The organism is Microvirga subterranea (assembly GCF_003350535.1).
Taxonomy (GTDB): Bacteria; Pseudomonadota; Alphaproteobacteria; order Rhizobiales; family Beijerinckiaceae; genus Microvirga; species Microvirga subterranea.
The window spans coordinates 1-115343 of the sequence record NZ_QQBB01000009.1 but is presented as its reverse complement, the minus strand read 5'-3'; the positions used below and the strand labels follow the sequence as shown (position 1 = coordinate 115343).

The 115343-nt window shown below is 65.6% G+C and carries 104 protein-coding genes and 3 pseudogenes (1 of these 107 running past the window's edge); 72 read left to right on the top strand and 35 right to left on the bottom strand.

Features of this window, described 5'->3' with window-relative positions; genetic code table 11:
- Positions 1-1242, bottom strand: the 5' portion of a protein-coding gene (scpC, locus tag DES45_RS20370) for a succinyl-CoA:acetate CoA-transferase ScpC (protein WP_114772011.1). Its footprint begins 270 nt before the window's first position; the window shows 1242 of its 1512 coding nt (coding positions 1-1242); it begins with the start codon at positions 1240-1242; its stop codon lies beyond the left edge, outside the window.
- A gap of 237 nt (positions 1243-1479) precedes the next feature.
- Here scpC and DES45_RS25875 point away from each other — a divergent pair, with 237 nt between their 5' ends.
- The gene (locus DES45_RS25875) at positions 1480-1929 is read left to right on the top strand and encodes a hypothetical protein (protein ID WP_173947865.1); all 450 of its coding nucleotides are present in this window, start codon (positions 1480-1482) and stop codon (positions 1927-1929) included.
- Positions 1930-2018: 89 nt separating this feature from the next.
- Here DES45_RS25875 and DES45_RS20360 read toward each other — a convergent pair whose 3' ends face one another.
- The 3 genes from DES45_RS20360 to DES45_RS20350 all read right to left on the bottom strand — a co-directional run bounded on the left by DES45_RS20360 (position 2019) and on the right by DES45_RS20350 (position 4473).
- Entirely contained in the window at positions 2019-2429 is a 411-nt protein-coding gene (locus tag DES45_RS20360; RefSeq protein WP_114772009.1) for a hypothetical protein, read from the bottom strand.
- A 961-nt stretch (positions 2430-3390) separates the two neighbouring features.
- Complete coding sequence (locus DES45_RS20355) at positions 3391-3651, bottom strand: hypothetical protein (protein WP_114772007.1); 261 nt, start codon at positions 3649-3651, stop codon at positions 3391-3393.
- Between the two features lie 141 nt (positions 3652-3792).
- Entirely contained in the window at positions 3793-4473 is a 681-nt protein-coding gene (locus DES45_RS20350) for a calcium-binding protein (RefSeq protein WP_114772005.1), read from the bottom strand.
- Between the two features lie 608 nt (positions 4474-5081).
- Between DES45_RS20350 and DES45_RS20345 the strand changes: the two genes are divergently transcribed.
- Both DES45_RS20345 and DES45_RS20340 read left to right on the top strand, forming a co-directional pair.
- On the top strand, positions 5082-5405 hold the full coding sequence (locus DES45_RS20345; protein ID WP_114772003.1) for a hypothetical protein: 324 nt from the start codon (positions 5082-5084) through the stop codon (positions 5403-5405).
- Between the two features lie 382 nt (positions 5406-5787).
- Complete coding sequence (locus tag DES45_RS20340; protein WP_114772001.1) at positions 5788-6588, top strand: outer membrane protein; 801 nt, start codon at positions 5788-5790, stop codon at positions 6586-6588.
- Positions 6589-6693: 105 nt separating this feature from the next.
- Here the strand turns inward: DES45_RS20340 and DES45_RS20335 are convergent, their stop codons facing one another.
- Entirely contained in the window at positions 6694-7056 is a 363-nt protein-coding gene (locus DES45_RS20335) for a hypothetical protein (protein ID WP_114771999.1), read from the bottom strand.
- Between the two features lie 110 nt (positions 7057-7166).
- On the bottom strand, positions 7167-8291 hold the full coding sequence (locus DES45_RS20330; protein ID WP_245571808.1) for an AraC family transcriptional regulator: 1125 nt from the start codon (positions 8289-8291) through the stop codon (positions 7167-7169).
- 403 nt (positions 8292-8694) lie between these two features.
- Between DES45_RS20330 and DES45_RS20325 the strand changes: the two genes are divergently transcribed.
- From DES45_RS20325 to DES45_RS20310, 3 genes are all read left to right on the top strand, one after another.
- Positions 8695-11298, top strand: a complete 2604-nt coding sequence (locus DES45_RS20325) for an ATP-binding protein (protein WP_170151576.1) — start codon at positions 8695-8697, stop codon at positions 11296-11298.
- Positions 11264-11917 (top strand): response regulator transcription factor, encoded by a 654-nt coding sequence (locus DES45_RS26145; protein WP_114771993.1) that lies wholly within the window; start codon positions 11264-11266, stop codon positions 11915-11917. Before DES45_RS20325 ends, DES45_RS26145 begins: the two co-directional genes overlap by 35 nt.
- Positions 11918-12724: 807 nt before the next feature.
- Complete coding sequence (locus DES45_RS20310) at positions 12725-12937, top strand: DUF6894 family protein (RefSeq protein ID WP_114771990.1); 213 nt, start codon at positions 12725-12727, stop codon at positions 12935-12937.
- Between the two features lie 245 nt (positions 12938-13182).
- Here the strand turns inward: DES45_RS20310 and DES45_RS20305 are convergent, their stop codons facing one another.
- Both DES45_RS20305 and DES45_RS25255 read right to left on the bottom strand, forming a co-directional pair.
- Positions 13183-14310, bottom strand: coding sequence for a mechanosensitive ion channel family protein (locus tag DES45_RS20305; RefSeq protein WP_114771987.1), 1128 nt, complete (start codon positions 14308-14310; stop codon positions 13183-13185).
- 94 nt (positions 14311-14404) lie between these two features.
- Complete coding sequence (locus DES45_RS25255; RefSeq protein WP_170151575.1) at positions 14405-14542, bottom strand: hypothetical protein; 138 nt, start codon at positions 14540-14542, stop codon at positions 14405-14407.
- Between the two features lie 259 nt (positions 14543-14801).
- On the opposite strand from DES45_RS25255, the gene DES45_RS20300 reads away from it, so the two are divergent.
- From DES45_RS20300 to DES45_RS20280, 6 genes and pseudogenes are all read left to right on the top strand, one after another.
- A complete protein-coding gene (locus tag DES45_RS20300; protein ID WP_114771985.1) occupies positions 14802-15482 on the top strand; it encodes a nitroreductase family protein in 681 nt (226 codons plus the stop codon).
- A gap of 170 nt (positions 15483-15652) precedes the next feature.
- Positions 15653-16987: a cation:proton antiporter gene (locus DES45_RS20295; protein ID WP_114771983.1), complete on the top strand. Its 1335-nt coding sequence runs from the start codon at positions 15653-15655 to the stop codon at positions 16985-16987.
- A gap of 94 nt (positions 16988-17081) precedes the next feature.
- Positions 17082-17432: pseudogene (locus DES45_RS25860) on the top strand (hemerythrin domain-containing protein); the annotation flags it as partial.
- 294 nt (positions 17433-17726) lie between these two features.
- Positions 17727-18122: pseudogene (locus DES45_RS25855) on the top strand (four-helix bundle copper-binding protein); the annotation flags it as partial.
- A gap of 141 nt (positions 18123-18263) precedes the next feature.
- Positions 18264-18437 carry a DUF1328 domain-containing protein gene (locus DES45_RS20285; RefSeq protein ID WP_114771979.1) on the top strand — a complete coding sequence of 58 codons (174 nt, stop codon included), beginning with the start codon at positions 18264-18266 and terminating at the stop codon, positions 18435-18437.
- Between the two features lie 169 nt (positions 18438-18606).
- Positions 18607-19281 (top strand): DsbA family protein, encoded by a 675-nt coding sequence (locus tag DES45_RS20280; RefSeq protein WP_114771977.1) that lies wholly within the window; start codon positions 18607-18609, stop codon positions 19279-19281.
- Positions 19282-19291: 10 nt separating this feature from the next.
- Here the strand turns inward: DES45_RS20280 and DES45_RS20275 are convergent, their stop codons facing one another.
- On the bottom strand, positions 19292-19558 hold the full coding sequence (locus DES45_RS20275) for a DUF2312 domain-containing protein (RefSeq protein ID WP_114771975.1): 267 nt from the start codon (positions 19556-19558) through the stop codon (positions 19292-19294).
- 307 nt (positions 19559-19865) lie between these two features.
- On the opposite strand from DES45_RS20275, the gene DES45_RS20270 reads away from it, so the two are divergent.
- From DES45_RS20270 to DES45_RS20205, 14 genes are all read left to right on the top strand, one after another.
- Positions 19866-20084 carry a hypothetical protein gene (locus DES45_RS20270; protein ID WP_114771973.1) on the top strand — a complete coding sequence of 73 codons (219 nt, stop codon included), beginning with the start codon at positions 19866-19868 and terminating at the stop codon, positions 20082-20084.
- A 35-nt stretch (positions 20085-20119) separates the two neighbouring features.
- A complete protein-coding gene (gene rnk, locus DES45_RS20265; protein ID WP_114772059.1) occupies positions 20120-20548 on the top strand; it encodes a nucleoside diphosphate kinase regulator in 429 nt (142 codons plus the stop codon).
- 8 nt (positions 20549-20556) lie between these two features.
- The gene (locus DES45_RS20260) at positions 20557-21426 is read left to right on the top strand and encodes a pseudouridine synthase (RefSeq protein WP_114771971.1); all 870 of its coding nucleotides are present in this window, start codon (positions 20557-20559) and stop codon (positions 21424-21426) included.
- A gap of 21 nt (positions 21427-21447) precedes the next feature.
- The gene (locus tag DES45_RS20255; RefSeq protein WP_170151574.1) at positions 21448-22125 is read left to right on the top strand and encodes an ankyrin repeat domain-containing protein; all 678 of its coding nucleotides are present in this window, start codon (positions 21448-21450) and stop codon (positions 22123-22125) included.
- Between the two features lie 22 nt (positions 22126-22147).
- On the top strand, positions 22148-22630 hold the full coding sequence (locus DES45_RS20250; protein ID WP_114771967.1) for a nucleoside deaminase: 483 nt from the start codon (positions 22148-22150) through the stop codon (positions 22628-22630).
- A 424-nt stretch (positions 22631-23054) separates the two neighbouring features.
- Positions 23055-24125 carry a LacI family DNA-binding transcriptional regulator gene (locus tag DES45_RS20245; RefSeq protein ID WP_114771965.1) on the top strand — a complete coding sequence of 357 codons (1071 nt, stop codon included), beginning with the start codon at positions 23055-23057 and terminating at the stop codon, positions 24123-24125.
- A gap of 77 nt (positions 24126-24202) precedes the next feature.
- On the top strand, positions 24203-25078 hold the full coding sequence (locus DES45_RS20240; protein ID WP_114771963.1) for a carbohydrate ABC transporter permease: 876 nt from the start codon (positions 24203-24205) through the stop codon (positions 25076-25078).
- Positions 25068-25952 carry a carbohydrate ABC transporter permease gene (locus DES45_RS20235; RefSeq protein WP_245571807.1) on the top strand — a complete coding sequence of 295 codons (885 nt, stop codon included), beginning with the start codon at positions 25068-25070 and terminating at the stop codon, positions 25950-25952. The genes DES45_RS20240 and DES45_RS20235 overlap by 11 nt, the downstream gene beginning before the upstream one ends.
- A gap of 27 nt (positions 25953-25979) precedes the next feature.
- Positions 25980-27278 carry an ABC transporter substrate-binding protein gene (locus DES45_RS20230; RefSeq protein ID WP_114771961.1) on the top strand — a complete coding sequence of 433 codons (1299 nt, stop codon included), beginning with the start codon at positions 25980-25982 and terminating at the stop codon, positions 27276-27278.
- 110 nt (positions 27279-27388) lie between these two features.
- A complete protein-coding gene (locus DES45_RS20225; RefSeq protein ID WP_114771959.1) occupies positions 27389-28825 on the top strand; it encodes an FAD-dependent oxidoreductase in 1437 nt (478 codons plus the stop codon).
- Between the two features lie 89 nt (positions 28826-28914).
- The gene (locus DES45_RS20220; protein WP_210210243.1) at positions 28915-29985 is read left to right on the top strand and encodes a zinc-binding dehydrogenase; all 1071 of its coding nucleotides are present in this window, start codon (positions 28915-28917) and stop codon (positions 29983-29985) included.
- 7 nt (positions 29986-29992) lie between these two features.
- Positions 29993-31597: an FGGY-family carbohydrate kinase gene (locus DES45_RS20215; RefSeq protein WP_114771957.1), complete on the top strand. Its 1605-nt coding sequence runs from the start codon at positions 29993-29995 to the stop codon at positions 31595-31597.
- A gap of 25 nt (positions 31598-31622) precedes the next feature.
- Positions 31623-32690 carry an ABC transporter ATP-binding protein gene (locus DES45_RS20210; protein ID WP_114771955.1) on the top strand — a complete coding sequence of 356 codons (1068 nt, stop codon included), beginning with the start codon at positions 31623-31625 and terminating at the stop codon, positions 32688-32690.
- A 100-nt stretch (positions 32691-32790) separates the two neighbouring features.
- On the top strand, positions 32791-32988 hold the full coding sequence (locus DES45_RS20205; RefSeq protein ID WP_114771954.1) for a hypothetical protein: 198 nt from the start codon (positions 32791-32793) through the stop codon (positions 32986-32988).
- An 8-nt stretch (positions 32989-32996) separates the two neighbouring features.
- Here the strand turns inward: DES45_RS20205 and DES45_RS20200 are convergent, their stop codons facing one another.
- Positions 32997-34001, bottom strand: a complete 1005-nt coding sequence (locus DES45_RS20200) for a sugar-binding transcriptional regulator (RefSeq protein ID WP_114771952.1) — start codon at positions 33999-34001, stop codon at positions 32997-32999.
- 200 nt (positions 34002-34201) lie between these two features.
- On the opposite strand from DES45_RS20200, the gene DES45_RS20195 reads away from it, so the two are divergent.
- The 5 genes from DES45_RS20195 (at position 34202) to DES45_RS20175 (ending at position 39593) form a co-directional block, all read left to right on the top strand.
- On the top strand, positions 34202-35584 hold the full coding sequence (locus DES45_RS20195) for a sn-glycerol-1-phosphate dehydrogenase (RefSeq protein WP_114771950.1): 1383 nt from the start codon (positions 34202-34204) through the stop codon (positions 35582-35584).
- Positions 35585-35617: 33 nt separating this feature from the next.
- On the top strand, positions 35618-36940 hold the full coding sequence (locus DES45_RS20190; protein WP_114771948.1) for an extracellular solute-binding protein: 1323 nt from the start codon (positions 35618-35620) through the stop codon (positions 36938-36940).
- Positions 36941-37008: 68 nt separating this feature from the next.
- On the top strand, positions 37009-37920 hold the full coding sequence (locus tag DES45_RS20185; RefSeq protein WP_114771946.1) for an ABC transporter permease subunit: 912 nt from the start codon (positions 37009-37011) through the stop codon (positions 37918-37920).
- A 2-nt stretch (positions 37921-37922) separates the two neighbouring features.
- Positions 37923-38843: an ABC transporter permease subunit gene (locus DES45_RS20180; RefSeq protein WP_114771944.1), complete on the top strand. Its 921-nt coding sequence runs from the start codon at positions 37923-37925 to the stop codon at positions 38841-38843.
- Positions 38844-38855: 12 nt separating this feature from the next.
- Positions 38856-39593 (top strand): glycerophosphodiester phosphodiesterase family protein, encoded by a 738-nt coding sequence (locus DES45_RS20175; protein ID WP_114771942.1) that lies wholly within the window; start codon positions 38856-38858, stop codon positions 39591-39593.
- Here DES45_RS20175 and DES45_RS20170 read toward each other — a convergent pair whose 3' ends face one another.
- From DES45_RS20170 to DES45_RS20160, 3 genes are read right to left on the bottom strand one after another with little or no spacing between them, the layout of a single operon-like run.
- Positions 39594-40364, bottom strand: coding sequence for an SDR family NAD(P)-dependent oxidoreductase (locus DES45_RS20170; protein ID WP_114771940.1), 771 nt, complete (start codon positions 40362-40364; stop codon positions 39594-39596).
- 45 nt (positions 40365-40409) lie between these two features.
- Positions 40410-42041, bottom strand: a complete 1632-nt coding sequence (locus DES45_RS20165) for an acyl-CoA synthetase (RefSeq protein ID WP_114771938.1) — start codon at positions 42039-42041, stop codon at positions 40410-40412.
- Positions 42042-42087: 46 nt separating this feature from the next.
- Complete coding sequence (locus DES45_RS20160) at positions 42088-42897, bottom strand: IclR family transcriptional regulator (RefSeq protein ID WP_114772053.1); 810 nt, start codon at positions 42895-42897, stop codon at positions 42088-42090.
- A 309-nt stretch (positions 42898-43206) separates the two neighbouring features.
- Between DES45_RS20160 and DES45_RS20155 the strand changes: the two genes are divergently transcribed.
- The 4 genes from DES45_RS20155 (at position 43207) to DES45_RS20140 (ending at position 46873) form a co-directional block, all read left to right on the top strand.
- Positions 43207-44217, top strand: coding sequence for a TRAP transporter substrate-binding protein (locus tag DES45_RS20155; RefSeq protein WP_114771936.1), 1011 nt, complete (start codon positions 43207-43209; stop codon positions 44215-44217).
- Positions 44218-44290: 73 nt separating this feature from the next.
- Positions 44291-45094, top strand: a complete 804-nt coding sequence (locus DES45_RS20150; protein ID WP_114771934.1) for an SDR family NAD(P)-dependent oxidoreductase — start codon at positions 44291-44293, stop codon at positions 45092-45094.
- A gap of 20 nt (positions 45095-45114) precedes the next feature.
- Positions 45115-45996 (top strand): alpha/beta fold hydrolase, encoded by an 882-nt coding sequence (locus DES45_RS20145; protein ID WP_114771932.1) that lies wholly within the window; start codon positions 45115-45117, stop codon positions 45994-45996.
- 136 nt (positions 45997-46132) lie between these two features.
- The gene (locus tag DES45_RS20140; RefSeq protein ID WP_245571811.1) at positions 46133-46873 is read left to right on the top strand and encodes a PCC domain-containing protein; all 741 of its coding nucleotides are present in this window, start codon (positions 46133-46135) and stop codon (positions 46871-46873) included.
- Positions 46874-46935: 62 nt separating this feature from the next.
- On the opposite strand, the gene DES45_RS20135 is transcribed toward DES45_RS20140, so the two are convergent.
- Both DES45_RS20135 and DES45_RS20130 read right to left on the bottom strand, forming a co-directional pair.
- Positions 46936-48804, bottom strand: coding sequence for a TRAP transporter large permease (locus DES45_RS20135; protein ID WP_114771928.1), 1869 nt, complete (start codon positions 48802-48804; stop codon positions 46936-46938).
- Between the two features lie 104 nt (positions 48805-48908).
- The gene (locus DES45_RS20130) at positions 48909-49937 is read right to left on the bottom strand and encodes a LacI family DNA-binding transcriptional regulator (RefSeq protein WP_245571805.1); all 1029 of its coding nucleotides are present in this window, start codon (positions 49935-49937) and stop codon (positions 48909-48911) included.
- Positions 49938-50069: 132 nt separating this feature from the next.
- Here DES45_RS20130 and DES45_RS20125 point away from each other — a divergent pair, with 132 nt between their 5' ends.
- From DES45_RS20125 to DES45_RS20100, 6 genes are all read left to right on the top strand, one after another.
- Entirely contained in the window at positions 50070-51086 is a 1017-nt protein-coding gene (locus DES45_RS20125; RefSeq protein ID WP_114771924.1) for a TRAP transporter substrate-binding protein, read from the top strand.
- Between the two features lie 95 nt (positions 51087-51181).
- Positions 51182-51721, top strand: coding sequence for a VOC family protein (locus tag DES45_RS20120; RefSeq protein ID WP_114771922.1), 540 nt, complete (start codon positions 51182-51184; stop codon positions 51719-51721).
- 8 nt (positions 51722-51729) lie between these two features.
- Positions 51730-52995, top strand: a complete 1266-nt coding sequence (locus tag DES45_RS20115) for a ribulose-bisphosphate carboxylase large subunit family protein (protein WP_114771920.1) — start codon at positions 51730-51732, stop codon at positions 52993-52995.
- 16 nt (positions 52996-53011) lie between these two features.
- A complete protein-coding gene (locus DES45_RS20110) occupies positions 53012-54280 on the top strand; it encodes a four-carbon acid sugar kinase family protein (protein ID WP_210210242.1) in 1269 nt (422 codons plus the stop codon).
- A 106-nt stretch (positions 54281-54386) separates the two neighbouring features.
- Entirely contained in the window at positions 54387-55322 is a 936-nt protein-coding gene (locus tag DES45_RS20105; protein ID WP_245571804.1) for an amidoligase family protein, read from the top strand.
- Positions 55323-55656: 334 nt separating this feature from the next.
- Positions 55657-55908 (top strand): hypothetical protein, encoded by a 252-nt coding sequence (locus DES45_RS20100; protein ID WP_114771914.1) that lies wholly within the window; start codon positions 55657-55659, stop codon positions 55906-55908.
- A 73-nt stretch (positions 55909-55981) separates the two neighbouring features.
- Here DES45_RS20100 and DES45_RS20095 read toward each other — a convergent pair whose 3' ends face one another.
- The gene (locus tag DES45_RS20095) at positions 55982-57409 is read right to left on the bottom strand and encodes an aldehyde dehydrogenase family protein (protein ID WP_114771912.1); all 1428 of its coding nucleotides are present in this window, start codon (positions 57407-57409) and stop codon (positions 55982-55984) included.
- A gap of 90 nt (positions 57410-57499) precedes the next feature.
- Entirely contained in the window at positions 57500-58075 is a 576-nt protein-coding gene (locus tag DES45_RS20090) for a cupin domain-containing protein (protein WP_114771910.1), read from the bottom strand.
- A 104-nt stretch (positions 58076-58179) separates the two neighbouring features.
- Between DES45_RS20090 and gabT the strand changes: the two genes are divergently transcribed.
- Genes gabT through DES45_RS20075 form a run of 3 tightly spaced genes read left to right on the top strand, consistent with a single transcriptional unit; the run spans position 58180 to position 61147 of the window.
- Entirely contained in the window at positions 58180-59484 is a 1305-nt protein-coding gene (gene gabT / locus DES45_RS20085; RefSeq protein WP_114772051.1) for a 4-aminobutyrate--2-oxoglutarate transaminase, read from the top strand.
- A gap of 46 nt (positions 59485-59530) precedes the next feature.
- Positions 59531-60775 (top strand): Zn-dependent hydrolase, encoded by a 1245-nt coding sequence (locus tag DES45_RS20080; RefSeq protein ID WP_114771908.1) that lies wholly within the window; start codon positions 59531-59533, stop codon positions 60773-60775.
- 51 nt (positions 60776-60826) lie between these two features.
- Positions 60827-61147 carry a cupin domain-containing protein gene (locus DES45_RS20075; protein ID WP_114771906.1) on the top strand — a complete coding sequence of 107 codons (321 nt, stop codon included), beginning with the start codon at positions 60827-60829 and terminating at the stop codon, positions 61145-61147.
- A 6-nt stretch (positions 61148-61153) separates the two neighbouring features.
- Here the strand turns inward: DES45_RS20075 and DES45_RS20070 are convergent, their stop codons facing one another.
- The gene (locus DES45_RS20070) at positions 61154-62539 is read right to left on the bottom strand and encodes an FAD-binding oxidoreductase (protein WP_114771904.1); all 1386 of its coding nucleotides are present in this window, start codon (positions 62537-62539) and stop codon (positions 61154-61156) included.
- A 514-nt stretch (positions 62540-63053) separates the two neighbouring features.
- Here DES45_RS20070 and DES45_RS20065 point away from each other — a divergent pair.
- Genes DES45_RS20065 through DES45_RS20025 form a run of 9 tightly spaced genes read left to right on the top strand, consistent with a single transcriptional unit; the run spans position 63054 to position 74096 of the window.
- Positions 63054-64700, top strand: a complete 1647-nt coding sequence (locus DES45_RS20065; RefSeq protein ID WP_114771902.1) for an amidohydrolase — start codon at positions 63054-63056, stop codon at positions 64698-64700.
- A gap of 11 nt (positions 64701-64711) precedes the next feature.
- Positions 64712-65653 carry an ABC transporter permease gene (locus DES45_RS20060; RefSeq protein WP_114771900.1) on the top strand — a complete coding sequence of 314 codons (942 nt, stop codon included), beginning with the start codon at positions 64712-64714 and terminating at the stop codon, positions 65651-65653.
- Positions 65650-66549 carry an ABC transporter permease gene (locus tag DES45_RS20055; protein WP_114771898.1) on the top strand — a complete coding sequence of 300 codons (900 nt, stop codon included), beginning with the start codon at positions 65650-65652 and terminating at the stop codon, positions 66547-66549. The genes DES45_RS20060 and DES45_RS20055 overlap by 4 nt, the downstream gene beginning before the upstream one ends.
- 22 nt (positions 66550-66571) lie before the next feature.
- Complete coding sequence (locus DES45_RS20050) at positions 66572-68164, top strand: ABC transporter substrate-binding protein (protein ID WP_114771896.1); 1593 nt, start codon at positions 66572-66574, stop codon at positions 68162-68164.
- A gap of 14 nt (positions 68165-68178) precedes the next feature.
- Entirely contained in the window at positions 68179-69621 is a 1443-nt protein-coding gene (locus DES45_RS20045) for an amidohydrolase family protein (RefSeq protein ID WP_210210241.1), read from the top strand.
- Between the two features lie 10 nt (positions 69622-69631).
- Entirely contained in the window at positions 69632-70612 is a 981-nt protein-coding gene (locus DES45_RS20040) for an ABC transporter ATP-binding protein (protein WP_114771894.1), read from the top strand.
- A complete protein-coding gene (locus DES45_RS20035; RefSeq protein ID WP_114771892.1) occupies positions 70609-71691 on the top strand; it encodes an ABC transporter ATP-binding protein in 1083 nt (360 codons plus the stop codon). Before DES45_RS20040 ends, DES45_RS20035 begins: the two co-directional genes overlap by 4 nt.
- 31 nt (positions 71692-71722) lie before the next feature.
- Positions 71723-73276: an acetolactate synthase large subunit gene (locus DES45_RS20030; RefSeq protein ID WP_114771890.1), complete on the top strand. Its 1554-nt coding sequence runs from the start codon at positions 71723-71725 to the stop codon at positions 73274-73276.
- Positions 73277-73295: 19 nt separating this feature from the next.
- Positions 73296-74096, top strand: coding sequence for a M55 family metallopeptidase (locus DES45_RS20025; RefSeq protein ID WP_114771888.1), 801 nt, complete (start codon positions 73296-73298; stop codon positions 74094-74096).
- Between the two features lie 246 nt (positions 74097-74342).
- On the opposite strand, the gene DES45_RS20020 is transcribed toward DES45_RS20025, so the two are convergent.
- Positions 74343-75542 carry an aminotransferase class V-fold PLP-dependent enzyme gene (locus tag DES45_RS20020; RefSeq protein WP_114771886.1) on the bottom strand — a complete coding sequence of 400 codons (1200 nt, stop codon included), beginning with the start codon at positions 75540-75542 and terminating at the stop codon, positions 74343-74345.
- A 127-nt stretch (positions 75543-75669) separates the two neighbouring features.
- On the opposite strand from DES45_RS20020, the gene DES45_RS20015 reads away from it, so the two are divergent.
- Positions 75670-76476, top strand: a complete 807-nt coding sequence (locus DES45_RS20015) for an IclR family transcriptional regulator (protein ID WP_114771884.1) — start codon at positions 75670-75672, stop codon at positions 76474-76476.
- 19 nt (positions 76477-76495) lie between these two features.
- Here DES45_RS20015 and DES45_RS20010 read toward each other — a convergent pair whose 3' ends face one another.
- From DES45_RS20010 to DES45_RS19975, 8 genes are all read right to left on the bottom strand, one after another.
- Positions 76496-76984, bottom strand: a complete 489-nt coding sequence (locus tag DES45_RS20010; RefSeq protein ID WP_114771882.1) for a RidA family protein — start codon at positions 76982-76984, stop codon at positions 76496-76498.
- Complete coding sequence (locus tag DES45_RS20005; RefSeq protein WP_114771880.1) at positions 76981-77964, bottom strand: ABC transporter ATP-binding protein; 984 nt, start codon at positions 77962-77964, stop codon at positions 76981-76983. Before DES45_RS20005 ends, DES45_RS20010 begins: the two co-directional genes overlap by 4 nt.
- Positions 77961-78974 (bottom strand): ABC transporter ATP-binding protein, encoded by a 1014-nt coding sequence (locus DES45_RS20000; protein ID WP_114772046.1) that lies wholly within the window; start codon positions 78972-78974, stop codon positions 77961-77963. The genes DES45_RS20005 and DES45_RS20000 overlap by 4 nt, the downstream gene beginning before the upstream one ends.
- Positions 78971-80194 carry an amidohydrolase/deacetylase family metallohydrolase gene (locus tag DES45_RS19995; protein ID WP_114771878.1) on the bottom strand — a complete coding sequence of 408 codons (1224 nt, stop codon included), beginning with the start codon at positions 80192-80194 and terminating at the stop codon, positions 78971-78973. Before DES45_RS19995 ends, DES45_RS20000 begins: the two co-directional genes overlap by 4 nt.
- Before the next feature lie 4 nt (positions 80195-80198).
- Positions 80199-81062, bottom strand: a complete 864-nt coding sequence (locus tag DES45_RS19990) for an ABC transporter permease (RefSeq protein WP_114771876.1) — start codon at positions 81060-81062, stop codon at positions 80199-80201.
- Complete coding sequence (locus DES45_RS19985; RefSeq protein WP_170151572.1) at positions 81062-82003, bottom strand: ABC transporter permease; 942 nt, start codon at positions 82001-82003, stop codon at positions 81062-81064. The genes DES45_RS19990 and DES45_RS19985 overlap by 1 nt, the downstream gene beginning before the upstream one ends.
- A gap of 70 nt (positions 82004-82073) precedes the next feature.
- Complete coding sequence (locus tag DES45_RS19980) at positions 82074-83597, bottom strand: ABC transporter substrate-binding protein (protein ID WP_114771874.1); 1524 nt, start codon at positions 83595-83597, stop codon at positions 82074-82076.
- A gap of 252 nt (positions 83598-83849) precedes the next feature.
- Positions 83850-84803, bottom strand: a complete 954-nt coding sequence (locus tag DES45_RS19975) for a hypothetical protein (protein ID WP_147282456.1) — start codon at positions 84801-84803, stop codon at positions 83850-83852.
- 424 nt (positions 84804-85227) lie between these two features.
- On the opposite strand from DES45_RS19975, the gene DES45_RS19970 reads away from it, so the two are divergent.
- A complete protein-coding gene (locus DES45_RS19970; RefSeq protein ID WP_114771870.1) occupies positions 85228-85641 on the top strand; it encodes a hypothetical protein in 414 nt (137 codons plus the stop codon).
- Between the two features lie 115 nt (positions 85642-85756).
- Here DES45_RS19970 and DES45_RS19965 read toward each other — a convergent pair whose 3' ends face one another.
- The gene (locus tag DES45_RS19965) at positions 85757-86062 is read right to left on the bottom strand and encodes a hypothetical protein (protein ID WP_114771868.1); all 306 of its coding nucleotides are present in this window, start codon (positions 86060-86062) and stop codon (positions 85757-85759) included.
- 471 nt (positions 86063-86533) lie between these two features.
- On the opposite strand from DES45_RS19965, the gene aqpZ reads away from it, so the two are divergent.
- On the top strand, positions 86534-87268 hold the full coding sequence (gene aqpZ / locus DES45_RS19960; RefSeq protein WP_114771867.1) for an aquaporin Z: 735 nt from the start codon (positions 86534-86536) through the stop codon (positions 87266-87268).
- Positions 87269-87363: 95 nt separating this feature from the next.
- Here aqpZ and DES45_RS19955 read toward each other — a convergent pair whose 3' ends face one another.
- The gene (locus tag DES45_RS19955) at positions 87364-88149 is read right to left on the bottom strand and encodes a DUF2189 domain-containing protein (RefSeq protein WP_114771865.1); all 786 of its coding nucleotides are present in this window, start codon (positions 88147-88149) and stop codon (positions 87364-87366) included.
- A 186-nt stretch (positions 88150-88335) separates the two neighbouring features.
- Here DES45_RS19955 and DES45_RS19950 point away from each other — a divergent pair, with 186 nt between their 5' ends.
- Positions 88336-88818, top strand: a complete 483-nt coding sequence (locus DES45_RS19950; RefSeq protein ID WP_114771863.1) for a hypothetical protein — start codon at positions 88336-88338, stop codon at positions 88816-88818.
- Here the strand turns inward: DES45_RS19950 and DES45_RS19945 are convergent.
- From DES45_RS19945 to DES45_RS19935, 3 genes are read right to left on the bottom strand one after another with little or no spacing between them, the layout of a single operon-like run.
- A complete protein-coding gene (locus DES45_RS19945) occupies positions 88815-89588 on the bottom strand; it encodes an ABC transporter permease (RefSeq protein ID WP_114771861.1) in 774 nt (257 codons plus the stop codon). The two genes, DES45_RS19950 and DES45_RS19945, sit on opposite strands and share 4 nt — an antisense overlap.
- The gene (locus tag DES45_RS19940) at positions 89585-90400 is read right to left on the bottom strand and encodes an ABC transporter ATP-binding protein (protein ID WP_114771859.1); all 816 of its coding nucleotides are present in this window, start codon (positions 90398-90400) and stop codon (positions 89585-89587) included. Before DES45_RS19940 ends, DES45_RS19945 begins: the two co-directional genes overlap by 4 nt.
- Complete coding sequence (locus DES45_RS19935; RefSeq protein ID WP_114771857.1) at positions 90400-91377, bottom strand: ABC transporter substrate-binding protein; 978 nt, start codon at positions 91375-91377, stop codon at positions 90400-90402. The genes DES45_RS19940 and DES45_RS19935 overlap by 1 nt, the downstream gene beginning before the upstream one ends.
- Before the next feature lie 218 nt (positions 91378-91595).
- Between DES45_RS19935 and DES45_RS19930 the strand changes: the two genes are divergently transcribed.
- On the top strand, positions 91596-92171 hold the full coding sequence (locus DES45_RS19930) for an NAD(P)H-dependent oxidoreductase (RefSeq protein WP_114771855.1): 576 nt from the start codon (positions 91596-91598) through the stop codon (positions 92169-92171).
- A 9-nt stretch (positions 92172-92180) separates the two neighbouring features.
- On the opposite strand, the gene DES45_RS19925 is transcribed toward DES45_RS19930, so the two are convergent.
- Complete coding sequence (locus tag DES45_RS19925) at positions 92181-92648, bottom strand: Lrp/AsnC family transcriptional regulator (RefSeq protein ID WP_114771853.1); 468 nt, start codon at positions 92646-92648, stop codon at positions 92181-92183.
- A 539-nt stretch (positions 92649-93187) separates the two neighbouring features.
- On the opposite strand from DES45_RS19925, the gene DES45_RS19920 reads away from it, so the two are divergent.
- From DES45_RS19920 to DES45_RS19865, 13 genes and pseudogenes are all read left to right on the top strand, one after another.
- Positions 93188-94759, top strand: a complete 1572-nt coding sequence (locus DES45_RS19920) for a TIGR04028 family ABC transporter substrate-binding protein (protein ID WP_114772042.1) — start codon at positions 93188-93190, stop codon at positions 94757-94759.
- A 79-nt stretch (positions 94760-94838) separates the two neighbouring features.
- Positions 94839-95783, top strand: coding sequence for an ABC transporter permease (locus DES45_RS19915; RefSeq protein WP_114771851.1), 945 nt, complete (start codon positions 94839-94841; stop codon positions 95781-95783).
- The gene (locus tag DES45_RS19910) at positions 95780-96709 is read left to right on the top strand and encodes an ABC transporter permease (RefSeq protein ID WP_114771849.1); all 930 of its coding nucleotides are present in this window, start codon (positions 95780-95782) and stop codon (positions 96707-96709) included. Before DES45_RS19915 ends, DES45_RS19910 begins: the two co-directional genes overlap by 4 nt.
- Positions 96706-98403, top strand: coding sequence for a dipeptide ABC transporter ATP-binding protein (locus tag DES45_RS19905; RefSeq protein WP_114771847.1), 1698 nt, complete (start codon positions 96706-96708; stop codon positions 98401-98403). Before DES45_RS19910 ends, DES45_RS19905 begins: the two co-directional genes overlap by 4 nt.
- A complete protein-coding gene (locus DES45_RS19900) occupies positions 98400-99446 on the top strand; it encodes a putative FMN-dependent luciferase-like monooxygenase (RefSeq protein ID WP_114771845.1) in 1047 nt (348 codons plus the stop codon). The genes DES45_RS19905 and DES45_RS19900 overlap by 4 nt, the downstream gene beginning before the upstream one ends.
- 44 nt (positions 99447-99490) lie before the next feature.
- Positions 99491-100150: a CMD domain protein gene (locus DES45_RS25850; protein WP_114771844.1), complete on the top strand. Its 660-nt coding sequence runs from the start codon at positions 99491-99493 to the stop codon at positions 100148-100150.
- Between the two features lie 15 nt (positions 100151-100165).
- Entirely contained in the window at positions 100166-100780 is a 615-nt protein-coding gene (locus DES45_RS25845; protein WP_114771842.1) for an alkylhydroperoxidase domain protein, read from the top strand.
- Positions 100781-100953: 173 nt separating this feature from the next.
- Positions 100954-101712: a helix-turn-helix domain-containing protein gene (locus DES45_RS19885; protein WP_114771840.1), complete on the top strand. Its 759-nt coding sequence runs from the start codon at positions 100954-100956 to the stop codon at positions 101710-101712.
- A gap of 86 nt (positions 101713-101798) precedes the next feature.
- Positions 101799-102098 (top strand): hypothetical protein, encoded by a 300-nt coding sequence (locus DES45_RS19880; protein WP_114771838.1) that lies wholly within the window; start codon positions 101799-101801, stop codon positions 102096-102098.
- Between the two features lie 81 nt (positions 102099-102179).
- Positions 102180-102995, top strand: a pseudogene (locus DES45_RS26365) (PAS domain-containing protein); the annotation flags it as partial.
- Complete coding sequence (locus DES45_RS25835) at positions 102978-105308, top strand: hybrid sensor histidine kinase/response regulator (protein WP_281024100.1); 2331 nt, start codon at positions 102978-102980, stop codon at positions 105306-105308. The pseudogene DES45_RS26365 and the gene DES45_RS25835, both read left to right, overlap by 18 nt.
- A gap of 119 nt (positions 105309-105427) precedes the next feature.
- Entirely contained in the window at positions 105428-105652 is a 225-nt protein-coding gene (locus tag DES45_RS19870; protein ID WP_114771836.1) for a hypothetical protein, read from the top strand.
- A gap of 15 nt (positions 105653-105667) precedes the next feature.
- Positions 105668-105889: a hypothetical protein gene (locus tag DES45_RS19865; protein ID WP_147282455.1), complete on the top strand. Its 222-nt coding sequence runs from the start codon at positions 105668-105670 to the stop codon at positions 105887-105889.
- Positions 105890-106069: 180 nt separating this feature from the next.
- Here the strand turns inward: DES45_RS19865 and DES45_RS19860 are convergent, their stop codons facing one another.
- The gene (locus tag DES45_RS19860; RefSeq protein WP_114771832.1) at positions 106070-106735 is read right to left on the bottom strand and encodes a response regulator; all 666 of its coding nucleotides are present in this window, start codon (positions 106733-106735) and stop codon (positions 106070-106072) included.
- A complete protein-coding gene (locus DES45_RS19855; RefSeq protein ID WP_147282454.1) occupies positions 106725-108146 on the bottom strand; it encodes a sensor histidine kinase in 1422 nt (473 codons plus the stop codon). Before DES45_RS19855 ends, DES45_RS19860 begins: the two co-directional genes overlap by 11 nt.
- Before the next feature lie 406 nt (positions 108147-108552).
- Here DES45_RS19855 and DES45_RS25430 point away from each other — a divergent pair.
- Positions 108553-115343 (top strand): peroxidase family protein (locus tag DES45_RS25430; protein ID WP_210210240.1); only part of this gene is annotated, 6791 nt, incomplete at its 3' end.

Genomic DNA, 115343 nt, shown 5'->3' with positions numbered 1-115343 from the left:
CGAGATCGTGCCGCCCTTAGCGACCGACGGGGTCATGAAGAAGGACAGGAACGCGTTGCGGGCGAAATCGCCGGAGCCCCCGATCCCGTTCATGATGCTCGATCCCATCACATGGGTGGAGTTGACGTTGCCGTAGATGTCGGCCTCGATCATCCCGTTCATGGCGATGATCCCGAGCCGGCGGATGATCTCCGGGTGGTTGCTGATCTCCTGCGGCCGCAGGACGATCTTCTGGCGGAATTCCTCGATATTCTTCTCGAAGCGGGCGGCGGCCTCGTGGCTCAGGGACAGGGCGGTGGCGGACGCGAAGGTCAGCTTTCCGGAATCGACGAGGTCGAGCATCCCGTCCTGCAGCACCTCCGTGTAAGCGGTGAGGTTCTCGAACGGGCTGTCCTTAAGGCCCGCGAACACCGCGTTCGCCACGTTGCCGACCCCGGATTGCAGCGGCAGGAGCGTGTTCGGCAGTCGGCCCTTCTTCACCTCGTGTCCGAGGAACTCGATCACATGTCCGGCGATCATGCGCGACGTCTCATCGGGCGGGGTGAAGCGGGTGTTGCGGTCCGGCTGGTCCGTCTCGACGATGGCGACGATCTTGGCCGGATCGCACATGAGATAGGGCGTCCCGATCCGGTCGCTCGGGTGGACGAGCGGGATCGGCTGGCGATGCGGCGGCAGGCGGGTGCCGTAATAAATGTCGTGCATGCCTTCCAGCGCCAGGCTCTGGCGCCGGTTCACCTCGAGGATGACCTTGTCGGCCTGGTCGAGCCAGGTCTTGTTGTTGCCGACCGACGAGGACGGGACCAGGCGACCTCCGTCCAGCACAGCCGCCACCTCGACGACGGCCACGTCGAGATGGCCGAGGAAGCCGAACCAGACGAACTGCGCCACGTGCGACAGGTGGATGTCGATGTAGTCCATCTGCCCGGCATTGATCCGTTCGCGGCAGGTCGGGTCGGACTGGTAGGGCAGGCGCATCTCGATGCCGTCGACCTTGGCGAGCGCGCCGTCGAGCTCCGGCGCGGTCGAGGCGCCGGTCCACACGCCGATCCGGAACGGATCGCCGCGTTCGTGCGCCGCCATGATGCGGCGGGCGAGGGCGACGGGAACCTCCTTTGGATAGCCGGCGCCGGTAAAGCCGCTCATTCCGACATTGGCGCCCGTGGGAATGAGGCCGGCCGCCTCCTCCGCCGACATGATCCTGCCGCGCAGGGCAGGATCCTGGACCCGAGTTGCGTCAGCCATGGGCAAGGCTCCCTTCTTCGCTCCGCCTCTGCTCATACGATCCCGAGCGTGACCGTAGGAATCCGGCGGCATGAACACCAGACCTGACCTGAGCGCATGGCGCTGGGCCGCTTAAGGTAACTCTTCCGCCGTGTCCCACCCGCTTCGAGAGCCCCGTCGCACCCGTCGGGCAGGAGATGCCGTGGGAACGGCCCCGCGGAGCATACGTTTCATGACATATCACCTTAGGAGGTATCGATGCGTCTCCGTCATCTGCTGGCCGCCCTGGCCGTGAGCGTCGCCTGGGGCGGCATGGCCGAAGCGTCCCCGAAACCCGCGATTCCCAACCTCGACAAGGTCGAGGTGGCTTACGCCAAGCACCGCTCCGGCCATGTCCACCGCAAGGTCGTGTACCGGAATTGGGGACCTCGGCGCTCGGTCCGCGTCGTCCGTTATGCGCGGCCTTACCGCTATGGCTATTATCGTCCCTACCGGCCCGTCCGGGTCGTGCGGTACGCCCGGCCCTACCGCTATGGCTATTACCGGCCCGCACGGGTCGTGCGTTACGGCTATCCCTACGGCTATTATCGCCCCGCCCCCTATTATGCGCCGACGCGCTACTACGCAGGCTACGGCCGGCCCTACTACCGTCCATACTACGGCTATGGCGGCCCGTATGGAGGCGTCTCGATCGGCGTCGGCTTCTAGCCCGCCGCGTGGAGCGGAACCGGATGGGCGCGTCGCCACAGCCGGTTCCGCCCTTAAAGCACACTTGAGGCACGGCGCCTCGTCGCCGTTCACCGCGAGCCGTCGCCTTTCATGGGCGGCGTGAGCGGGCGGAGGAAGTCGGAGGTCAGGTTGAGCGGCGGCCCGCCGAGCTCCTCGTCGAGGTCGATGGCCACCGCCGCGATGCCCTCGGGCGTCATGTAGTGGAGCGCCACATAGACCCGCAGCAGCAGCCGGCTCAGGCGCTCCCGGTCGGCCCTGTAGCAGGGCGGCCCGGCCTCGCCCTCGCAGCGCCGGGTCCGGCGGCAGGCGCCGTTCGGGCAGGTCCGCGGCACGCCCGCCGCCTCGAACACCCGCGCGAAGAAGGCGCGCCGGTACGGCGGCAGGTCGAAGGGATAATCGGGCCGCACGAAATCCGGCAGGTCGATCGCGTCCTCGGACGGGAGCAGGGCGGGGTCCTTGAGCAGGTCGTAGAGAAACATGGGCGTCACCGATCAATGAAGAAAAGGAACGGATGAAAAGGGCAGGGGGCATCGGCTTCCCGCCGCGTGCGGCGGGAAGGAGGGCCGGACCGGTCCTGGCTCTGTCCTGGAACGGGACGGGGAGGCGCGGGACGTCTGGGCCTCGCCGCTCCGGCGGAGCGGGCGGGGGAGTTCGGGAGCGGGCTGCCGTTCGTGCGGCGGGCCCAAATCGTCCCGCACGCGGCTTTCCTGAAGGAGCCCGGCCTCGCGCTCCGGGGCATGATCCGGGATGCCACAGTCATCCCCATGCCCCTTAAGGCGCATTTCGCGCAGCCCCGGATGCGTGGCGCACCCGGTGCGGGCGAGGCTGGGAAGAGGACGAAGAAGGCCACGCCCGAACGCGGCCGCCTGCGTCGTCTCCCGCTCGGGATCCCGGCGGCGCCGGGCTTGCGAGACCCGGTCCGGCCGAAAACCGCACCCGCCCCCACAGCCGACGCCTCGGGCGCGTCCCCGGCGGGGCGGATGCAGAACGATATAGCGAAGCTTGGGCCGGTTGTCAAGAACAAAATAAGAACAAATACCCGCTCGGACCGTCCGTTCCGTGCGGGGAGGAGTTGGGAGCGGGATCGAAAAGTCGGAGCGCGACCAGGTTCGCCAGGGCGCAGCACGCCGCCGCCTCACCTCTCCCTCCAGGGAGAGGTCGCGCAGCGTGGGTGAGGGGTTTCGACGGTTCGAGAGTTCGCACGGAGCCGCAACGGCGCCCTATACCCCCTTTGTGGGGGAGAGTTGGAGAGGGGGGTGTGGGCGCCATCCTCAACCAGCGTGGCGCCGGCACCCCCACGCTTGGTCCCTCCCCACAAGGAGGAGGGAAAGCGCGCCGCATCCTGAGCCGGCGTAACCCCTCACCCGGACCCGCTATCCTGCCTCTCCCGCCGGGAGAGGTGGAGGTCGCGCCCTGTGGCGTGCCGCACGGGGCGTCGCATTACGAATCCGTAATCTGCCTGCAACGCAGGCGGCAGCCGGCCAAGCCCAGCGTGAGGAGGTCCGCCGCGTCCGCGGCTGCTGTCGCCTCGAAGGAGGATTCCGCATGGTCCTGGAGCACGAGCCTCGGAGCCGAAGGAGCGCGCAGCCGTCCCCGTCGGATCTGCAGCAGATCAAGGATGCGGTGGGGCAGCTGCGCGCCGTCAGCCCCGGAAGCGCCCTGGCCGAGCTGGTCGAGGAGAAGATCCGCATCCTCGAACACGGCGGGCCGACGGTCCGCCGCGTCCCCGCGCCCGGCCGGCCCCGCCCCTGAGCGGCGCGGCCGGTCTTATCCCCGGCGCGCCAAAGGCGGGAAGGGACGCGCCTTCCTGCAGTGAGGAGCCCGTACCGGGGCGGTTGCGGCTTAGAAGTCGTAGAAGACCATGGCGGACTTTCTCACGTTGATGGCGAACAGGACGGCCGCGCCGGCGCCGTTCCCGTCGGCATCGTAGTAGAGGTATCCGGTGGTCTGATCGTAGATGACGCGGTCGTTTGCATCCTTGGCCGCCGTGCCGAGAACGAACTCGTCCTCCCCGATGGACTCGACGAAGAACAGCAGGTTGACGCGATCCATTCCGGATTCAAAGTCCATGATCCTGTCGACGCCGCCTAGATCCACCTGGAAGGTGTCGCCGCCGGCTCCGCCGGTGAGCGTGTCCGCGCCCTTGCCGCCGACCAAAAAGTCGTCGCCTGCGCGGCCATAGAGCTTGTCGTTGCCGTCTTCGCCGAAGAGGTTGTCGAGCCCGTCCCCGCCGTCGAGCTGGTCCTTGCCGGCTCCGCCCCAGAGCGCGTCGCGGCCGTTCTGACCGTAGAGCTTGTCGTTGCCCCTTAGGCCGAAGACGATGTCGTTCCCGTTGCCGGCGCGGATCACGTCCGATCCGTCCGTGCCCAAGAGGGTTTCCTTCCTGCCGGTGCCGCCGATGGTCTTGGCGATCGCGGACAGACCGCCGGAGAACGGGATCGCGGCGTAGGCCTGCACCGCCGGAAGCTCGAACAGGTCCGTCGGAACCTCGATGTGCTTGGTACGGGTGTCGGATGTGGTCATGATTGCCCCCAAAATGGATGTTCAGTCTCTAGACTGATCGAAACGTTATTACAATTGATGAATGCGGGCCGGTGTGCGGAAGGGCACGCGAGTGATGGGCAAGAGACAGAATGGTGTGTCATCCCCGGCGGTCCGGAGGACCGGGAAGGGAGCCATTCATCATCCGGCCGCGCGAGTGGATTCCCTTCCCCTCCGCTGCGCTCCGGCCGGGAATGACAAGGAGGGCGTGCCCCTCCCGATGTCATCCCCGGCGCCCGAAATCCCGTAAGGGGACACACGAGCCGCCCGCGCCGTCGAGGTACGAGGTCATCATGGCTTCACCTTTTCCACCGGGAGAGGGAGAAGGGCGCGCCCGCTTTGAACCGCGACCCACCCCATGCTAAGCCTGACCGCAGAGCCGGATGCATCCGGCTCCGGGGCGTGAGAACCCCTTCTGTGGCGGTCCTGCATCGACCGCTTCGATGCCTTCCTTGCCTTAGGGCCGGGGAGGTGCTGCCGCATGTCCAGGGCGAGAGCCTAAAGGGCAGCGCGGTCGTCCACAGACGGCTTCTCAACTCCCCGACCACCAGCGGTGCTGGTGGTCGTTTGTTTCCGAGGGAGTTGTCGCGATGGAGCAGCCCTACAGCGTCCTGGCCGATTGGCTGTCGAAGTTCCACACCTGGCCCGAATTCATCCAGGCCCTCTGGCTCGTCGCCGTGCCGGTGACCGTGCTGGGTGTCACGTGGATCGTGATGCGCGGCCTGCGCGACATCGCCGCCGTGTGGCGCGGGCGCGGGGAGGCGACGCTCTATGGCGTCCCGAGCGAATGGCGTGCCCCGGCGCAGATCGATCGCGGCGGGAGGCTCCGCGTGGCGGACAGCGGGACGGCCCTGCCGCCGCTCCCCGCTCCTTCCGCACCATCTCCGTCATTCCGGGACGCCTCAAAAAGTTGAGCCCGACCCGCATTCACGGAGGCAGTTCCGGAAAGTCGCCGCGTCGAGCGTCGGGCTCCGGTCGAAGCTCCTCGACGAAAAAACCCTGCCTTGGTCAGGCAGGGTTTGAGTTTTCTCCTCGCCTTCGGGATGACATCCGAAAAGCATCATCAGTAAGTCACGATGCGTCCGGGGCGTCAAGTTAACAAATCGATAAACAAGGGCGGTGCGGGATCATAATCTCATCGAATACGTGATTTCCTAAAGTAAATGATGGAGGTACTACTTTTGATACTGCCGCTTCGACAGTCATCGTCCAAGAGGTGTTGCAAGTTTGCTATAGGGAATGACGACGTTATGGCCGTAAGCTGCGACCGTTCCTCTTGGCACAAGGGTGACTCTCATGAGAAAGTGCACTTCGAGTTTACTTGCAGCGACAGCTATATCGACACTCGCGTTCACGGCGGCCTCCGCAGCCGACCTGCCCGTCAGGGCGGCTCCGCCGGCTCCTGTCATCCAGGCGGTCCCGATCTTCACCTGGACGGGCTTCTACGTCGGTGTGAATGCCGGCTGGGGCTGGCGCGACAGCAACCGTGATCCCGTGATCCTGGGCCCCGGCCTCGGCCTTCCGGCGGGCCTCGCCGGAACGCTGGTGTTCTCGAACAGCGACGACGGCGGCTTCACCGGTGGCGGCCAGATCGGGTACAACTACCAGATCGGGTCGTTCGTCGTCGGCGTCGAGACCGACATCCAGTGGGCCGATACTGACCGCGACCAGAACGTGGTGTTCATCCCGGCCACGGGCTTCGCCGGCACCTTCGTGCCGGGCGTGTTCAACAGCAACGCGCCCGATTGGTGGGGATCCGTGCGCGGGCGCATCGGCGTCGCGTTCGATCGCGTGCTCATCTACGCCACCGGCGGTCTCGCCTACACGGACAACAGCACCGGCTGGACGGTCGGCGGCGGTGTCGAGTGGGCGCTTCCCGCCAACTGGTTCGGATCGTCCGCCGTCACCTTCGGGCTCGAAGGCCTGTGGCTGAGCTTCGATGACAACAACGACGACTTCAACGGCGTCATCGGGACCTTCACGCCGGTCGGCGGGGGTGCGGCCCCGGTCATCGCTCCCATCGTGGCCAACAACAACAACGACAACGACTTCTTCGTGGCTCGCGCGAAGCTGAACTTCAAGTTCGGAACGTACTGAGCCTTGCGGGGGTGCAGCCTCGACGGCAAAGGCCCGGGAGAAATCCCGGGCCTTTTTTCGTCGGATCGCGTCACGCGCTCGACTTGTGTCCGCTCTCGGGAACGATCAGCGCGCCAGGCCGGACGGCGCGACGTAGTCGATCGGGCCGAACGGATTGCGCGCACCCACGTAAGGCCCGTTCGTGACCGGGTCGGGCAGGTTGCCGCCGCCGCTGAAGCGTTCGTTGTTCTGCATGTAGGGTGGGCTCGCCAGGTAGGATTGCGCCTGCCCGTAGCCCGTATAGCCGGGATTGATCGAGCCCACCGGAACGGCTGTGCCGGGATCGAGGAAGCTGCGCGGCGTCACCCGCAGGACCAGCGGCCCGCCGTCGCCGAGCTGCCGTCTGCGGGGCTGTTGCGCCTCCGCCGGCACGGGGACCACGAGGGGGACGATTGCGGCGAGCACGAGGGCCATCGACAGGGAACGCATGGGCCGACCTCCTTCTGGCGGGCATGGCCCGCGGGAGCCCCCATCGTCGTCCTGGCGGCGTTTCGCCGTCCCCAGGGATGCCGCGCGCGGGGGCCGTGCGCGCCGCGGTTTCACTGCTCCATGCCGACCCGCGCGACCGTCGCCGTGCGCCATGCGGTCGGGGTCTGGCCGGACCAGCGGCGGAAGGCGCGCGTGAAGGCGCTCGCCTCCGAATAGCCGAGGGCCGCCGCCACGTGGCTCAAGGGCAGCTTCGTGTCGTTCAGCAGCTGGCGTGCGACCTCGAAGCGGGTCTCGTCGATGATGTCCTGGTAGCACTTGCCTTCCTGGTTCAGATGCCGGTTCAGCGTCCGCCGGTGCATGGCGAACATCGTCGCCACGGCTTGGGCCGAGCACCGGCCGGCGAGGATGCGGGTGCGCAGCACGCGTCGGAGATCGTCCGCGAAGTCGGGCGTGTTGGCCGCTTCGAGCTCGCGCACCCTGTCGTCGAAGATCTGGCGGAAGACCGGATCGGCTCCTGCGATCTCGTGATCGAGCCAGCGTGCCGGGAACACCAGGGCCGCCGTCTCCTGGTCGAACCGCACCGGCGCCCGGAAGAGGCGATGGTAGAGGACCGGATCCGCCGGGAGCTGCCGCGGCAGAAGAACCTCCCCCGGTAGCCATTCCGCGCCGCAGAGGGTGCGCATGATCACCGCGCACAGGACCATGACGGCGTCGGCGATCTGGTCCGTGCTCTCCACGCCCGGCTGATAGATGGCATAGCTCAGCATCGCTTCGTCGCCGGTGACCGTCAGCAGCGGGGCGGCGCCGCGGTCGCAGAGGTGGATGTGCTGGATCAGGTTGCGCAGGGCCTCTCCGACCGTGGCCGAATGCTGCATGAGGCCGCCGACGGGCCCCAGGCCCGAGATGGTGGCCTTCTGTCCCACCAGAAGACCGAAATGCTCGCATTTCGTGCGCGCCACGCACAGGGTGACGAGCCGGCCCAGCGCCACGAAGGAGATCACGTTGTCGCCGTCATCGAACAGGGCGGGATCGAGGTTCGCGTCGCGGATGACCGCGGCGGCATCGAGGCCGAAATCCTTCAGGACCGATGCGATCTCCTTGGCGACCCCCATGCGCACGAAGCCTCCGGGAATTGCCGCGGCGGACATCCTGGACCGCGTGTCTTCGGCGCGACGAAGCTGCGCGCCGATGCGAAGCTCCGGCAATCCGGCCATGCGATGGGACAAGGTGCTCACGGGCGGACTCCTTCAGCGCAAAGCAAACCTCACAGGTTAAGATGGACAGATCGAAAGAACTGAAAAACTCGGAAAAATACCGGTACAGCAGGCGCAGGATACTTGCCGCGCACCTATCCCTTCGAAGTATTATGAGGGAGTAGACCCAGGGAGAGTGCGCCGATCCATGGCGGTTTCTCTGTGGGCGGCCGCGGATAATGCCACGCGAACAACAGTCGATGCACAGTCTGATCGCAAACGGACCCGGCTGAATTGCGATAGATCAATCCGCATGGCTCTGCTTCGATGGTTTGATCTCAATGGTAAGGCAGGGGAAGGATATGCGGCAGAAGAGCGGATCGGTCTGTTGGGCACGGGAGCATGCCGTGCCGAAACCTCCTGCCGCCGCTGAGCCATGCAGGACGTGAACCGTCAGACCCGACCGGCATCGGCCGAGATCCCGCCACGTGGCAGCCGCGACCGCGCCCTTTCGTGGCATCTGGCGCTGCTGTGCCTTGCCCTGATCCTGCCCGTGCTGATCCTGGCGGCGGTGCTGGCCTGGTCCTATGTGGGCTCGGAGCAGCGTCGGATGACGCAGGAGGGGCTCAGGGCCGCCCACGACGTCGTGGCCGCGAGCGATCGCAAGCTCGCGGGCCTCATCGCGGCGACGGAAATCCTCTCGCTGTCCCGGGCGCTGCAGGAGGACGACCTCGACGCCTTCGACCGACAGGCGCGGGACGTCTTCCGGCGGCTCGGGATCAACGTGGTGCTCCGCGACCTGAACAGCCGCCAGGTGGTGAACACGCGCCTGCCGCACGGCGCGCCCCTGCCGACCAATGTCGACGCGGAAACGGACCGGCTGGTGCTGGAGACGCGGCGGCCGGCGGTGTCGAACCTCCTGATCGGCGGCGTGACGCGCAAGCCCCTGTTCATCGTGAACGTGCCGGTCTTCAAGGGCAACGACATCGCGTACTTCCTCAACCTCAGCCTGGAGCCCGAGAGCATCCGCGAACTCGTCATGGGGATGGACCGCCCGGCGGGCTGGACGATCGTGGTGGCGGACCGCCGGGGCAGCATCATCGCCCAGTCCGGAAAGGGCGACGAGGTTGTCGGGACGCCTCTGCCGCGCCCGCTCTGGGACGACATCAGGGGTGGCGACGGCATCCTCGGAGAGCGGGTCGTGGCCCCTCCCGACGAGAAGGCCCTCGTCGCCTTCGACCGCTCGGATCTCTCGGGCTGGGTCGCGCTCGTCATGCTACCCAGCGCCCACACGACGGCACCGCTGCGCCACTCCCTCATGGGCCTGTCGACGCTTGCGGCCGGCATGCTCGTGCTCGCGGCGGTTCTCGCGCTGGTGTTCTCGCGCCGCATCGAGCGCCCGGTCGGCCGGCTCGCTCTGGAGGCCGAGCGCCTCGGGCAGGGCGAGGCCGTGCGGCTGCTGGAGACGGTCGTGCGCGAGGTCAACATGCTCAGCGCGACCCTGTCGGAGGCCGCCGCGAAGCGCCACCGCGCGGAGACCGCCCTGCGCGAGAGCGAGGAGCGCTACCGCGCCCTGGCCTCTGCCACGCGCGAAGGCGTGGCGATCCACAGCAGGTGGCGGGTGATCGAGGCCAACACCGCATTCTGGACCATGTTCGGCTACGCGTCGCGCGATGACGTGGTCGGCCACCGTCCGCTGCACTTCATTCCGTCCTTCGCGCGGCAGGCTGCAATTGCCGATGCCCGCAAGGAGATGGACGAGCCGTTCCAGAGCGTGGGGCAGCGGCCCGACGGATCGATCTTTCCCATCGAGCTGTGCACCCGCTTCATCGTGTACCAAGGCCAGCCCATGTGGGTCGAGGTCGTCCGCGACCTGACGGTCCAGAAAGCCACGGAGGCCGCCCTCCGCGACGGCGAGGCGAGGCTGCAGCTGGCGCAGGCGGCCGGAGGTGTCGGCACGTGGGACTGGGACGCGTTGCGGGGAGTCGCAACCTGCTCGGAATCCTATTGCCGGCTCTATGGTCTCGACCCGCAGAGCCAGGGGCACCAGAGTCCGGAGGCCTGGCTCGCGCAGGTCCATCCGGACGACCGCGAGCGCGTCATGGAGCTCAGGCAGGCCGCGATGGCGAGCGGGCGGCTGGAGAGCGAGTACCGCATCGTCCGACCCGACGGCTCCGTGCGATGGATCGTCGACCGCGGGCTCGCCATGTACGATTCCACCGGCCGCCTCATCCGCTTCCTCGGCGCGAACGTAGACGTCACCGAGGCCCGGCTGGCGGAGGAGCGTCTGCGCGAGCTCCAGTCCCAGCTCCTGCACGCATCGCGCCTGAGCGCCATGGGCGAGATGACCGCGGCTCTGGCGCACGAGCTGAACCAGCCCCTCGGCGCGGCGGCGAACTTCCTCAATGCCGCGCGCATCGCGCTGACGGGCGACGAGCCGGACAGCCGGGAGAGGGCGCTTGCGCGCCTCGACCGCGCGACCCAGCAGACCCTGCGCGCCGGCGCGATCCTGCGGCGGCTCAGGAGCTTCGTGGCCCATGGAGACATCGACCGGCGCATCGTCAGGACGCGACCGCTCGTAGAGGATGCGGTCGCTCTCGCCCTGGTGGGCGCGCGGGATCCCGAGCTGCGGACGCGGCTCGACTTCGGGTCGGAGGATCCGGCAATCCTCGTCGACGCCATCCAGATCCAGCAGGTGGTGTTCAACCTCGTGAAGAACGCCATCGAGGCGACGGAGGGCCATCATCCGCGCGAGATCACCGTCGCCACGCGGGTGACGTCCGACGACGAGGTGGAGATTTCGGTTGCCGACAACGGTCCCGGCCTGCCCGACGACGGAGGCATGCTGTTTCGTCCCTTCGCCACCACGAAGGCCGAGGGTCTCGGCATCGGGCTCTCGATCTGCCGTGCGATCGTCGACGCGCATGGCGGCCGCCTGTGGGCCGAGGAGCGTCCGGGCGGCGGCGCCGTCTTTCTGTTCACCGTTCCTGCCGCGCGAAAGAAGGAGGTCACCGATGACGAGCGAAGCCACCATCCACGTGGTGGATGACGACGAGGCGATGCGGGACTCCCTCGTGGCCCTTCTCGACGCGAGGGGATACCGGACCTGCGCCTATGCGTCCGCCGACGAGCTGCTGGCGCGGGGCGGCGCCCTCGAGCCCGGCTGCGTCGTGAGCGACGTGCGCATGCCGGGCACCGACGGCCTGGCGCTGCTCCGCCGGCTGCAAGGCCAGGGAATCGCGCTTCCGCTGGTCCTCATCACCGGCCATGGCGACATTCCTCTGGCGGTTGCGGCGATGAAAGCGGGCGCGATCGATTTTCTCGAGAAGCCCTTCGAGGCCGCCGCCCTGTTCGATGCGGTCGAGGAGGGATTGCGGCGTCGCTCGGGCAGCGCCGCCGACGGTGAAAGCCGCGAGGCGGTACGGCGCCTGGAGGTTCTCACGCCGCGCGAGCGTGCGGTTCTCGAGCGGCTCGTCTCAGGCGAGTCGAACAAGGAGGCGGCGGTCAAACTTGGCATCAGCCACCGCACGATCGAGTTTCATCGGGCCCACATCATGGAGAAGACGGGATCGAAGGCGCTCACGGACCTCGTCCGCCTGTGGCTCGCCGCCGGGTCGGAAGGGGCGTCGGAGGCCCATTCCGGAGTGGAAAGGCAGCCCCGCCCGTGAGGCTGCGAGGCTGGGGCGGGGCTGAGTGTGCAAAGGTATGCCAAGGGGGTGCGGGGAGGAACCTTTGCGAGAGCCATGATGATGCTTTCGAACGGCTCTGCTTGATCGCCTGGGACGGATGCTTGACAGGTTGGGACACGACCTTTCGCAGGATGCTTCTCCTGGAGTCATCGAGCCGCGGCGCCTCGTGATCGCCCGAGTTTTCACCGCTTCCAGCGACGCTTATTGTTACTGCCATCCCATTGCTCCGATCTTGTGTCCAGTGCCGAAACGTCGGTCGGAGATTCACCCGTAAAGGTGCATCATGACTCCCGAGCAGCCCAGCTTTTCCGCGGAGCGGACATGCGCCGAAATCGCTCGCCTGCATGCACTGAACGAAAGGGAGGCGGAACTCGCCTGCGCGCTCGCATGCATGTTCGACGATCCGAACGACGATCCTCGGACCGGCATCTGCGTGCATCGGCCCGAGCATGCGGAGGGCACGAAAGTCTGCGCCGGGAGATCATATCATCGTCGCCGGTTCGACCATTCCTTCGGCCTTCGAGACCGAGCCCCGGGGCGCGAGGCGATCGGACTTTCGCCATGTCCGACCCTGCTCGACGGGGAAATCCGTCGGCGGACCATTCATGCGTCCCGTGTGGGCGACGAGGTCCGTCCGCACGGGCGCTGAGCACGGGCCGGTCCGCGTCCTGGCATCCGTGTCGACGACCACCTTCGCGCTCCCATCGGGGGCGCACCGACCAAAATCAAGGAATCGAGACGGCAGGCGGTTTCTTCTGAGGCTGCGGTACGCAGGCGGAGGCGCCAATGCCGAGGTACTACTTCCACATCAGGTTCGCGGGCGAGATCGTCCCGGACCGGTTCGGACGCGAGCTACCGGGTCCCGCGGCCGCGCGGAATCAGGCGCGCGACGTGGCGCGGCACCTTCTGAGCGCATGCGGTCAGCACTGGCGGGACGCGGAGCTGCACGTGGTCACGGGAAGCCAGGAGGTGACCACGATCCGCCTCTCGGATTTGTGAGCCCGGATCCGTGGCTATAGCCGTGGTGTCCACTCTTACGAATGCTGAGGCAGGTCGTGCAGCGCGTCGAGCGCCTACGCATTTTCATAACCCTCATGCCGCCCTCGTGTTCAACGCGCGTGATCGACACGAGGGCGACAGCCAATTCGTCGGATGCGGGTTCGGTTTACCTTCCGCATAATGAGGCCGCGTGCTTCGATCCGCCGGAGCATTCCGGCGGCGCTTCGCATGACCAGACGCAGCCCTCACGCAGCTTCCGAGCGGCGCGCTAGGGCCTTCCCGGCCACGGCATCGGGCACGCCTACGAGATCCATCCGCCGGCGCGGCAGGGCGTGGGGGTATTCCGCCTGCAGGAAGGCCGCGAGCTTCTCGCGCACCTCGCAGCGCAGGTCGAAGGCGCGGCCGGAATTGGACGCGCTCACGAGGATGCGCACCTCCATCACGTCCTGCTTGAAGTCCGTCACCTGCACGGCTACCACCTTGCGGTCCCAGAGCGGCGAGGCGGCGGCGATCTCCTTCACCTTGCCGCGCAGCACCTCGATCGGAACCCCGTAGTCGAGATAGATCATGACGGAGCCGATGAGGGATGCGCTCTCGCGCGTCCAGTTCTGGAACGGGTGCTCCATGAAGTAGCTCAGCGGCAGGATGAGGCGGCGCAGGTCCCACACCCGGACCACCACGTAGGTCGAGGTGATCTCCTCCACGTTGCCCCATTCGCCCTCGACCAGCACCGCGTCGTCGAGCCGGATCGGCTGGGTAACGGCGAGCTGGATTCCTGCGAACAGGTTCTTCAGCAACGGCTGCAGCGCGAAACCGGCCACGAGGCCGGCCGCGCCGGCGGAGGCCAGGAGGCTGACGCCGTACTGGCGCACGCCCTCGAAGGTCATCATGACGGCGGCGAACGCGACCGTGACGATCAGGACGTTCGCCACCCAGCCGAGGATGCGGGTCTGCGTCGCGTGCTTGCGGGCGAGCAGGTTGTCCTCCGCGTCGAGCTTGAAGCGACGGAGATAGACGGTCGTCCAGATGTGCAGCGCGGTGCGCGCGACCCAGGCGGAGAGCGCGATGAAGCAGATCAGCAGGACGTGGCCGAGGGCGCCCGCCTGGCCTCGGCTCAACGGCGCCAGGGTGCCTGCCGTCCCGACGGCCACGATCATGACCGCCAGCCGCAGCGGGCGGCGCGAGCGCGACACGAGCGAGCGCCAGAACAGGTCACGCCCCGCGACAAGGTGCGAGAGGAACCGGAAGGCGAGGCGATGAACGATGAAGCCGATACAGATCGCGGTCGCGAGGACCAGAAGGCTCGCGACCCCGGGCGGCAGCACGGCGATGGCCCGCTCGAAGTCGAGGGCCGAGAGAGTGTCGAGATTCATGCGCCGGTCTTCTCCTGGGATCGTATGCTCGCGGCAAGGCGCGCGATGCCGGGGCGTCTGCCCTCGGGCATCCGGTCAGCGCGCTCGGATGGGGTCAGCAGGCGGGAGGCGCGGACGGCGGGAGCGTGGAGACCGCAGGCGCATCGGCGCGGGAGCGCCGCCCGGCAAGGGGAGCTTTCGCTTCGGGGATCGCGCGGGGCTCCACCGCGGCCTCGTGTGTGACATGGTCCATGGAATACTCCGACATGCTGCTGGAGGTGAGCGTCTGAGTAGCGCCGCAGGCGCCGGACGGAGGATGTCATCCACCTTCCGGGTGAACGCCTCAGTGGCCGGGAGGTTGCGACGGGACCGTCCGGACACGGGCATGCGGGGCATGTCGCGGGCACATGGCGTTGATCCGCCTCCCGCCCTCACGCTCCCGCTTGCGGCGGCGTCGCGCCTCGGTAGAGTGTTCGCCCCGGCCGACCACAGGCGCAAACAGGCTCTTCCCGATGCTCACCACCGACTACCGCCCGATTCCTCTGCCGGATTTCCATGAACTCCCGGTCGAGGAGATGCGCCGGCGCGCGAAATCGTTCTACGAGGAGATCCGCAAACGCCATACGGTGCGGGAGTTCTCGCCGCGGCCCGTGCCCCGCGACATCATCGAGTCCTGCCTTCTCGCGGCAGGAACCGCGCCGAACGGCGCGAACCATCAGCCGTGGCACTTCACGGTGATCGGCGATCCGGAGATCAAGCGGAAGATCCGCATGGCCGCCGAGGAGGAGGAGAGCGCCTTCTACAGCGGCCGCGCCGGGGAGGAATGGCTCGCGGCGCTCAGGCCCCTCGGCACGGACCCGAACAAGCCGTTCCTCGAAACGGCTCCATGGCTGATCTGCATCTTCGGCGAGCGCAGGAGCCGCAGCGCGGACGGGCAGCTGCGCAAGAATTACTACGTACCGGAATCGGTCTCCATCGCGGCGGGATTCCTGATCGCCGCCATCCACCATGCGGGCCTCGCAGCGCTGACGCACACGCCCAATCCCATGGGTTTCCTCAATCGGATCTGCGGCAGGCCGGAGAGCGACAAGGCCTACCTGCTCATGGTCGTCGGCTACCCGGCCGAGGACGCGACGATTCCCGCTCACGCCCTGGAGAAGCGTCCGCTCGAGGACATCGCGACCTTCCTCTGAGAACGTATGGAAGGTCCCGGGCAAGCTCGGCCGCGCTCAGGAACATGGCGCTGATCGTCCGGTTAACGTGCATGCCGGCTCTTTCGGGGCAGGACCTCGGCGGATCGACGGGACTGGGACCTGGAGGGCTCCGCTCCCGCCTCGAGAGGCGCGGCAGCACATGAGGTCCGATGCTCTCGATCTTCGATCTGATCGCCGTTCTCCTCGTTCTGACCGCGGCCTTCGGCTGGGTCAATCATGTGGTCATCCGGCTGCCGCACACAATCGGCCTGCTGCTCATGGGGCTGCTGGCGTCGCTCGTCCTGATCGGCATCGAGATCGCGCATCCAGAGGTCCGCCTCTACGAGGACCTGACGGTCCTGCTGCGCCAGATCGACTTCCAGGCGACCGTGCTCAATGGGCTCCTGGCCTTCCTCCTCTTCGCCGGGGCCCTGCACGTGGACTTCTCGCTGCTGAAGCGCCGGGCCTGGCCGGTCGGCGTCATGGCGACGGCGGGCGTGGCGATCTCGACCGTGATCGTCGGCGTCGGGCTGTGGCGGATCTCGGGGGCGCTGGGAGTGGAGCTTCCGCTCGCCTGGGCGCTCGTCTTCGGGGCGCTCATCAGCCCCACCGACCCGGTGGCGGTGCTGAGCACGCTCAAGTCCGTGAGGGTGCCGGAGGCGCTCGAGGCGGACATGTCGGGCGAATCCCTGTTCAACGACGGCGTCGGCGTGGTGGTGTTCACGGTCCTGCTCGCAGTCGCGACGGGGGCAGGGGAGGGCGGAGCCGATGCGAGTCATATCGCCAAGCTCTTCTTCGTCGAGGCGCTCGGCGGCGCCGTGCTGGGGCTCGCGACGGGATACGTCGCCTACCGGGCGATGCGCGCGATCGACAGCTACCCGCTCGAGACCCTGATCTCCCTGGCGGTTGCGGCCGGCACCTATGCGGGGGCGGCGAAGTTCCACATGAGCGGCCCCATCGCGGTCGTGGTGGCGGGGATCCTGATCGGCAACCGGGGGCCGCAGGATGCCATGAGCGACCTGACTCAAAGGTACGTCTTCGGCTTCTGGCAGCTCGTGGACGAGATCCTCAATTCCGTGCTGTTCCTGCTGATCGGACTCGAGGTGCTGGTCGTCGGCTTCGATCCGGCCTTCGCGTGGCTCAGCCTGTCGAGCATTCCGCTCGTTCTCCTCGCTCGCTTCCTTGCCGTCGCGATTCCGGTCACGCTCCTGCGGGCGCGCCAGAGCTTCGCGGCAGGCACCATCCCGGTGCTGACCTGGGGCGGCCTGCGGGGCGGCATCTCCATCGCGCTCGCCCTCTCGCTGCCCGACGTGCCGGAAAAGCCAGCCCTGCTCGCTGCAACCTACGCGGTGGTCGTGTTCACCATCGTGGTGCAGGGTCTGACATTGAGGACGGTGGTGGCGCATTTCACCGGCGCGCCGGTCACCGAGGAGGCGGGGGACGGCGTCGTGCACGATCCCGGGTCCCCAAGGCGCGCCATGGACGCCGTCGCCGGCGGCGAATAGCACAGTTCCCAATGGGTAGGGTCGCTTGCCGCAGGAACCCCTTTGACGCTCCTGTCGTTCTCCGGCCGGGCAGCAAACCGAAAGGAGCCACGCGATGGACCTGTGGCAGATGGTGCGGGCCGATTACGCGAACATCAGAGAGCTTTGTCGCGAGGTGCTGCGGGCGACCGGAACCGGTCCCAACAGCCGCGCGCGCCTGTTCGCGGAGCTTGACGTGGAGCTGGAGCGGCATATCCGGGCGAAGGAGCGCGTTCTCTACCCGGTCCTCGAGCGGGACGACCGCACGCGCGGCTATCTCCCCGAGTTGCGGCGCGAGCAGCAGGGGATCCGCCGGCGCATGGACGCCCTCGCGGCCATGCCCAACAAGAGCGGGCACCGCTGGGCTTACGATTTCAGGGATACCGTCAGCGACATCAGCCACCTCTTCACCCTGGAGGAGGGTGGCGTGATGACCATGGCGCGCGGCGTGGTCGCGCCCGAGGATCACGAGACGCTGCGGCGCGCCTTCGAGCGCGAGAAGATCGCTGCCATCGAGGCCCGACGGTGGCACGTGCCCGAGACGCTCGTGCCCGCGCGCTACGGGCTCTCCAACAGCACCGTGCTCGGCGCACTGGCCGGCATTGCGGCGGTCGGTGCCGCAGCCTTTCTCTGGCAGCGCTACGGCGAGAGCCAGGGCCGCACCCGCCACGCCGGCTTCCGCCGCTTCCAACCGGCGGGCACGTTCGCCGGACGAGGCGGCATGCGTGCCGGGGCGATGGTCGGCTCCCACCCGGACGTGAGGGGCAGCACCAACGATGCGCTCATCCGCTGCATCGAGGAGTGCTATTCCTGCGCGCAGGCCTGCACGTCCTGCGCCGACGCCTGCGCGGCCGAGCCGATGGTGCAGCAGCTCATTCAGTGCATCCGTCTCGACATGGACTGCGCCAATATCTGCGCGGCGACCGGCTCGATCGCGACGCGGCGCACCGGGTCGAACGAGGCCGTGATTCGGCGCATGCTGGAAGCCTGCGCCACGGCGTGCCGGCTCTGCGCCGAGGAATGCGAGCGCCACGCGGGAATGCACGAGCATTGCCGCATCTGCGCGAATGCATGCCGCCGGTGCGAGCGGGCCTGCCACGAGGCGCTCCGGAGCATGGGGGCGGGCGTCGCCGGCACGCAGGCGGCTTACGAGCGTCCCCGGAGCGAGACGCGGCCTTCCGCCGCCGGCTGGCGCTAGGAGAATGCGGGTCGCCGCCGATGAGCGAGCATGTGACTGACAGGTAATGGAGAGCGGACGATGCTGAAATGGGCGTTGATCTTCTTCATCGTTGCGATCGTCGCGGGGCTTCTCGGCTTCACCGGCATCGCAGCCGGCGCGGCGACGATCGCCAAGTGGCTGTTCTTCATCGCGGTCGCCGTCTTCGTGATCTTCCTGATCATGGGGCTGATCGCCGGCGAGACGCTATTCTAGTGCACCGGACCCGGAGTGGATCTGCACGTCTGGGTCCGGTGCGCCACTCTTGAGGCGGCGCACGGGCGACCGGTGCCTCGCTCGGGCGCGATGCGATCGCGCGGGTCGCTCCCGCCGCCATTTGCGGCGGGATAAGGGCTCGCGGTAGAAGAGGAGCCTGGAGGCTCCGATGGCAGGTCCGAATCTCATCTACATCGCCGATCCGATGTGCTCCTGGTGCTGGGGCTTCTCGCCCGTGATCGACGCCATCCGGGCGCGTTTCGGGGCGGCGCTGCCGATCAGGCTGGTGATGGGCGGCCTGCGTCCCGGCACGGTGAAACCAATGGATGAGAATGCGAGGCGCACGACGCGCGAACATTGGGAGCATGTGCATGAGGCGTCGCACCAGCCGTTCGACTTCGCGTTCTTCGAGCGCGGGAATTTCGTCTACGACACCGAGCCGGCCGCCAAGGCCGTGGTGGCCCGTCGCAGGAGCATGGAGACGGCGCTCGACCTGCTCGAGGACCTGCATCGGGCCTTCTATGCGCAGAACCGGGACGTGACGGACGAAGCCGTCCTGGCGTCGGTCGCCGCGACACACGGGCTTGAGCGCGCCGCCTTCCTGGAGGCGTTCCGCAGCAGCGAGGTGCGGGACGAGACCTGGCAGGATTTCGCCCTTTCCCAACAGGCGGGAATCAGAGGCTTCCCAAGCCTTCTCGCGGGCATGGGCGAGGGAAACGAGTACAGCGTCGTGACGCTGGGCTATCAGCCGGCAGAGCGCATCCTTCCGCCGCTCGAACGGTGGATGGAGATGATCGGCCGCTCGGGCGACGGGGGCGGACCGGCGCAGCCTCCGCCCCCATGATGATCCCGTATCAGGCGGCCTGAGCCGTCGGGCCGGCCTCGTCCATGGCCCGCATGTAGACGTCGAGCAGGCTCTCGTGCTCGTCGCGCTCGTCCTGGTCCTGCTTGCGCAGCTTGATGATCTCCTTGAGCACCTTCACGTCGAAGCCTTCGCCCTTGGCCTCGGAGAAGATCTCCTTCTTGGCCTCGTTCAGGTCCTTGAGCTCGCTCTCGATCTGCTCGATGCGCTCCACGAACGAGCGGATCCGATCGCCCGGGATTCCAACCGTGTCGCTCATGGTGTCTCCTTTTGCTTGTGTGGGCGGGCACTATCGGCCGGCCGGGTAAGCGCGGGGTTAACCGGGCGAAGGCGCAATGTCGCACCTCGCCGGCTGCGCCGATTTGACAAAGAACGGGATGTGTAGGAGGCTGATCGCATCATGTTGAGCCATACGTACCATCGTCGCGGCCTGCATCGCGCAGGCAACCTCATCGCGGGCAAGTAGCCCCGGGCTCGACGCGCTGCGTCCCGGGCTCGGGGCGTTCCAAGATACCAGAACAATCGGACATCTTGAGGCCGGATGCTGACGCATTCCGGGCGGCGACATGCTTTCACATCTCTTCGATTTCAAGCTCCGCCTTGCGGGGCGCGATGGCGCGCAAGGCGTGCAGCCATCGCCCGACGATCCGCCGGCCGGTCCCCATCCGCGGGATGAGGACCCGTCAGGCGGGAACGTCATCCGGCTGACGCCGCGCCCCGCACCGCAGATGGAGCCCGCTCCGCCGCCCGACGACGGCGACGATCCCGGACCGTGCGCGGCCTGAAGCCGCCGGTCATCGACAGCATAGGAGAATTTGAGATGACGAAGCGAACGAGCGGCGGCGCGAAGCCGCGCATTGTCTTGGCGGCCGCCGAGCACAACAGGCTGTCGGCGCTTGCCGATGCGGCTTCCGGCACCATGCCGGATGTCGCGGCGGCGCTGGCCGAGGAACTCGACAGGGCGCACGTCCTCCCGGCCGGCCGGCGCCCCTCCGACACGGTCGTGATGGGATGCGAGGTCGACTTCCGCGACGACGTGACCGGGAAGGTGCAGACGGTAACGCTCGTCTACCCGAACGAGGCGGACATCTCGCAGGGGCGGATCTCGGTGCTGACCCCCATCGGCACGGCGCTCATCGGGCTGCCCGTCGGCAAGTCGATCGACTGGATCACGCGCAACGGCGAGTCGAAGCGCCTCACGGTGCTGCAGGTCCGTGAGCCCGCTGCTGCGGACCCTGTGAGCGCATAGGCCGCCTCATGGAACCTCCGCCACGATCGCGGGCGCGGTCCCCGGGCGGCCAGCGCCGCCCCGACGGCGCCGTGGTGAGCCTGCCCCGGGCCCTGTCGAAGCTGGGATTCTGCTCCCGCACGCAGGCCGAGGAACTGATCGCCGACGGTCGCGTGCGCGTGGACGGACGCATCGTGCGCAACCCGGCGGCGCGTGTCGATCCGGCGCGCGCCCGCATCAGTGTCGATGGCGAGGCCGTGACGGCCGGGCGCAGGGTCTACCTGATGCTCAACAAGCCGCGTGGCCTCGTCACGACGCGTGACGACCCGCAGGAGCGGGCGACGGTCTACGATTGCCTGGCGGGTCTCGACCTGCCGTTCGTCGTGCCCGTCGGCCGTCTCGACAAGGCGAGCGAAGGGCTGCTGCTCATGACCAACGACACCCGTTGGGCGCAACGCCTTCTCGATCCCGCCTCGAACGTCGGCAAGACCTACCACGTGCAGATCGACCGCGTGCCCGAGCCGCACATGCTGGACAGGATGAAGGCCGGGATGATGCTGGACGGGGAGCGCCTGAGCGCGAAGGAGGCGCGCATCATCCGGGAGGGGAGGCGCAACGTCTGGCTCGAGGTCGTCCTCACGGAGGGACGCAATCGCCAGATCCGCCGCCTCCTCGATGCGATTGGCGCGGAGGTGCTGCGGCTGGTGCGGGTGAATGTCGGCGGGCTTGCCCTTGGGGACCTGCCGAAGGGAGCCGTGCGGCCGCTCACGCCGGCCGAGAAGGCGATGCTGGATGTCGCCCCGCCGGGACCGCCCGTCACGGCGTCGCGCAAACACGATCGGGTGACCGGCCGTTCCCGCGGGCGCGTCTCGCCCGATATTCATGCGCCGAGAGAGTGAAGGAATGCCGGATGGATGCCCATGACACCGACCACCCGCCGCACGCTTCTGGCAGTCCTGCTCATGGCTAGCCTGTCCGTTTCCGGCCAAGTCCATGCCATGTCTCCGCTCGACCGCTCGCTCATGGCGGCGGCCGAGGCGAACGATGCGCAGGCGGTCCGGCGCGCCTTGGGCGACGGTGCCGATCTCGAGGCGCGGGATCCGCGCGGTCGGACGGCTCTCATGGCGGCCGTGCAGGAGAATCACGTTGCGGCCGCGCAGGTCCTGATCGCGGCCGGGGCCGACGTGAACGCGAAGGACGAGATCCAGGACAGCCCGTACCTGCTCTCAGGCGCCAGGGGCTACCTGGAGATCCTGCGCCTCACCCTGGCGCACGGGGCCGACCTCAAGAGCACCAACCGCTATGGCGGCACGGCGCTCATCCCGGCCGCCGAACGCGGGCATGTGGAGGCCGTGCGCACGCTGATCGAGGCCGGGGTCGACGTGGATCACGTCAACCGGCTGGGCTGGACCGCGCTGCTCGAGGCGATCATCCTCGGCAAGGGCGGCGAGCGGCATGCCGAGATCGTGCGTCTCCTGCTCGACGCGGGGGCGGACCCGAACTTGGCGGATCGCGACGGCGTCACGCCGCTGCAGCACGCGCGCCAGCGCGGGTATCGCGAAATGGAGCGACTTCTCGCAGTCAAGGGCGGTCGCTGAGCCGGAAGGGGAGGAGAGACACATGCAGACATCCGAGCGCTTCCTGTGCGAAGCGATCGAGCTCGCCCGCGAGAACGTCCGGCAGGGAGGGCGCCCCTTCGGCGCTGTCGTCGTCAAGGACGGCGAGGTAGTCGCCACCGGGGTCAACGACGTCGTTGCGACCCATGACCCGACCGCCCATGCCGAGCTCCAGGCCATCCGGGCTGCGAGCCGTGCCCTCGGGTCTGCCCGTCTCGACGGCTGCGCGATCTACGCCAGCGGCCAGCCCTGCCCGATGTGCCTCGCGGCGATGCACCTGACCGGCATCCGTGAAGTCGCCTTCGCGTATTCCAGCCAGGATGCCGAGCCCTTCGGCCTGTCGAGAGCCGACGTCTACGCCGAGATGGCCAAGCCCCTGGCGGAGCAGTCGCTGAAGGCCGAGTACCGGCCGGTGCGCCCGGAAGGCGACGATCTCTACGAGCTCTGGCGGAGCGTTACGGCCAGGCTTGGGAAGCAATCGGGATAGGTGCGGCGCGGCTGCGTCAAAATGGCGAAAGAAAATTTCGCGAGCCTCTTGCGAATCGCGGAGCCACCGCCCATATCGGGTTCATCCCAGCGGACATTGTTGTGGACTTCGAGAGCGGCGGGCGTCACCGCGCGCCTCGTTGGGGCCGTGTCAGGACGGATGTAATCCGGCCCGGTCCGATCCAGCGCTTGCCTGACGATGCGAGCGCCCGTCTGGTAGCCAATCAGCCCAGGCCCGTAGTGTGCGCGGCAGGAGATGCGAAGGCATCCCGCCCGTTCGCCCCGGAGCCTGGGCTTTTCCTTTTTCGGCCCCTCTGTTCCGGCCGCCCACTTCGATTCCAGCAATATCGGATGATCCCCACTTGCCTGCCGTTGCGGCAGCTGTTAAACGTTTTACAGTTAAACGTTTAACTCGACGAGCCGCGATGAACCGCAAGAGAGCCACGCTGAAGGAGGTCGCCACCCGGGCAGGGGTGTCGATCGCGACGGTGTCGAACGTCTTCAGCGGGCGCAAACCGGTCAATGCGGACCTCAAGGCGAAGGTCGAGAAGGCCGCCAGGGAGCTGTCCTACCAGGTCGACCGCGCCGCCTCGCAGCTGCGGTCGGGGCGGGCCCAGGTTGTCGGAGTGCTGGTGCCCGACCTCGACGACACCTTCTTCACCTCGCTGATCTCGCGGCTGGAGGTGATGGCGCGCCGGGACGGCTTCGACGTGATCGTCGCCAGTTCCCGCGACGAGCGGGAGCTGGAGGAATCGCGCCTCCAGACGCTTCTCGGCTGGCGGCCCTCCGGCATCATCGCGGTCCCTTGTTCCGACAAGGTTCCGGCGATCCTCAAGCGCGAGGCCGGCCGCCTTCCCATGGTGCTGGTCGACCGGGTGATCGCGGACTCGCCCGTGGCCGACACCGTGACCATCGACAATTTCGAGGCCGGCGCCATCGCGGTTCGCCACCTGCTCGACATGGGCCACGCCGAAATCGCGCTCGCGGCCTCCCATCTCGGCATCGCGCCGATCCGGGACCGGATCAGGGGCGCCACGGCGGCCGCGCGTGAGCGTGGCGCGCGCGATCCCGTCGCCGTCGAGGTCGGCGCGAATGCCGAGCGCGGCGGAGAGGTCTTTTCCGACTGGCTCGGGTGCAATCCGCTGCCGTCGGCCGTGCTGGCGCTGACGAACGTCACGACCCTAGCCGTGCTGGCGGCTCTCGCCCGGCGCCGCATCGACGTTCCCGAAAAGGTCTCGCTCATCGCATTCGACGACTATCCCTGGATGAGCGCGCGCAAGACGCCGCTCACGGCCATACGCCAGCCCGTCGACGAGATCGCCGGCGCCGCCTGGGAGCGGCTGAAGCTGCGCATGGCGGGCGACGCGTCCCCGTCCCACCCGACCATCCTGCATGCGAGCCTCCAGGACCGCGCCTCCGTGCGCAGGGCCGGCCCACGCATCACGGCCGCATCATCGAAGGAGGCTGCCGCCGATCCGGCCCTGGACACGACGTAGGAGACACGAAGACCACCAACGCCCAGGCGTCGCGGAAGAACGCGCCGGGCGGCAACCGCTCGAACGGGAGGAGCATTTTGCGTTTGAAGACCATCGCCCAGGCCGTGCCGTTTCTGGCGCCTGTCCAGATTCTGATCCTCAGCGTCATCGTCATCCCGTCGCTGTATGTGGTGTGGCTGAGCCTGAACGCCTCGACCTTCGGGCAGTCTCCGACCTTCGTGGGCCTCGACAACTATGTCCGCACGCTGACGGACCCGGCTTTCCTGCACGCCCTGTGGAACACGGTCCTGATCGTGGTCTTCGCGGTCCATCTCGAGCTGGCCCTCGGGCTGGCGATGGCGCTCCTGTTCGCCAGCGGCCTGCCGTTCCGGCGTATCCTGCTGGTGGCGGTCCTGGCTCCCTACGCGGTGAGCGAGGTGATCGCGGTCGCGATGTGGCGGTTCCTGTTCGATCCCGATGTGGGCCCGGTCACCATCGCCCTGGCATCGCTCGGCCTTCCGACGCTCGACTGGTCCTTCGAGCCGTCGCACGCCCTCGTCATGATCGGGCTCCTGACGATCTGGCTGCATCTTCCGTTCACGTTCATCATCCTCTACGCCGCCCGGCTCGCGATCCCCAAGGACCTCTACGAGGCCGCCCGCATCGACGGCGCCACCGCCTTCGACGCGTTCCGGCGGGTGACGATGCCGCTGCTCGGCCCGGCGATCGTGGTGGCGCTCCTGTTCCGCTACATCTTCGCCTTCCGCATCTTCTCCGAGGTCTGGCTGATGACCCAGGGCGGACCGGCCCGCTCGACGGAGGTCGTCGCGGTCTACCTCTACCAGGAGGCCTTCCGGTTCAACGCCTTCGGCACGGCGGCCGCCACCGCCTGGATCATGGTGGTTGCGTCGCTGCTCCTCGCCGCGGGCTACGTCTTCCTTCTCCGCAAGCAGGTGGTCGGCAATGCACACTAACCCCACCATGCGCACCAGGAAGGTCGCCAAGCGTCCGGCACTGCGCGCCGACAGGCTTGCCATCGGGCTCGGCAAGGCCGTCGCGGTCGGCGCGATCCTGGTCTGGTCGCTGTTCCCGATCGCCTTCATCGCCATGTCGGCCTTCAAGCCGGGGCAGGACATCTTCGCGGTGCCGCCGAAATTCGTCTTCACGCCGACCCTGCAGCACTACGGCAAGCTCTGGTCCGACTGGGGAATGTTCTTCGACGGGCTCGTCAACAGCACGGTCATCACCATCGGGGCGACGATCCTCGCGATCACGACGAGCACGAGCGCCGGCTACGTCTATTCGCGCTACAGCAGCCGGTTCCTCAATGCCAGCGTGCTGTTCCTCATCGTGGTGCGCCTGATCCCGCCCATCGTGGTGACGTTGCCGCTCTTCCCGATCATCAACGCCATGGGGCTCAACGACACCCACATCGTGCTGATCGTCCTCTACGCCACGTTCTTCGTGTCGCTCGGCACGGTGCTGATGCGCACCTTCATCGACCAGATCCCGCGCGAGCTCGACGAGGCCGCCCAGATCGACGGCGCGACGCGCCTCGTCACCCTGCGCCGGATCATCGTGCCGCTCGCGGCGCCCGGCATCCTCGCGGTCGCCGTGTTCGTCGTGGTCTTTGCCTGGAACGAGTTCCTGTTCGCCTTCATCTTCACGGCCACCAAGGCCAAGACGGCGCCGCTCGTGATCTCCGAGATGATCGGGTCGATCGACGGCGTCGACTGGGGCGTGCTCTTCGCCGCCTCGACCATCCAGCTGATCCCCGTGCTGCTGTTCGTCGTCCTGATGAACCGATACCTCGTGGCCGGCCTCACCGCCGGTGCGACCAAAGGCTAGTCCAAAGAGCTGAAGAGGGAGGAAACCATGTCAGCCAAGTCACCAGTGAACATCACGAGGCGTCATCTTCTCGGCACCGCGCTCGGCGGCGCCGCATTCCTTGCGGCCGGGCGGTCCTTCGCAGCCGGCAAGACCCTGAACGTGCTCAGCCACAAGGTCCATCAGACGGTTCTGGGCACCGGCGACGGCGACCTGCTCAAGGACTGGCGCTCGGCCAACGACGCCGACATCACCTGGAGCACCTTCGACTCCAATCCGCTCCAGGACCGCCTGTTCCGCGAGGCGAGCCTGAACGCGACGGAGTTCAACGTCGGCTTCATGGTGGACAACCGGCCGACGAGCCAGATCGCCGCCATGTTCGAGCCCCTCGACGACTACCTGAAGAAGGAGCCGATCGAGGCCTTCGACGACATCGCGCCGGGCCTCGTGCAGGGCATGACCGTCGACGGCAAGCTGATCGGTATCCCGGTCCGGCACGCCACGCAGGGCCTGTTCTACAACGAGGCGCTGCTCGAGGAGCAGGGGATCACCGCACCGCCCAAGACCCTCGAGGAACTGGTGGAGCAGGCGCAGAAGCTGACCTTCACGTCGAAGAACGGCACCCGCGTGACCGGCATGGTGCTGGCGAGCGACCTTGCCGTGTTCCCGGTCATGTTCGCCCGCGCCTTCGGGGGCGATTTCCTGACCAAGAAGTTCGAGCTGGTTCCGGATCCGGCCGCCATGGAGAAGGGCCTGACGGTTCTCCGGAACATGTTCGAGTCCGGCGCGCTGCCCCGCAGCTACGCCACCACCAAGAACGACGATCAGGTCACCTGGCTCCAGCAGGGGCGAGCGGCCTTCACGGTGCTGCCCTTCGCGCGCTTCGCGCAGCTCAACAATCCCGAGCAGAGCAAGTTCCCCGGCAAGATCAAGGCGATCGAGTTCCCGGTCTCGGCGGCGCTCCAGGGCAAGACCCCGATGGCATCCGTCGTCGAGGCATGGGGCATGGTCATCCCGGCCAACTCACGCGACAAGGACCTGTCGTGGAAGTTCATCCGCGAGGTGTCGAGCAAGCGGGTGACGCTCGGCATGGCCAACAACGGCAACGGCCCGGTCCGCGTCTCGACCTACAAGGACAAGTCCTTCGCTGACAAGAACCCGGTAGCGGCCGTGGAGGCCGCCGCGCTGGCGAATGCGCGCGGCGCCTTCCCTCCCTTCCCGGAAGCGGCGCGCGCCCAGTCGATCTTCCTCGAGGAGGTGCAGCTCGCGGTGCTCGGACGCAAGCCCGTCAACGAGGCCGTTGCGAGCATCTCGTCCCGCATCAAGCCGCTTCTTCCGCCGGCCTGACCGAAACGGGTCCGGACGGACGTCCGTCCGGACCCCGACATTCCGCGGCATGACCGCAGCCATGGACCACGGGGGACCGCGAAGGTCCCGATCAGAAAGAGACGACATCAATGACGACTGAGACAGCCCGTTCCATCCAGGAGCCCGCCCGGACGACCCCCATTTTCGCCGAGTACGACGTTCTCGTGGTCGGCGGCGGCCCCGCCGGACTCACCTCGGCCCTCGCGGCCGCCGAGGACGGCCTTCGGGTCGGCCTGATCGAGAGCCGCAGCTTCGTTGGCGGCAACATGACGATCGGCCTGCCGGTCCTGGGCTTCCTGGGCCAGAAGGGCAACCAGATCATCGAGGGCCTGCCGCAGAAGTTCATCGACCGGCTGAAGGAGCGCAGCGGCGCGAGCGAGCACCGGCCGTGCCCGCTCCACATGGGCATCACCCTCGTCGAGCCCGAGGCGGTCAAGACGGTGGCGCTCGAGATGCTGACCGAGGCCGGCGTGGACGTGCGCTTCTACACCTTCTGCGCTGGCGTCGTGATGGATGGCGACCGGATCCGCGGCGTCATCACCGAGAGCAAGAGCGGCCGCGGCGCCATCCTGGGCAAGGTGGTCATCGACTGCACCGGCGATGCGGACGTGGCCTACCGCGCGGGCGTGCCCTGCGAGAAGGGCAACGAGAACGGGGGCATGCAGCCGCCGACCCTCATGTTCTGCCTGGCGGGCGTCGACACTGAGAAGCTCCGCATGAGCATCGCCGACCAGCCCAAGGGCGCGCGCACCTACCTGACCGACTTCATCCCGGCCGAGTATTTCGGCCAGAACCACCAGTTCATCATCGTGGGCCTGCGCGAGCTCATCGCCAAGGCGCAGACGGAGATGGGGCTGCGCATCCCCAACGAGCGTACGATCATCATCACGGGTCTGCGCCAGGGCGAGGTCTGGATCAACATGACCCGCGTGAAGGGCGTCGACGGGACGGACGCCGCGAGCCTGACCATGGGCGAGATCGAGGGACGCAAGCAGATCGACGACATCGTCACCTATCTGGTGAACTACGTGCCGGGCTTCGAGAAGGCGCACTTCACCAAGACCGCGCCGTTCCTCGGCATCCGCGAGACCCGGCGCATCGTGGGCCAGTACGTGATGACCCAGGAGGACGTGCTCTCCTGCCGCCACTTCGACGATGCCATCGCGGTCGCGAGCTACCCGATCGACATCCATCGCCCGGCCGACGACGGATGCACGCTGATCTGGTGCGGCGACTGCTACGACATCCCGTACCGCTCGCTCATCCCGACCAAGGTCAGCAACCTCATCGTGGCAGGCCGCAGCATTTCGGCCACCCATGAAGCGATGGGCGCGATCCGGGTCATGGCGACCTGCATGGCGATGGGCGAGGCCGCCGGCCGCGCCGCGAAGATCTCCGTCCGGGGCAACCGCACGCCCGCCGAGATCGACGTGGAGGAGATCCGCCGCCAGCAGCTCGAGCACGGCGTCTACCTGCGCGAGCGCGAGGAGAAGCCGGCTGAGGCGCAGCTCGAGAAGGCGCTGTGATTTCGGCCCTTCGGCCGCGGGCGCCTCGTCGCGCCCGCGCCGGCAGGGGACGCACCACGAAAAGCTGACAACGGATTGAGGAGACCGCAATGCCCAAGATGAAGGCGATCGTTTGCCATGGGCCGAAGGATTATCGCGTCGAGAGCATCGACAGGCCCGTGGCCGGTCCCAACGAGATGGTCATCCGCATCGCCGCCTGCGGCATCTGCGCGTCGGACCGCAAGTGCTGGTCGGGCGCCGGGATGTTCTGGGGCGATCCGTGGGTGAAGGCGCCGGTCGTCGCCGGCCACGAATTCTTCGGCCATGTGGCGGAGCTGGGGCCCGGCGCGGCCGAGCATTTCGGCGTGGAGCCGGGCGACGCGGTGATCGCCGAGCAGATCGTGCCGTGCGAGAAGTGCATGTATTGCCGTTCGGGCCGCTACTGGATGTGCGAGAAGCACGACATCTTCGGCTTTCAGCGCGAAGTGGCCGACGGCGGCATGGCCGAGTACATGCGCATCCCAGCCAATGCGCGGGTGCACCGCATCCCGGCCTCCCTACCGCTGGAGGACGCCGCGATCATCGAGCCGCTGGCCTGCGCGATCCACACGGTGAACCGCGCCGACATCCAGCTCGACGACGTGGTCGTGATCGCAGGTGCCGGCCCGCTCGGGCTGATGATGGTGCAGGTCGCCGCCTGCAAGACCCCGAAGAAGCTGATCGTGATCGATCCGGCGGAGGTGCGGCTCGACATCGCCAAGTCATTCGGGGCCGACCTGGTGTTCAACCCGGCCAAGACGGACGTGGTGGCCGAGATCAAGGCGCTCACCGGCGGCTATGGCTGCGACGTCTATATCGAGGCCACCGGCGCGCCGGCCGGCGTTACCCAGGGCCTGCAGATGATCCGCAAGCTCGGGCGCTTCGTCGAATTCTCCGTGTTCGGCAGCGAGACGAGCGCCGACTGGTCGATCATCGGCGACCGCAAGGAGCTCGACCTGCGCGGCGCCCATCTCGGGCCCTACACCTATCCGACCGCCATCGACCTCCTGTCGCGCGGCAAAGTCACGTCGAAGGGGATCGTGACGCACAAATACCCGCTCGACCAGTGGGACGAGGCCCTGGAGGTCTCGGCCCGCCCGGAGGCCGTGAAGGTGCTGCTCCAACCCAACTCCGCAGCCTGACCCCGCCATGGCCAGGCATTTCATCGGCATCGACGTGGGCACCGGCAGTGCCCGCGCCGGGATCTTCGATCGCGACGGAGCCATGGTCGCCAAGGCGAAGCGCGACATCGCGCTCTTCCGCGACGAACCGGACATCGCCGAGCAGTCGAGCGGCGACATCTGGCGGGCGGTCTGCGCCAGCGTCCGCGAGGCGCTCGCGACCGGCGGCCTCCAGGCGGACGACATCGCGGGGATCGGGTTCGACGCCACCTGCTCGCTCGTCGTCCTCGGGGCAGGAGGAGCGCCTTTGCCGGTCGGGACATCCGGCGATCCCGAGCGCAACATCATCGTCTGGATGGATCATCGCGCGCTCGGCCAGGCGCAGCGCATCAACCGCACCGGCCATTCCGTGCTGGGCTATGTCGGCGGCACGATCTCGCCGGAGATGGAGACGCCGAAGCTGCTCTGGCTCAAGGAGAACCTGCCGGAGACCTACGGGTCCGCCTGGCAGTTCCTCGACCTCGCGGATTTCCTAACCTGGCGGGCGACGGGAAGCCTCGCGCGCTCGGTCTGCACCGTCACCTGCAAGTGGACCTACCTGGCCCATGAAAGGCGATGGGACGCGGGCTATTTCAGGGAAATCGGGCTCGGCGACCTCGCCGATGACGGCTTTTCCCGAATCGGCACCGAGATCGTCGATCCCGGCCAGCCGCTGGGCGCAGGGCTCACCGCCGAAGCCGCGCGCGAGCTCGGGCTCAATCCCGGCACCCCGGTCGCTGCGGGCCTGATCGACGCGCATGCGGGCGGCGTCGGCTCGGTCGGAGGGCAGGGCGGCGACGGCTCGGTCCTGACGCGCATGGCCTATGTGTTCGGCACCTCGGCCTGCACCATGATGAGCAGCACAGACCCGCTGTTCATCCCGGGCGTGTGGGGCCCCTACTATTCCGCCATGGTGCCGGGGCTGTGGCTGAGCGAGGGCGGTCAGTCGGCGGCGGGGGCCGCCATCGACCACCTGATCGCGCTCCATCCCGCATCGCAGGAGGCGGCCGCGAAAGCGGGCGCAGCGCGACAGTCGCCGCCGGAGTGGCTCGCCGATGAGGCGGTAAAGGCATCGACTTCGCTCTCGGACGCCGCCCATCTCGCAGGGCACCTTCACGTGGTGCCGGATTTCCTCGGCAACCGGGCGCCGTTCGCGAACCCGCATGCGCGCGGCGTGATCGCGGGCCTCGGCATGGAGCGCGACCTGCGCAGCCTCGTTTCGCTTTACGTAGCCGGCCTCCTCGGGCTGGGCTACGGGCTCCGCCAGATCGTCGCGGCAAGCCGCAAGCGCGGTGCGGCGATCGACGCCATCGCGCTCAGCGGAGGCGCAGGTGAGCATCCGCTCGTCCGGCAGCTGATCGCCGATGCGACCGGCATCCCGGTTCTGGCGTCGCGGGAGAGCGATCCGGTTCTCTTAGGATCCGCGATGCTCGGCGCCGTCGCGAGTGGAGCCTGCGGCAGCCTGCAGGAGGCCATGGCGCGGATGTCGGCTTCCGGAGACTGCTACAGGCCCGCCACAGGGGACGCGGCGGATCTGCATGAGCGCCGCTTCAGGGCTTTCGGGGCGCTGCAGAAGACCGCTTTTTCGCTTTGAGACATTTTGGGATTGGAGACGTGGCATGGCCGGTCTGAATCTGGTCGGGCTCAGGAAGAGCTTCGGCGCCGTCGACATCATCAAGGGCGTCGACATCGACATCAAGGACGGCAAGTTCGTCGTGTTCGTCGGCCCCTCGGGCTGCGGCAAGTCCACGCTCCTGCGCATGATCGCGGGGCTGGAGGAGATTTCGGGAGGCGAGCTCTACATCGACGACAGGCTCTGCAACGACGTCCAGCCGCGCGAGCGCGGTATTGCGATGGTGTTCCAGTCCTATGCGCTCTATCCGCACATGACGGTGTTCGAGAACATGGGCTTCGGCCTGTCGCTCAACAAGACGCCGAAGGCGGAGCTCGAAGCGCGGGTTCGTGAGGCGGCGCGCATCCTGCAGATGGAGCACCTGCTCGACCGCAAGCCCAGCCAACTCTCCGGCGGCCAGCGCCAGCGCGTGGCGATCGGCCGAGCGATCGTGCGCAAGCCGAGCGTCTTCCTGTTCGACGAGCCGCTCTCGAACCTCGATGCGGCGCTCCGCGTCGACATGCGCATGGAGCTGGCGAAACTCCACCGCGACCTCGGCGCGACGATGATCTACGTCACGCATGATCAGGTCGAGGCGATGACGCTAGCCGATAAGATCGTCGTGCTCGAAGGCGGCGTGGTGCAGCAGATCGGCGCGCCCATCGAGCTCTACAAGAAACCGGTGAACAAGTTCGTCGCCGGCTTCATCGGCTCTCCGAAGATGAACTTCCTGCCTGTGAAGGTGCAGGGCGTCAACGGCGACAGGATCATCGTTGCGGCGGACGCGATCGCTCCCATCCCGGTCAGGGGACGCGGCTTCGCGGTCGGCCAGGAGGCGGTCCTGGGCCTGAGGCCGCATTACCTCGCGCGCACGACGGCGGGAGACGGGGAGGGCAGCATCAGGGGCAAGGTCTCGTTGGTCGAGCGGCTCGGCACGGAAACGATCGTCAGCTTTGAAACGCCCTCGACCGAACGCGTGATCGCCGTCATTCCCAAGGATATCGAGATCGGCTTCGACAGCGCCGTCGAGTTCTCGTTCGATCCGGCGCTCGCCCATGTCTATCCGAAGGGATGAGGTTCGGCGCGCGGCGATTTCGACGTTCCAATGTAGCGCCACATTCCGGCCCAACTGCGCCGATTAGCTCGCCTGTGGATGCCCGTGATCGGGGATCCGCATGAGCAACGGAACCGAGTACGGAATGAAGCTGGAACGAAAGAACCTCACGGCAGCCTACGATGCCGGTGCAACATTGAACCAACTCGAGCGCACGATGCTCGCCTCCATCGCGCTGATGAAGCGCCTCAGAAAGCAGAGCCGGCAACTCGATCGGCGCGAGCCCGGCTCCGGCAGAGAGCAGGCCGCGCAGACTTGAGGAGGGCCTTACCGGCTGCTCCGCCGCCGCTGGCTAGGGGCTGGGCGCCGTGACGCCTTGCCGGACCGCGCCATCTCGCACGCGGCTCGGGCCGTGTCCTCGTCGCAGATGACGACGGAGGCGAGGCCGGCCTTGAGGGCGCCGGCGACCGCCTGGGTCTTGTTCTTTCCGCCTGATGCCAGAACCACCGTCGGAATGCGGGAAAGCTGATCGAGCGGCAGCGCGATGGCGCGCGCGTTCAGCGGATGGTCGATCACATGTCCGTCCGCATCGTAGAACTGCCCGAGGATGTCGCCGACGGCGCCGAGCGCCACCAACTCGTCCGTGGTCACGTCGCGCGGCAGGCCGTAGCGGACCAGAAGCGAACGGAGCGACAGATCGCCGATGCTGAGCACGGCGATGTCGTTGGCGGCGATCCGTTCGAAGGTTTCGCGGAACACGTCCTGCGCCAGGATGATGTCCCGCGACTTGGGGCTACCCGCATAGATCGGCGCCGCCAGATACTGGCACTCCGCATTCAGGCGGTTGGCGAGGCTGCTCGCGGTCTCGAAGGTGTTGAGCTCCAGCCCATGGGTGAGGCCGCCCATCATCGAATTGACGCACAGCTCCGGATAGCGACCCGCACGCATGTTGCGGATGGTCTCGCGTAGGGTCGCGCCCCATCCGATGCCGAGACCCCTGACGCGATTCGTCTCGAGAAGATTCGACAGATACTCGCCCGCCGCCTGCCCGAGCAGAACAGGAACGAGATCCGGATCGTCCGGCGTCGGGACGATGACGGCATCTTTCAGGCCGAACTCCCGGACGAGGCTCTGTTCGAGCTCGACGCAGGTGGCGAACCGGGAGTTGAGCGTGATGCTGACGAGGCCGCTGGTGCGCGCCTCCACGAGCATCCGGTTCACGCGAAGCCGCGTCATCCCGAGCTTTTCCGCGATGTCGGCCTGGGTCATGCCCTCCATGAAGTAGAGCCAGGCGACGCGCGCTTCGAGGGAGTTGTCTGCCGAGTTCATCATGAGACCGAGATTGAGGCGGTGATACGGAGGCTGAAACGAGCGCCCATCATGCGAAGGCCTTGGTCCCGCCGCAACAAGATATCGAGCCTGTCATCGGCAAAATTCCTCCGGTGAGAACGAGGGGCTGCACACCCGATCCCGTTGCCAGTGTCATACAAATGTAATACAAACTATTCAAATGTATCGCTAGTGAGGGGTCGATGACAGATCAGGCGCAGGTTCTCGATGAGGCGGTACGCAAGGCGACGGTGACGCGCCGCGTGTTCGTCGCCCCTGGGGCGCTTGCTGCCCTGCCCGACGCCGTTCGGGAGGTCGGGGGCCGACCGCTGCTCATCGTCGCCGACCCGAACACGATGGAGGCCGCGGGGCGGGATGCGCTCGCCGTTCTCGAGCAGGCGGGTCTGTCGGCTTCCGCGCCGATCATTCTCGAGGCTGCGCCGCGCGCGAAGCCGCATGCCGGCACCGCGCGGGACATCGCGGGCGTGATCAGGGAGCGGGGGGCGCTGCCGGTCGCGGTCGGATCCGGCGTCATCAACGACCTCACGAAATATGCGGCCGAGCTCGCCGGCACGTCCTATATGTGCGTCGCGACCGCCGCCTCCATGGACGGCTACGCCGCCTCGGGCGCCGCCTTGCTCGACGACGGCTTCAAGCGCACCCTCGACTGCGCGCCGCCGGTCGCCGTCGTGGCCGACCTGAACGTGATTGCCCGCGCCCCAGGCCGCATGGCCGGCTGGGGATACGGCGACCTCGCAGGGAAGATCGTCGCCGGCGCCGACTGGAAGCTCGCAGACGCCCTTGGCGAGGAGCCCATCAACCCCGAACCCTTCGCCTTGGTGCAGGACAACGTGCGCGGCTGGCTGTCGCGCCCCGCTGAGATCCAGCGTGGCGATCCCGCCGCTTTCGGCGATCTCGTGAACGGCCTCCTCGTTTCCGGATTCGCCATGCAGGCCCACGGCAATTCGCGGCCGGCGAGCGGCGCCGAACATCTCATCTCTCACGTGTGGGAGATGGAGCGCCTGACCCATGAGGGCGAGCCCGCTGCGCACGGCGCCTGCGTCGGCATCGGAACGGTGGCGATCCTGGCTCTCTACGAGTGGTTCCTGTCCCAGCACATCGACGCGGACGCGGTCGCGCAGTCCAGGAATGCTGCGTCCACGCCCGAACAGGTCGAAGCCCAGATCGCCGCGGCATTTCAGGATCCGCACATCGCCGACAGCGCGCGCACGGAGATGCGCGCAAAGCTGGAGCGGGCGTCGCGCCGGGACGAGCGCCTCGCGACCCTTGCGGCGAACTGGCCCGCTCTGCGCGACGAGCTGCGCCGCTTAACCATTCCGCCGGACGAGATGGAAGGCTGGCTCCGGCAGGCGGGCGCGCCGGCGCATCCCGCCGATCTCGGCGTGCCGCTGGCGAAGCTGGCCCGGGAATACCGACGCGCGCGGCTGATCCGCCGGCGCTACACCATCCTGGATCTGATGGACGATCTCGGATGGTTCGACAGGAGTATCGCTGCCCTCATGGCCGATGACGGCTTTTGGGGGCGGCGTTCGAGAGGGCAGGGGCGGCACGCCGCCACCGTCTGACACCAGGGCAAGGATCAAAGGGAGGGAAGCGTAATGAAAATGACTTCAACGATGCCGCGCGCCGCTGCCGGGGCGCTGGCGCTGATCATGTCGGGTGCCGCGGCCTGGGCCGCGCCCGTCGAGGTGCAGTGGTGGCACGCCATGAACGGCGTCAATGGCGAGCGCGTGGACGAACTGGTCAAGAAGTTCAACGAATCGAACGACCAGTACAAGGTCGTCGCGATCAACAAGGGCAATTACGACGAGGTGATCAACGGCACCATCGCGGCCTACCGCGCCAAGCGCCCTCCCCACATCGTCCAGATCTACGAGCGCGGCTTCATGACGATGCTGCTCTCGGACGCGATCGTCCAGGTGCAGGACCTCATGGACAAGACCGGTCACAAGATCGAGTGGGCCGATTTCATCAAGCCGGTGGCCGGGTTCTACTCCTACAAAGGCAAGCTGGCGGCGATGCCGTTCAACTCGTCGTCGCCGATCCTGTTCTACAACAAGGACCAGTTCCAGAAGGCCGGGTTCGACAAGCCGGCGGAAACCTGGGGCGAGTTCGAGAAGCAGCTCTACGCCATCAAGAAGTCCGGTGCTGCCGAATGCGGGACGGCGCTGGCGACGGACTATCACTGGAGTCTCATCGAAAACTACAGCGCCATCAACGACCAGTCCTACGCCACGAAGGCGAACGGCTATGATGGTCTGGACACGGAGTTCGTCTACAACAAGACGCTCGTGGTGCCCCAGGTGGCTCGCCTGAAGAAATGGCTCGACGACGGCGTGCTGCAGATCGCCGGCCAGGGCTTCAGCCCCGAGCAGCTCTTCACCTCCGGCAAATGTGCCACCTATTTCGCTTCGACCGCGGCGCATAGCGGCATCGAGCGCAACGCCAAGATCGCCTGGAGCGCCACCTTCCTGCCGTGGGAGGAGGGGCGCCAGCCGAAGAACAGCACCATCGGCGGGGCCGCTCTCTGGGTGATCAAGGGCCACAAGCCCGAGGAGGAGCAGGCGATCGCGGCCTTCTTCGACTATCTCGCGAAGCCCGAGACGCAGCTCTGGTGGCACAAGGCGTCGGGATACGTCCCGTTGACCAACAAGGCTTACGAGATGGCGAAGGCGGAGGGCTACTACAAGGAGAGCCCGACCCGCGAGATCGCGGTCCAGCAGCTCAATCGAGGCACGCCGACGGAGAACTCCCTCGGGTTCCACTTCGGCAACTTCACGCAGGCCATGTTTGCACAGCGCGAGGAGGTCGAGGCGCTGTTCGCCGGCAAGAAGGATGCGCAGCAGGCCATGGATGACGCCGTGAAGCGGGGCAACGAGATCCTCCGCCAGTACGAGCGGCTGAACAAGGGCAAGTACTGATTAAAACGAAGCGGCATGGCCGAAGGACGGACCATGCCGCTTCACCTTCTGTCGAGCGGAGATTTGACGTGGTCGCAACCACTCTCGAACCGGGTCTGAAGCACGCCCACTTCCGAACAGCCGGCCTTCCGGCCATGCTGCTCCTGCCGCAGCTCCTTATCCTCCTCCTGTTCTTCTTCATTCCGTCGATCCGGGCGCTGATGCAGGCCTTCCTGCTGGCGGATCCCTTCGGCGCGACGGTCCACTTCGTCTGGTTCGACAATTTCACCGCGCTCTTCGCGAGCGAGAGCTATCGCAACTCCATCTGGGTGACGATCTGGTTCACGCTGGCCCAGAACGTGGTGACGATCGTCGTCGCGCTCGTCCTGGCTTTCGCGACCGACCGTGTGGTGCGCTTCCAGTCCGCCTACAAGGGCGTGATCCTCCTGCCCTATGCGATCGCGCCGGTCATCGCGGGCGTCATATGGGCGTTCCTGTTCAATCCGGCCGTCGGGCCGATCGCCTTCTGCATCAAGTCGTTCGGCATCGCATGGGATCCGAACCTCAACGGCTGGGACGCCATGCTCCTCGTCGTGCTCGCAGCCTCCTGGAAGCATATCTGCTACGACTACATCTTCCTCGTCGCCGGCCTGCTGGCGGTTCCGAAGTCTTTGATGGAAGCGGCGGCCGTCGATGGCGCGGGACCGGTCAAGCGCTTCTTCCAAATCGCGCTGCCGCTCCTCGGGCCGACGCTCTTCTTCCTCACGACCATGAACTTCGTCTACGGGTTCTTCGAGACCTTCGCCATCATCGACGCGGTCACCCGCGGCGGCCCGGCGGGAGCCACGAACATCCTGGTCTACAAGGTCTACCAGGACGGCTTCATCAATCTCGATCTCGGATCCTCGGCGGCCCAGTCGGTGCTGCTGATGACCTTCGCGCTTCTCCTGACCCTGCTGCAGTTCAAGTATGTTGAGCGCAAGGTCAATTACAGTATCTGACCATGGTTGAACGTTCCCCCATCCTCACGACGATCTGCCACCTGCTCCTCATCGGCGGCATCGTGCTGGTCTGCATGCCGCTCTACTTCGCCTTTATCGCCGGTTCGCTGACGATGGAGCAGGTGCAGCAGGTGCCGATGCCGTGGCTGCCCGGCGGCCACTTCATCGAGAACCTGGCGACGGCGTGGAGCAAAGTCGATTTCGGGCAGCTGCTCGTGAACTCCTTCATCGTGGCAATCGGCATCACGGTCGGAAAGGTCGCGATTTCTCTCCTGTCCGCCTTCGCCATCACGTATTTCCGGTTCCGGTTCCGCATCCTGGCATTCTGGCTGATCTTCATGTCGCTGATGCTGCCGGTGGAGGTGCGGATCGTGCCGACCTACGAGGCGGTCGCGAACGCGGCGCTGCCGATCCAGTGGCTGATCGACCTCCTCAACCTCCAGGGGCTTTGGGAGTGGATCTCCGGCGACCGGATCGAGATCTCGCTCGAGTGGAACATGCTGAACACCTATCAGGGACTGATCCTGCCGCTGATCGCCTCGGCCTCCGCCACGTTCCTGTTCCGGCAGTTCTTCCTCACCGTTCCCGACGAACTGCTCGAGGCGGCGCGCCTCGACGGCGCTTCCGCCATGCGCTTCTTCTGGACGATTCTCCTGCCGCTCTCGCGCTCCAACATCATTGCGCTGTCGATCATCCTGTTCCTTTACGGATGGAACCAGTATCTCTGGCCGCTCCTCTTCACGACCGACAAGGACATGGCCACCGCCGTGATCGGGGTGAAGCACCTCATTCCCCGCTCGGATACGGAGCCGGCGTGGAACGTAGCGATGAGCGGTGCACTCCTGGCGATGCTCCCGCCGGTCGTGGTGGTCCTCGTCATGCAGCGCTGGTTCGTCCGCGGCCTCGTCGACAGCAGCAAGTAAGGCACTCTCCCCATGGTCATGATCATCGGTCACCGCGGCGCGCGGAATCTCTGGCCCGAGAACAGCCTGGACGGCTTTCGCCGGCTCGTCGCTTTGGGCGTCGAAGGCGTCGAGTTCGACGTGCACCTGACGGCGGACGGCCAACTCGCCGTCATCCACGATCCGACGCTCGAACGGACCACGACGGGCTCGGGCCCGGTCGGCGCGCGGACATTGGCGGAACTCCAGGCGACACCCCTGCGCGACAGCCAGGAGGGCATCCCCAGCCTCAATCAGGTTCTGCAGGTGCTCCGCGACAGTACGATGGAGCTCCACATCGAGCTGAAGACCGATGCGGTCGGCACCGCCTACCGGGGCATGGAGGCTGAGGTGCTGAAGGCCGTCCGCCGGCATGGGCTCGAAGCGAGATCGATCCTGACATGCTTCATGCTGGAGGTGCTCGAGACCGTGCGGTCCCTTGATGCATCGATCCCCGTGCTCGCATCGGTTGACCGGCGCTCGGTCGAGATGCTGGGTGGCCTCGACCGAGCGATCGATCGCCTCAAAGCTATTCCCGGCCTCTACGTGGCGGTCGAGAAGGCGTTGCTGGTCCATACCCTGGATCGGTTCGCCGAGGCCTTCGGGACCGACCGGATCGGCGCCTGGGTGCCGAACGACGAGGCCGATCTTCGTTACTGGCTGAGCCAGCCGGTCCGGCAGATCACGACCGACCGACCCGACCTCGCGGTGCAGGCAAGGGCCGCGCTCTGATCATGCAGGCGGTCGGCCTGTCAGCCCGGCCGCCGTGAAGCCGCCGTCGACACTGAGCGTCTGCCCGGTGATGAAGCCCGAAGCCGTCCGGTCGAGAAGGAAGATCGCCGCGCTTGCGATGTCCGACGGGTGCCCGTAGCGGCGCTGCGGCACAGTGGCCATCCACTCGGCCCGGACCTGCTCCGTGTGCACCTCGCGCACGAGCGGCGTCTCGATGGGGCCTGGCGCGATGGCGTTGACCCTGATGCCGAGAGGCGCGAGCTCGACGGCCATCACCTGCGTCATGGTGATTACGCCGCCCTTCGAGGCGCCATAGGCGACCCGGCCGATGTTGCCGCGGATGCCGGAGACCGACGCGATGTTGACGATGGCTCCGTGGCCACGTTCGCGCATGCGCTTGGCGGCTTCGCGCGAGACGATGAAGCTGCCGATGAGGTTGACGTCGAGGATGCGGCGAAAGAGATCGGCGCTGGTTTCGAGCGCGGGCAGGTCGCGGGCGATGCCGGCGGAGTTCACCACCCCCGTGATCGGCCCATCCTCGGCCTCCAGACGCGTGAAGGCGTCGACCACCGCGGCCTCGTCGGCGATGTCGAGCCGTTCGAACCGGGTGCGGTCGGACAAGACCGCCAACGCTTCCCGGCTCCGGTCGAGGCTCTGCTCCTCGCGGTCGACGATCACCGCGCGCCATCCCTTCGCGAGAACCGCCTCGGCGATCGCAAACCCGATGCCCGAGGCTCCACCGGTGACGAGGATCGTTTCCTGCATGGGCATCTCCTGTTCCTGAAAGGCGCTCCGGGCCGTTATGCTTCCACCTTGCTATGCGGGAGGCTTGTTCTCGGATGAAAGGCAGTTCTGCGCCTCGAGCTGCTCGCGGATCGTCTTCTTCGTGATCTTGCCGTAGGCGGATTTCGGCAGGGCATCCCAGAAGATCACGCGCTTCGGCATCTTGTAGCGGGCGATCTTGCCGTCGAGCCATGCGAGCAGGGCCTGCTCGTCGAGCGCGGCCTCCGGGCGCAGGGCGCAGACCGCGATGCCGACCTCGCCCCAGGTCCTGTCGGGAACGCCGAGCACCGCGACCTCCGCGACCGCCTCATGGGTGAGGATCTTCTCCTCGATCTCGCGGGGATAGACGTTGGAGCCGCCGGAGATGTACATGTCGGATGCCCGGCCGGTGATGTAGACGAAGCCTTCCTCGTCCATATGACCGAGATCGCCGGTGCGGAACCAGCCGTCGCGAAAGGCCTTCTGGTTGGCCTCCGGATTGTCGTAGTAGCCGGCGAACACCGCCGGGCCGCAGACGCAAATCTCGCCCGTCACGCCCGCCGGCACTTCGCGGCCCTGGTCGTCCTGGATCGAGACCTGCATGCCGGTGCGCTCGTAGCCGCAGGTGCCGATCTTCACGTCCGGCCCGTCCTCCGGCTCATGGAGATCGGGCGGGAGAACGGTGATGTTGCCCGTGACCTCTCCCAGGCCGAAATACTGCACCAGCACCTTGCCGAGTTTCTTCAGCGCATGCTTCTGGTCCTCCCGGTACATGGGCGCGCCGGCATAGATGACGTAGCGCAGGGAGGAGTGGTCGTGCGCATCGACGGACGGGTGCTCGGTCAGCATCTTCACGATGGTCGGCACGGTGAAGAGGTTTGTGATGCGCCAGCGCTCCACCAGCCGCCACGCCTCGTCGATGTCGAAGCGGTCGCCGGAGAGCAGCACCGTCTTGGCGGCCCGGGCCACCTGCACCAGTTGGTGGACGCCGGCGCCATGCGACAGGGGCGCCACCACGAGCGACGCGTCCCTGTGCGTGGTGCCCGGCATCAGGTCGCAGAGGTGGTTCGTGATCACGAAGGCCATCTGGCCGTGGGTCAGCACGGCGGCCTTCGGCCGTCCCGTGGTCCCCGACGTGAAGAAGAACCAGCACGGATCGTCGTGATCCACGGCCGCGGTCGGAGTCGACTTCCCGGCGAAGGCTTCGGCCAGAGTGTCGTAGTCCTCGCCGAAATCGGAGCGGCCGATCGAGATGACGAAGCCGATGGCCGGAAGGGCGCCCGTCACGACCCTGGCGTGATCCGGAAAGTCCGCGTGGCAGATCATGACGCATGCGCCGCTGGCTTGTGCCAGATAAGCGACCTCGTCAGGCGTCTGGCGAAAATTCGTCGGCACCCAGACGGCGCCGATCCGGAAGCAGGCGAACATGGACTCGAACATCTGATTGCAGTTCTTCGACTGAACCAGCACGCGATCTCCCTTCCCGATCCCCTTGTCCGCAAGAGCCGCCGCCATGGCGTCGACCCGTCGGTCCAGTTCCGCCCAGGTCCAGCTGCGTTCGCCCCAGACGAAGCCGATCTCCTGCCCGTGCCGCCGCGCGGCCTGCCGCAGGAAGTGGGACAGGTTCATGACCCGCTTCGACACCGGCGTGATGCCGCCGTTCCGATGGGGAGGGATGCTGGTCATGGCGTTCCTTCCAGGGAGTGATGTTCGGACAAGGAAAAGTTCATGGTCAGGCGCTCCCGGAGAGGAAGACCCGGCGCAGCTTGGCATCGACGCGCTCGGCCTCGGCCTTCAGCAGGCGGGCGAGCTCGGGCTGGCGGTCCGGCGTCATCCGGCTGTCGATCGCCGCGAGGCTGAGCGCGCCGGCAACGCGGCCGTCCGGGAACCGCACGGCGACGCCGAGTCCCCACGAGCCGGCGACGATGCGGCCGGGATTGAGGGCGTAGCCCTGTTCGCGCGTCCGGGCGATGTCGTCCCGGATCAGGTCGATGGTGTAGGCAGGATACTGGGCCTCGAGGGCCGGCCGGTTCTCGGCGAGGACATGTTCGATCTCCTCATCCGGAAGCGCCGCCAGCATCGCGAGCGATCCCGCGCCGATCCCGAGAGGGTGCTGGTTGCCCGCCTGGAGCGCGTGCGTGCGGACCGGATAGGTGCCTTCCTCCCGGTAAAGGCAGACGGCGTAGTTCTCGCGCCGCATGGACACGAAGCTTGTATCCATGGTCAGGCGGGAGAGATTGCGCAGGCTCTCCATCCCGATTTCGAGCAATCCGTGCCGACGCGAGGCCAGCGTGCCGAGCACATAGGTCTTCTCGCCGAGATAGTAGCGCCTCGTGCGTTCGTCCTGCTCGACCAGCCCCGCGCGCATCAAGGCCAGGAGGAGGCGGCGTGCGGTCGGCTTGTTGAGGCCGCTCTGCTCGACGATCGCGCCGAGTGTTGCACCGAGCTCGTTCCCGCGCCCGACCAGCGTCAGCAGGCGCAGGGCGCGATCCACGCTCTGCGAGCCTGACAGGTCCTCGGCCAGATGGTGAGCATCGTCCATATCGACGGCCTGCAGCAGGTCCATATTGTGGAATTTGAAGCAACGTCAAAAAGCGTAAGTTGCTTCTCCGAATATTGCAATGACCCTTCAACCGTGTATCTTTTCCGCCGGTTCGCTTAAAAACAGAGATCCATAAGGTGGACCGATCAGGCGACATAGTCGCCGATGACGAATGAAACGGGAGAAGCGCCATGGACTCCGGAGCTGCCGGATTCTCACCTTGCGCCGCGCGCCATGCAGGGCGGAACGCCGCCCGCACGGCCAGGTAGCGCCAGCCGCTTCGCACCATAACCAGGAGGGAGGACGACCATGATCATTTCACGCCGGACCATTCTGCAGGGCGCGGCCTCAGCGGCGCTCGTCACCGGATTCGGGGCACGGGCGCAATCGGCCGAGTTCACGTACAAATACGCCAACAACCTGCCGGTCAGCCATCCAATGAACCTGCGCGCCAAGGAGGCGGCTGACCGGATCAAGCAGGAGACGAACGGCCGGGTCGAGATCCAGATCTTCCCGAACAACCAGCTCGGCTCCGACACGGACATGCTGAGCCAGGTCCGGTCCGGCGGCGTGGAGTTCTTCACCCTGTCGCCCCTGATCCTGTCCACGCTCGTGCCGAATGCCTCGATCAGCGGCATCGGCTTCGCGTTCCCGAACTACGACGCGGTTTGGAAGGCCATGGACGGCGATCTCGGCGCCTATGTGCGCGGGCAGATCACCAAGGCCAACCTCGTGGTGATGGACAAGATCTGGGACAACGGGTTCCGGCAGATCACCAGCTCGAACAAGCCGATCCAGACGCCGGAGGACCTCAAGGGCTTCAAGATCCGCGTGCCGGTCAGCCCGCTCTGGACCTCGATGTTCACGGCCTTCGGCTCCTCGCCGGCGAGCATCAACTTCGCAGAGGTCTACACCGCCCTCCAGACCAAGATCGTCGACGGGCAGGAGAACCCGCTCGCGATCATCTCGACCGCAAAGCTCTTCGAGGTGCAGAAATACTGCTCCATGACCAACCACATGTGGGACGGGTTCTGGTTCCTGGCGAACCGCCGCGCCTGGGAGCGCCTGCCGGAGGATCTCCGCGCCATCGTGGCCAAGCACCTCAACGAGGCGGCCGTGTCGGAGCGCGCCGACGTCGCGAAGCTGAACGCGAGCGTCAAGGACGATCTCGTGTCCAAGGGTATGGCCTTCAACGATCCGGAAGCCGGCCCCTTCCGCGAGGCGCTGCGCAAGGCGGGCTTCTACGCGGAATGGAAGAAGAAGTACGGCGACGAGGCCTGGGCGATCCTGGAGAAGTCCGTCGGCAGCAGCCTGAGCTGATCCGCGCGACACCCGAGCGCCGGCGGATCCGCCGGCGCTCGCCTTTTCAAGCCTTCTGTCCGGGAGACGGCACGTGGCCGATCGTCTGAAGGGTAAGACCGCCATCGTCTTCGGCGCGGGATCCTCGGGTCCCGGCTGGGGCAACGGCAAGGCCGCGGCCGTCGCCTACGCCCGCGAAGGCGCTCGGGTCGCGTGTGTCGATCTCGTGGCGGCAGCGGCTGAGGAGACTGCCACCATCATCGCCGGCGAGGGTGGCACCGCCATCGCGACGGCTGCGGACGTCACCGATCTCTGGTCCATCGAGGATGCGGTGGCCTCGACGATCGCTGCCTTCGGCCGCATCGACATCCTGCACAACAATGTAGGCGTGACCCATATGGGCGGCCCGGTCGAGCTGACGGAAGATCAGTTCTCTGCGGCGATCGACCTGAATCTCGGGCCCATCTACCGCACCGCGAAGGCCGTCCTTCCGCACATGATCGACCGGGGCGGCGGCGCCATCGTCAACATCTCGTCCATCGCGGCGATCCGGTGGACCGGCTATCCGTACTTTGCCTATTCGGCCACGAAGGCGGCGGTGAACCAGGCCACAGTGGCGCTGGCGATGCAATATGCGCGCCAGGGCATCCGGGCCAATTGCATCATGCCCGGACTGATGGACACGCCGCTGATCTACAAGCAGATCTCCGGCCAGTACGCCTCCGTCGAGGACATGGTGGCCGCGCGCAATGCCGCCGTTCCGGTCGGTCGAATGGGGACGGCATGGGATATCGCCAATGCGGCCGTGTTCCTGGCCTCCGACGAGGCCCAGTTCATCACTGGCGTCTGCCTGCCTGTCGATGGCGGGCAGAGCTGCGCCATGTCGGAATTTCGCTGACGCGCAGAGAGGAGAACGGAATGGCGTTTGCGACCGCGAGCGACGGCGTGAGGCTTTTCTATGAAGCCGTGGGGCAGGGCTCGCCCATTGTGTTCGTCCACGAGTTCGGCGGCAACCACTGGAGCTGGGAGCCGCAGGTCGGCTATTTCTCCCGCCGCCATCGATGCATCGTCTATTCGGCGCGGGGCTATCCGCCGTCGGACATCCCTCAGCGCGTGGATCAGTACTCGCAGACGCGCGCGGCCGACGACATCGTCGACGTGATGAATGCGGCCGGCATCGAGCGGGCCCATGTGGTGGGGCTTTCGATGGGGGCGTTCGCATGCCTTCACGCCGCACTCCGCCATCCGGAACGTATCCTCTCGGCTGTGGTCGCGGGAGCGGGCTACGGCTCGGAGAAAGACCAGCAGGAGTATTTCCGCCGCAATTCCGAACAGGTCGCGAAAGGCTTCGAGGAGCAGGGCGCCCGCGCCTTCGCGCCGATCTATGGTGAGAGCGCATCGCGGGTTCAGTTCCAGGAGAAGGATCCGCGCGGCTGGCAGCTCTTCGTGGAGCGGATGGCGCAGCATTCCGATCTCGGCGCCGCCAATACGATGCGCGGCGTGCAGATGCGCCGGCCGTCGCTCTACGATCTCGAAGCGGAGCTTGCCGCCCTCCAGGTTCCCCTGCTGGTCGTGGCAGGGGACGAGGACGATCATTCGATCCAGCCGAGCGTCTTTTTGAAGCGGACCGTTCCACGCTCGGGCCTCACCATTTTTCCCAAAACCGGCCATACGCTCAACCTCGAAGAGCCGGCCCTGTTCAATCGCCTTGTGGCCGAGTTCATCGCGCAGGTGGAAGCAGGACGCTGGGGTGCGCGCGATCCGCGGGCGGACCCGACGCAGATCATGCGCGCGAGGTAGCATTGCAGGGGACGGTTCGGACGGAGGAGCGACCATGAGGCAGATCCAGCATCCGGGTCCTGTTGCCTTGCAAAGATCGGCGGCCGTGGCGGGATCGCCCGTTCCGCTCCGCTTCAGGATGGATCCTGGCTTGAGTGTGGACGCGGCGGTCGCCAAGGGCTTCGCCGATGCGGGCTGCGCCGGCGGCATCGTGTTCTTCCAGGGCGGACGGTTCGAACCGTTCCGATATGTGATGCCGGCCGCATCCGCCGATCCGCGCTACGCCGCCTGGTACAGCGAGACATACGAGCCGGAAGGACCCGTGACGATCGTGCGTGCCGCCGCCATCGTGGGCGTGCGGGACGGTGGGCCCTTTCTCCACTGCCACGGCATATGGGATACGGCGGAGGGGCACCGCGCGGGGCACATGCTCGCGCCGATGACGAGTGTCGCGCAAGCCGCCGAGGTCTCCGGGATCGGCTTTCGGAGCGCGACCTTTCAGGCGATGCCGGATTCGGAAACAAACTTCACCCTCTTCGAGCCGGTGCAGAAAGCCGGAGTCGGCGACGGGGCCCTGCTGGCGAAGGTTCGTCCGAACGAGGACATCACCCTCGCGGTCGAGGAGATCTGCTCGCGCCATGGCATCACATCGGCGAGGGTTCACGGAATCGGCAGCCTCAACGGCGTACGCTTCGTGGATGGAACCGAGGTTCCGTCATACGCGACGGAGGTCCTGATCCGTCAAGGGAGCGTCAGGACCGTCGATGGGCGGCCGCAGGCGCGGCTCGACATCGATGTCGTCGATATGGACGGCGGGATCTTTTCGGGAGAGCTGGTGCGCGGCGACAACCCGGTCTGCGTCACGTTCGAGCTGGTGATCGAAGCCGTCGCGGACTGACGGCGGCCGGCTTGCTCCGCTGGCGGTCCGGACCGGCGTGAGCCGGCCCGGAGGCAGGTCGATCAGAGGTAGGCCGTCGACAGGGCCGGGACCATCGCGATGATCAGCAGCCCGATGAAGAGCGCGCCGATATAGGGCCAGATCGCCCCCATGGCCTCGTCCGGCGAGACGTTGCCGATCTTGCAGGCGATGTAGAAGCCGACGCCGATGGGCGGCGCCATCAGTCCGACGTTCATCGCCGTCACGACCACCATCGAGTAGTGGATGTCGTTGATGCCGAGGTTCTTGGCGATCGGGAACATGATCGGCGCCATGAGGACGATGGCCGGCAGGCCCTCGAGCACGCAGCCGAGCACCATGAAGACCGCGATGGTGACAAGCATGTAGGTGACCCAGCCGCCCGGAAGCCCGGTGACGAGGGATGCCATCTTGAACGCGAAGCCGGTCTGCGTCAGCGCCCAGGCCATGGCCGAGGCCGTGCCCAGGATGATCAGGATCGCCCCGCTCAGGGCAGCCGTCTCCACGAGCATCTCGTAGATCTTGCCGGGACGGATGCCGCCATAGAGCACCATGCCGATGATCATGGCGTAGAGCACCGCGATGGTGGAGACCTCCGTGGCGGTGGCCATGCCGCCGCCGACCGCGCTGCGGATGATGAAGGGGAGCACGAGGGCAGGGGCTGCGACGACCAGCGCCTTGCCGACCGCGCGCATCGGCGCCCGGCGGATTCCGTCCATCACCTCGCCGCGCGCCTTCCAGCGAGCCAGGATGGCGAGCGTCAGGAGCAGCACCATGGCGATGACGAAGCCGGAGGTGAACAGGCCCGCGATCGACACGCCCGCAACGGATCCCAGAACGATGAGAACGATGGAAGGCGGCACCGTGTCTGCCATGGCGGCCCCGGTGGCGAGCAGCGCGATCATCTCCTTCGGCTTGTGACCGCGGCGCTTCATCTCCGGGAAGAGGGCTGGGGCAACCGTTGCCATATCGGAGACCTTGGAGCCCGAGATGCCTGAGACGAGGAACAGCGAGCCGAGCAGCACATAGGACATGCCGGCCTTCACGTGCCCGAGGAGCGAGGCGAGGAACTCGACGATGGCCTTGCCCATGCCGGTTGCGTCGAGAATGCAGCCGAGCAGCACGAAGATCGGAACGGACAGGAGGATGAGGCTCGACATGCCTTCGTCCATGCGCCCGATCAGCACCATGGTCGGAACGGAGCTCGTGAAGGTCAGGAACGCGAGGGCGCCGAGGCCGAAGCAGAACGCGATCGGCACGCCGATGGCGAGGAAGAACGCGACGAAGATGACGAGGAAGATCAGGATGTTCAGGTGGCCCAGGGCCGGGAGGGACGGGGAGAGGAGCCAGAGAATGCCTGCCGCCAGGGCGATGACGCCTGCGGCGGCCCCGATCTGCGCCATATTGGAAGACCGGAACGCCTCGCGCAGCGCGAGAAGCGTCATCATGGCGATTCCGACGGGAAGCGCGGCGACGCGCCAGCTCATCGGGATGTTGAGCGCCGCGGAGGTGATGTAGGATTCCTCGATCGCGTAATCGACGGCCGGCCACAGCATGCCGATGAGAAACACGGCCACGAGCAGCGGCCCCAGGGCGCCGAAGAAGCCGCGCATCCGCTCCGGCATCATCTGCAGGAAAAGCGTGAGCCTGAGATGCTCGTTGCGGTCGATGGCGATGACCGCACCCAGCATGGCGAGCCAGAGGAAGCACATGGAGGCCGCCTCGTCGACCCACACGACGGGCAGCGAGAACACATAGCGGGACGTGACGCCCATCAGCAGCAGGCCGATGATGATCACGAGGAGCGTGGACGCGATGACCTCGATCGGACGCAGGAAAGGCGAGCCGCTCCGCAGTCCGGTCGGAAGATCCTCGATCTCATCCAGGTGTAATGTCTCTGTCGCCATTGTCATTCCTTCCTCCCGTCCCTTTTCGTCATCGATAGCATGGCCGATTCCCGATTTCTTCTTCTCTTCGGCCCGGCCGGCCCGTCCTTATTGTCGCGACTGCACGAGCGTCACGGCAGGTTCTCCCTGAAGATCACCTCGATCCGCATCGGATCCGCGAAGCCGTCGTCGCGCCTGCCCTCGCGCAGGTCCCTGAGCAGGGATGCGCACTTGATGACAGTGTCCTGGGCGCTCTGCGTGATCACGGCGTCCATCGTGCCGTCGAGCAGAAACTCGCGCGTGTCGCTCGTCAAGCCATGACCGACAAAAACGACGTCCTGATCGCGCCGCGCATCTTTGAGCGCCCGCCCGACGCCGGAGGCGCCGCCACCGATGTTGTAGATCCCGTCGAGGTCCGGATGGTGGCTCAGGAGAGTGCGCATCTGGCGGTAGTTGAGCGCCTCGTCGTCGTGCCCTTCGCGCAGGCCGACCACCTCGATGTCGGGATAGAGCTCCTGCAGGATGTCGAGGAAGCCCATCTCGCGTTCGCCATGGGCGCGGTAGCTGAGGCTTCCGGCGATCATGGCGACCTTGGCGGGGCGCCTGTGGATGAAGCGCGCCAGGAGATAGCCGGCCATCCGCCCGGCGGCGCGGTTGTCGAGACCGAAATAGGCGGTCCGCGCGGGGCTCGCCACGTCCGAGATCAGCGTCATCACGGGTTTACCGCTCGCGGCAATGCGGTTCACGGCCTCGCGCACCACCGGATGCTCGATGCCCATGAAAGCGACCGCATCCGCCGTCTTAGCGTGACGATGGAGCGCCTTGGCGAGGAGATCGGGATTGAAGCTGCTGATGTATTCGACCGTTGGCTTGATGGAGAAACGCTCGAGCTGCGGCGCCATCTCGGCGATCATGCGGCCGAGCATGGTGATGTAGCGGTTGTTGCCCTGGGGGAGGATGAAGGAGACCGGCGAGAGTGGCCGCAAATCGCGGGCACGCTCGTCGCTCTCGTCCACATAACCGAGCTCGGCCGCTGCCTTCATGACCCGCTTGATCGTCGCGGCCTTCACGCCGGACCGGCCGTTCAGGACCCGGTCGACCGTTGCGGTGGAGACATCCGCCACGCGAGCGATGTCGACGATGGTGATGCGTCTGCTCATCGGGATGTCTTCGGCAAGATCGCTCATCTTATTCCATCAAAAACCATCAAAAAATCGATTTGACTACATCATTGATATGATCGAATTTCGATTTCGCAAAGAGAAAAACGTCGTCCAAGGAGGAAAACCGGTATGACGCTCAGCAGAAGGTCGCTTCTCAAGGGCATCGGCGCCGCGCCGGCTGCCGTCACGCTCTTCTCCATTCCCCGCTATGCTAAAGCGGCAGAGATCAGCCTGCGTTACGGCAACAACCTGCCGCTCTCCCATCCCTTGAACATCCGCGCGAAAGAGGCCGCCGACCGGATCGCGAAGGAGACCAACGGTCGCGTCGAGATGCTGATCTTTCCGGCGAACCAGCTCGGCGGCGACACCGATATGCTCTCACAGGTGCGCAACGGCGCACTGACCTTCTTCACGCCCTCCGCCCTCGTGATCGCGACCCTCGTGCCGGTGGCGGCGATCAACGCCGTGGGCTTTGCGTTCAAGGACTATAATCAGGTCTGGGCCGCAATGGACGGGCCGGTCGGCGCGTTCGTCCGCAAGGCCATCGCGGACTCGCGTCTCCATGCGCTCGAGACCATGTGGGACAACGGCTTCCGCCAGATGACCACGAGCGGCGCGCCGATCGAGAGCGCGGCTTCGATGAAGGGGCTGAAGATCCGCGTGCCGGTGAGCCCGATCAGCATCTCCATGTTCGCGGGCCTCGGCGCCGCGCCGGCGAGCCTTCAGTTCAGCGAGGTCTACACCGCGCTCCAGACGAAGGTCGTCGATGCGCAGGAGAATCCGCTGCCGATCATCCAGGTGGCGAAGCTCTACGAGGTGCAGTCCTCCTGCGCGCTCAGCAACCACATCTGGGACGGCTACTGGTTCATCGCCAACGGCCGCCAATGGGCCGGCATGCCGGCGGACGTGCAGGAGATCGTCTCCCGCGCGATCAACGAGGCCGGGCTGAAGCAGCGCGAGGACATCAAGGCGCTCAACGAAGGCATCCAGGCCGATCTACAGAGCAAGGGCCTCAAGTTCAACCAGTGCGACACGGAGAGCTTCCGAGCCAAGCTGCGCGACGCGGGCTTCTACAAGGAGTGGAAGCAGAAGTTCGGCCCGGAGGCCTGGGGCCATCTGGAGAGCATCGTCGGCACCCTCGCGTGACGCAGTCATAGACCCGGAGCCTGATGCTCCGGGTCTCACCTTTCTCCGACGCGGCGCGAACCGCCGCGCATGTCATTCAACCGTGAAGGTCAAACATGAGCCGTTTCCTCGGTGAAATCAGGCAGGCTGGTTACGTGGTCGACGACATCGAGGCCGCGATGGACTACTGGACGCGCGTGCTCGGCGTCGGCCCGTTCTTCTACAAGGAGCGCGTACCGATCGAGAACTACACCTATCGCGGCGAGTCCTACGAGCCGCACAACTCGGTTGCGCTCGCCAATTCCGGGCCGCTCCAGATCGAACTCATCCAGACCCGCAACGATGCGCCGTCCATGTACCGCGACTTCAAGGCGGCCGGTCATCGCGGATTGCAGCACGTGGCCTACTGGACCGAGACATATGACGACGATCTTGAGCGCCTGACGGGCCTCGGCTTCAAGCCCGTCATGAGCGGCGAGGTCGGCGAGCGCGGGCGCTTCGTCTATTTCGACACCGAGTACCATCCGGGCACCGTGATCGAGCTGTCGGAGGTCGCCGGACCCAAGGGCACGATGTTCCGCCTGATCAAGGAGGCATCCGAGGGCTGGGACGGGCGCGATCCCGTCAGGCCGTTCCCGGATCTCTCGCGGCTTTGAGCATCGCCATGTCGAATCAGCATTACGAGGCGACCTATCTCGTCGAGACGCCGCTGCCCCTCGCGAAGGTTGCGGAGGTCATTGCGGGCGAGCAATCCTGCGGAACCTTCACCCGTGTCGAGGGCGAGACGGACGAGCTGCGCGCCCGTGCGCGCGCCACGGTCGTGTCGGTTCGCGACCTCGGCGAGGTCGAGCAGCCGTCCATGCGCAGCGCGTGGCTCGACCGGAAAGGCGTGCGGGAACGCTCCCGTCGCGGCGAGATCGTTGTGCGCTTTCCCATCGCCAATGTCGGCATGAACCTTCCGACCCTTGCGGCGACCGTCGCCGGCAATCTCTTCGACCTTGGAGAGGTCACGGGTCTGCGCCTGGAATCCGTCAGGCTGCCCGGCTCCTATCGGCGGCTCTATGCGATGCCCCGGCAGGGCATCGTGGGAACGCGTCGGCTGACCGGGCGCAGCGATGGCCCGCTCGTCGGCTCCATCATCAAGCCGAATGTGGGCCTGTCGTCTGCGGAGACGGCGGCACTCGTCGGGCGCCTGTGCGAAGCGGGACTCGACTTCATCAAGGACGACGAGATTGCAGCCGACTCGGTTCATGCTCCATTGGCGGAACGCATTCCGGCCGTGATGGCGGCGGTCCGCCGGCACCGGGACCGCACGGGCAAGAACGTGATGGTCGCCTTCAACATCACGGCCGAGACCGACGCCATGCGGCACCACGCCGATCTCATCGCCCGCGAGGAGGGGACCTGCGCGATGGTGAGCCTGAACTGGTGCGGGTTCTCGGCCGTCGAGACCCTGCGCCGAAGCACGGACCTTGCCCTGCACGGCCACCGCAACGGCTACGGGGCACTCTCGCGCCATCCCGCGCTCGGCATCGGCTTTCTGGCCTATCAGACGCTCTGGCGCCTCGCCGGCGTCGACCACCTGCACGTGCACGGTCTGGGCGGAAAGTTCGCGCAGGAGGACGCCGAGGTAGTGGCGAGCGCGAAGGATTGCATCACGGCGCTCTGCGACGAGGACGATCGGGTGATGCCGGCCTTCTCGTCCGGGCAGTGGGCCGGTACCGTAGAGCAGACCTACCGGGCCGTAGCAACGACCGATCTTCTCTTCATGGCCGGCGGCGGCATCATGGCCCATCCCGGCGGACCCGCCGAGGGTGTCGCAAGCATCCGCGAGGCGTGGCAGGCCGTCGAGGCGGGCGAGAGCATCGCCGATGCGCGACGCCGCAGCCCGGCCCTCGAGCAGTCCTATGCGTTCTTCGGCAATGGCTGACATTCGGGAGACGAGAGTGGCGCCGTCCTATGGATGGTATGGGGACGACTTCACCGGCGCGACCGATACGCTGGCGACGCTGGCGCGGAGGGGACAGCGTGCCTTTCTCTTCCTCGGCGTTCCCGACTCCCGTCACCTAGCCGAGGCGGGTGATCTCGATGCAGTCGGCATAGCCGGCGCCGCGCGGACCATGGGTCCAGCAGGGATGCGCGCGGAGCTCGAACCGGTGGGAGCGTTCTTCCGCACAATCGGCGTCCGGATCCTCCATTACAAGTGCTGCTCGACCTTCGACAGCGCGCCGGAGCGCGGCAACATCGCCACCGCGATCGCGGTCCTGCGGAACCATGTGGAGCACCCGACCGTCGCGGTCATCGGCGGACAGCCCTCGCTTGGACGCTACTGCGCGTTCTCCACGCTCTTTGCGGCCTTCGGCGAGGGTGGAGAGATCTTCAGGCTCGACCGGCACCCGACCATGAGCCGCCACCCGGCGACGCCGATGACGGAGGCGGATCTGCGCAGGCACCTTGCGTTCCTCGGCCTTCCGGACGTCGCCGCGATCCACTCGCCTCTTCTCATTCAGAGTGCGGACAGGGTTCATGCGCAATGGGAGCGCGCCTCCGACGGTTCTTCTGCAATCCTGTTCGATGCGCTGGAGGACAGCCATCTCGAAGCGATCGGTCGCGTTCTCCGCACGGTCAGCCGGCAGCGCTCTCTTCTCGTCGTGGGTGCAAGCAGCGTTGCGCAGGCCGCTTTCGAGGAGACCTATGCGACCGGGGCGCAGCCGGCGGCCGAAGCGGGGCCCGTGCTCGCCTTCGTCGGCAGTCTCTCGCCGACGACCCGCCGGCAGGTCGCGGCGGCGCGATCCTATCATCAGATCCCGGTCAGCCCTGAAGAACTGATCTCCGACGGGGCATACGAACGTGTTGCCGACATGGCGGCCAGGATGCTTGCGGAGGGGCGCAACGTCATGGTTTCGACAGCCCCGGAGAACGGGGAGGCGCCCTCGGCCGCCGTCGCAGATCTGGCTGATCGCAGCGCTGTTCTCGTGGACCGGATCCTCGATCGTCATCCGGTGCGGCGCCTGGCCGTTGCCGGCGGCGACACGTCGAGCAGGATCGTCGGCGCCCTCGGCTTCTGGGGGCTCGGGTATGAAAGCCAGGTCGGGAACGGCGTGGCCGTCAGCACGGCCCGCAGCGACGTTGCATCTCGGGACAGGATGCGTGTGCTGCTGAAGGGCGGGCAGATGGGGCAGGAGGACCTGTTCGAGCGATTTCTGACCAGGTGAGTGGCAGCGCGGCGCCCGTGCAGCGGGCCCCGCGGCTCCACAAGGGAAGCAAGCCGCACGCTTCGTTCCTTGCGATCGGGCGTGGCGGCACCCATGTGCAGCTGTGATGCACGATATCGTCCGATTGCCCGACATGCTTCGCCCGCCGGTCCCGCTCCGGGCCGACGGAAGCCTGCGGCAGGTCGGAATCGAGATCGAGTTCCTGGGCCTGAGCGCCAGATCCTCGGCCGATGTGCTGGCGCGCGGGCTCGGCGGGTCGATCGCCATGGAGGATCCTCATGCGTTCAGGATTCTCGGGACAGCCCTCGGCGACATCGCCGTCGAGACCGATCTGCGCCATGTGCATCCCGGCCGCGACTCTCGCGTCGGGGTGTCGCTGAACCGGCACGTGGCGGCATGGCTCGGCCGGCTTCTGTCCCCGTTCGTTCCGCGGGAGCTCATTACCGCTCCGTTGCCGATCGCGCGACTTCCGGAGGTGGACGGGATCGTCTCCCTGCTGCGGACGGCCGGTGCCCGGGACAAGGGTGCGGCGTTCTACGATTCGCTCGGCCTCCATTTCAACATCGATCCGCCGAGTCTCGACCCCGCAACGGTGACGGCCTTCCTCAAGGCGTTTCTGCTCGTCGAGGACAGGCTCCGCCGCGAGGTCACGGGAGGCCGCAGGCATTTGGCCCGCGTCCTGCCGCCGGACTATCCGCAGGCTTACAGGCAATGCGTCCTTGCTCCGGATTATTGGCCCGATCAGGCGACATTGATCGCCGATTATCTTGCGGCCAACCCGACGCGAAACCGGGGTCTCGACCTGCTGCCGCTCTTCGCATACCTGAACGAGGAGCAGGTCCGATCGGCGCTTCCGCACGAGAAGATCGGCCCGCGGCCGGCGTTGCATTACCGCCTTCCGCAAGCCCATGTCAGCGACCCGGGCTGGAGCATCCTGCCCGACTGGGAGCGCTGGCTCTTCATCGAGCGCCTCGCTGCAACTCCCGATGAACTGCATGGCCAGGGTAGCGGCGGCGCCTTGCCGATGGACCTGAGGGTGTGATCCGCAGTCGAAATGCGGGCGAAAATTAACCGTCTGTTAAGCATGACGAGGTGACCATGCGTCACATGGCGCGGTTCAGGGGATCCAAACCTCACCCCCCCCCAGCAGATCCAGTTTGTTTGTGGCATCTCGCTGGTCAGGGTCCGGATCGAAGACTGGCCGCCCAGTCGTAACAAGCACATTCAATCTGATTTCGATCGGGCCCGCGGCGCTTCCCGCCCGCCTGAACGGGAGGGACGTTCTTGACCATCCTCGACCCCATCACCGGGCATCTTGTTGAGATCGGTTCTCCGGTTGAGCCACCCCAGGAACCGCAACGGCGCGGAGCTGCGAAATGAGGTATGTCGTCGCCGTCGCCGCTGCCGTCGCGGCCTATCTCATGGCGGGCATTCCATGGGACTTCGTGGGGACGATGCTGGACGAGGCCGTCTCGCACCTGTCGGGTTTCCTGAACGCCTTCAGCTTCCGCCATGCGGTCGGCGGCTCCATCATAGGAGCCGTCATCGCGGCCGGGCTCCTGCATTGGCGCAGGAAGGCCAATGCAGCGAAGTGGCGTCGGACACTGGCGCGGCGCGCCCGCGCGTAGAGAGGCACACATCGAGCACTCGCCGTTCCCGGCGATGCGGATTGCTCGATCCGCATCGCCTCTTCAGCGAGAACTACTGCACATAGCCGAACATGGATTTCACCTCGAGGAAGTCCTCAAAGCCGTAGCGACCCCATTCGCGGCCGTTGCCGGACTGCTTGTAGCCGCCGAAGGGCGCGGCGAGGTCTCCGCCTGCGCCATTGATGTGCACCATGCCGGCGCGGATCTGCCGGGCGATCCGGCGAGCCCGCTCCGGGTCACCCGAGGTGACGTAGCTCGACAGGCCGTAGACCGTATCGTTGGCGATCGCGATCGCTTCCTCCTCGCTGTCATAGGGAATGATCGAGAGGACAGGCCCGAAGATCTCCTCGCGGGCGATCGTCATGTCGTTCGTAACGTCGGCGAACACGGTGGGGCGGATGTAGTAGCCTTTCTCGATGCCTTCAGGACGCCCGGGCCCGCCGGCCACAAGGGTGGCGCCTTCCTTGATCCCGGCTTCGAGCAATCCCTGGATCTTGTCGAACTGGGTCTTGCTCACGACCGGACCGATGGTGGTGCCTGGAGCGCGTGGATCCCCCGCGACGGTCGCCTCCGCGATGCGCTTGGCGATGGCGGCCGCTTCATCCTGGCGGCTGCGCGGCACGAGCAGGCGGGTGGGAGCATTGCACGATTGGCCGCTGTTGTTGAAGCAGCCCCGGGCTCCGTGGGTGATCGCCGCCTCGAGATCCGCGTCGTCCAGGATGATGTTGGGCGACTTGCCGCCGAGTTCCTGGTGCACGCGCTTGACCGTGTCGGCGGCCGCCTTGGCGACCAGGATGCCGGCGCGGGTCGAGCCGGTGAACGACACCATGTCGATGTCCGGATGGCGGGAGATGGCCTCTCCGACCGTCGGGCCGTCGCCGTTGACGAGGTTGAACACACCCGCGGGCACGCCGGCCTCGTGCATGATCTCAGCGAAGAGCATTGACGATACCGGGGCGATCTCGCTGGGCTTGAGCACCATGGTGCAGCCGGTGGCGAGCGCGGGCACCACCTTGCAGGTGACCTGGTTCATCGGCCAGTTCCAGGGGGTGATGAGGCCTACGACGCCGATCGGCTCGCGCACCACGAGGGTGTTGTTGACCACCTCTTCGAATTCCATCGCCTTGAGCACGGCGATGCCCTGCGCGATGTGCCCGTGCCCGGCGCCGACCTGCGCCTCCCGGGCGAAGCCGAGGGGCGCCCCCATCTCCTTCGAGATGGCATCGGCCATCTCGTCGGCGCGCCTGAGATAGACCGATAGGACGGCCTCAAGGAGGTCGATGCGCTCCTGGCGGCTGGTCCGGGAGAAGGATGCGAAGCCGCGCCGCGCCGCGCCGACGGCCTGATCGACGTCAGCCGCCGTGCCGAGCGAGATCCTGGCGAAGGCCTCCTCGTCGGCGGGGTTGATGACGTCGAGGGTCGGGCGGCCTTCCGGCCGAACCCAGCGACCGTTGATATAGAAGGACAGGTATTCTTGCATGGATCTGGTGCCTCCGCGCTGGCCGTCATGACGGGCTCTGGCTCCATCATGCTCAAAATTCTATCCAGCACCAGCCCCAAATGGCGGCATTTAGAGGTAAGGCGGCGTGCAGGCGCTGACCACTTCGCAGATCTCTGTGCCAATGTTGCGGAAGCGGTGGGGGATCCGGCTGTCGAAGAGATAGGCGTCGCCTGCCCGCAGGACCTGGACCTGGCCGCCGACGGTGACCTCGAGCTCGCCCGAGATGACGATGCCGCCCTCGTGTGAGGCGTGTTCCAGCATGGTCGGGCCCGTGTCGGCGCCGGGCTCATAGCGCTCGTGGAGGATCTGGAGCCCGTGCTCCCGCGCATTCCCGACCTGGCGGAGGGTCATGCGCTTGTTGGTCTTGCCGTTGATGCTGCCGAGCTTGGACGTGAGGTCGATCAGCTCGTCGGGCGCGTAGAAGACCTTGTGCTTCTCCCGTGTCGTCTCCTGGAAGAAGTCGGCCATGGTCATCGAGACGCCGCCGAGAATCTTTCTCAGGGAGGCCACGGAGGGGCTGTTCCGGTTCTGCTCGATCATCGAGATCAGGCCATGGGTCACGCCGGCGCGGATCGCGAGATCGCGCTGCGACAGACCGGCCGCAAGCCTGATTTCTTTCAGCCTCGCGCCAACATCAAATTCCATTGACCCTCCGAGTCACTGCGGGAGCATCTTGCCATGCTCAAAATTTTAAGCAAAGCTGCGATTGTTCAACGATGATCTATTCAGTGAATACCGGGAGTCTCCTGATGAGCGCAACAACCACCCTCGGGGCCCGCCACAAAGCCGCCGTGCCCCGCGGCGTCGCGACGAAGGACCTCTACGTCGCGAGAGCCGAGAATGCAGAGCTCTGGGACGTGAACGGCAAGCGCTACATCGACTTCGCGGCCGGCATCGCGGTTCTGAACACCGGCCACCGCCATCCCGACGTGATGGCGGCCGTCCGGGCCCAGACGGAGGCCTTCACCCATACCTGCTTCCACGTGGCGCCCTACGAGAGCTATATCGGACTCGCCGAGCGGCTGAACGGGCTGACGCCCGGCAGCTTCGACAAGAAGACGATGCTGGTCACGACGGGCGCGGAGGCCGTGGAGAACGCGGTCAAGATTGCCCGCGCTGCTACCGGCCGCTCCGCCATCGTGGCCTTCAGCGGCGGCTTCCACGGCCGCACCATGATGGGCATGGCGCTGACCGGCAAGGTCGCTCCCTACAAGAAGGGATTCGGGCCGTTCCCCGCCGAGGTGTACCACGCGCCTTATCCGAAGACCTATCACGGCATCGACGTGGAGCGGGCCCTGTCCGGCGTGCGGGACCTGTTCCTGTCCGACGTGGATCCGTCCCGAGTCGCCGCCTTCATCGTCGAGCCGGTGCAGGGAGAGGGCGGCTTCTACATCGCCCCTCCGGAGTTCCTGCGCGGCCTGCGCGAGATCTGCGATCAGCACGGCATCCTCCTGATCGCCGACGAGATCCAGACCGGCATCGCGCGCACCGGCAAGATGTTCGCCATCGAGCACGCCGGTGTCGTGCCGGACCTCGTCACCATGGCGAAGGGGTTGGGCGGCGGCTTCCCGCTCGCGGCCGTGACAGGACGGGCGGAGCTGATGGATGCGGCAGGACCTGGTGGCCTCGGCGGGACCTATGGCGGCTCGCCGATCGGCATCGCTGCGTCCCACGCGGTCCTCGACGTGATCGAGCGCGAGAAGCTGTGTGACCGGGCAATGGAGCTCGGCAACCTCTTCCGCGAGCGGCTCGACGGTCTTGCGCGGCGGAATGAGTTCTCCTGCATCGGCGACGTGCGCAACCTCGGTGCCATGATCGCGATCGAGCTGGTGAAGGACCGCCACACCCGCGAACCCGATGCCGCGCTGACGTCCGCGCTCGTGGCCAAGGCCCAGGAGAAGGGGCTGATCCTCCTCTCCTGCGGCGTGGACGCGAACATCATCCGCATCCTCACGCCGCTCACGATCCCGTTCGAGCAGGCCCGGGAGGGGCTCGACATCCTGGAGGAGGCGCTCGGCGAGGTCGTCGGCTCCGCCCTTACCACCGCAGCCTGACATCCACCGCATATCGTTGGCGGGCTCCCCGCCAGGGAGGCCGCCGATGACCTTCACTCCGGATGCGCGGATCAACCTGAACCGCCTCCTCGCCGATCTCGACCGGTCCGCCGGAATCGGAGTCGGGCGGGAGGGCGGACTGTCCAGGCTCGCCCTGAGCGATGCCGACCGGGAGATGCGTGATCTCTTCGTCGGTTGGTGCCGCGAGGCGGGCCTTGCCGTGTCGGTCGACGAGGTCGGCAACATCTTCGGGCGGCGCGCCGGGCGGGAAGACGATCTGCCGCCGGTGCTGATGGGCAGCCATCTCGACACGCAGGCCAATGGCGGGCGCTTCGACGGCATCCTTGGGGTGCTCGGCGCGCTCGAGGTGGTCCGCATGCTCAACGATCTCGGGCATGTCACCCGGCGTCCGATCGAGATCGTGAACTGGACGAACGAAGAGGGTGCACGCTTCTCGCCCCCCATGCTCGCCTCCGGCTGCTTCGCCGGGGAATATGCCGTGGAGTGGGTGCACGAGCGGCCGGCCGACGACGGTGCGACGTTCGGTAGCGAGCTCCAGCGCATCGGCTATCGTGGATCCGTGCCCGCGGGCGGGCGCGTTCCCGATGCCTATTTCGAGCTCCACATCGAGCAAGGGCCCATTCTCGATGCGGAGAAGGTCCAGGTCGGGATCGTCACCCATGCCTATCGCTCTCACGGGTTCCTCGTCGAGTTCCATGGCGAGACCGCCCATACCGGGCCGTGGCCGATGGAGAAGCGGCGCAACGCTCTCGTCGCCGCCGCGCGGCTGCTCGTCGGCGTCGACGACATCGGGTGGGAGTTCGCGCCGAGCGGCGGAAAGGCGACTGCCGCCCGGCTGGTCGCATGGCCCAACAAGACCGGCATCCTCTCCGACTGGTCGCAGGCCGTCTGCGACGTGCGGCACGATGATCCGTCCAACGCCGACAGCATGGCCGGTAAGGTCGTCGTGGCGGTCGAAGCCGCAGCTGCGCGTGCGGGCTGCGAGGCCAGAATCCTGGACCGCTGGACCTGGGGAGGTCGGATCTTCGACGATGCCCTCGTCGACTCGATCAGGTCCCATGCGGGGGGCCTCGGATATACCCACCGCGATCTGCCCAGCCAGGCGGGCCACGATGCATATTTCCTCGCCCGAATCTGCCCGACCGCGATGATCTTCACGCCGTGTCGCGATGGCATCACCCACAACAATGCCGAATTCGCGGCTCCGGACGACATCGAGCCCGCTGCGAACGTCCTGCTGCATGCTCTGGTTGAGCGCGCGGATCGCTGAGCCCGGACCTGCACACATCAACAGAACGATTCCGAAAAGGAGAGGGGGATTATGAGCTTCAAGTGCACCGTTCCGGCTGTTCCGACAGTCCAGCAGGATGACGCCGACGTCCGGATCACGCGGTGGGATTTCGCTCCCGGCGCCGTGACGGGCTGGCACCGCCACGAATGGCCGTACTTCGTTGTCATGCTGGTCGACGGAACGCTCCGCATTCACAACGGCGAGAACGCCACCGACATACCACTCGTGGCGGGGCAGGCCTATTCGCGCAAATCCGGGATCGAGCACGACGTCATGAACGGCTCCGACCACCCGATCGCGTTCATCGAGATCGAGATCAAACGCCCCGAGGCATTCGCAATTTCGGCGTGAGAAGCATCATGCGGGTGCGAGAACTCGGCCCGGATTGAGAATTCCTTTCGGGTCGAGGGCATGCTTGAGCGTCCTCATCAGGTCGAGCTCCGCCTCCGTGCGGCTCATTCCGAGATAGGGACGCTTGAGAACCCCGATGCCGTGCTCGGCCGAGACTGTGCCGCTCACCTCGGCGACCACGCCGTAGACGACCTCGTTCATCGCCCGGCCGACGGCGTCGTCATAGCTCTCGTCGCACAGCGAGAGATGAATGTTGCTGTCCGCCACGTGACCGAACACGATGAGCGTCGCGTTCGGCCAGCGGGCGCAGCGCTGCCGCAGCAGATCGACGGCCTCCGCCATCCGGGAAAGGGGAATGCTCACGTCGAAATGCGATCCCTCGGGAAGGACCCGGCCGAACTCGTAATTGGCTTCGCGGTAGGCCCAGAACTTCTTTCGGTCGTTGCCCGATTGGGCGACGAGGGCGTCCTTCAGCACGCCGTCGTCGATGAACTCGGCGAGGGCTTCGCCAAATGCGTCCTCAGCTCCGGGATCCTCGCCCATCGCGGCCTCGATCAGCAGCGTGATCTCGTGACGGTCGGCGAAGGGCTGGGTGAGGCGCGAGCGATCGATCGCGACGTCCATGTATTCCCGCCACATGGCCTCGAAGACGAGAAGTCGCCCGGGAAAGCGGCTGTCGAAACGGCGCAGGACCGCAAGCGCGTCCCCGAAGCTGTCGACGGCGCAGAGCGCGGATGTCAGGCCTTTCGGGCTCGGGTGCAGCGCGAGCACGACGCGGGTGACGATCCCGAGCGTTCCTTCGCTGCCGATGAACAGCTGGGTCCAGTCGTAGCCGGCATTGTTCTTCATCATCTTGTTTAGCGAGCGCAGCACGCGGCCATCCGCCAGAACGACTTCGAGGCCCAGCACGTTGCGGCGGGTCATGCCGTAGCGAAGAACCTGGTTGCCGCCGGCATTGGTCGCAACATTCCCGCCGATGGTGCACGTGCCGCGTGCGCCGAGATCGATGCCGCACAGAAAGCCCGCTTCCTCGGCGGCGGATTGGATGACCGCAAGAGGCGTGCCCGCGAGAGCCGTCAGCGTGGCGCTGTCGCGGTCGATCTCCTCCACGCCCGTCATCCGTTCGAGCGAAAGCGCGATCTCGTTCTCCTGGGGATTCGCGCCGCCCGCCAGGCCTGTCATGCCGCCCTGCGGAACGACTCTGTGGCCGTGCGCGTGGCAAATCGCCAGGCACCGTGACACCTCCTCTGTCGAGCGCGGGAGGAGCAGGGCGAGGGGCGCATGCTGTCTGGCGCCGCTCGCGTCGCCGAAATTCCTGTCGGGAATGTCGCTCCCGATCCTGACGCATTCCCGTCCGAGTGCCGTGAGCAAGGCGTCGAGAACCGCGGTCATGAAAGTCTGCTCCTCGGCATGGGAAGTGGGGATCGGCCGGCCATCGGACCTAATCCGCTTAAAATTCTATACATCGCTGAGTGACGGCGTTGCCAGAGGGCTCCTGCCTCTCTCACAGGCATTTCGCCAGTTTTATGCATTGCCTCTGTGCAAAAAATTATCACAGAGGAGGGTGCTTGCTACTGGGAGTTGATTGCCATGCTCAGAATCTTGAGCAACTCTAACGTTAGGGAACACAATAATCCGAATATGGCGGGAAGATTTCAATGGGCTTCATGATCGGGCGAGACCCTGGCCTTGGGACGAGCATGCCGACTCTGGCGCGTCGCGCAGCTCCCCACGCATCTGCCTCGCCCGGTTATCGCATTCGGACGATCTGACGGATTCCGGGCTCGGCGCCTGCCGCTCTCGGAAGCAGTGCGCAGACGCCAGCCCTTCGCTTCACCGGCAACGGACCACGATTACTGCGCAGACGCTCCGCTCGAGGAAGCTCTGCCGACACGGGAGAGGGAACATGCAGAAGGCTGATACGATCATCTCCGGAGGCAGAATCTTTTCAGGCCTCGCGGAGGGGTTCGTCGAGGCGCTCGCCATCGGCGGCGACCGTATCCTGGCGGCCGGCAGCGTCGCGGATGTGGAGGCCCTGCGCGGTCCCTCGACCCGTGTGATCGATCTCGCCGGACGGGTGGCCATCCCCGGACTGAACGACGCGCACATGCATCTCCTTCCGCTTGGGCTCGGGATGCAGGAGGTGAACCTTCGTCCGGAGGAGGGCGTCACCAGCATGGACGAGCTCCTGCGCCGCATCGGCGAGGCCGCGAAGTCGAAGCCCGCAGGTGCGTGGATCACCGGCCGCGGATACGATCACAACGAACTTGCGGAGGGGCGCCATCCGACTGCCGAGGAGCTCGATCGCGTGGCTCCGAACAATCCCGTCTACATCAAGCGCACCTGCGGTCATGTCGGCGTCATCAACACCCTCGCGATGCGCGAGGCCGGAATCGGCCACAACACGCCGAGCCCCGATGGAGGGCTGATCGAGCGCCGTGACAACAAGCTTACGGGCCTCGTGGCCGAGCTTGCCATGCGCCTCATCGTGAACGCGATGCCGAAGCCGTCGAAGGACGAGCTCGTCGCGGCGATCGAGCGGGCAGGAGGCTATATGCTCTCGCAGGGCTTCACGAGCGTCATGGACGCAGCCGTGGGCATGCTGGCGGGCATGGATGAAATCGCCGCCTATGAGGAGGCCGCCGCCAACGAGCGCCTCCCCGTGCGTACCTGGGTCTGCATCTACGGCAACGCGGACGGAATCGGGGACGAAGCTCACGCGGCGGGCTACCGCTTCGGCCGCGAGGTGGGCTTCCTGCGATACGGCGCCATGAAGGTCTTCGGCGACGGCAGCGCCGGCGGGCTCACCGCCGCCATGAGCGAGCCGTACGTGGTCGGCGACCCGGAGAACCGCGGCATCTTCTGCTACACCGATGCGGAGATGCACAGCTACCTCGCGCATTATCACAAGCTCGGATACCAGCTCGCGATCCACGCGATCGGCGATGCGGCGATCGAGCAGGTGCTCACCGGCATCGAGAAAGCCGCAACGCCGGATCAGCCGATCACCGGCCGCCGTCACCGGATCGAGCATTGCGGCTTCCTCACGGACGGGCAGCTCGCCCGCATGGCGGCGGCAGGAATCGAGCCCGTGCCGCAGCCTCTCTTCATGTACGAGTTCGGCGACCTCTACGTGCACAATCTCGGCGAGAAGCGTGCGAGCGCCGCCTACCCGATGAAGAAGTGGCTCGATGCCGGCCTCCATCCGGCCGCGAGCTCGGACGCGCCGGTCTGCGCCACCAATCCGTTCCAGAACCTTTTCACCATGGTCACACGGCAGACGAAGCGCCACACGGAGATCGGCGGGGGCGAAAAGCTCACGATGGAGGAGGCGGTCCACGCCTACACCTATTGCGGCGCCTACACGCAGTTCGCCGAGAACGATCTGGGCCGCCTGGTCCCGGGGCAACTCGCCGACGTCGCGATCCTGTCACACGACGTCTTCGCCGTCGCGCCGGAGACCGTCGAGAAAGACGTCCGCTGCGACATGACCATTCTTGGCGGCAAGGTGGTCTACGACCGTGAGGGCCAACTCGCCACCGCGGCGGAATAGGACGGTCTGTCATGCTGCGTCACACGCTCGAGCGACTGCTCCTCGCTGTGCCCGTTCTCTTCGGGGTTCTCCTCCTCGGCTTCTTCCTCATGCAGGTCGTTCCGACGGATCCGGCCATCGTGCGCGCGGGTCCGACGGCCAGCATGGAGGTGATCGAGGCGATCCGTCAGGAACTCGGCCTCAACGAGCCGCTCTGGAAGCAGTTCTTCATCTATATCGGCCGGCTGCTCCAGGGTGATCTCGGGGTATCGATCATCAACAACGTTCCGGTCACGCAGGAGCTCGGAACGACCATCGGCCCGACGCTCGAGCTGATGCTCGCCTCCCTCATCTGGGCCATTCCGCTCGGCATCGCGATGGGAACCGTCGGCGCCTACTACCGCGGCACCTTTCTCGACCGCATCATCATGGCGGCGTCCGTGGCCGGCGTGTCGATCCCGGTGTTCTTCCTCGGCCTGACCCTGATCTGGTTCCTTGGGTTCCAGTACCAGCTCCTGCCGTTCACCGGACGCCCGGGTCCAATCTGGACCTGGGAAGGATTCAAGGCCGTCATCATGCCGGCGATCACGCTCGGCGGCGTCTTCGTCGGCCCGGTCGCGCGCATGACCCGGTCCTCGGTGCTCGACGTCCTGGGAGCCGATCACGTCCGCACCGCCCGCGCGAAGGGTCTGCCGGAGCGCACAGTGGTGTCGCGCCACGCGCTGCGCAACGCCCTCGTGCCGGTGGTGACGCTCATCGGCCTTCAGATCGGCTTCCTGCTCGGCGGAGCGGTCGTGACCGAGACCGTGTTCAGCTGGCCGGGCATCGGCCGGCTCGCGGTGGGCGCGATCCTCTCCAGCGACCTGCCGATGGCGCAGGGAACCATCATCGTCCTATCGCTCGGCTTCATCCTCGTGAATCTGGCCGTGGACGTCCTTTACGCAGTGCTTGATCCGAGAGTGAGGGGCGCATGAGCGACGGCGTCGTGATCCCACAAAGTCCCGCGAGCGTGCCGCAGCCCGAGGCCGAGCGGATCGTCCGCCGCCCTTCGGTTCTGCTTCTGCTGTTGCGGGAGCCAAGCGCCTGCGTGGCCCTTTTGACGGTGGTCCTCATTCTGCTCGCGGCTCTTTTCGCGCCGTGGCTATCACCCGGAGATCCTTACGGCGGCGACCTCGCTCTCACGCTGCAGCCGCCCGGCGAGCTTGCCCTGCTGGGAACAGACGGGCAGGGGCGGGACATGATCACCCGCCTGCTCTACGGCCTGCGGACGACGCTCCTGATCGGGTTCGCGGCAGTGGCCTTCGGCTGCGGCATCGGCGCGGTCGTCGGTTTCGCCGCGGCCTATTATCCGAGGCTCTCGGGGCTCCTGATGCGGCTGATGGACGTGCTGCTGTCCTTCCCGGCCATTCTCTTCGGCCTCGCTATCGCGGCGATCTTCGGTCCGGGCCTGACATCCGTGATCATCGCGCTGTCGATCGCCACCGTCCCGCTGATGGCCCGCGTCGTGCGCGGCGCCGCGATCGTCGTCATGCAGCAGGACTATGTCGAGAGCGCCCGGTCTCTGGGCATGAGCGACTCGCGCCTCATCCTGAAGCACCTCCTGCCGAACTGCCTTTCGGCGATCTTCGTCTTCGTCACTCTGCGCTTTGGCCAGGTCATCCTTCTCGGGGCCGCCTTGTCGTTCATCGGCCTGGGCGCTCAGCCGCCGACCGCGGAACTCGGCGCCATGGCGGCGGACGGGCGCAACTTCCTGTTCTTCGCGCCGCACGTCTCGGTCCTTCCGAGCCTGCTCATCTTCATCATCGTGCTTGCGTTCAACGTTCTTGGGGATGCGCTTCGGGACGCACTGGACCCGAAGCTCAACAAATAAACTGCCAGAGGAGAACCAGAGAATGTCCAAAGCCTTGAAGTCCCTGCTCATCGCCGGCGCTGCCGCGCTCACGGTCGGCTCCATGCCGGCCTCCGCGCAGCAGGGCAACGCGCTCACGATCCTGCGCGTCATCGACGCCGACAAGTACGATCCGATCCGCTCCACCGCGACGGCCGCGGCGGAAATCGTCTACATGCTCGCCGACACGCTGGTGAGCATCGACTTCGACATGAAGACCATCAAGCCGCTGCTCGCGAAGTCATGGACGATCTCCGAGGACGGCAAGACCTACACGTTCAAGCTCCGCGACGACGTGAAGTTCTGCGACGGTCGCCCGATGAAGGCCGAGGACGTGGTCTACTCGCTGAAGCGCTGGACCGATCCTGCTTCCAAGTCGCCCGTTTCGTTCCGCGGCGGCCCGGTCAAGGACATCAAGGCCACCGACGACTACACTGTCGTCTACGAGCTGAAGGAGCCCTATGCGGACCTGATGTTCCAGCTCGGCCTGTCGTTCGCCTCCATCATCGACAAGGCGAGCGTCGAGAAGCTCGGCGAGAATTTCGGCGTGCAGGGCTTCAACGCCACCGGCCCCTATTGCTGGGTCAGCTGGACGCCGCGTCAGGACTTCGTGATGAAGAAGAACCCCCACTACGCCTGGGGTCCGGAGATCTACAAGAACCCGAAGCCGCAGGTCGAGCAGATCGTGTGGCGGGTAATTCCGGAGCAGAACACCCTGATGGCCGCCATGCAGGCCAAGCAGGCGGATGCGACCTATTACATGCCCTACATCGCCATCGACACAATCTCCCGCGTGCCGGGCATGAAGGTGCAGCAGCAGAAGAACTACATCTATGACGCCTTCATGGGCTTCAAGGTGGACAAGCCGGTCGTGAAGGACGAGGCGATCCGCAAGGCCGTGAACATGGCGACCAACAAGGATGCCATCGCCAAGGCGGTCTATTTCGGCAAGGGCGCGCCCATGCAGTCGCTCCTGAACCCGAGCGTGCTGGACTACGACGCGAAATCCGCTTCCCTGATGCCGAAATTCGATCCCGCGGCGGCCGCGAAACTCCTCGACGAGGCGGGCTGGAAGCCCGGATCGGACGGCATCCGCGAGAAGGACGGGCAGAAGGCGACCTTCACGGTCTACGGCCTGCGCAATGCCGTCAATCCGCGCATCTCCGAGGCCATGCAGGCGGATCTTCGCAAGATCGGCATCGACATGAAGATCCAGCTCTGGGACGCCACGGTGGGCTGGGGCAAACTCGCGACGCAGGAATTCGACGCCTTCTACATGTCGTATCCCTATGTGACGGCGAACGAGGCCCTCAACCTCTACTTCCGCAGCACGCAGACGCCGACCCCGAACCGGATGAACTGGAAGAATGAGAAGACCGACCAGCTTCTCGCCACCGCCACGACCGCAACCGACGACAACACCCGCAAGGGCGCCAATGCGGCCGTCCAGCAGCAGCTCACGGATGCGAGCGTTTGGGTGCCGCTGGTGTCCGAGCCGATGTGGCTCGTCACCGGCGACCGCGTCGAGGGAGCCAAGCCGCACGGCGTCTACGGGGCCGGCCTCTACAAGGGCCTCGACATCACACTGAAGCGCTGAGCGCAAGAGACGGAATGACATCCATGACCATCACCGTCATCAAGAATGCGTCCTTCGTCGTTGGATGGGACGCCGACCACAGCAGGCATACCTACATCCCGGGCGGCGACGTCGCATTCGAGGACGGTGAGATCATCTTTGTCGGGCGGGGCTATGAAGGTCCCGCCGATGAAACCGTCCACGGGGCCGGGCGCATGGTCATGCCCGGCCTCGTCAACATCCATTCCCATCCGTCGAGCGAGCCCTTGAACAAGGGCTTCCTCGACGAGACCGGATCGCCGGCGCTCTACAACTCGTCGCTCTACGAATACATGACGATCCTGCGCCCGGAGCCGGAGGCGGTCGCCGATTGCGTGCGCGTCGCCTATTCGGAGCTTCTCCTGTCCGGGGTGACGACCCTCACGGACATGTCCGTCTCCCATCCGGACTGGCTCGACCTGGCGGCACAGAGCGGCCTGCGGATCTGCCTTTCGCCCATGTTCCGGTCCGCCGCCTGGGGCACCCGCAACGGCCACCTTGTGGAGTACCAGTGGGACGAAAAGGCCGGCGAGAAGGCCATGCAGCAGGCCCTCGACCTGATCGACAAGGCCGAGGCTCACCCGAGCGGCCGCCTGTCGGGCATGGTGAGCCCGTCCCAGATCGACACCTGCACGCCGGACCTGATCCGGGAGAGCCACGCGGAGGCGAAGCGACGGGGATTGCCGTGGCAGATCCATGCGGCGCAGTCCACGGTCGAGTTCCACGAGATCACCCGCCGCCATGGCCTGAGCCCGGTCCAATGGCTCGAGAGCCTAGGCGTCCTCGGCAATTCCAGCATCATCGGCCACGGGATCTTCCTCGACGACTATCCGCGCGCCGGCTGGCACAGCCGCGACGACCTCTCCATCCTCGCCGAGACCGGGACGTCGGTGGCCCATTGCCCCACGGTGTTCCTGCGGCGCGGTATCGCCATGAAGGATTTCGGCCGCTATCGCCGCGCCGGGGTGAACATCGGGCTCGGCACCGACACCTATCCGCACAACATGCTCGAGGAGATGCGCCACGTGGCCTATGTGGCGCGGCTGATGGCGGAGAGCCCCCGGACTCTCACGACCACCGATCTTTTCGAGGCGGCCACGGTCGGCGGGGCACGGGCCCTGCTGCGCGACGACATCGGTCGCCTGGCGCCGGGCTGCAAGGCGGACCTGGTCCTCGTCGACGTCACTCATCCCATGATGCAGCCGGTTCGGGACCCGGTCCGGAGCCTCATCTACGCGGCGGCGGAACGCGCCGTCGATACGGTTTTCGTCGACGGCCGCCGGGTCGTCGAAGGGGGCAGGGTGGTCACCCTCGACTACGAAGAAGCTGCCCTTCGGCTAAGCGAAGCTCAGCGGCGGACGGAGGAGATCGCCCCGTCCCGTGACTACGCCAACCGCCCGGTCAGCGCCTATTCACCCCTGACCTTTCCGCTCGCGTAACGGAGACGGCATGTCCGAAACCATCCTCGACATCCGCGGCCTGGTCACGGCCTTCAACACCCGCAACGGAGCGATCCGCGCCGTGGACGGCATCTCGCTGTCCGTCAGGAAGGGCACCACCCTCGGAATCGTCGGCGAGAGCGGCAGCGGCAAGAGCATGCTGTCCCTGTCCGTCATGGGCCTCGTCCCGCCGCCGGGGCGGATCGCGGAGGGGCAGGTCCTGTATCGCGGGACGGATCTGACGAAGCTGTCGGCGGCGCAGATGCGCGACCTGCGCGGCAATCGCATCGCGATGATCTTCCAGGAGCCGATGACGAGCCTCAACCCGGTTCATACGGTAGGTTTCCAGATCATCGAAGCGCTGCGGGCGCACCGCAAGGAATCGCCCGCGCGCCTGAAGGAGGAGGCGATCGAGGCCCTGCGCAAGGTCCGCATCCCGTCTCCCGAGCGCCGGTTCGACGAATATCCGCACCAGCTCTCCGGCGGCATGCGCCAGCGCGTGATGATCGCGATGGCCCTCGTCTGCAAGCCCGACCTTCTCATCGCGGACGAGCCCACGACGGCGCTCGACGTCACGATTCAAGCGCAGATCCTGGAGCTTCTGCGGGAACTCCAGGCCGAGACCGGCATGGCGATCATCCTGATCACCCACGATCTCGGCGTGGTCGCACAGGTCGCCGACGAGGTGGCGGTGATGTATGCCGGAAAGGTGGTGGAGCGGGCGCCGGTCAGCCGGATCTTCCAGGATCCGCAGCACCCCTACACGATCGGCCTCATGGGCTCCATGCCGCGGATGGAGGAGGACGTGGATCGCCTCGTCTCCATCTCGGGGGTCGTGCCGCCGCCCTTCCGTCTGCCGCCCGGCTGCCGGTTCAATCCGCGCTGCCCGTTCGTCGGCAGCGAATGCCGCGTCGAGCAGCCGGCCCTCGCAGCCATGACCGATACCCATGCCGTCGCCTGCTGGAAGGCTCCGCTGGAGGAACACGTATGACCAAGCCGCTCCTCGAGCTGGAGGACATCCGCAAGCTCTATCCGGTAAAGAAGGGCCTGATCATCCAGAAGGAGGTCGGCACCGTCCGCGCCGTGGACGGGGTGAGCTTCCAGCTGATGCCCGGCGAGACGCTCGCCGTCGTCGGCGAGAGCGGCTGCGGAAAGTCCACGACTGCGCGGCTCGCCATGCGCCTGATCGAGCCGACCTCCGGAACCATCCGCTACGACGGCCAGGACATCACCAAGGCGACGCGCCAGGACATGCGGCGCCTGCGCCGCGACATGCAGATCATCTTCCAGGACCCGTATTCGAGCCTCAATCCGCGCATGACGGTCGAGGAGATCATCGCGGAGCCGATGGTCGTTCACAATGTGGGCGATCGGGCCTCGCGGCGGGACAGGGTGCGGGAGCTCCTGCGCCTCGTGGATCTGGCGCCCTACCATGCGGACCGCTATCCGCACGAGTTCTCGGGCGGCCAGCGGCAGCGCATCGGCATCGCGCGCGCCCTCTCCGTGTCGCCCCGTCTCATCGTCTGCGACGAGCCGGTCTCGGCCCTCGACGTGTCGATCCAGGCGCAGATCGTGAACCTCCTGAAGGATCTCCAGAAGGAGTTCGGGCTCACTTATCTGTTCATCTCCCACGGTCTCGCAGTGGTGAAGCACGTCTCAGACCGGGTTGCGGTGATGTACCTCGGTCAGATCGTCGAGATCGCCGACAAGAAGAACCTCTACGACAATCCGCGCCATCCCTATACCCAGGCCCTGCTGGCGGCCGCCCCCGAGCCGGACCCCTCCCGCCGCACGGCCATGAAGAGCCTGGGGGGCGATCTTCCGAGTCCGCTCAATCCTCCGTCCGGATGCCGGTTCCACACCCGCTGCCCGCTGGCGCAGGAGCGCTGCCGCTCCGAAGTCCCGGCCCTTCGGGAAATCGAGCCCGGGCACCGGGCCGCTTGCCATTTCGCCGAGAGCGTGCCTTCCTTCACGCGCTTCCGGAACGGAGAGGGGATTCACCCGCGCCTGCAGGAAAGGCTGGCGCTCTATGCCCGCCACAAGGCAGCGCTGGCATCCGTCAACGCATAACAGACAGATTTTTCAAGGAACGCCGCAGATCATGAACGGTGCCGACCGCCTTTGCGAGGAGCTTCTCGCGAACGATATCGATGTGTGCTTCGCCAATCCCGGCACGTCCGAGATGCATTTCGTGGCCGCTCTCGACCGCAAGCCGCGGATGCGCTGCGTGCTCGGCCTGTTCGAGGGCGTCGTGACGGCTGCGGCGGACGGTTATGCACGCATGGCCGACAAGCCGGCCGCAACCCTTCTGCACCTCGGCCCCGGCCTCGCCAACGGGCTCGCCAACCTCCACAATGCCAAGCGGGCCTCGACGCCGATGATCAACGTGGTCGGCGACCATGCGACTTACCATCTGCGGCACGATGCGCCGCTGACGAGCGACATCGAGAGCCTCGCGCGTCCGATGTCGCAATGGGTCCATCGCATCGAGCGGGCGGAGGATGTTGGACGCGACACAGCGGCCGCCTATGAGGCGGCGATGTCGCTGCCCGGCGTGGCGACCCTCATCCTTCCCGCCGACGCAGCCTGGGGCGAGATCCCCGAGACCCCCGTGGCGCGGACGATGCTGCCTCCCAGGACTCCGGTCGACGAGGACGCCATGCGCCAGAGCGTGGAGGCGATCCGATCGGGTCGTCGTACGGCACTGCTCCTGACCGGAAAGGCCCTGCGGGCCGATGCCCTGGAGACGGCGGCCCGCATCGCGGACGCAACGGGCGTGCGGCTCATCGCGCAGATGTCCAACGGCCGCATCGAGCGCGGGGCAGGACGCGTGCCGATCGGCACGGTGCCCTATCCTGTCGACATCGCTCTGGATGCCCTCAAGGACATCGACTGCCTCATCATGATCGGCGCACAGCTTCCGGTCGCGTTCTTCGCCTATCCGGGCAAGCCCGGCCGCCTCGTTCCCGACCAGTGCGAGGTGATCCAGCTGGCGACGCGGGCAAGCGATCTGAAGGAGGTACTGTCGCGGCTCTCCTTCGAGCTCGGCGTGAAGCGGGACGCGCCCGTCACGGTCTCGCAGCCGTGCACCGACTGGGAGACCCTGCTGGATGGGGATCTGACCGAGGATGCAATCTCGGTCGCGGTCGCGCAGTTCATGCCGGAAGGCGCCATCATCTGCAACGAGTCGCTGACCTCGGCCAGGAGGTTCTTCGGGCTCTCCCATCGCTCCGCGCCGCACGACTTCCTGTCGCTCACGGGAGGCGCCATCGGCATCGGCATTCCTCTCGCGGTGGGAGCCGCGGTCGCCTGCCCCGACCGCAAGGTCATCGGCCTGCAGGCGGACGGCAGCGGCATGTACACCGTGCAGGCGCTCTGGACCCAGGCGCGCGAGAACCTCGACGTCGTCACCATCGTCTTCGCCAACCGTAAATACGCCATCCTCCAGGGTGAGATGCGGGCGGTGGGTGCGACCGAGTTCGGGCGCAACGCCCAGCGCATGCTCAACATCGACGACCCGGCCCTGGACTGGGTCAGCATGGCGAAGGGCATGGGCGTCGAGGCCGCGCGGGCCACGACGGTCCGGGAATTCGTCGACCTGCTCAAGAGCGCCATGGCACAACGCGGGCCTTTCCTGATCGAGGCCGTGATCTGACGACCGGGACGTCGCAACCATGAAGGTCTTCATCAGCGCCGACATCGAGGGCTGCGCAGCGATCACGAGCTGGGACGAGGTCCACAAGGGTCGCTCGGGCTATGCGGAGTTCCGCGAACAGATGACGGCCGAGGTCGTGGCAGCCTGCGAGGGAGCGCGGGCCGCCGGTGCGACCGACATTCTCGTCAAGGATGCCCACGAGAGCGCCTGCAACCTGATCGTCTCGCGCCTTCCCGATTATGTGCGGATCGTCCGGGGCTGGAGCGGCCATCCTTATGTGATGATGTTCGGGGTCGACCGCTCTTTCGATGCTGCCCTCTTCATCGGCTATCACGACGCTGCGGGCACGGACGGCAATCCCCTCGCGCACACGATGAACGACAGGATCGCGAGGCTCTCGATCAATGGCGAGCTCGCGTCCGAATTCACCGTCAACGCGTACACGGCCGCGATGAACGCGATTCCAGCGGTCTTCCTATCCGGTGACGTTGGAATCTGCACGTCGGCCCGGCGCCTCGTGCCGGCCATGACGACCGTGGCGGTCAGTGAGGGTTTCGGCCGGGCGACGGTCTCCATGGCTCCGGCAAAGGCCGTGCAGATGATCCGCGACGGCGTGGAGGAGGCCTTATCGGGCGATTTCGCGCGATGCGCCCTGCCGTTGCCGGAGCGCTTCGAAGTGGTGCTCGAATTCAACAACGCAAGCGACGCCTACCGGTCGAGCTTCTATCCCGGTGTCGAGCATCCGAAGGCCTGCACGTTGCGCTTCGTCTCGAACGATTATTTCGAAGTCCTGCGGGCGATCCGCTTCATCACCCTCTGAGCCAGGATTGCTGTCCTGCGCGGGAACGCCGCCGGTGTGTCATTCCGGATACAGCCAGAGTCGTGCAAATCAGGCACTCTTAATCGTGTCCAGGATGGAGTGGCTGGGGGCAGCAGGTCCTCCCTTGGAACTGAAGCGCCTCTGCTGCAAGCGGGGCGCTTCTCTTTGACGGCGACAAGCCGCGACAAGTCCAATGGTCAAGCTTTGAGGGAGCCTCGCGGCTCCCTCCTTCTTTTTCGGTCCTGTTCAATCCGGCCAGCGCATCAGCGCCTCCGATGAACGGTTCCGGCGCCGCTCGAGCGGGGTCGCGATGATCTCGTTCGACTGCCGGGCCTTCTCGAGTTCCTCGACCAGTCGCTCGGCGACGACCTTTTCCTGGCCTGGATGGAGATTGCACGGATCGAGGTAGAAGTAGCCATGCTCGACCTCGTGGTCGCGCACGATGATCGGCGTACGCCCGGACGCGAGGGCATCGGCCAAGTCCCAGGCGGTGATGTGCGCCTCCTTGGGCTCGACGGCGACCTTCAGTCGGTCGAGAGGGTTGTTGGTCGGGTCCGGCTCGCGGATCGGGGTTACGCCCGGACGTCCCGACAGGGTCTGTTCCCAGAGCTCCAGAGAGCGCGTCTCCCGCTCGCGGATGCCCGCGTGATCCCGCGTCTCCCAGGCCTCGAGGGCCGCGATCGTGCCGACCATGCCTTCCTTGCCGACTTTCATGCCGCGCCCGATGCCGGAGTTCTGCATGTAGGCGGCGCGGACCAGGTCCTTCCGTCCGGCCACGATGCCGCCGGTCGGCCCCCCCAGGAACTTGTGGGAGGAATAGAGCGCGATGTCGGCGCCGGTCTCGAGGAACCCCTTCAGATCGTACTCGGACGCGGCATCCACGATGACCGGCACGCCGCGGGCGTGGCAGACCTCGACGAATTCTTTGAGGGGGATGAGTCCGTATTGCACGGTGTGGTGCGACACCACGAAGACCGCAGCCGCCGTGCGCTCGTTGATCGCACCTTCGAGCTGATAGCGATTGGCCGAGGTGGCCTGCCCGACCGGGACGACCTTCGCGCCGGAGAGCCGGATTCCCTGCTCGACGGGCGCGCCATAGCTGACCATGTGACCGGTCATGAGCAGGACCTCGTTCTTCAGGCCGGTCGTGTCCGGCAGCCGCTCGATCGCGGCCAGATCGCAGCCGGTCATGGCCCCCGCGACCGCGAGGGAAATTCCCGCCGAGCAGGACGCGGTGACGAAGCCGGCCTCGGTGCCGCACAGGCGCGCGATGATGCGGCTCGCCTTTCTTTGGAGGTCGCCGATCTCGACGAACTGGGGGAGGATTGCGGACACGGCCGCGACCGCCTCCGGCACGACGATCGACGCGCCGAGAGACGTCATGGTCCCCGACACGTTGATGATGGGGCGAAGGCCAAGCTCCTGGCGGATGTCTTTCTGGGTCATGGCGGGCTGAGTCTTTCCGTTTTATGTTGCCGTAATGGCTGTTATTCCATTATTGAGGAATTCTGCCGATGGATGGTGCCGCGTTGCGGTGAACCACGCTCGTTGAAGAGATCCGGGAGAAGATCGCATGGACACCAAGCTTTCCGGCGCTGCGGGCGCCCCTGCGCCCGAAAAGCGAAGCCGGGGCGTGCGCGTCAGCGGAATCGACCGGGCGCTCCAGATCCTGGATTTCCTGCAGGCCGAGATGAAGCCGGCCGGCGCCTATGCGGTTGCCAAGGCGGTCGGCGCTCCCCTGTCCACGGTCTACGTGATCATCGATGATCTCGTGGAGAAGCGGCTGCTGCAGCGGCGCAACGACGGCACGGTCTGGCTCGGCCCGCGGCTCTATCACTACGGCCTCGCCTACGCCCAGTCGCTCGATTTCCTCGACGTCGCGACGCACGAGATGCAGGACCTCTGTCGGGAGGTGGAGGAGACGATTCAGATCTGCGGGCGCGACGGCGACCACATGGTCGTGATGGCCATGGCGGACGGCCCCGGCCATTTCCGTGTGACGTCGAAGGTGGGTTCCCGCGTGCCGTTGAACTGGACGGCGTCGGGGCGACTGCTCCTCGGCCACCTGCCCGACGACGAGCGCCTTGAGGTGTTCCGGCATGCGTCGAAGGTGTCGCCGACGGGCCGCGCCAACACGGACCCGGAGGCGCTCTCGGAGGCTTCGGCATCGGCCCTGCGGGAGCGTCTGTCGATCCAGATCAATGAGTCGGATTTCTCCGTCGCCTGCATCGCGTCGCCGATCTGCGAGCCGTCGGGCGAGTGCATCGCGACGATCTCCATCGTGCTGCCGGAGCATCGGGTCGTGCAGGATCGCGACCGCTACACCAACGCAGTCCGCAAGGCGGCCGAGCGGATCGAGACGACCCTCGGCTGGCGCTGATCGCCGCATGACCGGGACCTCAGCCATCGACCGCCACGATGGCCTCGATCTCGACCGTGATGTTGTTCGGCAATGACCCGAAGCCGACCGCGGAGCGGGCATGGCGGCCCGCTTCGCCGAAGACGGTCATCATCAGGTCCGAGCAGCCGTTGATCACCTTGGGATGCTCGGCGAAATCCGGTGTCGCATTGACCATGCCGAGGAGCTTCACCACACGCTTCACCCTGCAGAGGTCGCCGAGAGCCTCCTGCATGACCGCCAGGAGATTGATGCCGGTCAGCTTCGCGTGCTCGTAGGCCTGCTGGGGGTCCACGTCGAGACCGACCTTCCCGGTGTGCAGATGTCCATCCGCTTCCATCGGGCCCTGCCCGGACAGGAACAGGAGGTTGCCCTCCTGAACATAGGTCACGAAATTCGCGATCGGGCTCGGAGGCGGGGGCAGGGCGATCCCCAGTTCCTTCAATCGGTCGTAAGGGCCGGCGCCCGTCTTGAATCTCACGTCGGTCACAATGTCAGTCCTTGGGAAATTACTTCGGGGTCGCTCTGACGGATGCAGGCGACGTGATGGTCGGATCCAATATGCTCCAGGGGAGGAACGACTTCGGCGCAGGCCGCGACGGCGTAGCGGCAGCGGGTCCGGAACACGCAGCCCGAGGGCGGATTCATCGGGCTCGGGATGTCACCCTTGAGGACGACGCGTTGCCGGCTCGCCTTCGGGTCCGGCAACGGGGCGGCGGAGAGGAGCGCCTGCGTGTAGGGATGGCGCGGCATGGCGTAGATCTCGCGGCTGGGCCCGCGCTCCATCACCCGGCCGAGATACATGACGACGACCTCGTCGCAGAGATACTCCACCACCGACAGGTCATGGGCGATGAACAGCATCGTCAGGCCGAAGCTCTCCTGCAGGTCCTGGATCAGGTTGAGCACCTGAGCCTGCACCGAGACGTCGAGCGCCGAGACCGGCTCGTCCGCCACGATGAAATCCGGCTCCACGGCCAAGGCCCGGGCGATGCCGATGCGCTGCCGCTGGCCGCCGGAGAATTCGTGCGGATAGCGGCGCGCGGCATCGGGGTTGAGGCCGACGCGCTCCAGCAACTCCGCGATCCGGTCGCGCTTCGCAGCGCCTCGGACGGGACGGTGGATCTCCAGCGCCTCACCGATGATCTGGTCCACCCGCAGGCGCGGGTTGAGGCTGGAATAGGGATCCTGAAAGATGATCTGAAGCCGGCTGCGGTAGGCCCGCATTTCCCGCTCCGACAGCTCCCGCAGGTCCACGCCGTCGAAGACGATGCGGCCTTCGTTCGGCTCGATGAGCCGAAGCGTGCAGCGGCCGGCGGTGGTCTTGCCCGAACCGGACTCGCCCACAAGGCCTACGATGGTTCCGCGCTTCACGTCAAAGCTGACGCCGTCGACGGCCCGAACGACGCCGTTGCGGGTCGGGAACTGCTTGGTCAGTCCCTGTACGCTCAGAAGGACGTCCTGCGTCATAGGATCTCGTGCCTCCAGCAGCGACTGAGGTGGTTGGGGGCGGCCTCCATCAGCGGGGGAGCCTCTTCGCATTTCTCGATGCGGTAGGGGCAGCGCGGCGCGAAGCTGCACCCCGGCGGCAACGCGGTCACGCTCGGAACGTTGCCCGGGATGGGATTGAGGCGCAGCCGCTCGCCGGCGGCGCCGCGGTCCCGGGACGCGTTAGGAATACAGGCCAGAAGCCCTTGCGTGTAGGGATGCTTCTGGTGTGCGAAGAGGCTCTCGACCGGGCTCTTCTCGACCACGCGGCCGGTATACATCACCACCACGTCGTGCGCGATCTCGGCGACCACGCCCAGATTGTGCGTGACGAAGAGGATGCTCATGCCGATCTCGCGCTGGAGCCGGCGCAGGAGATCGAGGATCTGCGCCTGGATCGTCACGTCGAGCGCCGTCGTCGGTTCGTCCGCGATCAGCAGGTTGGGGTTGCATGACAGGGCGAGGGCGATCATCACCCGCTGGCGCATCCCGCCGGACATCTGATGCGGGTATTCGTCGAGCCGGCGGTCGGCCGCCGGAATCTCCACGAGTTCCAGCATCCGCTTCGCGCGCTTGCGCGCCTCGGCGGTCGAGACGGGCTCGTGCAGCCGGATCATCTCCTCGATCTGGTCGCCGACGGTGTAAAGCGGATTGAGACTCGTCATCGGCTCCTGGAAGATCATGGCGATCTCCCGGCCGCGGATCGAGCGCATGGTGCGTTCGGGAAGGGCCGCGATATCGACGACCTCGCCTCGGCTCGTGCGATAGAGGATCTCGCCGCCGACGATCCGGCCGGGAGACGAGAGAAGCCGCATGATCGACAGGCTCGTCACCGACTTGCCCGAGCCGGATTCGCCGACCACCGCGACCGTCTCGCCCCGCTTCACATCGAAGCTTACGCCGTCGACCGATTTGGCGATGCGGCTGCCGAGCTCGAAATGGGTCTGCAGGTCGCGAACCCGGAGCACGGTGTCGGCGGGCAGATCCGTCATCGTGCGCTGATCCATCCGCAGTGGGGACAGGCGGAGCTCTCGAGCGCCGACGTACGGTGGGGCTCGTAGCGGCTGGCCTTCACGGCCTCCTGGCCGAGAATGGTCCAGCGGGGCTCGATCAGGCGGGACAGGTGAGCACTGTCGCCCATGGAGTCGACGATCCTGATGTCGCTGTCCTTGACGTCGAACACCGTGAACTCGGCCCGCGTCCCGGGCGATAGCAGGTTCTCCGTGGGCAGGCCCACGACCTCCATCGGCGCCCGGGTCGAGGCGTCGATCACGGCCTCGAACGGCATGCCGACGGACAGGAGCTTCGACATGGTGGTGCCCATGTCCCAGACCGGATTGTCGAGGGAGCGGGCATGCAGGTCGGTCGAGATCGAGAACGGCAGGAGGCCGCGTTGAACCGCGAGTTCCGCCACCTTGAACGAGAACGACGCGCCGCCGTGTCCCACGTCGAGCCGGATCCCGTCCCTGGCGCAGCGCTCCGCGAGGAGGAAGAGATCCTCGTCCTCCATGATGTTCGCGGCGGCCTTGCCGTTGAAGCAGTGGGTGACCACGTCGCCCGGCCCCAGCACTTCGAGCACCTCGTCGAAGACCGGGGGCGGCTCGCCCACATGCACCATGAGCGGGAGCTTCAGGACCTTGGCGACCTTCTTGGCGATCTTGACGGGCGTGATGCCCCAGGCGCCGACGATCACGCCGCTCGCCCGGACCTTGATCCCGATGATGATGTCGCGGTTGGCCTCGACGCAAGCGATGGTTCGGTCGATGTCGATGGACCGCATGTCGATCAACTCGCTCACGCGGTTGCAGGCGACGAGGCCGATCGACCCGATATTGAGAAAGGCCTTGATGCGCTCGCGAGCAGGCTCAATGATGTATTCGCGAAAGCCGTGGAAGTTGGCTTCGCCTGCCGATCCCGCATCAACGATCGTGGTTACGCCGCGCTCGATGCCGCAGAGATGGGGCTTGATCGAAATATCGGTGCCGCCGTGCCAGACATGGGCATGGAGGTCCACCCAGCCGGGCGAGATGAAGGCCCCGCTCGCGTCAATCCGCCGGGTGCCGTCCGGCCCCTGAAGCGCGCTGCCGATGGTGGCGATGGCGCCGTCGGCACCGATCAGGACATCCGTCGCCTCCTGGGAAACGCCTTTGCCGAAACCGACGGGCTTCACGCCGGAGATCAGCAGAGGGCCTGCTTGTGTCGGGGACATCATGAGATCAGAGATCCTTTCTGAGGCGCGGATCGAGAAGGTCCCGGAAACCGTCCCCGACCATTTGAAGGGAAAGTACGGACAGGATGATCGCCACGCCCGGGAACCAGGTCATCCAGTCGGCCTGTCCGATATATTGCCGCCCGGCCGCGATCATGGTGCCCCAGGTCGGAATCTCGGGGCTGACGCCGAGCCCGAGAAACGACAGGCCGGCCTCCGCGAGCATGGCATAAGCGAAGATGAAGGTGCCCTGGACAAGGATCGGCGACACAAGATTGCGAAGCACGTGGCGCGACATGATCCGCCAAGTCGGAACCCCGAGGGCGCGAGCGGCCTCCACATAAGGAAGCTCGCGGATCACCAGGGTGGAAGCGCGTACGATGCGGGCGAGGCGCGGGGTGTACACGATACCCAGCGCCACGATGACGGTGACCAGCGACGGGCCAAGGGCGGCCACTAGTGCGATCGCCAGCAGGATATCCGGAAAGGCCATCATGGCGTCGATGATGCGTGCGATCGGGGTATCGAGGCGGCGGAAGAAGCCGGCCACGAGGCCGAGCGTCACGCCGAACACGGCCGCGAAGGCAACGACGGAGGCGCCCACCAGTAGGGACAGGCGACCTGCATAGATCGTGCGGCTGAACACGTCCCGGCCGAACTCGTCCGTGCCGAACCAGTAGATCCCGCTCGGCGGCTTGAGCCGGTTCACGACCGACAGTCGGCTTGGCGAATAAGGCGCGATCCAGGGTGCGAGGATCGCAAGGACGGCAATGACCGCGATGATCAGAAGACCGATCATCACCGTCTTGCGGGTCACTAGGCGCGAGACGAAGCTCGCCTCGATGATGGCGGGGGAACTGACGGCGGCCATCAGTAGCGCACCCGGGGATCGACCAGGAGGTAGAGCATGTCGATCAGGAAGTTGATGAGCACGTAGAGCGCGGCCACGATGAGGAGCGCTCCCTGGATCACCGGATAATCGCGCCGCAGCACCGCCGATACGACGAGACTGCCCACGCCCGGAAGGCCGAAGACCGTTTCGGTCACCACCGCGCCGGAGATGAGGAGAGCGGCCGTCAGGCCGATCACGGTCAGAACCGGGATCAGCGCGTTCTTGAAGGCGTGCTTCATCACCACGCGCATCTCACCCATGCCTTTCGAACGCGCCGTGCGCACGTAATCGTCATTCAGGACGTCGAGCATGCTGGCGCGCGTGAAGCGCAGGATCAGCGCGGAGGAGACGACGCCGAGCGACAGGGCGGGCAGGACGAGATGCATCAGCCTCGTGCCGAGACCGGCGCCGGGACCGCCATACCCGGACACGGGGAAGATGCCGAGCCGTACGGCGAAGAACTGGATCAGGAGCAGGCCGAGCCAGAAGCTCGGGACGGATGCAGCCAGCATCGCGAGCGTCGTCGAGACTTGGTCGAAGAGCGAACCGCGCCAGTAGGCCGACAGGATGCCGACGGGGATGGCGATCATGCCCGCGATGAGAATGGAGAAGAGCGTCAGGAAGAAGGTCGGCTCCGCCCGATCGGCCAGAGCCGACAGAACGGGGCGGTTGAGGAAGATGGATTCTCCGAGATCCCCCCTGAGCAACTGCCCGAAGAAGATCGCGTATTGGACGACCAGCGGCTGGTCGAGACCGAGCCGGGTGCGCAGGGCGGCAACATCCTGCGGTGTCGCATCAGGTCCGAGCATCACGGCGGCCGGGTCGCCCGGGGCGATGCGCACGATGATGAACACGATCGTGACGACCACGAACATCACGGCCAGCATTCCAAGAAGACGTTGAAGGACGTAGCGGCTCATACGGGTCGATCTTCGGTCCAGGACGGAAAAAGGGGCGGGGAGCGCGTCACACGCGCTCCCCGCGTATCAGTTACTTTTTGATCGAGACGTTCCAGAAATACGGCCACGGAGCGGGCACGACGCCTTCCAGCTTCGGCGACTGCGCCGAGAGGGCGTTGAAGTCACCGATCTTGATGCTGGGGGTTTCGTCGTAGATCACCTTCTGGACTTCCGCCCACAGGGCCGGGCGCTTGCTCAGATCGCTCTCCGTGTTGAAAGCGTCGACGGCTTTCTTGCGTGCGGGCGTCGACCACCAGCCGGGCGAGCTCTCCGAGAGCTGACCGATCAGCGCAGGCTCCGGCAGGAACGGGCTGTGGGTGATGTAGATGTCCCACAGGGCCGGATCGCCGCGGCGCTGCGTCAGGGTGGCCCAATCGACCACCTGCAGATCCACCTTGAACCCGGCCTGCTTCAGATACTCGGCGGCGACCTGCGCCATCTTGTAGTGGAACTCGTACTGACGGCTGGTGAGGATGCGAAGAGGCCCGTTGTCGTAGTTCGCCTTCTTCAGAAGCGCCTTGGCCTTGTCGGGATCGGCGACGTTGTACCTGCCTTCCACGCCAGCTTCGGTGTGCCACACATAGCCCTTCGGATACATGGCGCCGTCGAGGGCGTAGAATTCCGGGTTGCCGAATGCGGCGGCCAGCATGTCCTCCATGCTGAGGGCCATCCGCACGGCCATGCGTGCATCCACGTTCGCCATGACGCCCTGCTTCGTGTTCATCACGAAGACGGGCCAGCCGAACGGCTTCAGGATGACGGGCTTGGATGTCTCGAGGTTCTTGATCCGATCATAGGACTCGACCGGGAGAGAGTCGACGTAGTCGAACTGTCCGGAAATCGCGCCTTCGACGCGGGTGTTCGGGTCGGGAACCGGAACGAAGCGGATCTCGTCGAGGATCGGCTTGCGGGCCCCGCCATAGCCGTTGCCTTCTCCGTCGAGCGGCTTGTAAGCATCGTTGCGGACGAGCTGGATGTACTGATCGGGCTTTCGCTCCTTGAGCTTGTACGGGCCCGTTCCGACCGGCTCCTTCATCGGCACGTCCATCTTCTCGGACGGCATGATCACGGCGGCCGAATTGTTGAAGGCCAGCAGTGCTAGCAGCGGCGCATAAGGCGTCTTCAGCGTGATGCGCACAGTGGTCGGATCGACGGCCTCCACCTTGTCGACGTTGCCGGCGACCTGCTTGCCGCGGGAGGCCTGCTCCATCCAACGCTTGAGCGAGGCGACCACGTCTTCCGACGTCATGTCCGACCCGTCATGGAAGGTGACGCCCTGACGGAGCTTGATCGTGTAGACTTTGCCGCCGTCGGTGATCTCCGGCATGCTCGCGGCGAGGAGGGGCGTGACCTTCCAATCCTTGTCGAAGGTGAAGAGAGTCTCGAAAAAATGCTGCGTGACGATGCCGACCAGATCGGCAGTCGAGACCATCGGATCGAGCGTCGGCGGCTCCCCGATCGTCGCGACATTGATGACGCCGCCTCCCGATTGCGCCAAGGCGGGTCCGGCTACCAGAGCCACCACGCCGGACAGCAAAGCCTCTCTCATCCTCATCGCTACCCTCCTGCTCTATAATTATGTAATAGTTCCTCTAGTTATGTCATAGTGAGCGAGGGTTTACGTAAGGTCAATAGACTCTGAGGAGGAGCGTCCGCAGGGCTCGCGGTTTATCAGGACAACCCGCTCGTCGGGTGGGCGTCCGGGAGAGGATGCTCCGTGCAGACGGTTCGATCCGGCATGAAGCCTGACACGCGAGGGGCTGCCGCATCCTGCTCGCAGTTCGGATCGGCGCTGGTTGTAGGACCACTAAAACCGGGCGCTGATGCCGAGGATCGGCCCATGCTGAAGCATGTCGAACTCGTAGCGCCGCCGTCCCTCGCCCCGCGCATAGTCCACATAGAGTGCGCGATAGCCGATCACGCCCGAGAAGGTGACGCCGTGATAGGTCCCGAAATCGAAACCGTAGCCGCCGGCGGCTTGCCACGAGAGACGGCTGCCCACGCCGAATCCGCCGACATCGCCGCGAAGGAACAGCTCGTGCCCCGGAGCCACCGCATAGCGCACCCGTGCGCCGATGAGCGGATCGAGCCAATTCACGGAGGGAGACACTGCAATCGCGCGCGTGCCGGCAAGTTCGAGATCGGTCACGTCGAGTGTCGCGGTGCGCTCGAAAGAGAGCTCTGCCTCCTGGTGCCAGTAACGGGCTCCTCCGAGAACATCGAAGGCGAGTGGGCCCGAACGAACCACCTCGTAGGCTGCACCGACCTCGAGAATGGTCATCTCGATGTCGAGGCTGAGCGACCGGCTGACCGCCCCGGTGACGCCGGGAGCCACGGAACGCGTTCGGACATGGCTGCCCTCGACGCCGACCTTCGTCCAGACCAAATCGCCGAAAAGCGAGAAGGGACCTTTGCGGGCTTCGAAGTCGGCCATCAAGCCGATCAACGTGCCGCCCCGTCCGATCGTATCGTCGACGATATCGATGAAGCTGGCATTCACGTTCAGCGTACGACCACGCACAGTCTGGCTGCCGGTAAGCCCGACGAACCAGCCATAGGGCGTGACACTGAACGTCCATTCCGGGGGAACCGTCAGCGGAGCCACTGTTGCAGGGACAGGACCGAGGGCGAGATCCGCCGCCGGCGTAGGACTTGTGCAGGCAATCGACAGGACCGTCGCGCTGAAAGCTCCAAGACACAGCCGGTTCAGCCACAGATGCATCGCAGCCCCCGTAATCCTGCCGATCTTACGACGGTTCACGGAGCATAGCATCCGAAGTGGCGGAGAGCGTCAAGTCCAAAGCAAAGAGGACGCTGCAGGACGAAGGTCATGCGAGCCATCATACCTTCGAGGTATCAATCGTACGCAAGACCGGATCTAGGAGGTGGATGCCACGTCATCTGCTCATGTGTCCTGATCTGTCAGTCAATTGTCTTCTTTGGTCAAGCACAGGGGAAATCGGAAACTTAAGATGTCGGCAAATGATGATCCCTCCGGCGACGCGCGTCTGCGCATTCCTCATTTTGGATGGGGAGAATGCGCAGGGCTTGGCGGCGTCCGTGCATTCGTTCGAGCCCCAGCGGCCGAACCTGTGTTCGAGGCTCATGATGCTCGTGCATCACGGGTGGCCCCGCAGCGCCCCACGTACGGGCCAATTCTCGTTATCTGCGGAAGGGAGTCTTCCATGCGGAGCATCTCGATCTTCGTGAGCGCCGGCCTCATTGCGGTCTGCGGCGTCGGAGCCGTTCAGGCGCAGCAGCCCAACCGGATCCAGGGCACGCCCAACTCGGTCTTTCCGTACGCAGCCCCCAACGAAGTGCAGATCATCAACGGCGTCCCGTGCCGCACCGTCCTCGTCGAAGGCACCAACACCCGTGTTCCGGTCGAATGCGCAGGTCCCGTTGCGACGGGCACCTTCGAGCCGAGCGCGACAGGCAGCATTCGCGTCGAAGAGCCGAGCGGGCGGGCGATCTCCGGAGCGCCTGGATCCTTGTTCCCCTATGCGGCCCCGAACGAGATCAGGATCATCAACGGGGTCCCATGCCGCACGGTCCTCGTGGAGGGCAACAGCAGGGTTCCGGTCGAGTGCGCGCGGTAAGCGGCGCAAGGATGTCACAGCATGTGGACATCGGGCGGCACAGGCTGGCCAGCCTGTGCCGCGCACGAAATGACTAGAGACTAGCGCGGAGGTCCAGTTCGTCTGTCCGACGAGCTCAGGGACCTCGGAAGCGATACGCCTGCCAAGCCTCCCGTCCCTTATCGGTAATGAAGAGCTCGGCGCCTTTCGGCCGTTGATTGGACGGATGCGTGCTGCACCCCAGATACCCGCACTGAACGAGCCGTTCGATTTCTGCCGGTCGATACCTTCGCAGAAGCAGATCCCGGTTGTGGGTTTGCTCCGCGAGCGTTCCAAGCAGGAAATAATCCCTTGCGGCGAGCTCATCCTCCTGCGCGGCGTCCATTTGGGCCCCGACCGCCGGCAGCGTGATGGTCACATGTGATTGCGCGGATTCGGTCATCGTATGCTCCGGGGCAAGTGATTTGGCCAAGGCTGAGGCGCCAGGGCGAACAGATCACGCGTCTCGCTCAACGAGGCGCAGGAAGCCGGACACGGAACGCATCCTCGGATCCTTATTGATTCCAGACGCGGTCCGCTTTGAGAAATGTCAGTCGAAGGTCGTCGGTGCGCGAGGATCCCCGATCACTCAATAGTGTTCACAGGCTTGGCAATTGTCATCTTCGCAGGGACACGAGCTGGTAACCTCCCGAGGTCGTCCTGCATTCCCACCCTGTTAGACTTGATGTGACCGAGCCAAAAATCGTGCGTGCGATCAGGTTTTGATGTTTGTCAGAGAGTTCCAGCCCGAATTGGTTTGGATGACCAACAATAAGTCGAGTTCCGCCTAGGCTCGCGATGGGCCTGTTTCGATCGGCGTTCGCCGACATCGCTCCTGGACTTGAAGTTTCGGACAAATCCCAGGGTGGCGCACATGGATCTTCGCAAATGCCTGGCCGAGGCTATCGGCACCTTCTGGCTGACGTTCGCTGGCTGCGGCAGCGCCGTCATCGCGGCAGCATTCCCGCAAGTCGGCATCGGCCTCCTCGGCGTTGCGCTGGCCTTCGGTCTGACGGTCCTGACCATGGCCTACGCGATCGGCCATATTTCCGGATGCCATCTCAATCCGGCCGTCACGGTCGGCCTCGCGGCCGGCGGACGTTTCCCGGCCCGCGACGTCGGGCCGTACATCGTATCCCAGGTGGTGGGAGCGGTCATTGCGTCGGCGGTGCTCTACGCCATCGCCAGCGGCGCACCCGGCTTCGATCTCGCCAAGGGCTTCGCGGCAAACGGCTACGGAGCCCATTCGCCGGGGCAATACAGCCTCTTCTCGGGCCTTGTGGCCGAGGTGGTGCTGACCATGATGTTCCTGTTCATCATCATGGGATCTACTCATGGCAAGGCGCCGGTAGGCTTTGCGCCGATCGCCATCGGGCTCGGCCTGACCCTGATCCACCTCGTCGGCATCCCGGTGACGAACACCTCCGTCAATCCGGCCCGCAGCACCGGTCCGGCGCTATTCGTGGGCGGCTGGGCGCTCGCGCAGCTTTGGCTGTTCTGGGTGGCTCCGATCATCGGCGGCGTGCTGGGCGGGATTCTCTACCGCTGGCTCAGCGAGGAGCCGTCCGCTCAGGTGACGGGGATCGCCCCCGCGGCTCCCGCCGAGTGAGGCGTCGTCAAGCCGATCGTGCCGACGAGGCAGCGTGAGAGATGAAAGAGCCGGTGGGTCAAGCCCCGCCGGCTCTGCTCTATGCCTCCGACGCTCTAAGCGACAAGCCTGCGGTACAGATGCCAGGTCGTGTGGCCGAGCACCGGCAGGGCCACGACCAACCCGAGAAACAGCGGCAGCGATGCGACGAAGAGCACCAGCAGGATGCAGAGAGCCCAGCCCAGCATCGGCAGCGGGTTGGTCACGACGGAGCGGACGCTCGTGATCATCGCGGTGACGAAGTCGGCTTCGCGGTCGAGCAGAAGCGGGAACGAGACGACGGTCACCGCGAAGGTGACGAGGGCGAGCGCGGCGCCCACCAGATGCCCGACCACAAGGAAAGCGAGACCCTCGGGGGTTGTGAAGAGGATGCCCGGGAAGCCTTCGAGCGGGAGGCCGTGGAGCCCGAAGAAGAGCGCGATCAGCAAGCGCACCTGATACATCCAGACGATGAAGATGAAGAGCACGGCAAAGGCCATCCAGGAGATTTCCTTGCCGCTTTGCGAGTACATGGCGCCAATGACGGCCTTCCAGGTCGGAACCTGCCCCCTCTCGCGAAGCCTGCTGACCTCGTAAAGGCCGACCGCCACGAAGGGGCCGAGCAGCGTAAAGCCGGCCGCAAGCGGGTAGACGAGGTAAAGAAGGTCCCACGAGAGTGTGGATCCCAGGATGACGAGGCCTCCCAGGGCATAGAATGTCCCGAAGAACAATCCATAGGCCGGATAGGCTCTGAAGTCGCTCACTCCTGCCGCCAAGGCATCGGCGATATCGCTCAGACCGATGTGGCGAATAACCGGCTCGTGCGCTCGGGCTGGCGTGGTGGTTGGGCTCTCCTGGTTCATCGGATCCCTCCCTTAGGGGCGCTTTTGGAAGCTGCACAACGACCACGGTACGCCAAATCGATCTTGTCGTGTATTGCTGTTTCGTCGAATGGGCCCGGGCAGCCGAGCGCCCCAGAGGGCCCTGGCTGTCCGGCGGGTGAACTCTCGGTGAGTCCTTGGAGGAGACGGTTGGTTGGAACGGTTGGCATGACGCGGCGAAACGAATGCAGGGGACGTCACGCGCCGGGAGGCGCGGGCACGCGCCTCGGCCTCGCCGTGGCAACCATCATCGCGATGGTGCCGGCGTGGGCAGCGCGGGCCGAGCCGTTGACGCCCTTCTCCGTGATCAACGTCTCCGAGGCGCTCACACGGGCCTATAACGGCCGGGATGCAGTTGCGCTGCATCAGCTCCTCGCACCCGCTCTTCAGGCCCGATACACGCCCGAGATGCTGCGGACCTCCCTTTCTCTGTGCCGTGTGCTGACGGGTGAGATTCTACGTCTGAGCACCCCATCGTGGGGCACCCGCAGCTATGGATTCTTCGGGGTCTACGCCGAGACGGGCGTGTTCGACATGGTCTTGGAAATCGACGAGGCCGAGAGGGTCGTCTATTGGACCATTTCGGACGAGGTGACCTCCCGGGAGCAGCAATGTGAGGTCGGGGGCAGCGCCCCGCTGCCCGGGGACTAGGATGACTTGACGTTCGTTCCCCAGCGGACGTGCAGGAAGCGCTCCCATGGCGCGAACAGGAGGCGATCGGCCAGGAGACCGATCACGACGATGACGATCATGATGCCGATGACCTGGTCCATGGCGTTCAGCTCGCGCCCATAGTGGAGCAGGTGGCCGAGGCCGAAGCCGGTGAGGATCGTCACGTAGATCTCCGCAGCCATCAGCGACCGCCACGCGAAGGCCCAACCCTGCTTCATCCCGCTGACCAGGAAGGGCAGGGAGGCGGGCAGGATCACGCGAGTCCATTGATGAAAGCCCTCGGAGCCCATGGTGCGGGCGGCGCGGGCATAGATCGGCGGGATGTTGCGGGCGCCGTGATCCGTCGCGATGATCACCGACCAGACCGTTCCCATGATGACCACGAACAGCATGGCGCCTTCGGTCTGGCCGAACCAGACCAGCGCGAGCGGCACCCAGCAGACGCTGGGGAGCGTCTGGAGCCCGAGCGCCAGGGCGCCGACCGTATCCTCGAGAAGCTGCGACGTGCTCGTCAGAAGCCCGAGCGGCAGGCCGATGAGAACGCCGGCCGCATAGCCGACGAGAAGGCGCTTGAGCGTCACCCATGTCGACTCCAGCAGAGTACCGTCGAGGAGGGCCGCCCAGATGTACTCTGCGACGTAAGCTGGCGACGGGAGCAACACGGCCGACCAGCGGCCACTGCGCACTGCGAGGTCCCACAGCAGGATCAGGCCCGCGAAGAACAGGAGCGCGACAGCAAGGCGTCTCATTCGGATGCGACCTCCATGTCAGGACCGTTGGAAATCCCTTTGAGCGCCGCCGCAATTTGCGAGGCATAGCCCGCCAGTTCAGGGCTGTTGATGTCGCGCGGGCGCGGCAGCGGGATCTCGAAGATCTCCGCGATGCGGCCAGGGGAGGGCGACATCAGCACGACCCGGTCCCCGAGGCATGCGGCCTCGCGGACGTTGTGCGTGACGAAGATGATGGTCTTGCGGCTCTCCATCCAGATGCGCTGGATGTCGTCGTAGAGCTGATCGCGCGTCATGGCGTCGAGAGCGCCGAACGGCTCGTCCATGAGGAGAACCTGTGGATCTGGAGCCAATGCCCGTGCGAGCGCGACACGCTGCTTCATGCCGCCCGAAAGTTCATGGACGTGGGCGTGCTTGAATTTTCCGAGGCCGACGAGGTCGAGATAATACTCGGCAATCTTCTTCCGCTCGCGGTTGGTGAGGTCCGGCCGCAGCTTCAGCCCGAACATGACGTTGCCGAACGCGTCGAGCCACGGGAACAGGGCCGATTCCTGGAACATTACCAGGCGCTGGCGTCCGGGGCCCTGAACGACCGTCCCGTCGGCCAGAACCCGTCCGCTGTCGGGCTTGGTCAGGCCGGCGATGATGTCGAGAAGCGTCGACTTCCCGCAGCCGCTTGGCCCGACCAGACACACGAACTCGCCTTCCGCAACGCTGAGAGACACGTTGTCCAGCGCCTGAACGACCGCCCGTGTCGAGCTGAACCACTTCGTGACGTTCTCGATGACGAGCTTCGCAGGGGCGCCGGCCGCGACCTCCGGCCCAGTGCTCATCAGGGCGCCTCGATCAGGCGCGACAGGTCCGGAGCTCCGCGCAGGAACCCGACCTGTTGTGCCGCCGTCATGAAGGACTGGAAGGCGGCGAGCGTCACGTCCGGCGTGATGCCCATCCGCGTCCAGGCGCGGGCGACCAGCTCAGGAGCCATGTCGACGCGGAAGGTCGCCTGGAGCTCGTCACGGGCCAGGCGCTGCGCCTCCTCAGGATTCTTGACGATCCATTCCGTCAGCTCGCGGTGGGCGGCTACGAAGCGTCGGGCAAGGTCGCGGTTCTTCGCGAGAAATCCGGCGCTCGACACGAGCACCGTGGTGATGGCGTCCTTCTCTTCCACGAGGACCTTGGCGCCGGCCTCGGATTCGAGCCTGGAGACCCAGGGCTCCACGGTCCAGACGGCGTCGAGCTGCTTGCTCCGGAACAGAGAAAGCTGGTCCGGATTGCTGGTGGGCAGAACCTGCGCGTCGCCGCCCGTCTGGGTGATCCGCAATCCGCCCGCGATGAGCCACGCGCGCGCGGCTACGTCCTGCGTATTTCCGAACTGCGGCGTAGCGATCCGCTTGCCGCGGAAATCCGCCGGCTTGGCGAGATTTGAATCTGGTTGGATCACAAGGGCCGAGCCGCCATTCACGGCACCGGCGATCACGCGAACCTCGTCGCCACGGGACCGTGCATAGGCGTTGAGGGCCGGGTTCGGACCCACATAGGTCAGGTCGAGCGAGTTGGCGAAGATCGCCTCCATTGCGCTGGGGCCCGCATTGTAGGCATACCACTCGATCTTCACCCCGGGGCCGAGCCGCTCGGCGAACCAGTTCCGGCCCTGCCTCTCGAATGCACGGGCGACCAGCGCCTGGACGTGAGTGATGTTCGGAAAATGGCCGACTCTCAAAGTGAGGTTGGCTCCCTGCGCCATTGCAGGACCTTGCGCTGTTAGGAAAGAGAGCACCAGCAGCAGAAGAAGCCGCAAACGAAGCGTCATCGGTCTGACTCCTCTGAGATCGGCCTAGGCTAGGGACTCTCCAGAGAACGTCAATGGCGGTGCGAATTCGAGGAAGCCCGCCTGAAGATCACTCTCCCATGGTTCGAAGAAAGATTTCCTCCACCGGAAAGTCCATGGAGATGCGCCTTCTCGCGCGAGCTATGGATTTGGAAGACAATTCTATTGATTTGGCGGGGAAGTGACTGGACGCTTGAGGCATGCCGAACCTTCAGAACACCATCCCCAAGATCATCGCCCTCGTCGGAAGTCCGACGCCCGGCTCCCGTACCCGCAATCTCGCCACCCACGTGCTGGAGCGCATCACCCATGAGATCGGCGCCGCCGGGCGCGTGATCGATATTGCCGAACTCGTCCCACACCTCATGTCACGCAACCGCGGGGAGGCGCCTCCAGTGCTGGAGGAGGCGTTGCGAGCCGTAGAGGAAGCCGATTTCCTTCTCGTTGCGTCACCCGTTTACAAGGGATCCTACACCGGGCTCTTCAAGCACTTCATCGATCTCGTCGACTACAAGTCCCTTGCGGGTGTGCCCGTGTCGCTGCTCGCGCTGGGCGGCTCCGACCGGCATGCGCTCGTGATCGATCACCAGCTCCGGCCGCTCTTCGGGTTCTTCAATGCCCATACCCTTCCGACCGGAATCTTCGTGTCGGAGAAATCGTATCCCGATGGCCGGATCGTCGATCCAGCCCTTCAGGAGCGGCTCTCGGTCCTCGTGCGCGAAAGCGCCGATGCCGTTACAAATCGCGTTGCAGCGCGCAGGCTCGCTGCCGCCTGAGGCGCAGCCTCATCGCACTGGCGGCGCCGACAGGGCATAGGCTGTCGTCGACTTCACGCGCTGCATGGCGAAGCGCGACGTCACATTCTTGAGCGGGATCTCTGCAATCAGCCGCTTGTAGAAGGCATCATAGGCAGCCATGTCCGGCACGACGACACGCAGCATGTAGTCCACGTCGCCCGCCATCCGGTAGAATTCCATCACCTCCGGCATCGCGGACACGAAGTCGGCGAAGCGCTGGAGCCACTGTCCCGAATGGTCCGAGGTCTCGATCGACACGAAGACCGTGAGTCCCAGCCCGATCCTTTCAGGGTCGAGCAGCGCCACCCGCTTCTGAATGACGCCTGACGCCTCGAGGCGCTGCACCCTCTTCCAGCATGGAGTCTGAGAGAGGTTCACTCTTTGGGCGAGTTCCGCAATCGAGATGCTCGCGTCGTCCTGCAGAAGCGTCAGGATCTTGATGTCAGTGGCATCCATCTCCGGTTCCGATCTTCGATAGAATTTCTTTGTGACTGTGGGCAGAGTTATAGATTTTTATTCTATGTGAACGCTTCAGTCCCGATAGGGGAGAATTTTATTCTAAAGAGCGGAAGGGCAGCGTCAATGAGGATTCGTTCCGGCAGATATTCTCTCCTATGTGTGCCGGACGCTCTATACCGGCGACGGTAGGGCATCGGCCTTGTTCTATATATCGAACAATAATCTGCTCGACCCTGCATCTTCGAACACGGCTTTCCCGCCTTCGGCATTCAGAATAGGTCAAAAAGAAGGATCTTGCTGCCGAGAAGATTGCTGCGAGAACAAAATGCTCAAGCCTAGCGTACTAAAAAAAGAACGTTCCAATTGCCAATCGTGGTCGATCCCGAGACAATTTCCTCATCATCCCGGCTCCCGGAGCCGCGCACGCAGGGGAAACGAACGTGTCTCGCACCATCCATATCACCCGCAGAACCACTTTCGCCGCGTTGGCAGGGATTTCCCTCCTGGCCGCCTCGGTCGGCTGGGCGAGTACGGCGATGGCTGCCGGAGTCGGCGACACGCCGGTCAAGGGAGGCTCGCTGGTTTACCTCGAGCAGCAGCCCCACACGAACCTCTATCCGCCGGCGGGTGGCTTCTATCCGAACGGCGGCATTCTCAATCAGATCACCGACAAGCTGACCTATCAGAATCCGCAGACCCTCGAGATCGAGCCTTGGATCGCGGAAGCCTGGACCGTCAATGCAGACGCGACGGAGTACACGTTCAGAATCCGCAAGGGCGTGACGTTCTCGGACGGAACGCAGCTCGACGCGGCAGCCGTGGCCAAGAACTACGACACGTTCGGACGCGGCAACAAGGAGTTGAAGCTCCCGATCTCGGAAGTGATCAACAATTACGACCGCAGCGAGGTCGTGGATTCCCACACGGTCAAGTTCTACTTCAAGAAGCCGTCGCCGGGTTTCCTTCAGGGAACGTCCGTGATCGGTTCGGGGCTCGTCTCGCTATCGACCCTGGCGCTGCCTTACGAGGCTCTCGGTGACGCCACGAAGATCATCGGCTCGGGCCCGTTCGTCGTCGCGAGCCAAACGCTTGGGCGCGAGCTCACGCTCACCGCCCGGAAGGACTACAATTGGGGACCGGCGAAGCTCGCTCATCAGGGGCCTGCCTATCTCGACTCCATCAAGTACATCATCACGCCCGAGGACAGCGTACGCATCGGCGCGCTCCTGGCGGGGCAGGCGGACGTCATCCGTCAGATCCAGGCCTATGACGAGAAGCAGGTGGAGGATGAAGGCTATCTGATCTATGCGCCTCCCACCCGCGGCGTGAACAACAGCGTCGTCTTCCGTCCGGACAATCCGCTCGTGTCCGACGTCCGCGTCCGGCGCGCGCTGCTGCACGCCACCAACACCGACGAGATCGTTTCGACGCTGTTTTCCGCGAACTATCCCAAGGCGACCTCGATCATCGCGAAGACCGCTCTCGGCTATGTCGATCTGTCGTCCAGGCTCGGCTACGATGTCGACAAGGCGAAGTCCCTCCTGGACGAGACGGGTTGGAAGGTCGGCCCGAACGGCTTGCGTCAGAAGGACGGCAAGACGCTCGAACTTACGGCTTATGAGTCACTCCCGCAGCCCCAGAACAAGGAGACGCTCCAACTCGTCTCGCAGCAATGGGGCAAGGTCGGCGTGAAGCTGAACGTGCTGACGGCCGACTCTGGCAGCGCGACGGTGAACAACCTCGATCCCGCCAAGGCGCCCGTCTCGCCGGCCATGGTCGGGCGTGCGGATCCCGACGTGATCAAGAGCCAGTACTATCCGACGAACCGGAACGTCCTGCTTCAGAAGGGCGGCAACAGCGACAAGGTCAACGCTTTCGTCGACGAGAAGCTGAATGGGCTGCTGGACAACCTCGCGTCCGAGCCGGACCGGGCCAAGCGGCTCGCCGTTGCGGGTGACGTGCAGAACTACGTGATCGATCAGGCCTACGCCATTCCGATCTTCGAAGAGCCGCAGGCCTTTGCCGCCGCTCCATACGTGAAGGGCCTATCGTTCGAGGCTGTCGGGCGTCCGAGCTTCTACGGAACCTGGCTGGCGCCCCGCCGCTGAGCGAACCGAGCCGATGGGCTGTCGGTCGGCGCCGGCGGCCCGCAACTTCCACGAACCTTCGGCCTCCAGGTGAAATTTCATGTCTCGCTATGTGCTGAGCCGGATCGGACAAGCGGCGCTCGTTCTCTGGGCTGCGTTCACGGTCTCCTTCGTTCTTCTGCAGGCGCTTCCCGGGGATGCCATCCTCATCAAGTTCCTGAACCCGGAACTGGGGCTCGGACCGGAGCAGATCGCCGAGATCCGCGCGTCCTATGGCGCCGACGTGCCGATATGGACCCAGTATCTCCACACGGTCGGGAACTTCCTGACGGGCGACTTCGGGTATTCCATTCAGGCGGGTGTTCCCGTGGGAGATCTGCTTCTCGCGAACCTTCCGCCGACTCTCTGGCTGGCGACCCTGGGCTTTTTGCTGGCGCTGGTGATCGCCCTCGGGCTCTCGGTGGCCTCGTCGCTGCTCCCGCTCTCCTGGCTGCGTTCCTTCGTACAGTCGCTTCCGTCCCTTTTCGTCGCCACGCCGGTGTTCTGGCTCGGAATCGTTCTGATCCAGATCTTCTCGTTCCAGCTCAAGCTGATCCCGGTCATCAACCCTGGTCCTTGGGAAGCGCTCGTCCTGCCGGTTCTGACGCTTGCAGTCCCAATTTCGGCGCCGCTTGCCCAGGTGCTGATGCGCAACATCGATCGCGTGATGACGGAGCCGTACATCGCTGTCGCGAGGGCCAAAGGTGCGTCTCGGACCTGGGTGCTGTGGCGGCACGTCGCCAAGAACGCCGTGCTTCCGACGCTCACGATCGGCGGCATCCTGTTCGGTGAGCTGCTCGCGGGCGCTGTGGTCACGGAAGCGGTGTTCGGACTGAACGGCATCGGCGGTCTCACGCAGCGCGCGGTCGGGCACCAGGACATCGCGGTGCTGCAGGCGCTCGTGGTCTTCTCCGCCCTGGCCTTCGTCACCATCAACCTCGTGGTGGACCTGCTCTACCCCGTCTTCGATCCACGTCTCAAAAGCAGGGAAGGGGCATTCGCATGACCAGCCTCAACACGACAGGGCGGAGCCTTCTACCGAACGACGCATTACTGTTCGAGCGCTCCTCTACGGCGACCAATGCACATCATACGAACAAGGCCGCATCGTCCGCCGGACGCCGGCTCGCAATTCTCTGGAAGATTCCGATCGGGCTGGCGTTGTCCTGGTTCGTCATGGCCGTGGTCGTCCTGTGGGCGCTCCTTCCGGGATGGTTCACGAGCCATAGCGGGACGGTCGGAACCGCACGGCAGCAGCTTCGCGCCCCGAGTGCGGAGCACTGGCTCGGCACCGATGCTCTCGGCCGCGATCTCCTGGCGCGCATCATCTACGGAGCCGGTAACTCTCTCTCGGGTGCCTTCGTGGCGGTCGGTGTCGGCCTCGTTGTCGGGACGGCGCTCGGTCTCGTCGCGGGATCCGCGCGGGGCAGGGTGGACGGAGCCATCATGCGGGGCGTCGACGTGCTGCTCTCGATCCCGCAGCTCCTTCTGTCCCTCAGCATCGTGATCCTTCTCGGCTTCGGAACCGTCAATGCCGCTATCGCGGTCGGCGTGACGTCGATTGCCAGCTTTGCGCGCCTGGCCCGCTCCGAGGTGGTCAGGGTGCGTGCGAGCGACTACGTCGAGGCGGCCTTCGGCAGCGGCGGCACATTCTTCCGGGTGCTCCTGCGCCATATTCTGCCGAACTCGCTGACCTCCGTGATCGCCCTTGCGGCGTTGCAGTTCGGATCGGCCATCCTCGCCATTTCGACGCTGGGGTTCCTGGGCTACGGCGCTCCTCCCCCGACGCCGGAATGGGGGCTCCTGATCGCCGAGGGCCGCAACTACATCGCCCGGGCCTGGTGGCTCACCGCGGTTCCCGGCGTGGTCGTGATCCTCGTGGTCCTGTCGGCGAACCGTATCAGCCAATCCTTTGGGAAGGTCAGGACATGAGCACCGTTGTCGGCGCAAGCCTGAAGGGTATCGGGACCGGCGCCGTGCCGGTCCTCGAGATCCGCGACCTCGCCGTTTCCTACCGAAGCGGCGACGAGTTCCAGCGCGTCGTGCACAACGTCTCGCTCCAGCTCCGCCCCGGCGAAGTGGTGGCCCTGGTTGGGGAATCCGGCTCCGGCAAGACCACGACGGCACAGGCGGTGATCGGCCTCCTGGCAGAAAACGGCCGTGTGGATTCCGGCGCCATCCGGCTCAACGGGACCGATATCGGCAGATGGTCCCAGAAGCGGCTCGACTCCATCCGCGGTAGCAAGATCAGCCTGATCCCGCAGGATCCGACCGGCTCCCTCAATCCCGTGAAGACCATCGGCGCGCAGGTCGCCGAAGTGCTCGAGATCCACCGGCAGGGTTCCAGGCGGCAGATCGAGGCACAGGTCATCGATCTCCTGGCCCGCGTCGGCCTCTCCGAGCCGGAGCTGCGCGCCCGCCAATATCCGCACGAGCTTTCGGGGGGCATGCGACAGCGCGTGCTCATCGCCATCGCGGTCGCGCTGCGGCCATCGCTGATCATCGCCGACGAGCCCACCAGCGCCCTCGACGTCACGGTGCAAAAGCGCATCCTCGATCTCATCGATGGACTGCGCAAGGAATACGGCACCGCCGTTCTGCTCGTCACGCACGACCTCGGCGTGGCGGCGGACCGCGCAAACCACCTCGTCGTCCTGAAGGGGGGACGTGTTCAGGAGCAGGGGCCGACGGCGGAGGTTCTGGCGTCCCCCCGAAGCGAGTACACGCGCAAGCTCCTGGCCGATGCCCCCTCCTTGGCTAAGGCCCGGCATGTGAGACGGGCCGCCGGCCCCAGGCCCGGTACGGGCGAGCATGCGATCGTGGTCGAAAACTTGGTTCAGGATTTTCGCCTCGACGGCGGCCGGGGTACGTTTCGTGCGGTGGATGGGGTTTCGTTCAATGTCCCACGTGGCACGACACATGCGATCGTCGGCGAGTCGGGCTCCGGCAAAACGACGACCGCGCGCAGCGTCGTCGGTTTCCAGAGGCCAACCTCGGGACGCATCCTCGTCGATGGCATCGACGTGACCAGCCTTCGCGGCGACGGCCTGCGTCAGTTCCGCCGGAAGATCCAGCTCGTCTACCAGAACCCCTTCGCATCACTGGATCCGCTTCAGACGATCTTCCAGATCGTCGAGGAGCCGCTCCTGAACTTCGACCCGATGCCGAAGGAGGAGAGGGTGCGGAAGGTTCATGCGATCCTGGAGCGCGTCGGCCTGCCGCAATCCGTCATCGGCCGGAGGCCGAGAGCGCTCTCCGGTGGGCAGCGGCAGCGGGTCGCCATAGCGCGCGCCCTCGTGCTCGGCCCGCAGGTCCTGGTGCTGGACGAAGCGGTCTCGGCCCTCGACGTGACCGTGCAGGCGCGGATCCTCGAGCTCCTTGATGAGCTCCAGCAGGAGCTCGGGCTCACCTACCTGTTCATCTCCCACGACCTCGCGGTGGTCCGGCAGATCTCGGACACCGTGTCCGTCCTGCACAGCGGCCGGCAGGTGGACAGCGGCAGCGTCGAGGACGTGTTCCTGCATCCCGGCAGCCCCTACACCCGCGAACTCATCGGCGCCATTCCGGGGCAGCGGAGCCTCGCCCATGCATGCGCATCAACACACTTCATCGGAGCAGCCCAATGACCACATCCTCTCAACCGAAGCGGCTCGGCTTCTTCACCCGCCTTCTGGACGAGGCCAGCGCCAGTGAGCGCTACCGGCTCGCCAGCGAACAGATCGTTCATGCCGAGGCGTACGGCTTCGACTCGGCTTGGGTGGCGCAGCACCATTTCCATGAGGCGGAGGGCGGGCTTCCGGCGCCCCTCGTCTTCCTGGCGCAGGTGGCGGCGCGCACCTCCCGGATCCGCCTCGGCACGGGCATCATCACGCTACCGCTGGAAAATCCCGTCCGTGTGGCGGAGGACGCCGCGGTTCTTGACCTCCTGTCGGGCGGACGTCTCGAGGTCGGGGTCGGGACGGGCGGGACGCCCTCATCCTTCACCGCCTTCGGCTTCGACAGCGCCAACCGGTCGGAGATCTTCGATCGACACCTTGCTGTCGTCCGGGATGCCTGGGCCGGTCGGGCGCTGGAGGGTGGCGACACCCTCTACCCGACAGCGCCGCATCTGAACGACCGGGTTTGGCAGGCGACCTTCTCGACCTGGGGCGGCATCCGGGCCGGCAAGGCCGGCGATGGCCTCATGCTGTCGCGCACTCAACCACGCCCGAAGGAGAACCCGCGGGCGACGCTCGCGGAGATCCAACATCCCATCATCGATGCCTATCTCGATGCCCTCCCTGAGGGGCGGGAGGCGAGGATCGTCGCGTCGCGCTCCGTTTTCGTCGCCGACAGCCGGGACGAGGCGCTGCAGCTTGCCGAGAAGGGCCTGAGGAGGGTCATTGAGGGCTTCATCGCCAAAGGCCATATCGTTCCAGGCAATAGCCTGCCGGAGATCATCGCGGCGCTGGACACCCATGTGGGCACGCCGGACGACGTGATTAGATCCCTTCAGGCGGACACGAGCCTCGAAAGGGCGACCGATCTCGTCTTCCAGGTCCATTCGGTCGACCCGCCGCATTCCTACATCCTGCGGTCGATCGAGCTGCTCGCCACCGAGGTGGCGCCCGCGCTCGGCTTGCGCAGACCGGATCCGCGTGCGGAGAAGCGCATCGCCCTCGTGCGGTGAGCGCCACGCGTTTCGACCACATCAATCGACAAAGTGAGCACGTCATGAGCGCAGCACCAGCAGACGTCATCGATTTCCTTGCCGGCATCGAGCCCGGCTCGTTCCTCTCCGCGATCCGTGACCGGCGGGCGCAGGCCCGCGAGAACGCCCAGAAGAGCTACTTGGCTCTCTTCGAGCCGGAGGTCCCGGGCGACGTCACGGCCCTGGAGCGGTACGCAGTCGCCGCCTTCGTGGCCGGTCTTCACCGCCAGCCGGCCGTTTCGGAGTTCTATGCCGCCCGCCTGCGGGACCACGACGATGCGGGCATTGCGCAGGTGATCCCGTCTGAAGTTTCGCGCGCGGCCACCGAGGGGCCATATGGCCGGTACCCGGAGGGACCGCTGACGGTGGAGGATGTCGACGGGCCGGACTATCGTGTCTCGCCTGCAAGCGAAGCGGTCCTCGGCCGCAGATTGTCGGCGGCATTCGAGCATGCCCACCTCCTGGTGTTCCATCCGCGGGACGCCAGCCCTGCAGCCCTGCAGAAGCTTCTGGATGCCGGGTGGTCGGCGACGGACATCGTCACGCTGTCGCAGCTTGTGTCCTTCCTGGCCTTCCAGATCCGGGTCGTAGCCGGGCTTCGAGCCCTTGCAGCGACATCGAGCCATCGCGCGAGCGCACTTGAGACGGTGTTCACAGGCGTCCTGGCCTCGGGCCATGTTTGAGAAGGAGAGAACCAGATGAGCCAGACGACGCTTGCACATCCGGATAACCGTGAGCCGGTTGCCTTCACCCAGGAGGAGCTCGGCTGGCTCCCGTGGCTGGAGCCGTTTCCAGCCGATCAGCTCACCGAGCGGCACTGGGCCGGTCTCGTCGACGCGTCACGGGCGAAGTCGCCATATTTCCTCCTGCTGGCGCGCGATCCGGACATCCTCCAGGCACGAACCAAAACCGACAAGGACATCTTCTACAACACGAGCAACGGCCTGCCACGGGCTGAACGGGAACTGGCGGCCGCGGCAACGTCACGCTCGAACGGGTGCATTTTCTGTGCGTCCGTCCACGCGCGCTTCGCCAGCCAGTACTCCAAACGGAAGGAAGACGTGCAGCGCCTCCTGGACGAAGGCGTCGAGGCCGATATTGATGATCGATGGAACGCGATCGTCAACGCATCGGCTGCGCTCACTGCAACGCCGCCAGCATTCGGAGAGGCTCATATCCAGGAGCTTCGTGCCGCGGGCCTCGACGAACTGGAGATCGTCGACGTGATCAACGGCGCAGCCTTCTTCAACTGGGCCAACCGCCTCATGCTGTCCCTCGGAGAACCGACGCCGCCAGCGCGCACGAACTCCTGAGGCTTTTCCAACCCGCCCCGGCTTCCCGCTCCAGGCAAGGCGCGGACCCGGGGCGGATTGCTCCCTGTTACATTCTGTTACAAACCGACACATAATCGTGCAAAGCTGAGGCACGGCCGTGACACTGGACTGCTCTATTCGGAGCGTCGAAGCGAAACTGACCGGGGTCCTCCATGTACGCATCCCACCTTCTCCCGCAGGCCGCCGGTGTAGCCTATCAACTTTCGGGACGGCCTTCGGACGCGGCCGATCTGGATTGCATGCTCGCATCGCAGCCGGTCGAGAAGCTTGCCGTCGGCGAGGCCGTATTCTGGGAGGGCGATACCGCGTCTCATCTGTTCCAGATCGTTGAAGGCTGCCTGCGGCTCTACCGGATTCTGGCCGATGGCCGCCGCGCCATCATCGGCTTCCGCTTCGGCGGCGAAACTCTCGGGATGGCCTGCCAGAACACCTATGGCTACACCGCCGAGACGGTGACGGCCGTTCGCCTCCGCCGCATCGGCCGCAACCGCATCTGGGCGGCGACAGACGGGGCAGATCTGCTGCAGCCTGTCCTCATGGCCAGGATCTTCGAAGAGATGGCGGCCGCCCAACGTCACATCATCGTTCTGGGACAGCTGGGAGCTGAGGAACGGGTCGCGAATTTTCTGATCTCGTTCGCCTGTCGGACCGGCTCCGACCGCAGGCGTCCCGTGGCGGTCGAACTGCCGATGACGCGCCTCGACATCGCCGACTACCTTGGCCTCACGATCGAGACGGTTTGCCGCGTCATCTCCAAGTTCAAGCGCGAGGGAATGATCGCACCTGATGGACGGCATCGGATCATCCTCAAGGATATCAGCGCCTTGCTCCACCTCGCGGGCGAGTTGGAGGACGGTACATCATCCGACCTGGCCGGTATGACGCAACGCCCACCCGCATGGGCGAACTGACGGCATGCTCGACCAATCATCGGAAGCCATTCCACGCTACAGAGTTTCGCTGCAGGCAGGAACCGTTTGAGATGAGGCAACAGCCAATGACGAGCGTGACCACCAGGAAGGACATAGGACTCCGATACAACCTGTTTCGCCGCAAGCCGACGCCCGACCTCTGCTGCGCCGCGCCGGAGGATCGGCCGGTGCCCGGCTTCGTGGAGGCGGGAAGTTGGGAATATGCCGGCACCATGGCGCCGGACGAGCTTGCCGCACCTGGCTTCGACCACGCCGCAGCCTCACTCGGCCTTCGGCTGAAGGGATTCCATCTGTTCCAGGCCGTCAGTCCCCTCAAGGGGAACTCCGGGCAAGGGACCCGTTGTGAACGGCGGAGCGTTCTGTGAGCTCTCCGGCTTCCGGCCTTCAGCCTTGAGGAAGGACGCCGTCTCCGTTTGTATTTCAGGCGAGGCAAAAGGCCGAACAAGATGCTGCGAGACCAGAACAATCGGTCCGAGCCCGCACGAGACGGAACGGGGAGCGAGCCAGCGGAGATGCCAAACCGTGAGCAGGCAGAGCCCGATCTGGTCCGGCTTGTGTTCGACCAGGCCATTCTCGGCATTGAGCTCGTTGATACCAAGAACCACATCCGGGACGTAAACGCCGCCGTCTGCATCATGCTCGGCTACCGGAGGGATGAGCTTGTCGGGCGCAGAGCCATGGACCTGGTGCACCCCGATGACCGATACGAGGTGCAGGCGCTCGCCTCGCGGCTCTTCGCAAACGAGTTCCCGAGCTTTCGGGTGGAGCAGCGCTATCTGCGGAAGGATAGAACAGCTGTTTGGGTTCGTGTGACGTCGTCTCTGGCGAGTTCGGAGTCCGATCTGACCTATCGCCTGTCTCTAATAGAGGACATCAGCGAACGCAAACACGCCGAGGAAGTACAAACCGCTGTCGAAGAGCGGTTCCGGACTCTTGCCGAGCTCAGTCCCGACGGCATCCTGATCAATGCCGGCGGACGATTCACCTACGCGAACCCGGCCGCCCTGCGGCTCCTCGGAGCGAGCGACCCCGGCCAGGTCCTCGGCCGTTCGCCGTTCGACTTCATCCTGCCCGAATATCAAGACCTCGCCCGGACCCGAGTAGCCCAGATCCTGCAGGGACACACGGCTCCGCTTGTGGAACTGGGTTATCGGAGAATCGATGGATCTCGGATCACCGTGGAAGCGACCGCCGGGCCGATCCATTGGGATGGCGCTGCGGCTGTACAGGTTTTGTTGCGTGACGTGCGTGCGCGCAAGGAAGCCGAAGAGGCACGAAGGGCGAGCGAAGTCCGGCTCAGGACCGTGCTCGAGGCTATTCCCATCGGGGCTGTCCTAGCCGATGCCACCGGAGGGATCATCGAGGCCAACAAGGCCTATCTCGACATGATCGGGCGAGCGAAGGACGATCTCCACTCCGGACAGGTGCGGTGGGACGAGATCACGCCGCCCGAATGGCTGATCGCCGACGAACAGGCCATTGCCGATGCCCGGGCTCGGGGCGTTTCGGCGCTGTATGAGAAGGAATATCTCTGCCGGGGCGAGCGAATTCCCGTTCTGGTGCGGTTGGCTTCCGTCAACGGAGGCGACACCTTTGCGGCCTTCGCGTTCGATCTGAGGGATCGCAAGGCCGCAGAGGCCGCCCTGCAGACGCGGACGGCGGAGTGGGAGGCGCTCATCCGGACGGCACCCATCGCCGTATGGTTCACCCATGATCCAAGCCTGCGGGAGGTGCGGGCCAACCGTCTTGCTGCCGAACTGCTCGACGTGCCTCTCGTCTTCAGCATGTCGGACGTGCAGACCGAGCCGCGGCCCCGCCGCCGCATCTTCAAGAATGGGATGGAAGTGCCCCAGGAAGAGGCGCCGCTCCGCCGCGCCATCCGCGGCGACGACGTGCGCAACGAAGAGTGGACCGTCAGCTTCGAAGACGGGCATCGTGTCGACCTGCTCTATAATGCCTCGCCGTTGAGGGATCCCGGCGGGTCCGTGAGAGGGGCGATCGCAGCCGCCGTCGACATCACGGCGCGCAAGCGCTCCGAAGCGGCCCTGAGCGAGCGCGAGGCGCGGCTCCACTCGATTCTGGATACGGTTCCGGAAGCCCTGATCACGATCAGCGAAAAAGGAATGATCGAGTCGTTCAGCCGATCGGCCTCGGCCCTGTTCGGCTACGATGCGAGCGAGGTCGTCGGCCGCAACGTGAGCATGCTCATGCCTTCACCCTACCGCGAGGAGCATGACGGCTATCTCGAGCGTTATCTCCGGACCGGCGAGAAACGGATCATCGGCATCGGCCGCGTGGTCAGCGGCCAGCGCAAGGATGGCAGCGTCTTCCCGATGGAGCTGGCCGTCGGGAGGGTCCAATTGGGCGGGCAGCATCTCTTTACCGGCTTCATCCGCGACATGACGGCCAGACAGCGGCTGGAGCAGGAGCTCCGGCAGGCGCAGAAGATGGAGGCGGTCGGCCAGCTGACCGGCGGCATCGCGCACGATTTCAACAACCTGCTCACCGTCATCCTCGGCAATCTCGAGATGCTCGCGATGCGTCTGACCGACGAGCACCAACTGGAACTTCTGAAGGAGGCATGCGACACGGCGGAACACGGGGCTCAGCTGACCGAGCGTCTGCTGGCGTTCGGAAGACGGCAGCCGCTTCAGCCGAAGCTGACGGATGTAGGCGATCTGCTCGGCGAGATGACGCCGCTGCTCCGGCGCACCCTCGGAGAGACGATCCGGGTCCAGGGACGATCCGATACCGACCTTTGGAAGGTGCAGATCGATCCGAGCCAGCTGCAGAACGCCATTCTGAACCTTGCAATCAACGCGCGGGACGCCATGCAGGGCGGTGGCCATCTCATGGTAACGGCCGAGAATGTGGAGGTCGACGCCACCTATGCGCGGATGCATCCGGAAGTCAGGGCCGGGCGCTACGTGCTGATCGCGGTGACCGATACCGGCGCCGGAATGTCGAGGGAGGTGCAGGAGCGCGCATTCGAGCCGTTCTTCACCACCAAGGAGGTCGGAGCTGGAAGCGGGCTCGGTCTCTCCATGGTCTATGGTTTCGTCAAGCAGTCGGGCGGGCACGTGACGATCTACAGCGAGCCCGGCCACGGGACGAGCATCAGGATGTATATGCCTAATGCTGCCGTGGCGGAGGAAGAATCCCCCGCATCCGTCCCTCAGGCTACGGTCGATGCATTTCGTGGACACGGGGAAACTATCATGCTCGTGGAGGATGAGCCCCGGGTGAGGCGGATGACCGTCGTGAGACTTCAGGACCTGGGATATCGGGTGCTGGAGGCGGCCAACGGACCTGCTGCGCTCGCCCTGCTAGAAGCCAGCCCTGAGGTCGACCTGCTCTTCACCGATATGGTGATGCCTGGCGGAATGACTGGAGCCGACCTGGCCGAGGTGGCGCGGAGCGGTCGCCCAGACCTTCGGGTGCTCTTCACATCGGGCTACGCGGAGCCGGATGTCGTGAAGCGAGGGCAGGCGACGGATGCCGGTTGGCTGAAGAAGCCCTACAGCACGCTCGAGCTCGCGCGAATTCTTCGGACCGTTCTCGATTCACCCTCATGAAGGTCTGCTGGCGCGGTTACGAAATGTCGCGAAATGACACGCAATATCACCAGAGTGCCGTTTCCACGTTACACGGACAGGTTCTCATGCCCTCGATCGGACCAGACTGAGAACACTCGATGCTCCTGCGAAGGTTCATACCCGTCCCGGAATTCGCCGCGCGTACCGTGCTCGTCGTGGCGGCTCTGGTCGGGTCGGCGGACCCCGCGAGCCGGGCTGCATTCACGGAACGCCCGCTCAAGGGGAGGATCGAGGGACTGCCGCGCCGCACCCCTCACAGGCTCCTGGTGGACGAGAAGGCCTCGGTCGAGCGGGTCCGTTCGATCCGAAATCGTCAGTCGTGAATGCGGAGGTCGGTCATGCCGGTTTTCGATGCGAGTGTGCTCAACGACAACGACGAGGCTATGGCGTTCCTGCGGTCCGTTCTGGCCCCGCCGGAGGGGAGACCCGCACGTCCGGTGCGCGAGATGTCGGATATGCGCCGGATCAGACCCGCTGAGCGGCACCGGATCGGGCGCTCGACATCCAGGGTGCCACTCATCGTCGGTGTCGCCGTCTCGATCATGACGGCACGGGTGTAGGGCGCCTCGGCTCGCGCAGAAGGAGTATTTCGCATGATCGCAGGCCCCCTGATGACGATGGAGCTTGCATTCGCCGTGACTACATCCGGCCTCTCTCTGACCGAGACTAAAGTCGCGCGTAAAATCGTCCGCAAGCCGGCGACGCCGCTTTTAGCGCTCCGGCTTTAGGGAATAGCCGACCTATGAGCGAGGCCGATCTTCTCCCATGCGCTCCGCAGCCAGCATCGCTGCCTCGACCCTGTTGCGGACGTTGAGCTTCTCCATGATGACCGTGACATAACCTTTGACGGTTTTCTCGGTCAGACCCAGCTCGTTTCCGATGAGCCTGTTGCTGAGGCCCTGAACCAGGAGACTCAGAATCTGCTCCTCTCGGCTGGAGAGTTCCGGAAACGTCTTCGCGGCCTTCTCGACGGAGCTGCCGCGCTCGTCGCGCCCCTTGAACAATTGGGCTGCGAAGTTGGGAGAGACGTAGTTCTGGCCCTTGCTGACGACACGGATCGCCTTGACGAGTTCCGAACTCGTGGTGCCCTTGAGCAGATAGCCCCGCGCGCCCCGCCTCAGGGCGGTGCGAACGCCATCCTCGTCATCCACCACTGTCAACATCAAGGTCTTCGTCGACGAGCAGCGCAGGGAGATCTTCGAGACGGCGTTGAGCCCTCCGCCCGGCATATTCATGTCGAGCAACAGGATGTCCGGCGCGCTGTCGCGGGCGATCTGAAATGCGTCTTCCGCGGTCTCGCCTTGGCCGACGACCTCGATGTCCGGCTCAGACTCCAGGGCGAAAACGACCCCGTCCCGGTAGAGAGGATGGTCGTCGACGATGCCGACCCGAATCTTATTCTCCATCTGAGGCTCCCAATGTCAGGGGTAGGGATGCGCGGATCCGCGTTCCGGAACCTGGCGCAGTGTCCAAGAACAGCTCTCCGCCGATGCTTTCAAGCCGGTCACACAAGCCGGCCAAACCAAGTCTGCCCTCGCCGGTTTTGCCGTCGGCAGTGCTCATCCCGGGACCTTGATCGGCGACCTCGATGAGGACCGTCCGGCCGTCCCAGTGCGCAATGACCTGCTGCCCCGCGCCGCCCGCGTGCTTGAAGGAATTGTTCAGGCCTTCCTGAACGAAGCGGCACAAGGCGATCTTCACATATTGCGGCGATTCCTCGGGAAGGTCTCCGAACGTGCACGTCACGGCCGTACTCGTGCGGCGCTCATGATGGCGGATCATGAAGGTGAGCGCATCCCGCAACGAAAATTCCTGAACTTCCGGAAGAAGCAGCCCGCGACAGACGTTCCGGATGTCGTTGATGGCGTCCGACAGGGCCTTGTGAATCTTCTTGAGGTTGTCACGATCCTTCTCGGTGCCCTGGACGCGATCGAGCCGCAGAAGGGCCAGGCCGATGAGCTGCGCGATGCCGTCGTGCAGATCGTATCCTAGGCGCCGGATGACGCGCTCGTTATCTTCGGTCGCATTGCGGGCGGCACGTTCGACCCGTGTCCGAAGCAGCCGGTTCTGCTGCAGCAATTCGGAGAGCTGGGCCACCCTCTTCGTCAGAGCCGCACGCTGCTCGTCGATGGTCCGGCTCCCACGCGCGACGATCGAGAAAAGGACTGCCATCATGGCAAGCGTGATGATGGCGGTCGAGATCCAGATCCTCCATTGGGATTCGGCAAGTTCCGCCTTCAGCGCTTCGGCGCGCTCATGAAACTCGACGACGGCGATGACGTTGCCCTGGTCCGTGTCGCGGATCGGCGCGAACACTTCGAGCAAGGGCAGCCCGGTCGCACGATCCCGCGCATCTTCCTCGTGGAAAAGGTCGTCGAACTCCACAGCGACCGTTCCCAGCCACGCCCTGCGCGGGTTGGGGTTGAGAGGAAAAGTCCGGCCGATGAGTTCCGGTTCGGAGCTGTACACGATCAGGCCGTCCCGCTTCCAGATCCGGATCGATGTGACGTGGTCCATGACCGCCGGCCTTGCCAGCGCCTGCCTGAGGTTTCGGATGCTCTGTTCGGAAAGTTTGTCGCCGGAGGCCAGTTCCTGCAGGTGGGGAGCGACGAAATTGTTGATGAAGAGTGCGGCGGATGCCGCGTTCACCTCGGCGACGCCTCGCTCGATCGTCTTGGAGACCAGGATCCCCATGGCGAGCATGCCGGCCAGCATGACGCCGAAGGCCACGAGAAGGAATTGCTGTGCAAGGCTGCCCCTGAGCCGAGAGGACGGCCTGCGCACGTCTCCCAGCTTCATTCCATAGGATGCGTACACTGCCGCATTCTCCCGTTTTCCGAGCCGATGCTCCGCCTCAACATTCAGGCAGAATAAGAGCTTTTTCTAGAGTAGACGTCGCTCTCGGCGCGGGTCGACCCTACTCGAAAGGGGTAGGTTCGGTCCGACGGATTGTCCCAGATCCGCCCGCATCTCCGCATTCCTAGTGCTCTGTCACCCGACCCAAACCAACGAACCGGAGGGAAATAGAGCTTGTCAGAGCAGGATCCTAGTCGGACCAAAGCCCTATACCGACCAAAGTCCGAGTCCGCGAACCGACCAGACTCGGACCTCCGTTCACCGACCACTTCCGAGGCTTCAGACCGTATAGTTAAGCGTTCGTAATTCTGCCCAAGATGTGCCCAGGCGCCGCCATGTTTGCGGCACGAGCAAGGGCAGGACTCCCATGGTGCACATCGTCAAGCATGACCTCGAATTCATCCTGAAGCAGATCAAGATCGCAGAGGCCAATTCCGTGGCTCATGACGGTCCCGGATCGACCCCTCTGAGCCAGTTGGTCAGCCATCACCTGCTGCCCTATGGCTTGCGCACGGTGGATGGCAGCTACAACAATCTGATCCCAGGCCATGAATACGATGGCGCCGCCGACCAGATCATGCCGCGCCTGCTTGATCCGAAGTATGTGCCGGCCGATGTGAATCCCAGGAGCGGACAGACGACGAGCTATCAGAATCCCGGCACCGTGTACGATGCCGACCCGCGCATCATCTCGAACCTGATCGGCGACCAGTCCCTCGACAACCCGGCTGCCATCTATGCCGCGCTGAGCTATGCCGGCGTTGCGGATGCCGACCTTACGGCTGCCGTCAGCGCGATCCGCGCTGCCAAGGTGGCGCTCGATACCGCCATTGCCAATGCCGGCCCAACGCCTGCAGAAATCGTTGCGCTGCAACAGGCTCTGCAAGAAGCAGAAGCCGATGCGGCGACGGCAGCGGCGGATGCTGCTGCTGCGCAAGAGCAGGCGGAAGCGGATCAGGCCGCCTACGATGCCGCGTTGGCCGAGGTCGCTCTCGCGCAGCAAGGCGTCGATGCCGCCCAGGACGCGCTGCTTGCGCTGGCGATCGACGGCATTCCGACCTCCGAGCAGCAGGCCGAGATCGATGCTGCGTTCGCCGCTCTCGAGACTGCGGCGCTCGAACTGGACGCCAAGGAGACCGCCGCGACCAATGCTCAGACGAAAGCCCTGGCTTCCAGCGAGACGGCTTCTCAGGCGCAGGAGTTGTCGCAGGCGGCCGATGCCGAGGTAGCGGATGCCCAGCAGGCTCTTGACGACGCACAGGAGGCGAATAGCGAAGGTGCCGCAGCCGTTGCGGCCGCTCAGGCGGACCTGAACGCCAAGTTGGGCCAATACGACGTCGTCGTGGAGAACGGCAGCGTCGTGCTTCCCAACGTGTCCGCCGACCTCGGCGACACCGCGCCGTTCAACGGGTTCTTCACCCTGTTCGGCCAGTTCTTCGACCACGGTCTCGATCTCGTCAGCAAGGGCGACAATGGCAGCGTGTACATCCCGCTCCAGCCGGACGATCCGCTCTACGTGCCCGGCAGCCCCACCAATTTCATGGTGCTGACGCGCGCAACTCCGGTGAAGGGCTCGGGCGCCGACGGGCAGATGGGCACGGCTGACGATACCGTCGACCACCGCAACGAGACGACCCCTTGGATCGACCTCAATCAGGTCTACACGTCCAATCCGTCCCACCAGGTCTTCCTGCGTGAATATGCGCTCGTCGATGGCAAGCCGATGGCGACCGGCCGCATGCTCGAAGGCGCCAATGGCGGTCCGGCCACCTGGGCCGATGTGAAGCTGCAGGCCAAGACCATCCTCGGGATCGAGCTGACCGATGCGGACGTGCTGCGGGTTCCGGCCATTCTGACGGACCTTTATGGTGAGTTCGTCCGCGGCGCCAACGGCTTCCCGCAGCTCGTGACCTCTGCCGGGTTCGTCGAGGGAAACATCGGCACTCCCGCAGCGGCTTCGCAGGCCCACTCGGCGGGACGCGCCTTTCTGAACGACATCGCCCATACGGCTGTGCCGGGTTTCATCGACCACGACCGCAATCTGACGACGCCCGATATCGCGATCGCGCCGGATGCTGACAATATCGCAGGCAATCCGATCGTTCCCAACGTATTCGGCTTCAACCTGACCTACGACAACGAGCTGCTCGACAAGCATGTGATCGTGGGTGACGGCCGCGGCAACGAAAATATCGGCCTGACGTCGATCCACCACGTCTTCCACTCCGAGCACAACCGGATGATCGAGGAGACGAAGAAGGTCGCGCTCGAATCCGGCGACCTGGCCTTCCTGAACGAGTGGCTGCTCACAGACGTGACGGCGCTCCCGACCACGCAGGCCGAGATCAATGCCCTGGTCTGGGATGGCGAGCGCCTGTTCCAGGCTGCGCGCTTCTCGACGGAGATGGTCTATCAGCATCTCGTGTTCGAGGAATTCGCCCGTGCCGTCGCGCCGGATGTGGATCCTTTCCTGTTCTCGAACACCACGACCGTCAGTGGCGCCATCGTGGCCGAGTTCGCCCACGTGGTTTATCGCTTTGGCCACTCGATGCTCAACGAGAACATCGACATCATCTCGATGGGCCAGAACGGCCCGACTCAGAGTCAGATTGGCCTGATCGACGCCTTCCTCAACCCGATCGCCTTCGGGGCCGCTGGCACGAACCCGGACGAGGCGGCCGGTGCGATCCTGCGCGGCATGACGCGCCAAGCCGGCAACGAGATCGACGAGTTCCTGACGGGCGCCCTGCGCAACAATCTGGTCGGCCTCCCACTCGACCTCGGCGCGCTCAACATCGCCCGTGCCCGTGAGACGGGTGTGCCCTCGCTCAACGAGGCCCGGCGTCAGTTCTACGCCGACACCCACGACAGCCGTGTCAAGCCTTACGAGAGCTGGCACGACTTCGCGCTGTCGCTCAAGAACCCGGCCTCGGTGATCAACTTCATCGCGGCTTACGGCACTCACGCCTCGATCACGGCTGCGACGACGCTCGAGGCGAAGCGCGCGGCGGCAACCGCTCTCGTGCTCGGAGGAACCGGGGCTCCAGCCGATCGACTGGACTTCCTCAATGGCACCGGCGCCTGGGCCAACGCGGCCAATGGCCCGACCATCACAGGCCTCGACACAGTCGACTTCTGGATCGGCGGCCTTGCCGAGAAGAAGATGACGTTCGGCTCCATGCTGGGTTCCACCTTCACCTACGTGTTCGAGTACCAGATGGAGCAGCTCCAGGCGGGCGACCGGTTCTACTATCTCAGCCGCACGCAGGGCCTGAACCTTCTCAACGAGCTCGAGGCGGACTCCTTTGCGCAGCTCATCATGCGCAACACCAGCCTCGGCGACGGAAACTCGACCCATGTCAACGGCGCGGCCTTCCAGACGGCGGATTACATCCTCGAAATGGATATGGCCAAGCAGATCGGAGCTGACCCGACCCACTCGAACCCGATCCTCCAATCCATCAGCCCGATGGTGATCCGCAAGGACCTCGATGGGGACAATGATACGGACTACCTGCGCTACACCGGCACCGATCACGTCGTGCTCGGCGGCACGGACGAGAACGACACCTTGATCGGCGGGGAGGGCGACGACACACTCTGGGGCGACGGCGGCGACGACAGCCTCGAAGGCGGCTACGGCGTCGACCATCTCCACGGCGGCGACGGCGACGACATCATCACCGACAGCGGCACCGACATCGGCGCGGCCGACGTGATCCATGGCGATGCGGGCAACGACGTCATCAACCCGGGCAGCGGTCTCGACCTCGTCTTCGGCGGCAGCGGCCAGGACTTCATCTTCGGCGGCACGGAGGCCAAGAACGTCTCCGGCGGCCTGGGCAACGACTTCATCCGCGGCGGCACCGGCATCAGCTTCCTGGCGGGCAATGAGGGCGACGACTGGATCGAGGGCGGCGAGAGCTTCGATACTCTCGCAGGTGAGAACTCCGAGCTGTTCTTCAACTCGACGATCATCGGCCACGACGTCCTGAACGGACGGGGGAACGACAACGACTACGACGCCGAATCCGGCGACGACATCATGTTCCAGAACGAGGGGATCGAGCGCAACAACGGCATGGCCGGCTTCGACTGGGCGATCCACAAGGGTCACCACCAGGCCGCAGAGTCGGACATGCGGATCACGATCTTCCAGAACCAGCAGAACAACATCCTCCGGGATCGCTTCGACCTCGTCGAAGGTCTGTCGGGTTGGAAGTTCAGCGACACGCTAACCGGCCGCGACGTCGTCCTGGGTGGATATGATGCGAACGGCAATGCGGCCGAGGTTCAGCCCGGCTCTCCGCTGGAATCCTATTCCAACGCACTGCTCGAGAAGAACCTTCATCTGATCAAGGGGCTCGAGGGTCTCGTGGCCCACCTGCAGCGCACCACCGTCTTCGGTGCCGACGGCAAGGCAGAAGTCGTCGTGATGGATACGTCCGATGCCTCTGACATCCTCCTTGGCGGCGCCGGAAGCGATACGATCACCGGCGGCGGCGGCAACGACATTATCGACGGCGACAAGTGGCTCAACGTCCGCATCCGCATCCAGGCTCTGGATGCCGATCGCAAGCCGATCTTGGACGCCAGCGGCGACCAAGTCTACTACACCGCTGACGGGATGGACTCGAAGATCTACCGCGAATCTGACTACGTGAAGGGTGAGGTGGCTGCAGGTGCACAGCCGCTGTTCGGCGGCAAGACGCTGCAGCAGACGATGTTCGACCGGACCCTCAATCCGGGCCAGCTCTCGATCGCCCGCGAGATCGTCGATGGCGGCCAGGCAGCCGACAAGGACGTCGCGGTCTACTGGGACGTGAGGGACAACTACACCTTCACGCTCAACGACGACGGAAGCGTCACCGTCGAGCACGTCACCGTCTCGGCACAGGTCGATCCGATCACTCAGCAGAACCGGGTTTCGGATGGCATCGATCGGCTCTTCAATGTCGAACGCCTGCGGTTCTCGGACGGAAACGGCGGCACGGTCGAGTTCGATGTCGACAACCTCATCAACAAGCCCGCCACGGGCGTGCCGGTCATCAGCGACCTGACGCCCACCGAGGGCCAGCCTCTAACGGTCGATGTCAGCAGCATCCAGGACGGCAATGGGCTCGGCGCCTTTTCCTATCAATGGCAATCCTCGGCCAACGGAACGACGTGGAACAACATCGCCGATGCGACGGGAGCGACCTTCACCCCGCAGGATCTGGCCGGAACCGCCTTCGGTGCTCAGGCCGGGCTCCAGCTGCGGGTGGTGGTGAGCTTCACCGATGCCGGCGGCAACGCGGAATCCGTCGCGTCTGTGGCGACCCGGCCGGTGGGCGTGAACTGGGACGGCAACGCCGCAGCGGATAATACTCTTAACGGTACTGCCGGCGACGACATCGGCGACGGTGTCGACCCGTTCCTTTTCATCTTCGGCGGCAATGACGTGCTCAACGGCAACGACGGCAACGACAGCCTCAATGGCGCCGGCGGCAATGACGTCCTGAACGGAGGTGCCGGCAACGACACGCTCAACGGCGGCTCCGGTACGGACGTGGCGGTTTATGCCGGGCCGGCGGGAGACTACGATTACGGCCTGAACGCATCCGGCCAGATCACCATGACGGATCGGACCGGAACGGAAGGCTCGGATACGCTCACGTCGATCGAGCAGCTGCGCTTCGCTGGCGTGACGTACACGCTGAACAACGGCATGAATACCGCGCAGACTCTAACGGGCGGCACCTTATTCAGCGCCAATCGGGCCGACATCCTTCTCGGGCATGCCGGCAACGACACGCTCAACGGAAATGGCGGCAACGACATTCTGGTGGGCGGTGCCGGCAACGACACGGTCAACGGCGGCGACGGCAGCGACCTCATCGTTCAGGTCGGCGGCACCGACGGACGCGATCGTGTCGATGGCGGAGCGGGCATCGACACCTACCAGCTGAACGGATCGGCCGGGGCGGAGACCTTCACGATCTACAGCCGTACGGCGGCCCTGGCGGCCATCAACGGTCTCACGCTCGCGGGCAACACGGAGATCGTGATCGCTCGGGACGGCGTCGTGATCGCCGAGCTTGACAACATCGAGGAGATCCGCGTCAACACCCTTCAGGTGACTTCGCCGGGCGGTTCGACCGGCGGCGCGAGCGGCGGTGACACGATCCAGGTCGTCGGCAACTTCAACGGGACGAGCCTGAACTTCAGCACGATTACCATCGACGGCAACGAAGGCGACGACACGGTCGACATCTCGGCCCTGTCCTCGGCGCACCGGATCGTGTTCCGCTCCAATGGCGGCCACGACACCATTGTGGGCACCCTGCGTCAGCAGGACGTGGTCGAGCTGGCGCCGGGCAGGACGGTCGGGGACTACACCCGGACGGTCAACGCCAACGGCACGATCACCCTCGCGAGCGATGCCCACTCCGTCACCTACCGCTGTGAGGAGGCGCAGGAGCCGATGATCCGCGAATGCGCGGACGACGATGACATGCACCATTCGCCGTCAGGCCGGCCGGTCGCCGGTGATGACACCTTCACGGTCAAGAAGGGCGGGGTGCTCAACCTCACCGTGGCGGATCTGCTCGCCAACGACAGCGACCCGGATGGCGATGCGCTGTGCGTGGTCGCGGTCGATGAGGACGAGCACGGGACGGTGGTGCTCAACGACGACGGCACGCTCAGCTTCACGCCGAAGGCCGGCTTCACCGGCACCGCCTCCTTCACCTACCGGGTCGAGGACAGCAACGGCGGCCACGACCAGGGCAAGGTCACGATCGTGGTGAGCGAGGAGACGTCGAATCCGGCCCAGCCGCCCGCGGAGCATCCACCCGTCGAGCAGCCTCCGGCCGAGCAGCCTCCGATGGTGGAGCAGCCGGTTCCGGCGACGCCTGCGGTGCCCGAGAACTTGGTGTGCCAGGGCGGCCGAGGTCACGACCGGCTCTGGGGCGGCGACGGCCATGACCGCCTCTACGGCGAGAAGGGCCACGACCGCCTCTATGGCGGCGGCGGCGACGATCGCCTCTACGGCCATGACGGCCACGACCGCCTGTGCGGCGATGCCGGCGCCGACCACATGTGGGGCGGACGCGGCAACGACACCTACGACGTCGACGACCGCGCCGACCGGGTCTACGAAGGCCGCAACCAGGGCAC

Coding starts and splice junctions, on each gene's coding strand:
- DES45_RS20115 (WP_114771920.1), top strand. CDS start 51,730: ATGTCGAATCAGCATTACGAGGCGACCTATCTCGTCGAGACGCCGCTG.
- DES45_RS20280 (WP_114771977.1), top strand. CDS start 18,607: ATGGCAGGTCCGAATCTCATCTACATCGCCGATCCGATGTGCTCCTGG.
- DES45_RS20285 (WP_114771979.1), top strand. CDS start 18,264: ATGCTGAAATGGGCGTTGATCTTCTTCATCGTTGCGATCGTCGCGGGG.
- DES45_RS20015 (WP_114771884.1), top strand. CDS start 75,670: ATGGACACCAAGCTTTCCGGCGCTGCGGGCGCCCCTGCGCCCGAAAAG.
- DES45_RS20300 (WP_114771985.1), top strand. CDS start 14,802: ATGCTCACCACCGACTACCGCCCGATTCCTCTGCCGGATTTCCATGAA.
- DES45_RS26145 (WP_114771993.1), top strand. CDS start 11,264: ATGACGAGCGAAGCCACCATCCACGTGGTGGATGACGACGAGGCGATG.
- aqpZ (WP_114771867.1), top strand. CDS start 86,534: ATGGATCTTCGCAAATGCCTGGCCGAGGCTATCGGCACCTTCTGGCTG.
- DES45_RS20025 (WP_114771888.1), top strand. CDS start 73,296: ATGAAGGTCTTCATCAGCGCCGACATCGAGGGCTGCGCAGCGATCACG.
- DES45_RS20190 (WP_114771948.1), top strand. CDS start 35,618: ATGAAAATGACTTCAACGATGCCGCGCGCCGCTGCCGGGGCGCTGGCG.
- DES45_RS20005 (WP_114771880.1), bottom strand. CDS start 77,964: ATGACGCAGGACGTCCTTCTGAGCGTACAGGGACTGACCAAGCAGTTC.
- DES45_RS20270 (WP_114771973.1), top strand. CDS start 19,866: ATGCTTTCACATCTCTTCGATTTCAAGCTCCGCCTTGCGGGGCGCGAT.
- DES45_RS19860 (WP_114771832.1), bottom strand. CDS start 106,735: ATGGAGAATAAGATTCGGGTCGGCATCGTCGACGACCATCCTCTCTAC.
- DES45_RS20250 (WP_114771967.1), top strand. CDS start 22,148: ATGCAGACATCCGAGCGCTTCCTGTGCGAAGCGATCGAGCTCGCCCGC.
- DES45_RS20030 (WP_114771890.1), top strand. CDS start 71,723: ATGAACGGTGCCGACCGCCTTTGCGAGGAGCTTCTCGCGAACGATATC.
- DES45_RS20295 (WP_114771983.1), top strand. CDS start 15,653: ATGCTCTCGATCTTCGATCTGATCGCCGTTCTCCTCGTTCTGACCGCG.
- DES45_RS20235 (WP_245571807.1), top strand. CDS start 25,068: ATGCACACTAACCCCACCATGCGCACCAGGAAGGTCGCCAAGCGTCCG.
- DES45_RS25845 (WP_114771842.1), top strand. CDS start 100,166: ATGAGCCAGACGACGCTTGCACATCCGGATAACCGTGAGCCGGTTGCC.
- DES45_RS20180 (WP_114771944.1), top strand. CDS start 37,923: ATGGTTGAACGTTCCCCCATCCTCACGACGATCTGCCACCTGCTCCTC.
- DES45_RS19995 (WP_114771878.1), bottom strand. CDS start 80,194: ATGATGTCCCCGACACAAGCAGGCCCTCTGCTGATCTCCGGCGTGAAG.
- DES45_RS20275 (WP_114771975.1), bottom strand. CDS start 19,558: ATGAGCGACACGGTTGGAATCCCGGGCGATCGGATCCGCTCGTTCGTG.
- DES45_RS20230 (WP_114771961.1), top strand. CDS start 25,980: ATGTCAGCCAAGTCACCAGTGAACATCACGAGGCGTCATCTTCTCGGC.
- DES45_RS20130 (WP_245571805.1), bottom strand. CDS start 49,937: ATGAGCAGACGCATCACCATCGTCGACATCGCTCGCGTGGCGGATGTC.
- DES45_RS20360 (WP_114772009.1), bottom strand. CDS start 2,429: ATGTTTCTCTACGACCTGCTCAAGGACCCCGCCCTGCTCCCGTCCGAG.
- DES45_RS19915 (WP_114771851.1), top strand. CDS start 94,839: ATGTCTCGCTATGTGCTGAGCCGGATCGGACAAGCGGCGCTCGTTCTC.
- DES45_RS20155 (WP_114771936.1), top strand. CDS start 43,207: ATGATCATTTCACGCCGGACCATTCTGCAGGGCGCGGCCTCAGCGGCG.
- DES45_RS19985 (WP_170151572.1), bottom strand. CDS start 82,003: ATGAGCCGCTACGTCCTTCAACGTCTTCTTGGAATGCTGGCCGTGATG.
- DES45_RS19865 (WP_147282455.1), top strand. CDS start 105,668: ATGCCGGTTTTCGATGCGAGTGTGCTCAACGACAACGACGAGGCTATG.
- DES45_RS20215 (WP_114771957.1), top strand. CDS start 29,993: ATGGCCAGGCATTTCATCGGCATCGACGTGGGCACCGGCAGTGCCCGC.
- DES45_RS20105 (WP_245571804.1), top strand. CDS start 54,387: ATGCACGATATCGTCCGATTGCCCGACATGCTTCGCCCGCCGGTCCCG.
- DES45_RS20310 (WP_114771990.1), top strand. CDS start 12,725: ATGCCGAGGTACTACTTCCACATCAGGTTCGCGGGCGAGATCGTCCCG.
- DES45_RS20260 (WP_114771971.1), top strand. CDS start 20,557: ATGGAACCTCCGCCACGATCGCGGGCGCGGTCCCCGGGCGGCCAGCGC.
- DES45_RS19955 (WP_114771865.1), bottom strand. CDS start 88,149: ATGAACCAGGAGAGCCCAACCACCACGCCAGCCCGAGCGCACGAGCCG.
- DES45_RS19920 (WP_114772042.1), top strand. CDS start 93,188: ATGGCTGCCGGAGTCGGCGACACGCCGGTCAAGGGAGGCTCGCTGGTT.
- DES45_RS19965 (WP_114771868.1), bottom strand. CDS start 86,062: ATGACCGAATCCGCGCAATCACATGTGACCATCACGCTGCCGGCGGTC.
- DES45_RS20100 (WP_114771914.1), top strand. CDS start 55,657: ATGAGGTATGTCGTCGCCGTCGCCGCTGCCGTCGCGGCCTATCTCATG.
- DES45_RS20060 (WP_114771900.1), top strand. CDS start 64,712: ATGCTGCGTCACACGCTCGAGCGACTGCTCCTCGCTGTGCCCGTTCTC.
- DES45_RS19990 (WP_114771876.1), bottom strand. CDS start 81,062: ATGGCCGCCGTCAGTTCCCCCGCCATCATCGAGGCGAGCTTCGTCTCG.
- DES45_RS20170 (WP_114771940.1), bottom strand. CDS start 40,364: ATGCCCATGCAGGAAACGATCCTCGTCACCGGTGGAGCCTCGGGCATC.
- DES45_RS20350 (WP_114772005.1), bottom strand. CDS start 4,473: ATGACCACATCCGACACCCGTACCAAGCACATCGAGGTTCCGACGGAC.
- DES45_RS19905 (WP_114771847.1), top strand. CDS start 96,706: ATGAGCACCGTTGTCGGCGCAAGCCTGAAGGGTATCGGGACCGGCGCC.
- DES45_RS19900 (WP_114771845.1), top strand. CDS start 98,400: ATGACCACATCCTCTCAACCGAAGCGGCTCGGCTTCTTCACCCGCCTT.
- DES45_RS20050 (WP_114771896.1), top strand. CDS start 66,572: ATGTCCAAAGCCTTGAAGTCCCTGCTCATCGCCGGCGCTGCCGCGCTC.
- DES45_RS20090 (WP_114771910.1), bottom strand. CDS start 58,075: ATGGAATTTGATGTTGGCGCGAGGCTGAAAGAAATCAGGCTTGCGGCC.
- DES45_RS20305 (WP_114771987.1), bottom strand. CDS start 14,310: ATGAATCTCGACACTCTCTCGGCCCTCGACTTCGAGCGGGCCATCGCC.
- DES45_RS20200 (WP_114771952.1), bottom strand. CDS start 34,001: ATGATGAACTCGGCAGACAACTCCCTCGAAGCGCGCGTCGCCTGGCTC.
- DES45_RS25255 (WP_170151575.1), bottom strand. CDS start 14,542: ATGGACCATGTCACACACGAGGCCGCGGTGGAGCCCCGCGCGATCCCC.
- DES45_RS19930 (WP_114771855.1), top strand. CDS start 91,596: ATGCCGAACCTTCAGAACACCATCCCCAAGATCATCGCCCTCGTCGGA.
- DES45_RS20020 (WP_114771886.1), bottom strand. CDS start 75,542: ATGACCCAGAAAGACATCCGCCAGGAGCTTGGCCTTCGCCCCATCATC.
- DES45_RS20120 (WP_114771922.1), top strand. CDS start 51,182: ATGAGCCGTTTCCTCGGTGAAATCAGGCAGGCTGGTTACGTGGTCGAC.
- DES45_RS20095 (WP_114771912.1), bottom strand. CDS start 57,409: ATGCAAGAATACCTGTCCTTCTATATCAACGGTCGCTGGGTTCGGCCG.
- DES45_RS20245 (WP_114771965.1), top strand. CDS start 23,055: ATGAACCGCAAGAGAGCCACGCTGAAGGAGGTCGCCACCCGGGCAGGG.
- DES45_RS20225 (WP_114771959.1), top strand. CDS start 27,389: ATGACGACTGAGACAGCCCGTTCCATCCAGGAGCCCGCCCGGACGACC.
- DES45_RS20065 (WP_114771902.1), top strand. CDS start 63,054: ATGCAGAAGGCTGATACGATCATCTCCGGAGGCAGAATCTTTTCAGGC.
- DES45_RS20045 (WP_210210241.1), top strand. CDS start 68,179: ATGACATCCATGACCATCACCGTCATCAAGAATGCGTCCTTCGTCGTT.
- DES45_RS20340 (WP_114772001.1), top strand. CDS start 5,788: ATGAGAAAGTGCACTTCGAGTTTACTTGCAGCGACAGCTATATCGACA.
- DES45_RS19950 (WP_114771863.1), top strand. CDS start 88,336: ATGACGCGGCGAAACGAATGCAGGGGACGTCACGCGCCGGGAGGCGCG.
- DES45_RS20145 (WP_114771932.1), top strand. CDS start 45,115: ATGGCGTTTGCGACCGCGAGCGACGGCGTGAGGCTTTTCTATGAAGCC.
- DES45_RS20220 (WP_210210243.1), top strand. CDS start 28,915: ATGCCCAAGATGAAGGCGATCGTTTGCCATGGGCCGAAGGATTATCGC.
- DES45_RS25850 (WP_114771844.1), top strand. CDS start 99,491: ATGAGCGCAGCACCAGCAGACGTCATCGATTTCCTTGCCGGCATCGAG.
- DES45_RS20040 (WP_114771894.1), top strand. CDS start 69,632: ATGTCCGAAACCATCCTCGACATCCGCGGCCTGGTCACGGCCTTCAAC.
- DES45_RS20210 (WP_114771955.1), top strand. CDS start 31,623: ATGGCCGGTCTGAATCTGGTCGGGCTCAGGAAGAGCTTCGGCGCCGTC.
- DES45_RS20125 (WP_114771924.1), top strand. CDS start 50,070: ATGACGCTCAGCAGAAGGTCGCTTCTCAAGGGCATCGGCGCCGCGCCG.
- DES45_RS20335 (WP_114771999.1), bottom strand. CDS start 7,056: ATGCGTTCCCTGTCGATGGCCCTCGTGCTCGCCGCAATCGTCCCCCTC.
- DES45_RS25875 (WP_173947865.1), top strand. CDS start 1,480: ATGCGTCTCCGTCATCTGCTGGCCGCCCTGGCCGTGAGCGTCGCCTGG.
- DES45_RS19935 (WP_114771857.1), bottom strand. CDS start 91,377: ATGACGCTTCGTTTGCGGCTTCTTCTGCTGCTGGTGCTCTCTTTCCTA.
- DES45_RS20075 (WP_114771906.1), top strand. CDS start 60,827: ATGAGCTTCAAGTGCACCGTTCCGGCTGTTCCGACAGTCCAGCAGGAT.
- DES45_RS19885 (WP_114771840.1), top strand. CDS start 100,954: ATGTACGCATCCCACCTTCTCCCGCAGGCCGCCGGTGTAGCCTATCAA.
- DES45_RS20175 (WP_114771942.1), top strand. CDS start 38,856: ATGGTCATGATCATCGGTCACCGCGGCGCGCGGAATCTCTGGCCCGAG.
- DES45_RS20205 (WP_114771954.1), top strand. CDS start 32,791: ATGAGCAACGGAACCGAGTACGGAATGAAGCTGGAACGAAAGAACCTC.
- DES45_RS20000 (WP_114772046.1), bottom strand. CDS start 78,974: ATGACGGATCTGCCCGCCGACACCGTGCTCCGGGTTCGCGACCTGCAG.
- DES45_RS19980 (WP_114771874.1), bottom strand. CDS start 83,597: ATGAGGATGAGAGAGGCTTTGCTGTCCGGCGTGGTGGCTCTGGTAGCC.
- DES45_RS20345 (WP_114772003.1), top strand. CDS start 5,082: ATGGAGCAGCCCTACAGCGTCCTGGCCGATTGGCTGTCGAAGTTCCAC.
- DES45_RS20070 (WP_114771904.1), bottom strand. CDS start 62,539: ATGACCGCGGTTCTCGACGCCTTGCTCACGGCACTCGGACGGGAATGC.
- DES45_RS20255 (WP_170151574.1), top strand. CDS start 21,448: ATGACACCGACCACCCGCCGCACGCTTCTGGCAGTCCTGCTCATGGCT.
- rnk (WP_114772059.1), top strand. CDS start 20,120: ATGACGAAGCGAACGAGCGGCGGCGCGAAGCCGCGCATTGTCTTGGCG.
- DES45_RS20080 (WP_114771908.1), top strand. CDS start 59,531: ATGACCTTCACTCCGGATGCGCGGATCAACCTGAACCGCCTCCTCGCC.
- DES45_RS20195 (WP_114771950.1), top strand. CDS start 34,202: ATGACAGATCAGGCGCAGGTTCTCGATGAGGCGGTACGCAAGGCGACG.
- DES45_RS19870 (WP_114771836.1), top strand. CDS start 105,428: ATGCTCCTGCGAAGGTTCATACCCGTCCCGGAATTCGCCGCGCGTACC.
- DES45_RS19925 (WP_114771853.1), bottom strand. CDS start 92,648: ATGGATGCCACTGACATCAAGATCCTGACGCTTCTGCAGGACGACGCG.
- DES45_RS20135 (WP_114771928.1), bottom strand. CDS start 48,804: ATGACAATGGCGACAGAGACATTACACCTGGATGAGATCGAGGATCTT.
- DES45_RS20055 (WP_114771898.1), top strand. CDS start 65,650: ATGAGCGACGGCGTCGTGATCCCACAAAGTCCCGCGAGCGTGCCGCAG.
- DES45_RS19880 (WP_114771838.1), top strand. CDS start 101,799: ATGACGAGCGTGACCACCAGGAAGGACATAGGACTCCGATACAACCTG.
- DES45_RS19945 (WP_114771861.1), bottom strand. CDS start 89,588: ATGAGACGCCTTGCTGTCGCGCTCCTGTTCTTCGCGGGCCTGATCCTG.
- DES45_RS20165 (WP_114771938.1), bottom strand. CDS start 42,041: ATGACCAGCATCCCTCCCCATCGGAACGGCGGCATCACGCCGGTGTCG.
- DES45_RS19970 (WP_114771870.1), top strand. CDS start 85,228: ATGCGGAGCATCTCGATCTTCGTGAGCGCCGGCCTCATTGCGGTCTGC.
- DES45_RS19940 (WP_114771859.1), bottom strand. CDS start 90,400: ATGAGCACTGGGCCGGAGGTCGCGGCCGGCGCCCCTGCGAAGCTCGTC.
- DES45_RS20160 (WP_114772053.1), bottom strand. CDS start 42,897: ATGGACGATGCTCACCATCTGGCCGAGGACCTGTCAGGCTCGCAGAGC.
- gabT (WP_114772051.1), top strand. CDS start 58,180: ATGAGCGCAACAACCACCCTCGGGGCCCGCCACAAAGCCGCCGTGCCC.
- DES45_RS19910 (WP_114771849.1), top strand. CDS start 95,780: ATGACCAGCCTCAACACGACAGGGCGGAGCCTTCTACCGAACGACGCA.
- DES45_RS20035 (WP_114771892.1), top strand. CDS start 70,609: ATGACCAAGCCGCTCCTCGAGCTGGAGGACATCCGCAAGCTCTATCCG.